Source organism: Streptomyces sp. NPDC002125, from assembly GCF_053593715.1.
The window spans coordinates 111,720-225,523 of the sequence record NZ_JBSFDD010000004.1 but is presented as its reverse complement, the minus strand read 5'-3'; the positions used below and the strand labels follow the sequence as shown (position 1 = coordinate 225,523).

Annotated in this window: 99 protein-coding genes, 1 tRNA gene and 4 pseudogenes (1 of these 104 only partly in view); 49 read left to right on the top strand and 55 right to left on the bottom strand. The window is 71.4% G+C overall.

The window, feature by feature from the left end; all coding sequences use genetic code 11:
* Window positions 1-292: 292 nt before the first annotated feature.
* The gene (locus ACWCQM_RS09330) at window positions 293-1,258 is read right to left on the bottom strand and encodes a LysR family transcriptional regulator (RefSeq protein WP_450914681.1); all 966 of its coding nucleotides are present in this window, start codon (window positions 1,256-1,258) and stop codon (window positions 293-295) included.
* A 95-nt stretch (window positions 1,259-1,353) separates the two neighbouring features.
* On the opposite strand from ACWCQM_RS09330, the gene ACWCQM_RS09325 reads away from it, so the two are divergent.
* Window positions 1,354-2,199: an alpha/beta fold hydrolase gene (locus tag ACWCQM_RS09325; protein WP_450914680.1), complete on the top strand. Its 846-nt coding sequence runs from the start codon at window positions 1,354-1,356 to the stop codon at window positions 2,197-2,199.
* 59 nt (window positions 2,200-2,258) lie between these two features.
* Here the strand turns inward: ACWCQM_RS09325 and ACWCQM_RS09320 are convergent, their stop codons facing one another.
* Window positions 2,259-2,873: a TetR/AcrR family transcriptional regulator gene (locus tag ACWCQM_RS09320; RefSeq protein WP_450914679.1), complete on the bottom strand. Its 615-nt coding sequence runs from the start codon at window positions 2,871-2,873 to the stop codon at window positions 2,259-2,261.
* A 108-nt stretch (window positions 2,874-2,981) separates the two neighbouring features.
* On the opposite strand from ACWCQM_RS09320, the gene ACWCQM_RS09315 reads away from it, so the two are divergent.
* The 4 genes from ACWCQM_RS09315 (at window position 2,982) to ACWCQM_RS09300 (ending at window position 5,510) form a co-directional block, all read left to right on the top strand.
* A complete protein-coding gene (locus tag ACWCQM_RS09315; protein WP_450914678.1) occupies window positions 2,982-3,803 on the top strand; it encodes an SDR family oxidoreductase in 822 nt (273 codons plus the stop codon).
* An 82-nt stretch (window positions 3,804-3,885) separates the two neighbouring features.
* Window positions 3,886-3,959: transfer RNA gene (locus ACWCQM_RS09310), tRNA-Trp, on the top strand.
* Window positions 3,960-4,157: 198 nt separating this feature from the next.
* On the top strand, window positions 4,158-4,565 hold the full coding sequence (locus tag ACWCQM_RS09305) for a VOC family protein (protein ID WP_450914677.1): 408 nt from the start codon (window positions 4,158-4,160) through the stop codon (window positions 4,563-4,565).
* Window positions 4,566-4,775: 210 nt separating this feature from the next.
* Complete coding sequence (locus ACWCQM_RS09300) at window positions 4,776-5,510, top strand: DinB family protein (RefSeq protein WP_450914676.1); 735 nt, start codon at window positions 4,776-4,778, stop codon at window positions 5,508-5,510.
* 66 nt (window positions 5,511-5,576) lie between these two features.
* Here ACWCQM_RS09300 and ACWCQM_RS09295 read toward each other — a convergent pair whose 3' ends face one another.
* Complete coding sequence (locus ACWCQM_RS09295) at window positions 5,577-6,131, bottom strand: DoxX family membrane protein (RefSeq protein WP_450914675.1); 555 nt, start codon at window positions 6,129-6,131, stop codon at window positions 5,577-5,579.
* Window positions 6,132-6,708: 577 nt separating this feature from the next.
* Between ACWCQM_RS09295 and ACWCQM_RS09290 the strand changes: the two genes are divergently transcribed.
* On the top strand, window positions 6,709-7,677 hold the full coding sequence (locus tag ACWCQM_RS09290; RefSeq protein WP_450914674.1) for an L-threonylcarbamoyladenylate synthase: 969 nt from the start codon (window positions 6,709-6,711) through the stop codon (window positions 7,675-7,677).
* Window positions 7,678-7,695: 18 nt separating this feature from the next.
* Here the strand turns inward: ACWCQM_RS09290 and ACWCQM_RS09285 are convergent, their stop codons facing one another.
* From ACWCQM_RS09285 to ACWCQM_RS09260, 6 genes are all read right to left on the bottom strand, one after another.
* Window positions 7,696-8,340 (bottom strand): carbonic anhydrase, encoded by a 645-nt coding sequence (locus ACWCQM_RS09285; protein ID WP_450914673.1) that lies wholly within the window; start codon window positions 8,338-8,340, stop codon window positions 7,696-7,698.
* A 286-nt stretch (window positions 8,341-8,626) separates the two neighbouring features.
* Window positions 8,627-9,565 carry a MerR family transcriptional regulator gene (locus tag ACWCQM_RS09280; RefSeq protein ID WP_450914672.1) on the bottom strand — a complete coding sequence of 313 codons (939 nt, stop codon included), beginning with the start codon at window positions 9,563-9,565 and terminating at the stop codon, window positions 8,627-8,629.
* A 423-nt stretch (window positions 9,566-9,988) separates the two neighbouring features.
* Window positions 9,989-10,474: an N-acetyltransferase family protein gene (locus ACWCQM_RS09275; RefSeq protein WP_450914671.1), complete on the bottom strand. Its 486-nt coding sequence runs from the start codon at window positions 10,472-10,474 to the stop codon at window positions 9,989-9,991.
* The gene (locus ACWCQM_RS09270) at window positions 10,468-10,974 is read right to left on the bottom strand and encodes a rhodanese-like domain-containing protein (RefSeq protein ID WP_450914670.1); all 507 of its coding nucleotides are present in this window, start codon (window positions 10,972-10,974) and stop codon (window positions 10,468-10,470) included. The genes ACWCQM_RS09275 and ACWCQM_RS09270 overlap by 7 nt, the downstream gene beginning before the upstream one ends.
* Window positions 10,975-11,113: 139 nt before the next feature.
* Entirely contained in the window at window positions 11,114-12,094 is a 981-nt protein-coding gene (locus tag ACWCQM_RS09265; protein ID WP_450914669.1) for a helix-turn-helix domain-containing protein, read from the bottom strand.
* A 181-nt stretch (window positions 12,095-12,275) separates the two neighbouring features.
* Window positions 12,276-12,899: a hypothetical protein gene (locus ACWCQM_RS09260; protein WP_450914668.1), complete on the bottom strand. Its 624-nt coding sequence runs from the start codon at window positions 12,897-12,899 to the stop codon at window positions 12,276-12,278.
* A gap of 188 nt (window positions 12,900-13,087) precedes the next feature.
* Here ACWCQM_RS09260 and ACWCQM_RS09255 point away from each other — a divergent pair, with 188 nt between their 5' ends.
* Window positions 13,088-15,049, top strand: a complete 1,962-nt coding sequence (locus tag ACWCQM_RS09255) for an acyl-CoA dehydrogenase family protein (RefSeq protein WP_450914667.1) — start codon at window positions 13,088-13,090, stop codon at window positions 15,047-15,049.
* Window positions 15,050-16,086: 1,037 nt separating this feature from the next.
* Here the strand turns inward: ACWCQM_RS09255 and ACWCQM_RS09250 are convergent.
* Window positions 16,087-16,626, bottom strand: coding sequence for a cysteine hydrolase family protein (locus tag ACWCQM_RS09250; protein WP_450914666.1), 540 nt, complete (start codon window positions 16,624-16,626; stop codon window positions 16,087-16,089).
* Between the two features lie 438 nt (window positions 16,627-17,064).
* Here ACWCQM_RS09250 and ACWCQM_RS09245 point away from each other — a divergent pair, with 438 nt between their 5' ends.
* From ACWCQM_RS09245 to ACWCQM_RS09230, 4 genes are all read left to right on the top strand, one after another.
* A complete protein-coding gene (locus ACWCQM_RS09245) occupies window positions 17,065-18,111 on the top strand; it encodes an NAD-dependent epimerase/dehydratase family protein (RefSeq protein WP_450914665.1) in 1,047 nt (348 codons plus the stop codon).
* A gap of 120 nt (window positions 18,112-18,231) precedes the next feature.
* Window positions 18,232-19,116: an SDR family oxidoreductase gene (locus ACWCQM_RS09240; RefSeq protein ID WP_450914664.1), complete on the top strand. Its 885-nt coding sequence runs from the start codon at window positions 18,232-18,234 to the stop codon at window positions 19,114-19,116.
* A gap of 86 nt (window positions 19,117-19,202) precedes the next feature.
* The gene (locus ACWCQM_RS09235; protein WP_450914663.1) at window positions 19,203-19,802 is read left to right on the top strand and encodes a flavodoxin family protein; all 600 of its coding nucleotides are present in this window, start codon (window positions 19,203-19,205) and stop codon (window positions 19,800-19,802) included.
* A 208-nt stretch (window positions 19,803-20,010) separates the two neighbouring features.
* Window positions 20,011-20,409 carry a VOC family protein gene (locus ACWCQM_RS09230; protein WP_450914662.1) on the top strand — a complete coding sequence of 133 codons (399 nt, stop codon included), beginning with the start codon at window positions 20,011-20,013 and terminating at the stop codon, window positions 20,407-20,409.
* A gap of 47 nt (window positions 20,410-20,456) precedes the next feature.
* On the opposite strand, the gene ACWCQM_RS09225 is transcribed toward ACWCQM_RS09230, so the two are convergent.
* The 7 genes and pseudogenes from ACWCQM_RS09225 to ACWCQM_RS09195 all read right to left on the bottom strand — a co-directional run bounded on the left by ACWCQM_RS09225 (window position 20,457) and on the right by ACWCQM_RS09195 (window position 27,601).
* Window positions 20,457-21,935 carry an aminotransferase class I/II-fold pyridoxal phosphate-dependent enzyme gene (locus ACWCQM_RS09225; protein ID WP_450914661.1) on the bottom strand — a complete coding sequence of 493 codons (1,479 nt, stop codon included), beginning with the start codon at window positions 21,933-21,935 and terminating at the stop codon, window positions 20,457-20,459.
* Between the two features lie 280 nt (window positions 21,936-22,215).
* Window positions 22,216-23,400: a zinc-dependent alcohol dehydrogenase gene (locus ACWCQM_RS09220; RefSeq protein WP_450914660.1), complete on the bottom strand. Its 1,185-nt coding sequence runs from the start codon at window positions 23,398-23,400 to the stop codon at window positions 22,216-22,218.
* Window positions 23,401-23,901: 501 nt separating this feature from the next.
* A complete protein-coding gene (locus tag ACWCQM_RS09215; protein WP_450914659.1) occupies window positions 23,902-24,546 on the bottom strand; it encodes a SecDF P1 head subdomain-containing protein in 645 nt (214 codons plus the stop codon).
* A 67-nt stretch (window positions 24,547-24,613) separates the two neighbouring features.
* A pseudogene (locus tag ACWCQM_RS09210) lies at window positions 24,614-24,916 on the bottom strand (hypothetical protein); the annotation flags it as partial.
* Window positions 24,917-24,990: 74 nt separating this feature from the next.
* Window positions 24,991-26,169, bottom strand: coding sequence for an oxygenase MpaB family protein (locus tag ACWCQM_RS09205; protein ID WP_450914658.1), 1,179 nt, complete (start codon window positions 26,167-26,169; stop codon window positions 24,991-24,993).
* 108 nt (window positions 26,170-26,277) lie between these two features.
* Complete coding sequence (locus tag ACWCQM_RS09200) at window positions 26,278-27,333, bottom strand: polyprenyl synthetase family protein (protein ID WP_450914657.1); 1,056 nt, start codon at window positions 27,331-27,333, stop codon at window positions 26,278-26,280.
* Window positions 27,323-27,601 carry a polyprenyl synthetase gene (locus ACWCQM_RS09195; protein WP_450914656.1) on the bottom strand — a complete coding sequence of 93 codons (279 nt, stop codon included), beginning with the start codon at window positions 27,599-27,601 and terminating at the stop codon, window positions 27,323-27,325. The genes ACWCQM_RS09200 and ACWCQM_RS09195 overlap by 11 nt, the downstream gene beginning before the upstream one ends.
* Window positions 27,602-28,218: 617 nt before the next feature.
* On the opposite strand from ACWCQM_RS09195, the gene ACWCQM_RS09190 reads away from it, so the two are divergent.
* From ACWCQM_RS09190 to ACWCQM_RS09165, 6 genes are all read left to right on the top strand, one after another.
* A complete protein-coding gene (locus ACWCQM_RS09190; protein ID WP_450914655.1) occupies window positions 28,219-29,511 on the top strand; it encodes a YeeE/YedE family protein in 1,293 nt (430 codons plus the stop codon).
* 180 nt (window positions 29,512-29,691) lie between these two features.
* Window positions 29,692-30,099, top strand: a complete 408-nt coding sequence (locus tag ACWCQM_RS09185) for a hypothetical protein (RefSeq protein WP_450914654.1) — start codon at window positions 29,692-29,694, stop codon at window positions 30,097-30,099.
* 130 nt (window positions 30,100-30,229) lie between these two features.
* Window positions 30,230-30,952, top strand: a complete 723-nt coding sequence (locus ACWCQM_RS09180; RefSeq protein WP_450914653.1) for a response regulator transcription factor — start codon at window positions 30,230-30,232, stop codon at window positions 30,950-30,952.
* Window positions 30,953-30,959: 7 nt separating this feature from the next.
* A complete protein-coding gene (locus ACWCQM_RS09175; protein ID WP_450914842.1) occupies window positions 30,960-32,984 on the top strand; it encodes a sensor histidine kinase in 2,025 nt (674 codons plus the stop codon).
* A 101-nt stretch (window positions 32,985-33,085) separates the two neighbouring features.
* Complete coding sequence (locus ACWCQM_RS09170; RefSeq protein ID WP_450914652.1) at window positions 33,086-33,448, top strand: hypothetical protein; 363 nt, start codon at window positions 33,086-33,088, stop codon at window positions 33,446-33,448.
* A gap of 96 nt (window positions 33,449-33,544) precedes the next feature.
* Entirely contained in the window at window positions 33,545-34,150 is a 606-nt protein-coding gene (locus tag ACWCQM_RS09165) for a class F sortase (RefSeq protein ID WP_450914651.1), read from the top strand.
* A gap of 23 nt (window positions 34,151-34,173) precedes the next feature.
* Here ACWCQM_RS09165 and ACWCQM_RS09160 read toward each other — a convergent pair whose 3' ends face one another.
* Window positions 34,174-35,370, bottom strand: a complete 1,197-nt coding sequence (locus tag ACWCQM_RS09160; RefSeq protein WP_450914650.1) for a PP2C family protein-serine/threonine phosphatase — start codon at window positions 35,368-35,370, stop codon at window positions 34,174-34,176.
* A gap of 366 nt (window positions 35,371-35,736) precedes the next feature.
* Here ACWCQM_RS09160 and ACWCQM_RS09155 point away from each other — a divergent pair, with 366 nt between their 5' ends.
* Window positions 35,737-37,284: a glycoside hydrolase family 43 protein gene (locus ACWCQM_RS09155; protein ID WP_450914649.1), complete on the top strand. Its 1,548-nt coding sequence runs from the start codon at window positions 35,737-35,739 to the stop codon at window positions 37,282-37,284.
* Window positions 37,285-37,348: 64 nt separating this feature from the next.
* Here ACWCQM_RS09155 and ACWCQM_RS09150 read toward each other — a convergent pair whose 3' ends face one another.
* Together ACWCQM_RS09150 and ACWCQM_RS09145 are read right to left on the bottom strand one after the other, a co-directional pair.
* A complete protein-coding gene (locus tag ACWCQM_RS09150; RefSeq protein WP_450914648.1) occupies window positions 37,349-37,690 on the bottom strand; it encodes a GNAT family N-acetyltransferase in 342 nt (113 codons plus the stop codon).
* Window positions 37,687-38,673 (bottom strand): pirin family protein, encoded by a 987-nt coding sequence (locus ACWCQM_RS09145; RefSeq protein ID WP_450914841.1) that lies wholly within the window; start codon window positions 38,671-38,673, stop codon window positions 37,687-37,689. The genes ACWCQM_RS09150 and ACWCQM_RS09145 overlap by 4 nt, the downstream gene beginning before the upstream one ends.
* 123 nt (window positions 38,674-38,796) lie before the next feature.
* Here ACWCQM_RS09145 and ACWCQM_RS09140 point away from each other — a divergent pair, with 123 nt between their 5' ends.
* The 5 genes from ACWCQM_RS09140 to ACWCQM_RS09120 all read left to right on the top strand — a co-directional run bounded on the left by ACWCQM_RS09140 (window position 38,797) and on the right by ACWCQM_RS09120 (window position 43,581).
* Window positions 38,797-39,288: a carboxymuconolactone decarboxylase family protein gene (locus ACWCQM_RS09140; protein ID WP_450914647.1), complete on the top strand. Its 492-nt coding sequence runs from the start codon at window positions 38,797-38,799 to the stop codon at window positions 39,286-39,288.
* 63 nt (window positions 39,289-39,351) lie between these two features.
* Entirely contained in the window at window positions 39,352-39,891 is a 540-nt protein-coding gene (locus tag ACWCQM_RS09135; protein ID WP_450914646.1) for a hypothetical protein, read from the top strand.
* A 176-nt stretch (window positions 39,892-40,067) separates the two neighbouring features.
* Window positions 40,068-41,600, top strand: coding sequence for a phytoene desaturase family protein (crtI, locus tag ACWCQM_RS09130; protein WP_450914645.1), 1,533 nt, complete (start codon window positions 40,068-40,070; stop codon window positions 41,598-41,600).
* Window positions 41,597-42,583 (top strand): phytoene/squalene synthase family protein, encoded by a 987-nt coding sequence (locus ACWCQM_RS09125; protein ID WP_450914644.1) that lies wholly within the window; start codon window positions 41,597-41,599, stop codon window positions 42,581-42,583. The genes crtI and ACWCQM_RS09125 overlap by 4 nt, the downstream gene beginning before the upstream one ends.
* Window positions 42,580-43,581: a DUF5914 domain-containing protein gene (locus ACWCQM_RS09120; protein WP_450914643.1), complete on the top strand. Its 1,002-nt coding sequence runs from the start codon at window positions 42,580-42,582 to the stop codon at window positions 43,579-43,581. Before ACWCQM_RS09125 ends, ACWCQM_RS09120 begins: the two co-directional genes overlap by 4 nt.
* An 11-nt stretch (window positions 43,582-43,592) precedes the next feature.
* Here ACWCQM_RS09120 and ACWCQM_RS09115 read toward each other — a convergent pair whose 3' ends face one another.
* The 4 genes and pseudogenes from ACWCQM_RS09115 to ACWCQM_RS09100 form a co-directional block, all read right to left on the bottom strand.
* Window positions 43,593-45,137 carry an FAD-dependent oxidoreductase gene (locus tag ACWCQM_RS09115; RefSeq protein WP_450914642.1) on the bottom strand — a complete coding sequence of 515 codons (1,545 nt, stop codon included), beginning with the start codon at window positions 45,135-45,137 and terminating at the stop codon, window positions 43,593-43,595.
* Window positions 45,134-46,342, bottom strand: coding sequence for a lycopene cyclase family protein (locus ACWCQM_RS09110; protein WP_450914641.1), 1,209 nt, complete (start codon window positions 46,340-46,342; stop codon window positions 45,134-45,136). The genes ACWCQM_RS09115 and ACWCQM_RS09110 overlap by 4 nt, the downstream gene beginning before the upstream one ends.
* Entirely contained in the window at window positions 46,339-47,604 is a 1,266-nt protein-coding gene (locus tag ACWCQM_RS09105) for an NAD(P)/FAD-dependent oxidoreductase (protein WP_450914640.1), read from the bottom strand. Before ACWCQM_RS09105 ends, ACWCQM_RS09110 begins: the two co-directional genes overlap by 4 nt.
* Window positions 47,605-47,747: 143 nt before the next feature.
* Window positions 47,748-47,927, bottom strand: a pseudogene (locus ACWCQM_RS09100) (alpha/beta hydrolase); the annotation flags it as partial.
* Between ACWCQM_RS09100 and ACWCQM_RS09095 the strand changes: the two are divergent.
* Window positions 47,918-48,402 (top strand): annotated as a pseudogene (locus tag ACWCQM_RS09095) (MerR family transcriptional regulator); the annotation flags it as partial. The pseudogenes ACWCQM_RS09100 and ACWCQM_RS09095 overlap by 10 nt on opposite strands.
* A gap of 13 nt (window positions 48,403-48,415) precedes the next feature.
* Here the strand turns inward: ACWCQM_RS09095 and ACWCQM_RS09090 are convergent.
* The 7 genes from ACWCQM_RS09090 to ACWCQM_RS09060 form a co-directional block, all read right to left on the bottom strand.
* Complete coding sequence (locus tag ACWCQM_RS09090; protein ID WP_267079121.1) at window positions 48,416-49,024, bottom strand: TetR/AcrR family transcriptional regulator; 609 nt, start codon at window positions 49,022-49,024, stop codon at window positions 48,416-48,418.
* Between the two features lie 184 nt (window positions 49,025-49,208).
* Window positions 49,209-50,927, bottom strand: coding sequence for a CocE/NonD family hydrolase (locus ACWCQM_RS09085; protein ID WP_450914639.1), 1,719 nt, complete (start codon window positions 50,925-50,927; stop codon window positions 49,209-49,211).
* 24 nt (window positions 50,928-50,951) lie between these two features.
* Complete coding sequence (locus ACWCQM_RS09080) at window positions 50,952-51,890, bottom strand: MBL fold metallo-hydrolase (RefSeq protein ID WP_450914638.1); 939 nt, start codon at window positions 51,888-51,890, stop codon at window positions 50,952-50,954.
* Between the two features lie 38 nt (window positions 51,891-51,928).
* Window positions 51,929-52,849, bottom strand: coding sequence for an alpha/beta hydrolase (locus ACWCQM_RS09075; RefSeq protein ID WP_450914637.1), 921 nt, complete (start codon window positions 52,847-52,849; stop codon window positions 51,929-51,931).
* Window positions 52,850-52,853: 4 nt separating this feature from the next.
* The gene (locus ACWCQM_RS09070) at window positions 52,854-53,978 is read right to left on the bottom strand and encodes an FAD-dependent monooxygenase (protein ID WP_450914636.1); all 1,125 of its coding nucleotides are present in this window, start codon (window positions 53,976-53,978) and stop codon (window positions 52,854-52,856) included.
* 34 nt (window positions 53,979-54,012) lie between these two features.
* Window positions 54,013-54,966, bottom strand: a complete 954-nt coding sequence (locus tag ACWCQM_RS09065) for a phosphotriesterase family protein (protein WP_450914635.1) — start codon at window positions 54,964-54,966, stop codon at window positions 54,013-54,015.
* A 52-nt stretch (window positions 54,967-55,018) separates the two neighbouring features.
* Complete coding sequence (locus tag ACWCQM_RS09060; RefSeq protein WP_450914634.1) at window positions 55,019-55,984, bottom strand: phosphotriesterase family protein; 966 nt, start codon at window positions 55,982-55,984, stop codon at window positions 55,019-55,021.
* A 567-nt stretch (window positions 55,985-56,551) separates the two neighbouring features.
* On the opposite strand from ACWCQM_RS09060, the gene ACWCQM_RS09055 reads away from it, so the two are divergent.
* The 4 genes from ACWCQM_RS09055 to ACWCQM_RS09040 all read left to right on the top strand — a co-directional run bounded on the left by ACWCQM_RS09055 (window position 56,552) and on the right by ACWCQM_RS09040 (window position 60,901).
* Window positions 56,552-57,298: a hypothetical protein gene (locus ACWCQM_RS09055; protein ID WP_450914633.1), complete on the top strand. Its 747-nt coding sequence runs from the start codon at window positions 56,552-56,554 to the stop codon at window positions 57,296-57,298.
* 199 nt (window positions 57,299-57,497) lie between these two features.
* Window positions 57,498-58,913 carry a PepSY-associated TM helix domain-containing protein gene (locus ACWCQM_RS09050; protein WP_450914632.1) on the top strand — a complete coding sequence of 472 codons (1,416 nt, stop codon included), beginning with the start codon at window positions 57,498-57,500 and terminating at the stop codon, window positions 58,911-58,913.
* A 114-nt stretch (window positions 58,914-59,027) separates the two neighbouring features.
* Window positions 59,028-59,858, top strand: a complete 831-nt coding sequence (locus ACWCQM_RS09045; RefSeq protein ID WP_450914631.1) for a hypothetical protein — start codon at window positions 59,028-59,030, stop codon at window positions 59,856-59,858.
* Window positions 59,859-60,154: 296 nt separating this feature from the next.
* Window positions 60,155-60,901 (top strand): sigma-70 family RNA polymerase sigma factor, encoded by a 747-nt coding sequence (locus tag ACWCQM_RS09040; protein ID WP_450914630.1) that lies wholly within the window; start codon window positions 60,155-60,157, stop codon window positions 60,899-60,901.
* Between the two features lie 35 nt (window positions 60,902-60,936).
* Here ACWCQM_RS09040 and ACWCQM_RS09035 read toward each other — a convergent pair whose 3' ends face one another.
* Window positions 60,937-61,308 carry a VOC family protein gene (locus ACWCQM_RS09035; RefSeq protein WP_450914629.1) on the bottom strand — a complete coding sequence of 124 codons (372 nt, stop codon included), beginning with the start codon at window positions 61,306-61,308 and terminating at the stop codon, window positions 60,937-60,939.
* Between the two features lie 172 nt (window positions 61,309-61,480).
* Between ACWCQM_RS09035 and ACWCQM_RS09030 the strand changes: the two genes are divergently transcribed.
* The 4 genes from ACWCQM_RS09030 to ACWCQM_RS09015 all read left to right on the top strand — a co-directional run bounded on the left by ACWCQM_RS09030 (window position 61,481) and on the right by ACWCQM_RS09015 (window position 64,957).
* Entirely contained in the window at window positions 61,481-62,377 is an 897-nt protein-coding gene (locus ACWCQM_RS09030) for a metallophosphoesterase family protein (protein ID WP_450914628.1), read from the top strand.
* Window positions 62,374-63,051 (top strand): 4'-phosphopantetheinyl transferase family protein, encoded by a 678-nt coding sequence (locus ACWCQM_RS09025; RefSeq protein WP_450914627.1) that lies wholly within the window; start codon window positions 62,374-62,376, stop codon window positions 63,049-63,051. Before ACWCQM_RS09030 ends, ACWCQM_RS09025 begins: the two co-directional genes overlap by 4 nt.
* Before the next feature lie 272 nt (window positions 63,052-63,323).
* Window positions 63,324-64,079, top strand: a complete 756-nt coding sequence (locus tag ACWCQM_RS09020; protein ID WP_450914626.1) for an SDR family oxidoreductase — start codon at window positions 63,324-63,326, stop codon at window positions 64,077-64,079.
* 173 nt (window positions 64,080-64,252) lie between these two features.
* On the top strand, window positions 64,253-64,957 hold the full coding sequence (locus tag ACWCQM_RS09015) for a TetR/AcrR family transcriptional regulator (RefSeq protein ID WP_450914625.1): 705 nt from the start codon (window positions 64,253-64,255) through the stop codon (window positions 64,955-64,957).
* A 176-nt stretch (window positions 64,958-65,133) separates the two neighbouring features.
* Here ACWCQM_RS09015 and ACWCQM_RS09010 read toward each other — a convergent pair whose 3' ends face one another.
* The 3 genes from ACWCQM_RS09010 to ACWCQM_RS09000 form a co-directional block, all read right to left on the bottom strand.
* Window positions 65,134-65,559 (bottom strand): hypothetical protein, encoded by a 426-nt coding sequence (locus ACWCQM_RS09010; RefSeq protein WP_450914624.1) that lies wholly within the window; start codon window positions 65,557-65,559, stop codon window positions 65,134-65,136.
* Window positions 65,560-65,778: 219 nt separating this feature from the next.
* Window positions 65,779-65,982 (bottom strand): hypothetical protein, encoded by a 204-nt coding sequence (locus ACWCQM_RS09005; protein ID WP_450914623.1) that lies wholly within the window; start codon window positions 65,980-65,982, stop codon window positions 65,779-65,781.
* A 102-nt stretch (window positions 65,983-66,084) separates the two neighbouring features.
* Window positions 66,085-66,435 (bottom strand): tetratricopeptide repeat protein, encoded by a 351-nt coding sequence (locus ACWCQM_RS09000; protein ID WP_450914622.1) that lies wholly within the window; start codon window positions 66,433-66,435, stop codon window positions 66,085-66,087.
* A gap of 120 nt (window positions 66,436-66,555) precedes the next feature.
* Here ACWCQM_RS09000 and ACWCQM_RS08995 point away from each other — a divergent pair, with 120 nt between their 5' ends.
* The 5 genes from ACWCQM_RS08995 to ACWCQM_RS08975 all read left to right on the top strand — a co-directional run bounded on the left by ACWCQM_RS08995 (window position 66,556) and on the right by ACWCQM_RS08975 (window position 76,201).
* Complete coding sequence (locus ACWCQM_RS08995) at window positions 66,556-67,521, top strand: pirin family protein (protein WP_450914621.1); 966 nt, start codon at window positions 66,556-66,558, stop codon at window positions 67,519-67,521.
* Between the two features lie 1,048 nt (window positions 67,522-68,569).
* A complete protein-coding gene (locus ACWCQM_RS08990; RefSeq protein WP_450914620.1) occupies window positions 68,570-69,787 on the top strand; it encodes an IS110 family transposase in 1,218 nt (405 codons plus the stop codon).
* 694 nt (window positions 69,788-70,481) lie between these two features.
* A complete protein-coding gene (locus ACWCQM_RS08985; protein ID WP_450914619.1) occupies window positions 70,482-73,403 on the top strand; it encodes an AAA family ATPase in 2,922 nt (973 codons plus the stop codon).
* 280 nt (window positions 73,404-73,683) lie between these two features.
* On the top strand, window positions 73,684-74,817 hold the full coding sequence (locus ACWCQM_RS08980) for a GDSL-type esterase/lipase family protein (RefSeq protein WP_450914618.1): 1,134 nt from the start codon (window positions 73,684-73,686) through the stop codon (window positions 74,815-74,817).
* Between the two features lie 355 nt (window positions 74,818-75,172).
* Window positions 75,173-76,201, top strand: a complete 1,029-nt coding sequence (locus ACWCQM_RS08975) for a MerR family transcriptional regulator (RefSeq protein ID WP_450914617.1) — start codon at window positions 75,173-75,175, stop codon at window positions 76,199-76,201.
* A gap of 146 nt (window positions 76,202-76,347) precedes the next feature.
* On the opposite strand, the gene ACWCQM_RS08970 is transcribed toward ACWCQM_RS08975, so the two are convergent.
* Window positions 76,348-77,226, bottom strand: coding sequence for an alpha/beta fold hydrolase (locus ACWCQM_RS08970; RefSeq protein WP_450914616.1), 879 nt, complete (start codon window positions 77,224-77,226; stop codon window positions 76,348-76,350).
* Window positions 77,227-77,334: 108 nt separating this feature from the next.
* Between ACWCQM_RS08970 and ACWCQM_RS08965 the strand changes: the two genes are divergently transcribed.
* Window positions 77,335-79,257, top strand: a complete 1,923-nt coding sequence (locus tag ACWCQM_RS08965) for a BTAD domain-containing putative transcriptional regulator (RefSeq protein ID WP_450914615.1) — start codon at window positions 77,335-77,337, stop codon at window positions 79,255-79,257.
* Window positions 79,258-79,302: 45 nt separating this feature from the next.
* Here the strand turns inward: ACWCQM_RS08965 and ACWCQM_RS08960 are convergent, their stop codons facing one another.
* From ACWCQM_RS08960 to ACWCQM_RS08950, 3 genes are all read right to left on the bottom strand, one after another.
* The gene (locus ACWCQM_RS08960; protein WP_450914614.1) at window positions 79,303-79,884 is read right to left on the bottom strand and encodes a TetR/AcrR family transcriptional regulator; all 582 of its coding nucleotides are present in this window, start codon (window positions 79,882-79,884) and stop codon (window positions 79,303-79,305) included.
* A 65-nt stretch (window positions 79,885-79,949) separates the two neighbouring features.
* Window positions 79,950-80,840 (bottom strand): SDR family NAD(P)-dependent oxidoreductase, encoded by an 891-nt coding sequence (locus tag ACWCQM_RS08955; RefSeq protein WP_450914613.1) that lies wholly within the window; start codon window positions 80,838-80,840, stop codon window positions 79,950-79,952.
* Between the two features lie 161 nt (window positions 80,841-81,001).
* A complete protein-coding gene (locus ACWCQM_RS08950; protein ID WP_450914612.1) occupies window positions 81,002-81,832 on the bottom strand; it encodes a class I SAM-dependent methyltransferase in 831 nt (276 codons plus the stop codon).
* Between the two features lie 66 nt (window positions 81,833-81,898).
* On the opposite strand from ACWCQM_RS08950, the gene ACWCQM_RS08945 reads away from it, so the two are divergent.
* Window positions 81,899-82,498, top strand: a complete 600-nt coding sequence (locus tag ACWCQM_RS08945) for a TetR/AcrR family transcriptional regulator (RefSeq protein ID WP_450914611.1) — start codon at window positions 81,899-81,901, stop codon at window positions 82,496-82,498.
* A 223-nt stretch (window positions 82,499-82,721) separates the two neighbouring features.
* Entirely contained in the window at window positions 82,722-83,084 is a 363-nt protein-coding gene (locus tag ACWCQM_RS08940) for a hypothetical protein (RefSeq protein ID WP_450914610.1), read from the top strand.
* Window positions 83,085-83,235: 151 nt separating this feature from the next.
* Here the strand turns inward: ACWCQM_RS08940 and ACWCQM_RS08935 are convergent, their stop codons facing one another.
* The 8 genes from ACWCQM_RS08935 to ACWCQM_RS08900 all read right to left on the bottom strand — a co-directional run bounded on the left by ACWCQM_RS08935 (window position 83,236) and on the right by ACWCQM_RS08900 (window position 93,608).
* Complete coding sequence (locus ACWCQM_RS08935; protein WP_450914609.1) at window positions 83,236-83,808, bottom strand: dihydrofolate reductase family protein; 573 nt, start codon at window positions 83,806-83,808, stop codon at window positions 83,236-83,238.
* A gap of 198 nt (window positions 83,809-84,006) precedes the next feature.
* Window positions 84,007-85,338: a UDP-glucose dehydrogenase family protein gene (locus ACWCQM_RS08930; protein WP_450914608.1), complete on the bottom strand. Its 1,332-nt coding sequence runs from the start codon at window positions 85,336-85,338 to the stop codon at window positions 84,007-84,009.
* Between the two features lie 52 nt (window positions 85,339-85,390).
* A complete protein-coding gene (locus tag ACWCQM_RS08925; RefSeq protein WP_450914607.1) occupies window positions 85,391-86,350 on the bottom strand; it encodes a GDP-mannose 4,6-dehydratase in 960 nt (319 codons plus the stop codon).
* 25 nt (window positions 86,351-86,375) lie between these two features.
* Window positions 86,376-87,155 (bottom strand): hypothetical protein, encoded by a 780-nt coding sequence (locus ACWCQM_RS08920; protein WP_450914606.1) that lies wholly within the window; start codon window positions 87,153-87,155, stop codon window positions 86,376-86,378.
* A gap of 18 nt (window positions 87,156-87,173) precedes the next feature.
* A complete protein-coding gene (locus ACWCQM_RS08915; RefSeq protein WP_450914605.1) occupies window positions 87,174-88,076 on the bottom strand; it encodes a gluconeogenesis factor YvcK family protein in 903 nt (300 codons plus the stop codon).
* Entirely contained in the window at window positions 88,073-89,266 is a 1,194-nt protein-coding gene (locus ACWCQM_RS08910; RefSeq protein WP_450914604.1) for a glycosyltransferase, read from the bottom strand. The genes ACWCQM_RS08915 and ACWCQM_RS08910 overlap by 4 nt, the downstream gene beginning before the upstream one ends.
* Before the next feature lie 35 nt (window positions 89,267-89,301).
* Window positions 89,302-92,643 carry an MFS transporter gene (locus ACWCQM_RS08905; protein ID WP_450914603.1) on the bottom strand — a complete coding sequence of 1,114 codons (3,342 nt, stop codon included), beginning with the start codon at window positions 92,641-92,643 and terminating at the stop codon, window positions 89,302-89,304.
* 62 nt (window positions 92,644-92,705) lie between these two features.
* A complete protein-coding gene (locus tag ACWCQM_RS08900; protein WP_450914602.1) occupies window positions 92,706-93,608 on the bottom strand; it encodes a UTP--glucose-1-phosphate uridylyltransferase in 903 nt (300 codons plus the stop codon).
* A gap of 726 nt (window positions 93,609-94,334) precedes the next feature.
* On the opposite strand from ACWCQM_RS08900, the gene ACWCQM_RS08895 reads away from it, so the two are divergent.
* Window positions 94,335-95,150: a winged helix-turn-helix transcriptional regulator gene (locus ACWCQM_RS08895; protein ID WP_450914601.1), complete on the top strand. Its 816-nt coding sequence runs from the start codon at window positions 94,335-94,337 to the stop codon at window positions 95,148-95,150.
* Between the two features lie 37 nt (window positions 95,151-95,187).
* Here ACWCQM_RS08895 and ACWCQM_RS08890 read toward each other — a convergent pair whose 3' ends face one another.
* Complete coding sequence (locus ACWCQM_RS08890; RefSeq protein ID WP_450914600.1) at window positions 95,188-96,816, bottom strand: CHAT domain-containing protein; 1,629 nt, start codon at window positions 96,814-96,816, stop codon at window positions 95,188-95,190.
* Between the two features lie 148 nt (window positions 96,817-96,964).
* Between ACWCQM_RS08890 and ACWCQM_RS08885 the strand changes: the two genes are divergently transcribed.
* Both ACWCQM_RS08885 and ACWCQM_RS08880 read left to right on the top strand, forming a co-directional pair.
* Window positions 96,965-97,696 carry a hypothetical protein gene (locus ACWCQM_RS08885; RefSeq protein WP_450914599.1) on the top strand — a complete coding sequence of 244 codons (732 nt, stop codon included), beginning with the start codon at window positions 96,965-96,967 and terminating at the stop codon, window positions 97,694-97,696.
* An 80-nt stretch (window positions 97,697-97,776) separates the two neighbouring features.
* On the top strand, window positions 97,777-99,684 hold the full coding sequence (locus tag ACWCQM_RS08880; protein ID WP_450914598.1) for a rhamnogalacturonan lyase: 1,908 nt from the start codon (window positions 97,777-97,779) through the stop codon (window positions 99,682-99,684).
* Between the two features lie 176 nt (window positions 99,685-99,860).
* On the opposite strand, the gene ACWCQM_RS08875 is transcribed toward ACWCQM_RS08880, so the two are convergent.
* From ACWCQM_RS08875 to ACWCQM_RS08850, 6 genes are all read right to left on the bottom strand, one after another.
* A complete protein-coding gene (locus tag ACWCQM_RS08875) occupies window positions 99,861-100,244 on the bottom strand; it encodes a VOC family protein (protein ID WP_450914597.1) in 384 nt (127 codons plus the stop codon).
* Between the two features lie 117 nt (window positions 100,245-100,361).
* Window positions 100,362-101,972 (bottom strand): VWA domain-containing protein, encoded by a 1,611-nt coding sequence (locus ACWCQM_RS08870; protein ID WP_450914596.1) that lies wholly within the window; start codon window positions 101,970-101,972, stop codon window positions 100,362-100,364.
* A 20-nt stretch (window positions 101,973-101,992) separates the two neighbouring features.
* Complete coding sequence (locus ACWCQM_RS08865; protein ID WP_450914595.1) at window positions 101,993-103,192, bottom strand: AAA family ATPase; 1,200 nt, start codon at window positions 103,190-103,192, stop codon at window positions 101,993-101,995.
* 222 nt (window positions 103,193-103,414) lie between these two features.
* Window positions 103,415-105,481, bottom strand: a complete 2,067-nt coding sequence (locus ACWCQM_RS08860) for an iron ABC transporter permease (protein ID WP_450914594.1) — start codon at window positions 105,479-105,481, stop codon at window positions 103,415-103,417.
* A 6-nt stretch (window positions 105,482-105,487) separates the two neighbouring features.
* Entirely contained in the window at window positions 105,488-106,468 is a 981-nt protein-coding gene (locus ACWCQM_RS08855) for an ABC transporter substrate-binding protein (protein WP_450914593.1), read from the bottom strand.
* Complete coding sequence (locus ACWCQM_RS08850) at window positions 106,465-107,361, bottom strand: ABC transporter ATP-binding protein (protein ID WP_450914592.1); 897 nt, start codon at window positions 107,359-107,361, stop codon at window positions 106,465-106,467. Before ACWCQM_RS08850 ends, ACWCQM_RS08855 begins: the two co-directional genes overlap by 4 nt.
* A 276-nt stretch (window positions 107,362-107,637) precedes the next feature.
* On the opposite strand from ACWCQM_RS08850, the pseudogene ACWCQM_RS08845 reads away from it, so the two are divergent.
* Window positions 107,638-108,003: pseudogene (locus tag ACWCQM_RS08845) on the top strand (hypothetical protein); the annotation flags it as partial.
* On the opposite strand, the gene ACWCQM_RS08840 reads toward ACWCQM_RS08845, so the two are convergent.
* On the bottom strand, window positions 107,915-108,862 hold the full coding sequence (locus ACWCQM_RS08840) for a methionyl-tRNA formyltransferase (protein WP_450914591.1): 948 nt from the start codon (window positions 108,860-108,862) through the stop codon (window positions 107,915-107,917). The pseudogene ACWCQM_RS08845 and the gene ACWCQM_RS08840 sit on opposite strands and share 89 nt — an antisense overlap.
* Before the next feature lie 247 nt (window positions 108,863-109,109).
* On the opposite strand from ACWCQM_RS08840, the gene ACWCQM_RS08835 reads away from it, so the two are divergent.
* From ACWCQM_RS08835 to ACWCQM_RS08815, 5 genes are all read left to right on the top strand, one after another.
* Window positions 109,110-110,465, top strand: a complete 1,356-nt coding sequence (locus ACWCQM_RS08835; protein WP_450914590.1) for a lysine N(6)-hydroxylase/L-ornithine N(5)-oxygenase family protein — start codon at window positions 109,110-109,112, stop codon at window positions 110,463-110,465.
* A 162-nt stretch (window positions 110,466-110,627) separates the two neighbouring features.
* On the top strand, window positions 110,628-111,686 hold the full coding sequence (locus tag ACWCQM_RS08830) for a FecCD family ABC transporter permease (RefSeq protein ID WP_450914589.1): 1,059 nt from the start codon (window positions 110,628-110,630) through the stop codon (window positions 111,684-111,686).
* Entirely contained in the window at window positions 111,683-112,762 is a 1,080-nt protein-coding gene (locus tag ACWCQM_RS08825) for a FecCD family ABC transporter permease (RefSeq protein WP_450914588.1), read from the top strand. The genes ACWCQM_RS08830 and ACWCQM_RS08825 overlap by 4 nt, the downstream gene beginning before the upstream one ends.
* A gap of 35 nt (window positions 112,763-112,797) precedes the next feature.
* Window positions 112,798-113,637 (top strand): ABC transporter ATP-binding protein, encoded by an 840-nt coding sequence (locus ACWCQM_RS08820; protein ID WP_450914587.1) that lies wholly within the window; start codon window positions 112,798-112,800, stop codon window positions 113,635-113,637.
* A gap of 114 nt (window positions 113,638-113,751) precedes the next feature.
* On the top strand, window positions 113,752-113,804 hold the beginning of the coding sequence (locus ACWCQM_RS08815) for an iron-siderophore ABC transporter substrate-binding protein (protein WP_450914586.1). 1,006 nt of this gene lie beyond the right edge of the window; 53 of the gene's 1,059 nt are visible here — the first part of the coding sequence; the start codon lies at window positions 113,752-113,754; its stop codon lies beyond the right edge, outside the window.

Below are 113,804 nucleotides of genomic sequence, written 5' to 3'. Positions count from 1 at the left end.
CGGTACGAATCTCTGGAACTTTCTGATGATTCATTAAAAGGGTGGAGTGATCGTAGAAAAGAACCTGCCGCGACTGGCATCCCGGGAAGACTCGACGGCGTTGCCGCGTCCGCGCGTTCGCAGCCGCGACCGGATGCGGACGGCGATCACGCCGTAGCAAAGAGGCAAGCAACGCGGTTGACCGGCAGCCGAGTTGTGTGCGCGGGAAGGCTCGGGGCGACCTGGTTCCGTTCAGATCCTGGGGGTGCCCGCCGGTGCCGCGGACGCCTTCCGCGCGCCTCGGGGACAGCTTTCAGGAGCCCGGACCCGGCTTCGGGATGCCGTCGCTCTTCAGGTGGCGGAGCCTGTCGTCGAGGGTGGCGCCGACATCGGGGCAGTTCATGCGGATCGTGTCGAGGAACGCGCCCAGCACGGGGGAGCGGTCCTGGGCGGCGAACGACAGGACCAGGTCGGGCAGGGGCGTACGGGGGAGCACCTCGCAGAACCAGGTACCCGGACGTGGTGCCGCCAGCATGCGGGAGGGACCCAGGCCCACGCCCACGCCGGAGGCGGCGAGGCCGATGATCGTGTGGACGTCCCTCGCGGAGGTCGCGCCGCCGAGGGCGCGGGAGTCCTTGCCCAGCAGGGCGCGCAGCCCTGCGACGACGGCCGGCTCGTCCTCGCCGGCCGACACGATCAGAGGTTGCTGCCGCAACTGGTCCACACCCACCGACGGCCGGCCCGCGTAGGGGTGGGCGGTGCTCACCACGGCGACCAGATGTTCATGACCGATCGGGACGGATACCAGGCGCTCGGCTCCCGCGCCGCGTGGGGGGCCCAGGGTGATGGCCACGTCCAGCTCACCGGCGACGAGCGCGGCCGTGCTGCGACTGGTCGCCATCTCGTGCAGTTCCAGCCGTACGTCGGGCCGCTCACGGCCGAACCTGCCCAGGACGGCCGGCAGGGGTTCGAGCAGAGCCGAGGCGATGAAGCCCAGCCGGAGGCGTCCCGTGTCACCGCGTGCCGCCCGGCCCGCGTCGACCACGGCAGCCGCGATCTCGTCGAGCGCCCGGCGCGCCCGGGCCAGAAACGCCTCGCCCGCGGCCGTCGGGAACACCCCCCGGTGCGTGCGGTCGAACAGTCGCGCCCCCACCTCGCGTTCGAGGTCTGCGATCTGCTTGGACAGGGGAGGCTGGGCGATCCCCAGCGCACCGGCGGCCCGGCCGAAGTGCGCGTGCTCGGCGAGCGCGACCGCGTACCGCAGATGCCGTGCCTCCATGAGCTGCCACCTCAAGTCATATCTCAGACGTATCAGGCGACAGCTTGTCAGATCTTCCGATGGACCACGTCGGTGACGTCGCCTGGGATGGGGAAATGACAGACACCACTCACACCGGCACCGTCCTCGTACTCGTGCACGGCGCCTGGCACAGCTCCGCGCAGTGGGCACCGACTCAGCGCGCGCTGGCCGGAACCGGCGCCGCGAGCGTGGCCGTCGATCTTCCGGGCCACGGCTTCGACGCGCCCTTGCCCACCGGCTATCTGAAGCCGGGCCGGCCCGGCCTGCTGACCGAGAAGTCACAGCTCGCCACCGTGACCATGGAGGAGTGCGCCGAGGCGGTCGTGAGCACACTGCGTCAGGTGCGCCGCTACCGCACGGTCGTGCTCGTCGCGCACAGCGCGGGCGGTGGTCCCGCGTCCCTCGCGGCGGAGCTGGCGCCCGAACTCGTCGACCGGATCGTTTATCTGTCCGCCTTCGTGCCCGGCGGACGGCCGCGGTTCGCCGACTATCTCGGCTCGCCCGAGAACGCCACCGCCCTGGGGCAGCACCTCACCCTCGGCGACCCCGAGGCGCTGGGCGCCGTGCGGATCGATCCGCTCTCACCGGATCCCGCCTATGTACAGGAGCTGCGACAGACCTACTACCACGACGTGCCCCCGGACCGCTTCGACCGCTGGCGCACCGCGCTGAGCCCCGATCTGCCTGTTGCCGTCCCGATGTCCCCGGTCGCGGTGACCGCCGCGCGCTGGGGGCGGATCGCGCGCACCTTCCTGCGCTGCGCGGAGGACCGGGCGCTCACGCCAGCCGTGCAGGACCTGATGATCGCGGAAGCCGATCAGGCCTTCCCCGCAAGCCCGTTCACCGTACGCACCCTGCCGGGGGGTCACAGCCCGTTCGCCGCACGGCCGCGCCGGCTCGCCGAGGCGCTCCTGCCGTGACCGTCCGGGGCGGGCGGCCTTCCCCGGACCGGGCGGCACTCCGCCGGCGTCGGCAACGCCTACCGGCCGGGGCTCAGGTGCGGGGAAGGCATCCGGGGGAGTCCGGTCCAGAGCGCGCCGACGAGCTCCCGGGGCGTGCCCGGGCACCCGTGGTACAGCCAGTCGGATGCCGTGCCGAGCAGTGCGCCGGCCAGATACGACGCCGCCGGATCGTGCGGGACCGCCTCGGGGTCGTCGGCATGGGTGCCGGTGTGGGGGCGGGTGAGATTGATGTGGATGGAGACGGTGAGCCGCCGGTGCAGGTGCGTGATCACCTGCGCGCTTCCGTCGGGGCCCAGCAGGGCCCGGTAGAGGTCCGCGTGAGCGGCGATGTGGGCGAACAGGGCGGCCAGTTCGTCGCGCCCCCGCCGCTGCTCGGCCGGATCGTCGGTGGGCAGCATCACCGGTGCGGCGGCGATGAGTTCGTCGAAGATTCCGGTGCACGCGTCGGCGGCCAGCGCGGGGACGTCGTCGTAGTGCTCGTAGAAGGTCGACCTGTTGATGTCCGCCCGCTTGCTGACGTCGGAGACCGTGATGCGGCTCAGCGGCCGTTCGGCGATCAGGGCGAGGAGCGCGGCGTGCAGAGCCGCGCGGGTGCGGCGGATACGGCGGTCCGGCGAAGGATTGGCGGTCACCCGCCCAAGCCTACTTCCCCGACGTGTGTTGTATAACAGACACATGTTGGGCTGCTCGGCCCACGGAGATCAGCAGGACTCGGCAGGGTCCGGCGCGAAGGGGCACACATGACACAGCAGGTGGTCGTCGTCATCGGAGTCGGGGGCATGGGCCAGGCGATCGCGCGCCGTATCGGCCCGGGCGCCCAACTGGTCATCGCCGACCACGACAAGGCGATCATCGAGAGCGTCGCCGGCCAGCTCGAAGGGGAGGGTTATCGCGTGACCGCCCGGCCGGTGGACGTCACCTCGCGCGCATCGGTCGCCGCGCTGGCCGGGGCGGCGGCCTCGCTGGGCGAGGTCCGCTCCGTCGTACACACGGCAGGGCTGTCGCCCGTGCAGGCCCCCGTGCCGGCGATCCTGGCCGTCGATCTGCTGGGCGTGGCCCTGGTCCTCGAAGAGTTCGGCCAGGTCGTGGCGGAGGGCGGGGCGGGGATCGTCATCGCCAGCATGGCCGGCCACATGCGGCCCGGACCCCCGCCCGAGGAGGCCAGGCAGCTGGCCGAAACCCCGGCCGACGACCTGCTGGCCCTGCCGATCTGCGCGGAGGCAGCCTTCAGCGACAGCGGCGCCGCCTACAGCTTCGCCAAGCACGCCAACCTGCTGCGCGTGCGGGCCGCCAGCACGGCCTGGGGCGCGAGAGGGGCCCGTATCAACTCGATCAGCCCCGGAGTGATCTCCACGCCGATGGGCCGGGCGGAGCTCGACGGCGACAGTGGCGCGGCCATGCGCATGATGATCGACGCCTCCAACGCCAAGCGGGCCGGCGCCCCGGCGGACATCGCGGCAGCCGCCGAGTTCCTGCTCGGTCCCGCCGCCTCGTTCGTGTCCGGTACCGATCTGCTGGTCGACGGAGGTGTGGTCGCCGCCATCGCGGGGCGCCTCGGCTGACGACGTGCCACGCGCTTCAGCGGCGCCTCGACAACCGCGTGGTCCCGTCCCCGGCTCCGGGACTCGATTGTGGGCCGGGGGCGGAGCCGTAGCGCAGAGGTCGTCGCGCCGGTCTCCAGAACCGTGAGGACGCCGGTTCGATTCCGGCCGGCTCCGCCCCTCCCGTCCCAGCTACCCGCGGCGCGCCGACGTCGGCTCGTGGCCCGTGCGCATCGCGGCGCCGGGGGTGATCGGCTGAGGGCGTCGGTCGCACCCATCGGCCGGGCGAGCGACCATGAACTCTCGATTGTCCGTTCTCTCTCATGGCGAGCGTAGGCTGCCGACGCTGATAAACCGTCATGAAAGGTGAAAACTGTGGCATCTCAGCTCAACCCCTACCTCAGCTTCTCCGGCGACGCTCGGCAGGCCCTGGAGTTCTACAAGAGCGCTCTGGGTGGCAAGCTCACGCTGCACACCTACGGCGACCAGGGCGGAGCCCCCGCCGGGCACAGCGACAAGATCATGCACGGCACGCTCGAGACGGCCTCCGGATTCACGGTGATGGGCGCGGACAACCCCCCGGGGGCTGAGCACAAGCCCGGAAACAACTTCGCGGTGAGCCTCAGCGGCGACGACGCGGAAGAACTGCGCGGCTACTGGGACAAGCTGACGCAGGGCGGCAACGTCTCCGTCCCGCTGGAGAAGCAGATGTGGGGCGATGTGTTCGGCATGTGCACGGACAAGTTCGGTATCGCCTGGATGGTCAACATCAGCGGGCAGTAAGCCTCCTGTGCCCCCGGGGCGCCGGTGGAGCGAGCTCGCCCCATGCGCACAGTGCGCGGGCGCACGTTCGGCCGGGCCCCGGGCCGGTGGCGTACGTCCGGTGCCGCACCCCTCTGCGGGCCGGGAAATTCGGTCGCGCCCGGTGCGCGGAGCCGTTAACTTCCGCCTGTTCGTGGTGAGGTGCGGGACGGGATGACGAAGGAGCCGTGCATGGATACCCAGGGCCCGCGTACCGACCGTCTGGGCTTGCTGCTCGACCAGTTCGACCAGGCCAGGGAGATGGCCCAGGTGAGGCTGAGAGGGCTCGGCGACGAGGAGTACCTCTGGGAGCCGGCGGCCGGTTCCTGGTCGATCCGGCGCCGGGACGAGGCGACGACGCCCAGGGCGTACGGGCCCGGGGAGTGGGTGCTCGACAAGGGCGCCCCGGACATCCCGGCGAACGAGTACGCCGAGATCGCCCGGCAGGCGGCCGGGGGTATGACGGTCGCCAAGATCGCCGACGACTGGAGCGTGAGCGTCGAGCGTGTCGAGCAGGTCCTCGCCCACATCGGCGAGCCGGAGCCCGACGAGGTGCCGATCACCACGATCGCGTGGCGGCTGGGGCACCTGCACTCCTGCTTCGCGGGCCAGTGGGAGTGGACCTTCGGCGAGCGCCGCCACGAACCGAAGCTGCTGGTCGACTTCTCTCCCTCCGCCGACGTGGCGCTGGAGCGCTTCTGGGCCCTGATCGACCGCTGGCGCACCGGCGTCGGCGCCATCACCGACGCACAGCTCGACACGGTCGGCTTCTCGCAGTACCCGTACGGTTCCGACCCCGACGACCCGTACATCACCGTGCTGGCGGGGGCCAACCTCGAATTCATCCACCACATGGCCGAGATCGCTCTGCTCCGCGACCTCTGGCGAGCGGGCCGTGGACGGCAGCGGCCCCCGGCCGGACGCTGAGGGCCCGGCCGGGGCGGTGGGTGAGCGTCGGCCGGGCCGACGGTGCTCCGCGCGATCCGGAGTCGCTCAGTTGCGGATGAGCAGGACGAGCCCCGCGCTCACCGCGCCGAGCGCCACGGCGGCCACGCCGTAGCCGAGACGGTGTGCCCGCAGGCCGGGCAGGCAGCGGTCCACCGCGAGCCTGCCAGGGCCGGTGAGGACGAGTCCCGCGGCACCGGCTGCCAGCAGGAGCTCGTACTCGACGCCCTCGGGGGCGAAGAAGCCGCCGCCCCACTTCACCGCCAGCGCGTTGATCATGGTGCCGAAGACGGCGGCGCCGGCGAGGGGTGTGAGCAGCCCGAGCGCGAGGGCGAGCCCGCCGAGGGTCTCGCTCGCTCCGGCGATCAGGGCCATCGTCTCGCCCGCCGGGTAGCCGCTCATCTCGAAGAACTGGCCGGTGCCCTTGAGCCCGCCACCGCCGAACCAGCCGAACAGCTTCTGAGCCCCGTGCGCGGCCACGGTCAGGCCGAGGGCCAGACGCAGCACGAGCAGGCCGCCGTCGTACGCGTGGAGCGAGGTGCTCCGTGACTGGACGGCGCCGGCGCCGGTGGGGGAGTCGGTGGTGTGGAGGGCGGCAGACATAAGCGCAGGTCTCTCTGTCGGGGACATGAAAGCTTGAACCTTCAAGCTGTTCATCGAACGTATCAGACATGCGTGAAACTTCAACAATGTGATCGCGGGGGTGTCCCCGCCGTGCCTTCGGCCTGTCGGTCCGGTCGGCCACGGCATCGCTCCGGACGCTCTGAACGCCCTCGCCGGCTGGCTCGAAGAGAAGGGGGGTCTTCCACGCGGGTGAGTGCCTCGCCCCGTACGAGTCCCAGCGGTCGCTGACCCGAAGCGCGGCCCCCACAGGCGCGGGCGCTGATCCCGGGCGCCGCTCCCGGGCGGCGGCGTCGCCGCGTACGGCGACGAACCTTACGCCGGGCGTTCGGCGTGCCGTGCCGACGGCCCCGGCACCTGCCCGGCACCCGGGGCCGCACCACGTTCGGCCCGAACTCTGCGGTCCTGCGCGGGTGGGGGACCGGCCGGTGTGACCGGGCCATCCGCCGGTGGGAGGCATCATGAGGGCTGTAGGGCGTGCGTGGTGTCGTCGTCATGAGCCGGCGGAACCATGGACGCGGGAGAGCGGAACGGTGAGGGAAGTACGAGAGTGACAGCCATGGCCACTGACATCGAGCAGGCAGCGGGCGTGCTGCGGGCCGGGGGCCTGGTGGCCCTGCCGACCGAGACCGTCTACGGTCTGGGCGCCAACGCCGAGGACCCCGCGGCGATCGCGCGGATCTTCCAGGTCAAGGGCCGTCCGCCCTCCCACCCGCTGATCGTCCACATCGCTGCCGCGGGGCAGCTCGACGACTGGGTCGCGGAGGTGCCGGCTGCCGCGCGCCTGCTGGCCGAACGCTTCTGGCCGGGGCCGCTGACCCTGGTCCTGCGGCGCGGGCACCGGGTGCCGTTGGAGGCGACGGGTGGGCTGGAGACGGTGGCCGTGCGTGTGCCCGACCACCCTGTCGCTCGTGCGCTGCTGTCCGCCTTCGGCGGAGGCGTCACGGCCCCGTCCGCCAATCTGTTCGGTTCGGTCAGCCCCACCACGGCCGACCATGTCCGGGCGGAGCTCGGCAACACCGTCGACTTCATTCTGGACGGCGGTTCCTGCCAGGTCGGTGTCGAGTCGACCATCGTCGACGTCACGGGCGAGGTGCCGAGCATCCTGCGGCCCGGCGGGGTGACACGTGAGGACCTCGAGGCGGTGCTGGGACACCCGGTCGCTGTTCCGTCCACGAGCGGTGTCCGGGTGCCGGGCCAGCACCCGTCGCACTACGCGCCGCGTGCGCGGGTCGTCCTGGTCGAGCCTGGGAAGGTCGTCGCCGAAGCCGAGACCGCGCGGGAGGCGGGGCAGCAGGTGGGCGTGCTCCTCCCGTCCTCGCTCGCCGGCGCCGAGGTGCAGGCGCACGCGGTGGTGGCCCTGCCCGGCGCGCTGGACGCCTACGCGCACGGGTTGTACGGGTTCCTGCGCGAGCTCGACCAGCAGGGGTGCGACCTCATCGTCGCCTCCCTGCCGGTGGAGGAAGGGCTGGGGCTGGCGATCGCCAACCGGCTTCGCCGGGCTGCGGGGCCCCGCACTTCCGTGTGAGCGGCCGCGGTGAGCCGGTCAGGACGCGGCGGCGACCGCCGCGTCAAGGCCGCGGGTGGCGACGAGCTGGGCGCTGCCGTCGGCCAGGCGGTAGGACAGCCCCACCACGGCGAGACGGCCGGCAGCCACTGCGTCGGCCAGGACGCGGGAGCGCTCCAGGAGCAGGTCCACGGTCTGCTCGATGTGCTCGGCAAGGATCTCTTCGGGCTTCTCGCGTCCGGCGGCACGGGCGGCCAGCACGCTCGGAGTGACGCGTTCGACGATGTCGCGTACGAAGCCGCCCGGCGTCTGCCCGCTCTCCAGGGCGGAGGAGGCCGCGCCGACCGCGCCGCACGAGTCGTGGCCGAGGACGACGACCAAGGGCGCGTTCAGGACGCTCACCCCGAACTCGATCGAGCCGAGGACCTCGGTCCCGGTCACATGCCCGGCGGTGCGTACCACGAACAGGTCGCCCAGGCCGCGATCGAAGATGATCTCGGCGGCCAGCCGGGAGTCGGAGCAGCCGAACATCACGGCGAACGGCTTCTGGGAGGGCGCGGTCTCGGTGCGGCGAGCGGCGTTCTGGTTCGGGTGCTGGGGGGTGCCCGCGACGAAGCGCTGGTTGCCGGCCATGAGCAGCTCGAAGGCGTCGCGGGGTGTCGGAGTCTGGGTGATCTCAGTCATGGCCTCAGCCTACGAGGCGGCACCTCCCGGCCGTCGCACCGACCGGTCCCGCGGGACGGCACCGGCCGCGTTGTCACCCCGCGGCGTCGGGCGAGAGCGGCCTCGATGCGAAACCGCAGCGCGCTGCGCAGCGTCCCGGCCCGTACGGGTACCTTGCTGCCGGTGTGGAGATGCCCACCGGTGCTCACCTGCTGCCCCTGGTCCGCGTGGGCACCATGTTCGAGAAAGGCGTCCCGGTCGAGCGCCCCGAGACCCTCGCGGTGTGACTGGAGCCGCGAGGGCCAGGCTACCGCCCGGCGCGAGCGCGCAACGCTTCGGTGAACCAGGTGAACACCGGTGCCAGGCTGGGCGGTACGGGCCAGCCGTTGATGACGGCCAACAGGTGCCAGTAGCGTTCCGTGCGGGGATCGGCGGCGATCTCCAGTCGTGTCAGCAGCCAGTGGCGCAAGTCGGCGTCGTCGGCGCGGCCGAAGGTCTGCGCATAGCGGGCGGTAAGGGCGTCGACAGTGGGTGCGGCCTCGGCTGAGGCCGGAGCAATACCGGCATCGAGGGCGCGACCGATGGTGTCGCGGACGGTTTCGGTGAGGTCGTGGTGCAGGCCGGTGCTGTCGCCTCGGGCGCGCTCGGCTGCCTGGTACTCGGCCATGCGGCGGACGGCGGCGCGGAAGTCGGGATCCTGGGTGAGCTCGGCGAGCTCCACCCAGGCGTCGACCTGGTCGGGTTCTGGGTCGTCCGGCAGTTCGGGCATGGCCGAGCGCATCATGTCGACGAAGTCGGCGTTGGCGTCGAGCCCGCCGAAGGTGTCGTCGATGAAGTCGGTGATGAGGCGTCGGCGTTCGTGGTCGGAGAGCTTGGCGAGCTTGTGCATGAGGTCCATTTCCTCGGGGGTGGAACCACGTTTGGCTACCGCGCGCAGCACGGCGCGCCGCAGTCTCAGGGTGCGGATCTGCACCTCCAGCGCATCGGCGTGTGCGGCCGCGACCTCGGGCACCGAGACCTCCCGGTCCAGTACCCGCCGGATGGCGGCCAGGTCGAGCCCCAGGTCACGCAGGGTGCGCACCAGGTCCAGACGCGCGAGCGCGCCGATGTCATAGAGCCGGTAGCCAGCCGGGCTGCGGTCTGTCGGCGGCACGATTCCGGTGTCGGAGTAGAACCGGATGGTCTTGACCGTCAGCCCGGTCCGCCGGGCCAGGGCCCCGATCGTGAAGAGCGTGTCGCCGTCCATGCCTGCACTCTCGCGTCTCCCCCCACGGGAGACTCAAGCCGAATCTCCCCGCTGCGTTTCTACCCCGCCGGGTCGCCGGTCCACAGGTCTTGACCGTTGCTCCTCATCGAGTCGAGGCCGGCTCATCGACGTCCGGGGGCCGCCGGGGCGCGGTCATCGCGGCGGGAAAGGAGGATGAACGGGGCCTGTGCCTCCAGCGCGGCCGGTAGCCGAGCCCGTTCCCGCGTCCGGCGCCCCCGGTGCCGACCCACACCGGCCATCTCGCCCCAGTTCCCCAGCCCACTATCGCGAGCTGTTCGAGACGCTCCAAGTGACGGACCGCGGAGAGAGCTGGCGCCCCCGATCAGCAGGCGGGTGACTGCGATAGCCGTCTGCGCTGACCGGCTCTCGCTGGTTTCACGGGCAGCGACTCCGGTCCAGCGTTCAGCCGTCCGCAGCGTGGACGGGGAGTGAGAACCTGACCTTGGACCGGGCTTGGGCCCCCACGCGGTGATAGAAGCGGATGGCATCGGCGTTCCAGTCCGGTGTCTGCCACTGGAGGGCCGCGGCGCCGTGGGACGCTGCCGCGTCCTTCACAGCACTGATGAGAGCGCGCCCCCACCCTCCTCCTCGGTGCGTTTCGGTGACGAACAAGCAGTCCAGGTGGGCGTAGTCGGTTGCCTGCCAGGTGGAGAACTCCAGGGAGAAGGTGGCGTAACCGATCAACTCGCCCCTGCTTTCGGCGACGAGGCACCACGCCCTGGGACTTGCCGAGAACAGCACGGGCTCCAGACGGGCGGCGAGATCGGGCGGCACGGGTTCGGCCCGTTCGAAGTCAGCGTGGTCGGCGCACAGGCGGGCGATCGCCGGCAGGTCGGCCGAAGCGGCCGGACGGATCCGGCCGTCCGGCCGCCCGGTGTCCTTCAGCATGCGCAGGAGATGCCCGAACGCGGGGCGGTGAGGTCGTCGACAGGGCGCTGCTCGGCTCCGGTGGCGGATTCGTAGGCGAAGCCCTCGCGCGCCCAGTACTCGAAGCCGCCGAGCATTTCCTTGACCCGGTAGCCGAGGCGGGCGAAGGCCAGCGCCGCGCGGGTCGCGCCGTTGCAGCCCGGGCCCCAGCAGTAGGTGACCACGGTCAGGGCCGGGTCGATGAGCCGCGGCGCCAGGTCGGCGATCCGTGCGCTCGGGATGTGGAGGGCGCCGGGGATGTGGCCCTGGTCCCAGCCGGCACTGCTGCGGGTGTCGACCACCACGATTCCGGGTGCGCCGGACTCCAGATCGGCATGGACGTCGGAAACATCCGCTTCGAACGCGAGACGGGCAGCGTAATGAGCGGCGGCCTCGGCCGGCGCGGCGGCGGGCACGCCCAGGACGGCACTGGTGATCTCGGCGGAATCGATGGCAGGCACGGGGGGTACCTCTTTCGTCATGGTCGGGTCGGAACGGGGCCGCCAGGGCCGAGCCAGGGTGCCCGGCCGGCGACGACTCCATCCTCCGGCCCTGGCACCGGTCCCACGAGTGGCACGCATGCCATGGAGCACCAAGATTCCGCCAGCCCGTCCGAGGGCCTCATCCGCACGCCGCGGCATGGGTGAACGTTCTTCGGTAGGCCATCGGTGTCGTCCGCATCTGCCGGCCGAAGTGGTGCCGGTACGTCGCCGCGCTGTCGAAGCCGACCGCGGCGGCGACCTCGTCCACGGTGCCCTCGCCGGACTCCAGCAGGGGCAGGCTGGCGGCCACCCGCTGGGTGATGACCCAGCGCATGGGACTCACACCGTTGCGGCGGGTGAAGTGCCTCGCGAACGAGCGCTCCGACATGTACGCCGCACCGGCCAGGGCAGGCACGGACAACGGCGTGTGCAGATGGCGCAGCGCCCAGTTCATGCTGCGCGTGACGCCGTCGTCCTCCTGATCGATGTCTCCCACCGCCGCCTCGATGAACTGTGCCTGCCCGCCCTCGCGGTGCGGGGGGACGACGAAGCGTCGTGCCACCGCGTTGGCGACAGCGGCACCGTGATCGGCCCGGACCAGGTAGAGGCACAGGTCGATGCCGGCGGCGCTGCCCGCGCTGGTGAGGACGTCGCCGGTGTCGACGTACAGCACGTCGGGGTCGACCTCGATCCCGGGATGGCGCTCGGCAAGGGCGCGGGCGTAGCGCCAGTGCGTCGTTGCGCGCCGGCCCTCCAGCAGGCCGGTCGCCGCCAGCGCGAATGCTCCCGAGCAGATGGACACCAGGCGAGCCCCCCGGGCGTGGGCGCGCAGCAGAGCGTCCACCAGGGCCTGTGAGACCTCCGTTCCGGTCTCCGCCACCCCGGGCACGATCACCGTGTCCGCCTCGGCCAGCGCGTCCAGGTCGCATTCCGCGCGCAGCGTGAACCCGCCGACCGCCTGGAGATCCCGGCCGGGTTCCTCGGCGCACACCCGAAGCTCGTACCAGGGCACATCGCCCAGTTCCGGTCGGGACAAACCGAAGACTTCCACCACCACGCCCAGCTCGAAGGGCGCCATGCCGTCGAAAGCCAGAACGGCGACCACATGCCTCTTTGCCATGGCTTAATGTTAGCGAACCTCTCAATACGGCCACGGCGTGAGGAGGCCGGCCGGCCGGGCGGAGACCCTTGAACCCTGTGCCCTGAGCCCGACACCTCGGCTGGACGGACAGCACCGATGCTCAGGATCGTCGCGATGGCGACGCGGAACACGCTGTGGCCGGAGGACGCGATGTGCTCCTTCAGTATCCCCAGCTGGCGTAGACGGTGACGTTCCTGCCGCCGTCCCTGGCTCCGACGCACACGTCACGCCAGTCGAGCAGCCAGCCGCTGGAGCGGCAGGTCTCCTGCTGGAGGCCCAGTTCGCGGATGATCTCCGGGTGGGACAGGCCGTCCTCGCTGGTGACCGTCGCGACGCGCGAGCAGCCGCCGGAACCGCAGCTGGTGCCTTCGTCGACCAGGGTGATGCCTGGCGGCAATGCGGGGAGGGCCTTGGACGACGGGGCGTCCGAGCCTTCGCTGATCATCAGGGCGTACAGGAGGCCGACCACTAGGGTGAGGGCGAACTGCGTCCCCAGGAAGCCGATCGCTCCGTTGCGGCGGGGAATCCATTCCGGGGGAGGGGAGTCCTCGTGCCGGCCTTCCAGTCCCGCACCGCACGCGATGAGCACAGGCGCCAGGACCGTGAACACGAGATGGGCGTCGGGTCTGGGAGCGCCGATCCAGCTCTGCTGGACACTGACCAGCAGACCGCCTCCGGTGAGCAGCGCGCCGCCGACCGCGAAGCCGATGAAGCGAGTGCGGGTGATCGTCAGCCAGACAACGGCGGGCGCGACGGCGAAGAGAATCCCCAGGATGGTCAGCATGCACGGGAGACGTGCGGCCCCGAGCGCTTGGTTCCCCGGACCCGGTCGGCGTCTCCGTGAGGTCCGGCCCCGTCCGATCGAGGACGGCAGCGATGTCGAGGACGGTGGTGACGTGAACGCTTGCCTCGTACGGCTCCGAGGGCCACGCCCGACCGCTTGATCGTCGCCGGGCAGGGTAGCGAACTGGCATGGCTACTGACAACACATCCACTGCCGAGAGCGGGTACGTGCAGCCCGAGGTCGACGTCCGGGCACTCACCGAGGTGCTCGACGGCGAGTACGCGGGGATCCGCGACCTCGTCCGGTCCAACCTGGTGCGGTATGCCTCCGTTCTCGAGGAGGCCGACGAGCTCGGCGTCGACGCGTTTCGCGAGCGGGTGCGCGAGTTGGTGGTCGGTATGGCCGCGACGGGCCAGACCGGCATGGGATTCCCGAGCGAGTACGGCGGGGGTGGCGACATCGGAGCCTCGATCGCCGCGTTCGAGACGCTCGCCTTCGGTGACCTGTCGGTGCTGGTCAAGGTCGGTGTGCAGTTCGGGCTCTTCGGGGGCGCGATCCTGCACCTGGGCACAGCACGCCACCACGACGCCTATCTGCCGGACCTGATCACCGGGAAGCTGATGGGGTGCTTCGCGATGACGGAGACCGGGCACGGATCCAATGTCCAGGCGCTCGGTACCGTCGCGAGGTACGACGCCGAGGGCCAGGAGTTCGTCATCACCACCGACGGCGACCATGCGCGCAAGGACTACATCGGCAACGCGGCACGGCACGCCGAGCTGGCGGTCGTCTTCGCCCAGCTGGAGGTGGGCGGGACGTCAGAGGGTGTGCACGCGTTCGTCGTGCCGGTCCGGGTGGGCGGCGAGCCGGCGCCCGGAGTCCGGATCGAGGACGACGGCCGCAAGATGGGCCTGAACGGCGTGGACAACGGCCGCATCTGGTTCGACGGCGTGCGGGTGCCGCGCGAGGCGCTGCTGAACCGGTTCGCCGACGTCACCGCCGAAGGCGTCTACGAGAGCTCGATCGAGAACCCCGACCGCCGCTTCTTCACCATGCTGGGCACGCTGGTGCAGGGCCGGGTCAGTGTGGGCGGCGCCGGGGTCAACGCCGCGAAGGTCGCCCTCGTGATCGCGACGAAGTACGCCGTGCGGCGACGGCAGTTCGAGGCGGCCTCGGATACGGAGGAGCAGCTGCTCCTTGACTACGGACTGCATCAGCGCCGTCTGCTGCCCCTCATCGCGCGTACGTACGCGTTGCACTTCGCGCAGGACGTCGTGCGCACGCAACTGCACGACGTCTTCTCCGGCATCGCGGACGACCCGCAGGCGCGGCGCCGGCTGGAGTCGCGGGCCGCCGGCACCAAGGCGCTCGCTACCTGGCACGCCACCAAGGTCGTCCAGGAGTGCCGCGAGGCGTGCGGCGGCGCAGGCTATCTCGCCGTCAACCGGTTCGCCGCCCTCAAGGCCGACAGCGACATCTTCACCACCTTCGAGGGTGACAACCACGTCCTGCTGCAGCTTGTGGCGAAGGGCCTGCTCACCCACTACGCGAGCGAGTTCGAGGACCTGGACCAGCTCGGGATGGTCCGCTACGTCACCAACCTCGCCGTCGAGACGGTCATCGAGAAGACCTCGGTCCACAAGATGCTCGAACGGGTACGTGACCTGCTGCCCGGCGGCGACGAGTGGGACCAGGAAGCCGGGCTGCTCGACTCGGAATACCATCTCGCCATGCTCCGGTACCGCGAGGAGCACATGCTCGCCGGCGTGGCGCGCCGGCTCAAGCGTGGGATCGACCAGAAACGCGATCCCGGCGTCGTCTTCTCGCAGGTGCAGGACCACGTCATCGCGGTGGCCCACGCCCACGTCGAGCGGCTGGTGCTGGAGGCGTTCGTGGCCAAGGTCCGCGCGGTGCCCGAGAGCGGAAACAAGGTCGCGCTCGGCTTGCTGTGCGATCTGTTCGCCCTGTCGACGATCGAGGCCGACCGGGCGTGGTTCATGGAGCACGGCCGGCTGACCGTCCAGCGTTCCAAGGCGATCAGCCGCGAGGTGAACGACCTCTGCCGCAAGGTCCGGCCCCTCGCCGTCGACCTCGTCGACGCCTGGGGAATCCCGGCCGAAATGCTGCGCGCGCCGGATCTGGTGGGCTGATCCGCGGACCCCTTCTCACCTCGGCCAGGACGACGACGGACTGCCCGTCCGGGCCGGGGAGGGGGCTGGGTCTTGGGCACCCGCACTTTCGGTCCGGCCGGCGGATGTACAACGTGCTGAACGGATGACGAGAACAGGGCCGACCCGGACCTCTGCGTCGTTCAGGCGAGGGTGCGAGCACGTCAGGCGACGGTGCGGCTGCGGTGGTGGGTTTCGTCGGGTTCGCCGAGGGGCTGGGTGATGTTGTCGTCCGCAATCGGCAGCGCGTCGTCCATGGATCCGCGGGCAACAGCCGCTCCGAGGCATTCGTCGCACTGATGCTGCCCGTCGTCCATTTCAATGAGTGCTTCGGGTGATTCTGTCCGGCCGCACCCGGCCGCACACGGTACTTCCCTGGTGTCCCCCATGAGTTCGACGGTCCGTCAGGAAGCTGACCTCTTGTAGGGGGCATGCGGGGCGCCTGGTAGCGCCGGCCAGGCATGGCGTCACCTGTCCCTCATGGGCCCCACCCCTCGGCCGTGTCGCCTCAAGACGTCCGTCCCCAGGCGCGATCACGGACCAGCCATTGCCGGCGAAGTGAGGGACGGTGGGCGGGCTCTGTCGGTCGGCACAGGGGTCAACGGGCTGCACCTGTGGGACCCGGTCACAGGGGCGCTCCTGGGCCCTCCGCTGGACCATGTGGCGGCGGTTGCCGTGACCATCGCGAAGTTGCGCGATGGGTCGTCATTGATCGTGACGGGGGACCACGAAGGAGTTACGGCGCTGGCAGGGCGACCACTGCGAGGCCTCCTTCGGCGCAGACATCAACGCTCCGCATATCGACATGCTGACCACGGCGTACGACGACGCCGGGCGACCGCTGATCGTCGGCGTGGTGGAGGAGGGCGAGACTCGCACGGCCGGGCGATGCCGTGCACATCTCCGAGATCTTCCGCCTCGTCTGCTCCAGCGGCCATCACTGGACCAGAGCCGCAGCCGCGGAGGGAAATCCGGTGGCCTACCGGCTTCGCCACATCGGGTCGTGATGTCAGAAGATGTCAGAAGGTGACCTCGTCGGGGGCACTGATGATTTCGGCCCCCATATTGCGTTCCATCATGCGGATGGCTGCGTCGGCCAGGTCGCTGTGAATGTGCGCTACAGCATCCTTGGGGATTGTGACACGCAGATGCCGGATATGAGCATCGAGGGCTGAGTACAGCACACATTGTTCCGTCACCTGGCCACAGAGCACGACATGATCGACATCCAGCTGGGAAAGCAGGTAACTGAGCGGTGTCTCGTAGAAAATCGAGTGCCGGGCCTTGATGACGAAAAGAGACGCGTCGTCCGGCAGAATGGGTTCGACCAGCTCCGCTTCACCCCCCGCGAGAGCCTTCTCGATGATCTCTCCGTGATGGGATCGCCATTCTCCGAAATTGTCGTTCGCGTAGATGACCGGAACGTCCTCGGAACGGGCCTGGGCGATCAGGCGTGTCACGTGAGGGAGCACCGTGCGCACGGCTGGAACGAGCAGGTCCGCGTCGGGATGGTCGTATGAATTGATCATGTCGATGACGATGAGAGCGCTGTTCCTCATGGTTTCATCATCGCAAAGGAGCTGGTCGTGTCCCGCCGACGGGACTTTCCGCGTTTCGCGAAAGGGGTGGCGGGAACCCGGGAGGCTTGGCGGAAAATTTTCGGCGGCTGGGCGGAGCGGGCTGTGCGCGTACTCACCGACCCGGAGAGGCGAGACGGTCCGGTGGACAGCTCCCCGGGCCCGCACTTTCGCGATCTGGCTGTCGTGCTCCCTGGGTGCCGGACCGACGACAAGCGCTGGGTGGACGATCGGATGCCGCTGCTCGTCGACTGTGTTCCGCTGGAGACGGACTCCCTCGCCGCCCGCCGCCCGCCGCCCGCCGCCCGCCGCGGAGATGAGCCCGAAGGCGTGCCGGCCCTTTCGGCAGGGGGCGAGGGCCTGATCAGAAATCTGCCTGCCCCCTGAGATCCGCACAGCGACGAAAGAAGGCAGCTCCTCGTGGAGAACAGCAGTCGACACCCGGGCAAGCGGATTGTCGTCACGGGTGCCACCGGCAACGTCGGAACCAGCGTGGTTCGCGCGCTCGCTGCGGACCCGGGCATCGGATCGGTCCTGGGGCTGGCCCGGAGAAAGCCCGCGCTGGAGCTCCCGAAGGTGGAGTGGGGAGCCGTCGATCTGTCCCGGGCCGACAGCGAGGGACGGCTCGACGGTCTGCTGAGCGGCGCGGATGCCGTCATCCATCTGGCATGGCGTTTCCAGCCCACTCACGATCCTGTCGTGACCTGGCAGAGCAACGTGCTGGGTTCCCAGCGCGTCTTCGAAGCCACAGCACGGAACGGCGTACCCGCGCTCGTGCACGCCTCTTCCGTGGGTGCCTACTCCCCGGGCCCGAAGGACGATCCCGGCGTGGACGAGGAGTGGCCCACGCACGGCTGGCCGGATGCGGCCTACTGCCGGGAGAAGTCCTACCTGGAACGGGTCCTCGACACGTTCGAGCTGCGGAACCCCGAGGTTCGGGTGGTCCGAATGCGGCCAGGATTTCTCTTCAAGGAGGCCGCTGCCCCCGAACAGCGGCGGATCTTTGCCGGCCGCTACGCCCCAGGCCCCCTCCTGCGGCCCGATCTGCTGCCCTTCGTGCCCGACCTGGCGGGGCTGCGTTTCCAGGTGCTCCACACCGACGACGCCGCCGATGCCTACCGGTTGGCCGTACTCGGCGACGCGCACGGCCCGTTCAACCTGGCTGCGGAGCCGGTCATTGACGCGCACAGACTGTCGGAGCTGTTCGGCGCCCGGATCGTACGAATGCCGAGGGTGTTGGTGCGTGCCGCGCTGGCGGCCGCATGGCGGGCTCATGCCGTGCCCGCCTCGCCGCACCTGTTCGACGCGGTGCTGAGGCTCCCCGTGCTGAACTCGGGCCGTGCCCACGACGTACTGGGGTGGCAGCCCACACGAACGGCGGATGACGCGCTGAACTCCTTCTTGCGCGGCGTCCGCACGGGCGCAGGCGAGGACACCGCGCCACTGGCCGGCCGAAAGATCGGCTGAGCGGGGGCCACCGGTACGGGTGGGATCCGCGGGCCGAGGTGCCTCGTCCGGCCGGCTTTAAGATGCCCGATCTGCCATCAGGAGACATTCGCACCAGCTCTCCAGAGAAGGGACAAATTGATGAAGAGTGAACAACCGCAGGACCCCAACGAGCTGCATCCTCGCCCCGACTTTCCTCAGCAGGACCAGGCGCATCCGGGGTGGACCGGCCCGATGGATCCCCCGCCCGACCACGGCGAGGAGTCCTATCGGGGTTCGGGTCTCCTCAAGGGGCGACGGACGGTAATCACCGGCGGTGATTCGGGTATCGGGCGCGCGGTCGCGCTGGCCTTCGCACGCGAGGGAGCGGACGTCGTTCTCACCTGCCTCCCCGAGGAGGAGACAGAGGCCCAGGAGACCGTCCGCCTGGTGGAGGACGCGGGCCGGCGTGCGGTACCCGTCGTGTGTGACATTCGGGACGAGACACAGTGCAGCACGCTCGTGGATCGCGCGGTCTCCGAGTTCGGTGGCATCGATGTCCTGGTGAACAACGCGGCCTACCAGATGTCGCAACCCGACGGGATCTCCGCCATCTCCACCGAGCAGTTCGACCGGGTGGTGCGCACCAACCTCTACGGGATGTTCTGGCTGTGCAAGTCCGCCCTCCCGCACATTCCGGCCGGCGGGTCGATCATCAACACCACCTCGGTTCAGGCGTACAAGCCGAGTCCCCATCTGCTCGACTACGCGATGACCAAGGGGGCGATCGTCACCTTCACCCAGGGTCTCGCCCAGATGCTGGCCGCTGATGGCATCCGCGTCAACGCCGTCGCTCCTGGCCCCGTCTGGACACCTCTCATCCCGGCGACGCTGCCGGACACCGCCGAGTTCGGCAAGCAGAGCCCCCTGGGCCGCCCCGCACAGCCGGCCGAAATGGCGCCCGCCTATGTCTTCCTGGCGTCCATGCACGCCTCGTTCATCACCGGCGAGATCATGAACGCCACAGGCGGCACGCCGCTCCCCTGAGGTGAGGAGGCGCCGGCTCCCCGCAGCCATGCGCCACGCCCCGTCCGCCGGGCCACCCCCTGCCCCCACAGTTACGGAGAATCCTCATGCGCGCCGTCGCCTTGGTCTGCACATTGAACGCTTCGCCCGCCCCTTCGAGCAGCCACCATCTCGCCGAGCAGGTCATGGCGCAGTTCGCGCGGCATGACGTATCAGGCGAGATCATCAGGGTCGCCGACCACGACGTGCGTCCGGGGATCGGTGTGGACATGGGCAGCGGGGACGCGTGGCCCGCCCTGCGGGAGAAGATCATCGCGGCAGACATCCTTGTGATCGCCACCCCCATCTGGCTCGGACATCCCTCCAGCATCTGCCAGCGGGTCCTGGAGCGGCTGAACGCCGAATCCTCCGAGACTGACGACCAAGGGCGCCCCCACACCTACGGCAAGGTCGCCGCAGTGGCCGTCGTCGGCAACGAGGACGGCGCGCACAAGGTGAGCGCCGACGTCTTCCAGGGGCTGAACGATGTGGGTTTCTCCCTGGCACCCGGAGCGGTCACGTACTGGGTCGGTGAAGCCATGCATGGCACCGACTACCAGGACCTGGACGAGACGCCCAGCGCTGTCGCTTCGACGACTGCGGCACTCGCGGCCAACGCCACCCATATGGCCCGCCTCCTCGCCGACCGGCGTTACCCGGCATCCTGATGTGCCTCGGGACCAGTGGGGCGAACCGGTGCGCCACGCCCCGAAGTGCGCTGCGGAGTCACAACGACGCAACCGAACGGGCTGGCGGCGACGCCACGTGGGGCACCAGCAGAGTTGGCTCCCGCCCCGAGACGTCCAGCACTGAAGCCGCGCACCCGTCAACGCACCCGACTCCCCTGTCCGAGGGGAAGGCCCCTGGGATTCCCTCATGCTGAGACTCGGATTTCCTGTCCTGGGCGTGAGCGACCTCCCCCGCGCCACGGCCTTCTGGACTGCGGCGCTGAATCTGGTCGCCACATCGGAGTGGCAGAGCAGTACATGGCGCACCCTCAGCTATCGAGACGGCTCCGGCCGGGCCCTCGGCCTGATGTCCAGCAGTTCGCCGGCCGAGCCCCGTCCGCGCCTCCACCTCGATCTCTTCACGGATACGGTCGATGAACAGCGCAAGGAGGTGGCTCGCCTGGTCGGCCTCGGGGCTCGAGTTGTCGATTGGGACCTCTACCCGCCTGAACCCGACTTCGTCGTCCTTGCCGACACCGAGGGAAACCTCATGTGCGTGGTGGACCTCAGCCATGCCCCCAGCGGGAGCGGCGGGCCTGCCTTGTGAGCGTGCGGAGAGCAGTTGCCCCTCCCGCGCTGCCCGACCTGGGCGGGTCAGTCCGCGTCGACGTCGTGCACGGACACGCGAATCGTGCCGATCGTGCTGTCGGCGGCGTCGGGAATGAGCATCCCTCCGTCGGCGCCGGTCCGCAGGTAATCGACCGCGGCTTGGTCGAGCAGTTCGCCGGGTACGGCGGCTGGGATCCCCGGAGGGTAGGGCGTGAGCATCTCCGCGCAGACCCGGCCGACCGCCTGGTCCGCGGGGACCTGCTCGACGTCGCCGAAGAAGGCGTCGCGCGGCAGTGTCGCCTGACGGAGACGGAGGTCACCGGGGGCCGGGATACGGATGGTCGGGGCTGGTGGCAGCTCGTCGGCTCTGGCTACGAGGTCACGCAGGCCGTTCAGGAGCCGGGTGATGGTCGTGTCGTCGTCGGCGTGGGTGAGCGTGGCATTGACGCGCCGGTGGTCGGACGTGTGCAGGTTGATGCGATGGTTTCGGCGCAGCCAGTCCGCGGCGTCGTATCCGCTGAACCTGACTCCGCTCAGGTCGATGAAGACTTGCAAGGGGTCCAGGTCGAAGGCGCGCCCGGGTCCGCAGAAGTCCTCCCGATCGTTGACGTGCAGGCCGTCGATGCCTTCGATGGCAGCCCGTACGCGGCGAGCCCTGCGGAGCGCTCCGTCCAGAAGCTCGTGGCCGCCTTCCACCATCTGGCGGCGCCAGCCGTCGAGGGCCGCGAAGACGAGAACCGAGGGGCTGGTCGTATCCAGCAGGTCGGCGCGGGAAGCGAGCGTCGGGGCGGTGACCAAGTCGCCCTGCAGGTGAAACACGGATCCCTGCTCGAGCCCCGAGCCCATTTTGTGGACTGATGTGACGCAGATATCCGCACCCGCATCCATGGCCCAGGTGGGCAGCTCGGGGTGAAAGGGCAGGTGAGCACCCCACGCTTCGTCCACGATCAATGGCAGCCCGCGTTCGTGGCACAGGGTCGCGATCGCTCTGATGTCCGCGCAGGTTCCGTAAGGGGTGGGGCTGGTGACCAATGCGCCCCGGGCATCCGGATGCTGTTCGAGGGCCGCCCGGAAGGCCTCGGGGGCCGGCGGGTGGGCGAGATGCCGGTCAGGGTCCCACTGGGGGTCGACCCACACCGGGCGGATGCCGGCGAGGATCAGGCCGGAGATGACTGATTTATGTGCGTCGCGCCCGACCAGGAGTTTTTCGTGCGGGCCGGCGACGGACAGCATCGCAGCCTTGACGGAGAGCGAACTGCCGCACGTGGAGAAGAACGTGTGCTCGGCGCCGACGGCGTCGGCCATCAGCTCTTCCGCCCGCTCCAGAACCTTCTGTGACTGCGTACGGTCGTCCAGGCCCGACACCGCAAGCATGTCTGCGTCGAAGAGTGAGTCTCCCAGTACGGCTCGGACCCGAGGATCAGCTCCACGCCCCTGTTTGTGGCCGGGCGGCGTGAAGGGCAGCTGGTCTTGTGCCTGGTAGGCGCGCAGTGCGTCCAGAACGGGTGCTTTCGTGTGGTCCATGGTGAGGTTCCAGTACGTGGAGGCGAATAGGGCGAGGCCGGCCCGGAGACAGCATGGGTGTTCGGGCGACAGGCGGCCGGGTTCGCGAGCGTTGTCTCGACGCTCGCGACCCCGGGCCGGAGCGAGCTCGCACTGGTCAGTGAAGTGATCCGCCAGCGGTCAAAGACCTGGTGGGAACCGGTCTCCCGCCGCGGCGCCTCGGCCATCTGGCACGGCGCGGGCCGGGTCGCGGGCGATACCCGGTCACCGCCCTCAGCTCCTCCGCCGGCTTTCCGGGCCGTCAGGGCACCAGCAGCGTTTTGATCATTCCATCCTGCTTGTCCTGGAAGGTCTTGTAGGCCTGCGGTCCTTCCTCGAGCGGGAGCCTGTGCGTCGCGAAGTCGTCCACGCCGAGCGGGTCCCCGTCGGTGAGCAGCGGGAGGATGTCGTCGACCCAGTGCTTGACGTTGGCCTGTCCCATTCGAAGCTGAATCTGCTTGTCGAACATGGTGAGCATCGGCAGGGGGTCGGCCGCTCCGCCGTACACGCCGGAGACCGAGATCGTGCCGCCCCTGCGTACGACGTCGATGGCAGCCCGGAATGCCGTCAGGCGGTCGACTCCCGCCGTTTCCATGAGTCGTTGCCCCAAGGCGTCGGGCAGTAGTCCCACAGCCCCGTGGGCGGCCTTCGCGACGGGGGCGCCGTGTGCCTCCATGCCGACGGCGTCGATGACCGCGTCGGTGCCCCGGCCATGGGTGAGATCGCGGATGGCGTCGCCGATGTTCTTGCCGTGCCGACGCAGATCGAGACAGGTCACTCCGTCAGCGGCGGCGCGGGACAGGCGTTCGGGGACGAGGTCGACGCCCACCACCAGCTCGGCGCCCCGGTGCCGGGCGATCCTCGCCGCCATCGCGCCGATGGGCCCGAGCCCCAGGACAGTCACGCTTCCGCCCGGTGGGATCGCGGCATACTCCACAGCCTGCCAAGCGGTCGGCAGCACGTCGGAGAGATAGACGAACCGGTCGTCCGCCGGCCCGTGCGGAACCTTGATCGGCAGGCTGTCTCCGAAAGGAACGCGCAACAACTCCGCCTGGCCGCCGGGTACCTGGCCGTACAGCTTCGTGTAGCCGAAGAGCGATGCGCCTGTGCCGTGCTCGCGGACCTGTGTGGTTTCGCATTGGGAGTGCAGCCCCCGGTCGCACATGTAGCAGTGCCCGCATGAGACGTTGAAGGGGATGACGACTCGGTCCCCCGGGGCGAGCGAGGTCACATCGGCTCCGACCTCCTCCACGATCCCCATGGGCTCGTGACCGAGGATGTCTCCCGGGTCCAGATAGGGCCCCAGGACCTCGTACAGATGCAGGTCCGATCCGCAGATACCGGTGGAAGTGATCCGGACGATGATGTCCGTCGGCTCCTGGATTCGCGGATCCGGGACGGTCTCCACCCGTACGTCCCGTTTACCTTGCCAGGTCAATGCGCGCACGATGCAACCTTTCGAGAGGCACTTCGGAGATGTGAGATTCGACTGCGCGACCTGTTGCACGGGCGCGTCTCTTGATCTCTGTTTTCCTTGCCCTGTTCCGAGTTCCCTGTAACGGGCCCCCGAAGCGGGGATACGCACTCGGGTGGGCGCCCTGGCCTTCGGTACTGAGTGTGGAATCACTCGCAAGGGCGGCATTCAGCCGCTTCACCGTCCGATGTCGCGACATCCACGCGCATAGGTGACCGTGTTGTCCGGCCGTCGATGCCCGTCGCCGGGTGCGGGGCGCCGACCGGTTTCGATTCCGGTGATCTACGTTGAACCTGAGGGCTGTCGGGGGAGGAACGCCATGGAGGGCGACGGCAAAAGACTCCAGTTCCTCATTCCGCACGCTTCGGCTCCGCAATTCCGCGGATGCATTGCACCGGACCAGGCGGGGGAGCATGAGGCTGTCGCAGGTGCTGCTCGTTCACCGCCCCCGTGCGCCTGGCCCCGCGCCTCCGGTCACCGGGCCCCCAGTGCGCTGGCGAGGAAGGCCGCCTGGTTCTTCTTGAGCCGTGTGGCGATCGTTGCCTCGCCACCGGTGATGGCACCGTCGATCCCGACTCTCACGAGCAGCCTGTCGTCGCCCTGGACGACCGCCAGTGCGTCGGTGGGACGGGTGCGGACCGCCACCTTGCCCGTCAGTTCGGCGAATGCCTTCGCGTCCTTCTCCTTGAAGGCGACCCGCACCGACCAGCTGCGCCGCCCGCCTTCCTCCACGTCCTCGAAGGCCGTGACGTTCCTGAACCCGTTCACCGTCATCCCGGGCGCGGTGGAGACGACCACGCACAGATTGCGGTCGTCGGAGGTGAAGGCCCGGCCCGGGGGCACCGTGGGCTGCGGTGTGGCGACGACAACCGCGGACGACGCCTTGCCGTCGGGGCAGACCCCGAGCAGTTCGCTCTCCACCTCGAGAATGCGCACCGGCAGGTCGGGGGAGCCCGCCCCGGCCGCCCCCGAGCCCTCCCACGGGCGGAGCACCAGCAGCCCGGTCAGCGTGGCCGCCCCGGCCAAGGCGCCCCCGAGCAGGCCCAGCCGACGGCCCCGCGCGGGCGCGCCGCCTCCCGGGAGGCCGGTGAGCCGCGGCGTGGCGTCCGGCAGGGCCACGGGTCTCGTCCGTTCCCGTGGCCCTGCTCCGGCGGAGCCGGGCGAGGCCGGGCCGTCGTCGATGTGGCTGATCGCGGCACGGCGCCGGCACGTACTCCTGCGCCATCCACGGCACCGGGGCGCCGGGGTCGGCGTCGACGACACTCGCCGTGTACACCCCGCGCACCCGCTGCGCGCATTCGACCTCGCGAGCGAACCGCCTGCGGTCGTCCGCGCTGTCCGTGATCAGTGTCTTCAGCGCGACCGTGCGGCCCGCGGGCGACCGGGCCAGATTCACCCGGCCCATGCCGCCGCTCGCCAGCTCGGCCAGCACCGTGAACCGTCCCACGCGCAGGCCCGGACGTATCGTCTCGGGCGTACCCCACCGCATATGTCGCTCCCCCGTCGCACGATGACGGGGGAGCAATACCCCGGCCGGTCGCGCCTCATCCTGCCCGCGCCACGTCAGTCCGTGGGGCGTCCGGCGACCGTGGCGGAGGGGGGAACCCACCGACGGGTCCGAGGCACCGCGCCGGAGACGTCGTACTCCTTCCTGAGCTGCTCGGGGACGGCGTAGTGCATGACGCGTCCACGGGTGAGGGAGGACAGCTCGAGGAAGGTGGTGAGATGGCCGACGCGGTCCAGTGCCCAGGCGGCGAGGGGCGACCGGTCCTCGATGGTCTCCATCACGCCGAGGAGGTGCGGCACGGCCTTCACCAGGGTGTCCCAGCTGGTGCGGGGCACCTGGAGCCAGTCGGCGCAGGTGTCTCCGACGAGGTGGCGGATCAGCGCGGAGACGATCGGGTCGAAGAGGGTGCCGGGGACGACCTCCTCGTAGAGGTCGATGAGCTGACGGGTCAGGTGGACGCCCTCCGCCGAGGGTCCCATGTGCCGGAGCATGTAGAGGTCGAGAAACTGCCGTGCCTCGTCGAGTGATCCGGGCACCGCTTCCTGATCGACACCGAGCATCGCGCCGACCACCCGCCAGGCGTAGTAGTACGCGTCGGCGCCCTCCTCCGACATGTGGATGCCGAGGCGGTGCAGGCTGTCCAGCACGAGCATCGAGAAGAACATCTGCCCGCCGATCATGTCCTCCTGGCAGATCGGCGTACCCAGCGCGTCGGCGTCCCAGCGGTCCTCGCGTTTCAGATGGTGGCGGATGGAGGCGTGGAGGAGCCGGACCTTCTGGGCGGCGGGGATGAAGCGGCTGCCCGCCTCGAAGGCGTCCGGCTGCATCAGATGGACCGTGAACTGGCCGGTCTCCGCCATCCGTTTGGAGGGATACGCGAGTCCGTGGGACGCCGAGAGCAGCTTCGCCACATGGGGCACGAGATAGCAGGCGGGCATGGAGGCGAAGGACAGGGCGGTGGCGATGTGCACGTTGTTGTCGATGAAGAAGAGCCTGGCCCGCTCCATCTCGCCCCAGTCCACCCAGGCCGGGGGCGCGCCGGTGGCCTCCAGATACTCCCGGGCGACATCGGGGAGTCCGTCCGGCAGGGGCGCGCCGGCCGTGGAGACGTAGCGCATCAGCGTGTTGAACTTCCCCACCTCACCCCGTTCGAAGAGTGTGGCGACGGTGGCGTCAGCGAGTTCGTCACCGGTGTGGCGCAAGGCGTTCATCGATGCCTCGGTGAAGGCGGCCATGGCAGGGCTCCTTGGGAAGGGTGAGGGTCGTCCTCGAGAGGGGTGGCGCGGCCGGCGGGTCAGGCGGGAGAGAGGGCGGCGCCGCGGACCGGGCAGACGGCGCGTGGATCAGAACTCGCGGACCGACACCGAACGCGCCAGCGCGGTCAGGGCCCCGGCGGCGGGCGCGGACACATCCAGCTCGTGCAGAGCGCCGAGGGCCTCTTCGACCCGTACGGTGATCATGTCCTCGACGCGTTCGGGCGCCCGCACCCGGCGCATCACCTCACGGACCGCGTGCAGAGCGTCCTCGCCCAGGTCGCGCCTGCCCAGGAGCGTGCGCAACTGCCGTCGCTCGTCCTTGTCGGCGGCACGCCAGGTTTCGGCCAGCAGTGCGGTCGGCCGGTTGCCGCGCAGGTCGTCGGCGTTGGCCTTGCCGGTGTCTCCGGGACTTCCGAACAGGCCGAGCAGGTCGTCCCGCAACTGGAACGCCTCGCCCAGCGGAAGCCCGTACGCCGAGTAGCCCTCGCGCAGCCGCTCCCCGGCCCCGGCCAGCGCGCCACCGATCAACAGAGGCTGCTCCACGGTGTACTTGGCCGTCTTGTACCGGATCACCTTCAGCGATTGCGCGGTGTCCGGCGTCGTGCCGGTGCGCAGGATCTCCAGGCACTCGCCCGCGATCAGCTCCCGTGCCAGCACCGACCACAGCGGGCGGGCCCGGGCGAGATACGCCGCGGGCAGACCGCTGGTGGCGAACAGCTGTCCGGCGAGACTCATCAGCAGATCACCGACCAGCATCGCCAGCGATCCGGCGGCGGCAGCCGCCCGGGGGCGACGGTTCAGGGCACCGCGCAGGGCCATGTGCGCGGTGGGCCTGCCGTGCCGCAGCGGGCTGTCGTCGATGAGGTCGTCGTGAACCACCGCGGCGGCGTGCACCAGCTCCATCGACGCCGCCGCCCGCACCAGCGAGTCGCTGTCCGGCTGCCCGGCCGCACGCCAGCCCCAGTAACAGAACGCCGCCCGCAGCCGTTTGCCGTCCGCGACCGACGCCACCAGCTGCCCGGCCACCGGGTCCAGCGCCGGGTCGATCTCCGTCAGCCGCTCGGCCTCCTCGGCGACGAACCGGCGCAGTACGTCGTCGACGCGGGCCTTGAACGCGGCCGGCTCCCAGAGGTCAGACGCCATCGGCTGCCCGCCGAGCCATGGACTCCCGGGCGAGGATCTCCAGATGGGCCGGGGGAGCGGCGGCGTACCGGTCCAGCACGAGCCGCCCCCGCGCCATCAGGTCGCTCTCGGCCTCGGCCGCCAGCTCGGCGGCGTCCGAGCGGTGGAGCAGTCCCCGCACGGCTCCCAGGGCCGACCCCGCCGTGCTCACCGCCAGATCCGCCAGCCCGGCCACCAGCAGCACCGCCTGCCGGTCAGGCCCCCCGTGCTGTCCCGCACCATGCGTCATGCCGTCTCCCCGCACCCGTCACGCATCCAGGACGGCGCCGGTCCGGCGCCGTCCTGGCCAGAATGGCGTCGCGCGAGGCGCGGGTGCGGAGGAAGTCACCATCGGGTGAGTGCCCCGTCCGACCGTACGGTTCGCGGCCGAAGCACTCCTGTGCCGGTCAAACGCTGCTTTTCGGCCTGGAGCTCGGTCCGTGACGGCCCGTACGCGGTCCGCGGTCCCCGGTTACCTGTACGTGGCCCGTACGTGGCCATGGCCGTCTGTACGCCGCCCGGTCGTCACGGCCGCTGCTCCCGCGGCGCGGGACGTCCACTGCGGTTGCCGCCCTCATGGCGCCCGGAGGTCCGCCGGGTGCTGCCCCCACGACGAGTGGCCCCTGGCCGCAGCACCTCCGTCTCAGGGCCCTATCCGCATGGCGAGACGATCCGGCAAGCGGAGCAGCCCCGTCCGTATATTCGTACGCATGTCTGTATCGGTTCTCTCGTTGTGCCATGCGCTGTTCGCGCACTCGGAGTGGTGCGTCGACGACGGGCTCTGTCGCCGCTGACCCCGCGCCGGCGGCGCGTCCCGCGCGCCGGCAGTCAGTGCCGCCGTCCCCCCGTGTCACTCCGGAGACCACTTTGACCACCGCGCCCCCCGCCGGGCCGGCCGCGCCGCCGCGCGCGCTGCCCGCGCTCTTCATTCCCTCTCCCACCTCCACTCCGAGGCCGGAAGCGCCACCCCTGCCGCCCGTGCGCAGGACCCCGCTCGTCGTTTCCGGGCTCCTGGCCGTGGCCCTGACCACCTATGTGTGGGCCACGCACGGTGCCAAGCCGGGTGTGCTGCTCCTGATCGGGCTCGGACTGGGCGTCGCCCTCTTCCACTCCCGCTTCGGCTTCACCTCCGCCTGGCGGCAGCTCGTGGCCGTCGGCAACGGCTCCGGACTCAGGGCGCACGCCCTGCTGCTCGGCACCACGGCCACGCTGTTCGCGCTCGTCATCGGCACGGGGACCGGACTGTTCGGCTCCCAGCCCGCGCCCTCCGCCGGGCCGCTCGGGGCGGGCCTGATCATCGGCTCCGTACTCTTCGCCATCGGTATGCAGCTCGGGGGCGCCTGCGCCTCCGGCACCCTCTTCGCCGTCGGCTCGGGGCAGACCTCCGTGCTTCTGACGCTCGGCGGGTTCATCGCGGGTGCCACGCTCGCCGCGTGGCAGTTCGACCTGTGGAAGGACCTTCCGGCCTGGGAGCCCGTCGTCCTCTCCGACCACATCGGCTGGTTCGGCTCATGGGCCGTGACGATCGCCGTGCTGCTCCTGGTGGTCGTGGTCACCCGGCGCGTCCAGGCGCGCCGCAACCCGCCGCCCGTCGGAGCCGTTCCCTCCGCGCGGACCGCGGCCGTCCGCGCCCTTCGCGGCTCCTGGCCGCTGGCGGCCGGCGCCCTGGCCCTGGCCGTGCTCGGCGCGGGTGTGCTGCTGGTGTCCGGCGGAGCCTGGGGCATCACGAGCGCCTTCAGCCTCTGGGGCTCCGAGCTGGTCGGCGCGCTCGGCGGCCAGCCGGAGAACTGGACCTGGTGGAAGCAGGCCGGCAACGCCGAGATGCTGGCGGGTCCGGTCCTGGCGGACAAGAACAGCCTCACCGACATCGGCATCATGATCGGTGCGGCGGTCGCCGCCGCCCTCGGCGGTACCTGGGCCCTGCACCGCGGCATCCCCTGGCGTACGGCCGTCGCCTCGGTGCTCGGCGGCGTACTCATGGGAATCGGCGCCCGGCTCGCGGGCGGCTGCAACATCGGCGCCTACCTGGCGGGCATCGCCTCGGGCAGCCTGAGCGGCTGGCTCTGGGGCGCGTTCGCCCTGGCCGGTACGTGGGTAGGGCTCAAGCTCCGCCCGCTGTTCGGCCTCGGCAATCCGAAGCCCGGAGACGGCGTCTGCTGAACCCGCCCCTCCCCGGGGCGGGTCCCGTGGCACGTTCTCACCGGCGCCCGGTCGCGGTCCCCAGGGGCCGAAGGAGTGATGACACACCCATCATGACAGGTCAGAGGGCATTTTCGTAGGACGAACAGCACGTCTGTGAAGCCTTGTTGGGTACCCCGGGCCACTCGCAGAATCGCCGTCATGAATCACTGCGGGAACGTCGATCACGACAGGGTTCTGAGGGCTCGTACGCTGCTGCTCGGATCCGGCACGATCAATGTCCATGAGGAGATCGACGCCTATCGAGTGCTCACGGGGGTGAGCCCGGTGGTGTATCTGCCGCGACTGGCCCGCGCGCTCCTGGAGTTCGGAACGGCCGGGCCCAGGAACCCGGCGACCCGTCTGCCGGTCCTGACCGAGGCCGCCGCGGCGGCGGAACGGATGGACGCGGCGGAACCGGGGCGGGCTCCCCTGCTGCTGGAGATCCTGGAGGCGTGCCGGGAGGAACTGCACGCGCTGGGACGTACCGAGGAAGCCCTCGCTGTCGGCGAGAAGATGACCAGGACGGCCGGGGGAGGACAGAAGACGCCCGGGCGCCGGGCCGTCTGAGAGAGCCCGTCGGTGGGGCGGCCGGAAGGGAGCCGGCCGTCCCGCCGTGCCGCCGGGGGACGGCGGAGAGCCGTCTGCCCGGCGGGCGACGCCGGAAGGCCGTTGTGCGGGCTCCTCTACGATCATCCGTGTGTGCGCAAACGTCATAGTCGCGGAAGACGACGCGAAACAGGCCGAGCTTGTACGCCGCTACCTCGAACGCGAGGGGCACGCGGTCACCGTGGTGTCGGACGGCCTCTCCGCGCTGGAGCAGGCCCGGCAGGGGGCTCCGGATCTCCTCGTCCTCGACGTGATGATGCCGCGCGCCGACGGCCTGGACGTGGTCCGCATCCTGCGCGCCGAGGCGAGGGAGCTCGCCGTCCTCATGCTGACCGCCCGGACGACCGAGGACGATCTGCTGCTCGGGCTCGACCTGGGCGCGGACGACTACATGACCAAGCCGTACAGCCCGCGGGAACTCATGGCGCGCGTACGCACCCTGCTGCGGCGCACCCGCCGGGACGTGGGCCGCGAGGAGGGCCCCGTGCTGCGGGTCGGCACGCTCGCCGTCGATCCCCTGCGCCATGAGGTGGCCGTCGAGGGAGTGCGGGTCGAGTGCACCCCGGGAGAGTTCCGGCTCCTGGCGGCGATGGCCGCCGAGCCCGAACGCGTCTTCACCCGCGAGCAGTTGCTCGCCGAACTGCACGGCTTCGACCGCTACATCAGCAGCCGTACCGTCGATGTGCACATCATGAACCTCCGCAAGAAGATCGAGCGCGCGCCCCGCCGCCCGGCCCGGCTGCTCACTGTCTTCGGGGTCGGCTACAAGCTCATGGACCCGCTGAAGGCGGCCTCGCGTGCCTCGGCGCGCTGAGCCCCGCCTGCCCCGGCGCGCAGGGCAGCGGCTGCGACTTCCGCTGCGCAAGAGCCTGCTCGGCCGGCTGCTGGCCGTCTCGGCGCTCGTCGCGGCGTGCTCCGTCGCCGCGACCGCGTGGCTGGCCGTGCAGACGACGTCCGGCGCCATCGAGCAGGAGCAGGGCCGGAACCTCGCCGCCGACACCCGGGTCCTCGACTCCCTTCTCGCCTACGCTGCCGAACACCCGGGCTGGGACGGCGTGGGGGCCACCGTGGACGAGCTGGCCGAGACGTCCGGCCGGCGGATCACCCTGACGACGCAGAGCCGGGAGATCATCGCCGACTCCGCCGATGCCCCCACGCCCGCGCCGGCCCTTCCTCCCCAGGCATCGGCCGTCGTCGACCCGCTCTCCGTGACCACCGTGCCGGGAGGCGGGACCGGAGCCGACGCCCGGTCGGTGACCTCCGGTTCCGTGACGATCGCGGCACCCGGCGCCGACGGTGTGCAGCACTCCGGCAGCGACCGGATCGACCCGCGGGCCGTCGGACCGTTCCGGCTCCCGGGGAGCGAACGCGCCGCGTTGAGGCGCGCGGCCGAGGAGGCGGTGCAGTGCCTCGGCAGGTCCGGGATCGCCTCCGACGTCGTCGAAGCCGCGAGCGGACGGCCCCGCATCCAGGTCGTGGGCAATGATCCGGACCGGCTGCGGGAGAGCCGGTGCTCGACGGACGCGCTGGACACCCCCACCCGGACCGAGGAGAAGGCGCTGGGCGCACTCAACGAACTGGTCGACGCCTGCCTGGACCGGCAGGGGCGGGAAGGCGTACGGCTGGACCTCGACCTCTCCTGGAACACGGCCGCGGAGCCCGTCCCGGCCACGGCTGTCCCGGTGCCCGCGCCCGAGCCGAGCATCAGCGTGCCCCAGGAGGCCCGGCCGACGGCGTACCCCACACCCTCGCCCCTGGACAGTGCCGTCGACCGCGACATCGCCTCGTGCGTGGGCATCGCCCGCCAGGAACAGCTCAGTTCGTATGTCGCCTCACCCGCCCTGCTCTTCATCGGCGACCCGGGCGGCGGTGCCGTCCCCGGCTTCGAGCTGTCCCCGGCCAACACGGCGAAGATCATCGGTGTCGCGGCACTCGTCCTCGCGCTCACCGTCGGCGCGTCCGTCCTCGCGGGCGTCCGCCTCGTGAGGCCGCTGCACGCGCTCACGGGAGCGGCTCAGCGCATGCGGGACGGCGAGGAACCCTCACAGGTGGTGGTCGCGGCGGACAACGAGATCGGCCGGCTGGCCGCCGCGTTCAACGACATGTCGGCACACCGCTCCCGCCTGGAGGAACAGCGCAAGGTGATGGTCAGCGACGTCGCGCACGAACTGCGCACCCCGCTGAGCAACATCCGTGGGTGGCTGGAAGGCGCGCAGGACGGCATCGCGGAGGCGGACGCCACGTTCGTCTCCTCGCTCCTGGAGGAGGCGGTCCAGCTGCAGCACATCATCGACGACCTCCAGGACCTCTCGGCAGCCGACGCGGGCGCCCTGAGGCTGCACCCCGAACCGGTGCGGATCGAGGAACTGCTCGCCCAGGTCGCCGCCGCCCACCAGGCGCAGGCCGACGCCTCGCGGGTCGGTCTCACCACGGACCTTCCGGCCGGGCGCGAGCCCGTCCCCGCGCTCGACGCCGATCCGGTCAGACTGCGGCAGGCGATCGGCAACCTGGTGTCCAACGCCGTCCGCCACACACCTGCCGGAGGCCGGGTCACCCTGCGCGCGTATGCCACGGGGGACGCGGGTGCGGAGGTGGTGGTGGAGGTCGCCGACACCGGCAGCGGCATCGCGCCGGAGGACCTGCCGCACGTCTTCGAGCGCTTCTGGCGCGCCGAGAAGTCACGCAACCGCCGCACCGGGGGCAGCGGCCTGGGGCTCGCGATCGTCCGCAAACTCGTGGAGGCGCACGGAGGGACGACCGCGGTGGCCAGCACGGTGGGCCAGGGATCGGTCTTCACCCTGCGTCTGCCGGCGGCCGGCCCTGATCCGATCGGAACAGCGGTCTGACAGCTTCCTCACAACTTCACTCCAGTCTGAGGGCATGCCCGGCGCCCGACGTACATCAGTGCGGGGGCACCATCAACGCCGAGCTGGAATCGGAGTTCTTCATGTCCCTTCGTCCGACCCTGCGCACCGCAGTGCTCGCCGCCGTCGCGGTGGGCGCGGTCCTTCTTCCGTCCACCGCGGCCGTCGCCGACGGGAGCCCCACGCCGGCTCCCGCCGCGAGCACCGCCACCCCGAGCCCCGTCCCCACGGAGGAGGGCGCCGAGCCCGCCCCGGTGTCCACGCCCGTACCGGCCGAGTCCGTTCCCGCCGGCACGATGCCGCGCGGGGGCGTCGACGCCGGGGAGCGCACGGCCACGGGCGCGGACGGCGCCGCACTGTACGGCTCGGCGGCGGGCGCCGTGCTCCTCGCGGGCGCCGCCGGCTTCGTGCTGCGCCGCCGGTCCGCCGCGCGTCACAACGGCTGATCCCCCCGCGGTGGCGCCGTCTCCCGCATCAGGGGAGGCGGCGCCGTCAGCGTTTTCTTCCCGCTTGCTTTAGCTCATCCCCGTACCGGAGTTCTCATGCGCCTCACCCCTCACGTGGCACGGCGGGCAGCCGTGTCCGCCACCGCCGTCGGTCTGCTGCTCGCATCCGTCACGGGCTGCGGCCCGGCCGAAGCCCCCGAGCCCTCGGCCCGCACGGCCACGCACGCGCCCGCGCCCCGGTCCCCGGAGGCGCCCAAGGCCCCGGCGCCCACCCGGCTGGTGGTCCCCTCGCTCGGGATAGACAGCGGGCTGCTGCGGCTGGGGCTCAACGAGGACGGCACGGTCGAGGTCCCGCCCGCGGACGAGGGCATGACGGCCGGCTGGTACGCGGGCGGGGCCGTACCCGGCGAGCGGGGCGCCGCCGTGCTCATCGGCCACAACGACACCCGCTTCGGCAAAGCCGTCTTCCACGACCTGCACACGATCGCCGAAGGCGCGGACATCGCGGTGTCCGACGGGGCGGGCGAGGAGATCCACTTCGAGGTCACCGGCACGGAGACCGTCAGCAAGAAGGCCTTTCCGACCCAGAAGGTGTACGGCGCGACCGACGAGCGCCTGCTGCGGCTGATCACCTGCGACGGAGCGTTCGACGCCGAGGGCCACCCCGTGGACAACCTCATCGTGTACGCGAAGCTCCGCTGACCGGGCCCCCGCGCGCACCGGTGTCACACGGCGCGCCGGGCCGCCTCGGACGCCGGCGTCCGCGCTCCGTCGTACGACGGAGCGTGCTCCACACAGGTGACCGCGACCAGCGCCATGTCGTCGGTGAGCACCCCGTCGGTGTGGGCGTGCGCCGCACGGGCGAGCCTCTCCACGACGGCCGGCGGACCGTCGCGCCAGGACTTCCGCAGCTCCTCGTCCGGCGTGAAGAAGCGCCCCTCGGCGTCGCGGGCCTCCAGGAGTCCGTCCGTGCAGAGCAGGAGCAGATGGCCGGGCCCGAAGGGACGGGACTCGTCCTTCCACGCGCCGGTCTCGAACTCCCCCAGCCCCAGGGGGAGCCCCGGATTCTCCGGCTCCCAGACCTGGAGGGCGTCCTCGCTCACCAGGAAGGCCGGGCAGTGCCCGCGGTTGATGAGGCGCACCTCCGTGCCGTCGGCCGGGATCTGCGCGATGGCGGCGGTGGTGAACTGCTCGCTGTTCGCGGCGTCCTCGCCGCTCACGGCGGCGACCTCACGGGTGTGGCGGGCCACCGCGGCGTCCAGGTGGCGCGCCAGCTCCGGCAGGGTCGGAGTGTGGTGGGCGGCTTCCCGGAAGCTGCCCACCAGGGCGGCCACACCGGGGATGGAGTCCAGCCCTTTGCCGCGTACGTCGCCGATCAGCAGGCGCACGCCGTACGGGGTGTGCTCCGCCGCGTAGAGGTCGCCTCCCACCGCGGCGGCGGCGGAGGCCGCTTCGTACCGCACGGCGATCCAGGTGCGTCCCCACCAGGCACGCACGGGGGGCAGGACCGCGCGCTGGGCGCTCTCCGCCACGAGTCTGGCGCCCTGGAGCCTGCGCCGCAGGGTCAGCCGCAGCCGGCACAGGGGGACGGAGGCCCAGGCGAGGATCACCATGGCGACGTAGTCGATCACCGCGTGGCGGGTGCCGTCCGCCATGTGGCTCCCGAAGAGGAGGGCCAGCCCGGCCACGCTGTTGAGAAGGGCCACCCAGACGACCGCCCGCTGGGAGTACAGGCACGAGGCCAGCATGGAGCTCAGGATCAGGAACACGTCCCCGCTGAACGCGCCGGGCGAAGGCAGATCGATCACCAGTGCGAGCGCCACCAGTACGAACGGCACGGACCGGGTCCACCGGGGGAGCAGGTCGCTCTCGTTCCGCTGCGCATGCGTCATCAGCCCTGTCGCGGTGCGGTACGGGCTCACGGCATCGCCTCCCGGAAGTGCGGGGCGGCGGACCGCCGTGGTGGCGGCGCCGCGTCCCTCCTCTCGACCTTGAAGCCGACCGTGCCGTCCCGCACTCCGGCAGGGGCGCTCCTCGGCCCCCACCGGTCCTCTGGTGACGTCAGGCGCCGGTCCAGACCGTTCGTCGAAGCGCTTCGATCCTCGCGCTCCGCGCTCTCGCAGAGCCTCGGCGGCCAGAAGTGGTCTGCGAGGCTGTTGACACCCTGCTGGCCGAATGCGATCTTCGAAGCGCTTCAACGACCTGTCCGTTGGGGCCCGCACGCTGGACGGCCCGTCCTTCACCGGTGCCCGTCCGACTGCGTGACCGCGACTCATCCGAGGACGGACATGGCGTTCTTCGACAATCCCGTGATACCCGGCTTCAGCCCCGATCCGAGCATCTGCCGTGTGGGCGACGACTACTACGTGGCGACGTCCAGCTTCGAATACGTACCCGGCGTGCCGCTGTGGCACAGCCGCGACCTCGTGAACTGGCGGCTGATCGGCCATGCGCTGAACCGGCCCTCGCAGCTGGCGCTCGCCGACGACGCGCCGTCCTCGTGCGGGGTCTACGCACCCACGCTGCGCCACCACGACGGACGGTTCTGGCTGATCACGACCGTGGTCGCCGGCGCGGGCAACGTCCTGGTGACCGCGAAGGACCCCGCCGGCCCGTGGTCGGACCCCGTACCGGTCGGCATCCCGGGAATCGACCCCGATCTGGTCTGGGACGAGGAGGGCCACTGCTGGTGCGTGTTCTCCGACGGCGGGATACGCGGGGTGCGCATCGACCCGGAGACCGGCGAACTGCTGAGCGAGCCGGTGGCGATGTGGTCGGGCAGCGGGCTCCAGTACCCGGAGGGCCCGCATCTCTACCGGATCGGCGACTGGTGGTACCTGCTGCTCTCGGAGGGCGGCACGGAACGCGGCCACGCCATGTCGGTGGCCCGGGCCCGCACCCTGCCGGGGCCGTTCGAGCCGCACCCGGACAACCCCGTGCTGTCCCATCGCAGTACGGGCCACCCCGTGCAGAACACCGGCCACGGCGATCTGGTGCAGGCACACGACGGCACCTGGTGGATGGTGCTGCTGGGCACCCGGCCCCGAGGTGACACCCCGAAGTTCCACGGCATGGGCCGGGAGACCTTCCTCGCGCCGGTCCGGTGGGAGGACGAGTGGCCGCTGCCGGGACCGCTGGAGCTCCGCGCACCGGCGCCGGCCCTCCCCGCGCATCCCTGGCCCGACGAGGCGTACCGCGACTCCTTCGACTCGCCCGTGCTCGCGCCCTGCTGGGTCTCTCTCCGACGGCACGACCCGGACGCCGTACGCCTTGACGAGCGGCCCGGCCGGCTGGTGCTGCACGCCCGCGCGGACGGCCTCGACAAGCCCGGCGCGCTGTTCGTGGGCCGGCGTCAGCGCGACCCCGACTGCAGCGCGCGGACCCGTGTCGAGGTGGGGGAGGGAGACCGGGGCGGTATCGCCGTACGCCTCGACGAGGCCCACCACTACCAGGTGGAGACCGGCGACGGCACGGTGCGGGCGGTCGCCCGGATCGGTCCGGTCCGTCAGGCCGTCGCCGAGAAGGCCGTTCCTCCGGGCCCGTTGACGCTGCGGATCGACATCACCACGGACGTCGTCCTGCCGCCCACGGTCACATCGGCGCCCGCGGACCCCGAGGAGGTGGCCGCGGCGGGCCTCCGTATCGGTGGCCCCGACACCCTCCGCCTCGGCTACGAGACCGAGGACGGGTCCTTCGAGGTCCTGGCCGAGCTCGACGGCCGCTACCTCACCACCGAGGTCGCGGGCGGCTTCACCGGCCGGGTCATCGGGATGTACGCGACCCAGGGCGCCCCCGCCTTCGACTGGTTCGAACTGAGGCCCGCCCAGGACGGGTGACGCGCGCCTCTCCGTGCCGGGGCGCGGACCGCCTTGCCGGGCGGACCGTGCCCCCGTGGGGACGTCAGCGGGCCCGCGCGGCCTCCAGCCACTCCAGGACCTCGGGGGTGACCGGGTCGGTGATGTCCGCGAACTCCTCGTGCTTCTTGAGGAACTTCGCCACATAGGGGCAGACGGGCACGATCCGCTTGCCCGAGGCCCGTACGTCGTTCAGCGCCTCCCGCACGAGAACGGACGCCAGACCCTGTCCGGCGAACGCGTCGTCGACCTCGGTGTGGAAGAAGACCCGCTGCTCGTCGCGGTCGCGGTAGGCGGTGAGACCCGCCCTCACCTCGCCGACCAGGATCTCGTAGCGGTGCCTGGCGTCCACGTCGCGGACGGTCGGGGTGGCGGCGGGCTGGGTCATCGGGTGCCTCTCGGGTGTGTCGGGTTGCCTCGTGGGGCGATCGTGGCGTTGGGGAGCGAAGGGGCGGGGATGCGGTCGCCGGGATAGCCCTCGACATGGCCGAAGCGCTCGGATCCGGCCTGCCACTCCTCGCGCGCCCGGACGATGTCCTCGTGGCTGCGGCCCACGAAGTTCCACCACATGACGATCCGCTCCTCGAACGGGGTGCCGCCGACAAGCACGGCCCTGGCCGGGGCGTCCGTCTCGTTGGTCAGCGTCAGCGTGCCGCTGCCCGGGGCCAGGTAGCCCAGCTCGGCGGGGCGCAGCGATGTTCCGCCCATGCGGATGGTCCCCCGGTCGACGAGGAGGCCGTGCTCGAAGGAGGCGTCGGTGTCCAGGGTCGTGGTCCCGTGGGGCTCCAGCACGATCTCGGCGCCGAGCAGCGGGGTGAAGGCCGGGACCGGCGAGGTGTCCCCGGCCAGGGAGCCGAGGAACACCCTGATCACGGCGCCGTCCCGGTGGACGGGGTCCGGCACGTGGTGCCGGAAGTCGCGCCCGGCGTCCCGGTGTTCACCGGGGAGCGCCACCCAGAGCTGTACGCCGTGCAGGATCGTGGTGCGGGGCGTGGAGACCTCGGTGTGGCTGATGCCGTGGCCGCCCGTCATGAGGTTCAGCTCGCCCGGGCGCACGAACGCGTGGCTGCCCAGGCTGTCGCGGTGCTCGATCTCCCCGCTGAACAGCCAGCTGACCGTCTGCAGACCGGTGTGCGGGTGGGGGGCCACGTCCATCCCGCCCGTCTCGGCGACGTCGTCGGGGCCGTAGTGGTCGATGAAGCACCAGGCGCCGATGAACGTACGGGCGCGCTGCGGCAGCGTGCGCCGCACGGTCATCGCGCGTGGCCCTCCCAGGGGCACGTCACGCGGCGACAGCACCTCGACACGAGCGGACTCCTCGCCGCCGGGTGCCGTATCCGGTGCGGCCGGGTCCATGCCGACGCCGCTCATCATGTGTCTCCTCGCACGACTAGAGTACTTTCAAGTTCAACAATCATGCTTGATCATAAGCCGTCGCCCACCGGGGTGCACGGTCCGGCAAGGGGCGGCCTGCCCCGGTGAGGAGAGTCCAGGGTGAATGGTACGGAGGCCGTCGGCACCGACAGGCGGGTCTACGTCGACAAGCAGCACCCGAAGGCCTACCGCGCTCTGGCGGCGGCCGCCGAGGAGGTGCGTACGGCCGCGGCGGAAGCCGGCCTGGACCGCGTCCTGGTGGAGCTGGTCAACCTCAGGGTGTCGCAGATCAACGGCTGCGCCTACTGCCTGGACGTCCACACCAGGGCCGCACTCCGGGAGGGCGAGACGACACGCCGCCTCGGCGTGCTGGCCGCCTGGCGCGACACCGAGCTGTTCACCGCACGGGAGCGTGCCGCTCTCGCCCTGGCGGAGGCGACGACGCACCCCGCCGACGCCGCACTCCAGGAGGATGCCTACGCCGAGGCGCGCCGGACGCTCTCCGACGACGAGACATCGGCCGTGATCTGGGTGGCCCTCACGATCAACGCCTTCAACCGCGTCTCCATCATGAGCAAGCACCCCGTGCGGGGCGGTGTGCCCCGGCAGTGACGCCGGGCGGGAGTCCACGTAAAGCCCTTCCCCGCACCGGTCCGCAGCCACCATCCTGGTGCCGTGACCGAGGACGCGGGAACCGGTGGGTTCCACTGGGAGATGTTCACGAGCAACCGTCCGGAGCACGGGGACCGGACGCTGGGTGCCGTCCTGACGCTGGCGCACGTCCTGGCCGTCGTCGGGGTCATGGTGCCCGCGCCGGTGGCCGGGCTGCTTCTCGGGAGCGTCTTCGCGCTCTTCTGGGGGAGTGTTCTCGGCACCCCGTGGCTGCGCGACCGCCGGTCCGTCGTGGCCGCCGACATCAGGCCCGGGCCGCCTCCGGTGCTCGTGCTGCTCAGGCGCTCCGGCCGGAAGGTCACCCTGCCTCTCGACGCGTTGACGGAGCTGAGGCCCCTCACCGTGGGGTACCGGTCCGTCGACAGCAGCGGGTCCGACATCCTGGAACTGCGCTTCGGCAGCAAGGCGTACCGGACCCGGGCCGCGTTCAATCCGCCGGCGAACGACGTACGGCTGCTCGAGGACGCGCTCGCTCAGGCGTGCCCCCGGGTACGCGTCCACCCCAGGCAGGACCGTACGACCTGGGTGTCGGACAGCGGCTGAGCACGCCGGTGGACCGCTGGTCCGCTCCCTCCCGCTCCTTCCGTCCGCCGAACGGGTGAACTCCGTGCTCCTCGTGCCGCGCGCCCGGCAGGGATGCGGCATCCGTGTCCCGGTCGCGTCTGGAATACCCGTGGACGCGGTCACGGGTACCGCGCCCGCCCGGAACGGGAGGACGTATGAGAACCGTGCCCGGTCCCACGGACCATGTGGTGGTGGTCGGCGCCGGTCTGTCCGGTCTGGCCGCGGCCCTCCACCTCCTCGGCGCGGGCCGCAGCGTGACCCTCGTCGAACGGGACGCCGGACCCGGCGGCCGGGCCGGGCGACTGGACATGGGCGGCTACCGGGTGGACACCGGACCCACCGTGCTGACCATGCCGCACCTGGCCGACGAGGCCTTCGCCGCCGTGGGGGACAGCCTCCACCGGCGGGTGGAGCTGATCCCGCTGCACCCCGCCTACCGGGCCCTCTTCGCGGACGGCAGCCGACTGGACGTCCACACGGACGGCGACGCCATGGAGGCCGAGGTCAGGCGCTTCGCCGGGGCCGCAGAGGCCGCCGGGTACCGCAGACTGCGGAGCTGGCTGGAGCGGCTGTACCGGGCGCAGATGCGCCGCTTCATCGACACCAACTTCGACTCGCCCCTCCAGCTCCTGCACCCGGATCTGGCCCGGCTCGCCGCACTCGGCGGCTTCGGCCGGCTCGATCCGCAGATCGGCAGATTCCTCTCGGATCCGCGGCTGCGCCGTGTCTTCTCCTTCCAGGCGCTGTACGCCGGAGTCGCGCCCGCCCGCGCCTTGGCCGCCTACGCGGTCATCGCCTACATGGACACCGTCGCGGGCGTCTGGTTCCCCAAGGGCGGCATGCACGCTCTGCCCAGGGCCATGGCCGACGCGGCGGCCGACGCGGGCGCCCGCTTCCGGTGGTCCGCCGAAGTGAGCGCACTGGAGCGGATCAACGGCCGGGTAAGGGCCGTCACCTTGGCCTCCGGTGAGCGGATCGCCTGCGACGCGGTCGTCCTGACACCGGACCTGCCCGTCGTCCACCGCCTCCTGGGCCGGGCACCGCGCCGCCCCGTCCCCCTGCGCCACTCGCCGTCGGCCGTGATCCTGCACGCGGGCACGGACCGCACCTGGCCGGAACTCGCGCACCACACGATCTCCTTCGGCGGCGCCTGGGAACGGACCTTCGACGAACTCACCGGCACCGGGCGGGTGATGAGCGACCCCTCGCTGCTGATCACCAGGCCCACGACCCACGACCCGTCGCTCGCGCCGGAGGGAAGGCACCTGCACTACGTCCTCGCCCCGTGCCCCAACACCACGACCGGCCCGTCGGCAGCCACCTGGCGCGACCTCGGACCCCGCTACCGGGACAGCCTCCTCGCCGAACTGGAGCGCAGAGGGCTCGACGGCTTCGCGGCGTCCGTCGACAGCGAACTGCTGGTGACGCCCGTGGACTGGGCGGCCCAGGGACACGCGGCCGGCACCCCCTTCTCCCTCGCGCACACCTTCGCCCAGACCGGGCCGTTCCGTCCGCGCAACCTCGTACGCGGCCTCGACAACGTCGTCCTCGCCGGGTGCGGCACGACCCCCGGGGTCGGCGTGCCGACGGTCCTGGTGAGCGGCAAGCTCGCCGCGGCCCGGATCACCGGAACCCGCCGCACCACCGGTGCGCACCGCCGCCCCGCCCTCGAAGGAGCGAGCAGGTGAGCCGCCGTGAACTCGACGCCGCCGGCATCACCGGCCCCGCCCTGCGCGCCGACTACGACCGCTGCCGCCGGATCAACGCCCAGCACGGCCGCACCTACTTCCTGGCGACCCGTCTGCTCCCGCTGGAACGCCGCTGCGCCGTCCACGCGCTGTACGGCTTCGCCCGGTGGGCCGACGACATCGTGGACGGGCTGGACCGGGGGCGGCCCCCGGAGGAACGCGACCGTCTGCTGAGCCTGCTGGAGAGCGACCTCGCCCACGGGCTGCGCACGGGGGGCGGCGACGAGCCCGTCGTACGGGCGGTCGCCGACACCGCGAGGAGATTCGCCATCGACCATGGGCTGTTCGCCGACTTCCTCGCGTCCATGCGCAGCGACCTGAGCGTCACCGACTATCCGACGTACGAGGATCTGCGCGCCTACATGCACGGTTCGGCCGCGGTGATCGGGCTCCAGATGCTGCCCGTGCTCGGGACGGTCGTGGCCCGGGAGGAGGCCGCACCTCACGCGGCGGCTCTCGGCGTGGCCTTCCAGCTGACCAACTTCCTGCGCGACGTCGGCGAGGACCTGGACCGGGGGCGCGTCTACCTTCCCGCGGATCTCCTCGCCGCCCACGGAGTGGGGAGGCCCCTGCTGGAGTGGAGCCGCCGCAGAGGACGGCACGACCCGCGTCTGCGCGCGGCCTTCGCCGAGACCGACGCGATGATCCGGACCGTCTACCGGGAGGCGGAACCCGGCATCGCCATGCTGGAGCCTCGGGCGAGGCCCTGCATCCGCGCGGCGTTCACCCTCTACCGGGACATCCTCGACGCGATCGCCGACGACGGCTACTCCGTGCTCCACCGGCGTGCCGTCGTGCCGCGCCGACGGCGTACCACCGTCGCCGTGGGCGGGCTCGCGCGCATCCTGGCGGCGCGGATGCGCCCACGGGGGGACTCTCCGGCACCGCGACCGGTCTCCGGAACGGAAGGTGCCCGCCGGTGAAGGAGCCGCGCGACAGGTGGGCCCCACCCCTGAGGATTCGCCGCGCCCCCCGCTGGGAGCGGCAGGAGGCGACCTGGCGTGAGGCCAGGCCCGCGTTGATCGCCGAGGCGCTGAAACGGGCCTGCGCGCGGCCGTGGGGCAACTGGTACGTCGCGGGAGCCTCCCGCGAGATCGGCGCCCGGGAACGTCCGTACGGCCGCACGGTCGCCGGGGTGGAACTCGTCCTGTGGCGGGCCGGCGACGGCACGCTGCGCGCGGGCCCGGGGGAGTGCCCCCACCTGGGGGCCCCGCTCCGCGACAGCCGCGTGGTGTGCGGGACGCTGCTGTGCCACTGGCACGGAATGGCCCTGGACGGCGCGCCGTTCGCCGGATGGGAGCCCGTTCCGGTGCACGACGACGGGGTGCTGGTGTGGGTGCGGCTCGACGCGGCCGGGGGCGAACCACCGCTGGACCGCCCCGTCGTGCCGGTGAGGCCCGGGGCCGGCGACGCGGTCGACGCGGTGTTCACCGCGGTGGGCCGGTGCGAACCGGAGGACGTGGTCGCCAACCGGCTGGACCCCTGGCACGGGTCCTGGTTCCACCCCTACGCGTTCGTGGGACTGAGGGTGGCAGGCACCCCGGAGGACGGTGGCGAGGACGCCTTCGCGGTCGACGTCTCGTTCAAGGTCGCGGGCCGCCTGGTGGTGCCGGTTCGGGCGGAGTTCACCGCTCCCGGACCGCGCACGGTCGTCATGCGGATCACGGACGGGGAGGGCGCCGGATCGGTCGTGGAGACCCACGCCACGCCGCTCACCGTGCCGGGTGACGCCCGGCCGCGCACGGCGGTGGTGGAGGCCGTGGTCGCGGCCTCGGACCGGCGGGGTTTCGCCCTGGCGCGCGCCGCCGCACCCGTGCTGCGGCCCCTGATGCGCCGGACCGCCGGCAGGCTCTGGCGTGACGACCTGGCGTACGCCGAGCGCCGCTGGACGCTGCGCCGCACAGGACGCTTCCCGGGCTGAGTGCCGCGCGCTCAGTACCGCGCCGCCCGGGCCGCCAGGGCGCGCAGGACCCGGGAGCGGCCGGCTCGCGGGACGGTCCTGAGCACCTGGCCCCGCACACCCCAGCCGGCGAGCAGCTGATTGGCGGCCAGGAAGCCCGAGGTCGCCGCCCGTTCCATCAGCGCGACGGGCAGACCGGTGCGGACGAGGTCACCCGCCAGCGTCACGCGCGGATGCGGGGTGCGCACGGCGGGACGGCGGTGGTGGCCGCCGACGGCGAAGACCGGGCAGTCCGCCCGCCACTCGTGGACCGCGTCGACGACCCGGGCGTCGGCGGTCTCGGGGTAGACCTCGTGGAGCCGGTCGAGGATCCGCTTCTGGACACGCTTGCGCTCCTCCCGCTCGTCGACGGCGTACGCGTGGAGTTCGACGACCCCGCCGCCCGTCCGCGCGGCCCAGCGGGCCGCTTCGCCCTCCCAGCGGTCGAGGACGCTGATGTTGTCGAGCCCGTCGTACCCACTCGTGCCGAGGAACCCCGCGCGGTCCTGGCGCACCGGGCGGTCGAGCCACAGCCTGGATACGAGGAACGGCGGAGCCGTCCGCAGCGCGGCGATGTCCCCGCGCCAGGAGTCGTCCCCCAACTCCTCCGAGGCGCCCACCACATGGCGCAGGCCGCCGGTGTCGAGCGCGAGGACCACGGCCTGGTACCGGTCGGCCGCCCCCTCGGTCTCCACGGCCAGGTCCCCGTCCGCGAGCGGCCGGACACGCCGCACCGGGGTCCCGGTCCGCACCTCGGTGCCGAGCCCACGCAGATGCCCGGCCAGCGGCTCCCAGAGGGCCTGGGGGAACGGCTCGCGCGGCACGTCGAAGAGGAGGCCCTCGGACGAACCCAGGAAGTAGATGTGGAACATCACCAGCAGTTCGGCCGCGGAGAGTTCGCGTGGGTCGGCGAAGAAGCTGCGGGAGAACACCTCGAAGGCCAGATGACGCGCGGCCCAGGGGAACCCGATGCGGTGCAGGAAGTCCTCGGCGCTGATGCCGTCGAACCGCTCGTACACCCCGGGCACGCGCACATCGAGCAGCGGCAGGGCCGCCCGGGCGTCCATCGCGGCGAGGTCCCGCCATCCGAACGTCGGGCTGAGCGCCACGAATCCGAGCGCGCTCCACGGCGGGGTCCGGGGCACGCGCGCGAAGCTGTCCCTCAGGCCGTCGCGGTGCACGAGCGGATAGTCCGGCAGCGGGGTGAGCGCGGAGAGCCCTGGATCCGCCCGGCGCAGCAGGTCGCGCAGGTTGTAGTACTGGCGGAAGAACGCATGGAAGCCGCGGCTCATCGTCGCCCCGGACCCGTCGGCCAGCCGGACCGGCCACCCGGCGACGCGCCCGCCGAGGACCTCCTCGCGTTCGTACAGGGTCACGCGGACGCCCCGCTCGGCGAGCCCCGTCGCGGCGGCGAGGCCCGCGATGCCTCCGCCGATCACCGCGGCCGACGGCGCGTCGCCGGTGAAACGCTCGCGTCCCGGCGCGGGAAGGAGGACCTCCGCACGGCGGTCGCGCCCATGGGTGCCCAGCAGGGTCATCGGGGGCTCTCTTCGGATCGGCCGGTGGCCCGGCGGGCGAGAAACGGCAGTTCGGCCGCGGTGCGGAGCATCGGGCCCACGGGAGTGCGCAGACCGATCCCGAACTCCTCCCACGGCGTGCTCCCGCCGTCGAGGAAGCGCAGCAGCCGCTCCATCGGGACCCGGCGGAACAGCTCGGTGAAGAAGCGCGGGCCGTCCACCCGCCCGGTGTCCAGGGCCCGCAGCAGCACCGCGTCCATGGCGAGGGCCCGGCGGCCGTGCGGCGGCGGCACGGACGGCCGGCCCCGCAGCACCGAGGCCGCGACGGACCGGCTCTGGCGCTGCACGGTGGCGAAGGTGTAGCCCGTCGCCGGACGGGTGGCGCCCCCGGCCGCCCCGATACGGAACACGGCGGGCCCGGTGCGGCGGGGAAAGCGGGCGTCCGTCATCGGGATGACGCCCTGCTCCGCGGAGTCCACGGTCAGGGGACCGAGCCGCAGAACCTCGGCCGTGTAGTGCCGCAGAGCCGCGTCGTACGCCGCCCTCGTCAGCGGGGCCCGGGAGAACTCGGTGTACTCCACCAGCGCCCGGTCCGGCGCGAGCGGCAGGACGTATCCGAACGCGAGGCCTCGGCGCGGCTGCGGCACCCGGAAGTCCATCAGGTCCGCCACGCCGGGATCGAACCGGGGGGAGGCGGTGCGCACGAACCAGCCGCGGAAGTGCTGGAGCAGCAGCGTGCGGTGGGGCGGTGTGCCGCGCACCGGCCGCGAGTCGAAGACGCAGTCGCCCCGCAGCGTGAGCGGCCTGCCCCCGGCCGTCGTGCAGTGCACCTCGGCGCCGTACGGCGCGTCGCGCACCTCGTGGACGGTGGCACGCACGACGCGGGCCGTGGGGCAAGCCGCCAGCCGGGCGTGGACCAGCCGTTCGAACGGGCCGGAACGCACCATGCGGTAGCGCAGCGGCGCGGGGTCCGACTCGACGACGCCGCCGTCGGGCCCGCGCACCCGCAGCCGCTGCCAGGAGGCGACGACGGCCTCCTCGAACTCTCCCGCGCCCGCCTCCCAGTAGCACCAGGTGCGCTCCGCCGGGCGCAGCGGCCCGTTGGGAGCCTCGACCAGGGTCACGCCCGTCCCGGAACCGACGAGCCGGTCCGCCAGACAGAGCCCGGCCGCGCCGCCGCCCACGACGACGACGTCGTCCACCCGCCGCCGGACGTCCCCGCTCACATCCGGCCGGACCGGGCCGCCGCGCGGTCGGCCAGCACCTCGCGTGCCGCCCTGCTCCCGGAGGCCAGCGCCCCCTGCACGGAGCCGGTCGCCCGGTGGTCCCCGCAGACGTACCGGCCCGGTGCGAAGCGGGTCGTGCGGCTCAGCGGCCAGGGTGGGCGCATGGCGGGCAGGGCGCCCTCCACGGTGTACGCGCCGACCGTCTCCCAGGTGCTCGTGTCCGTGTCGTACAGCTCGGCCAGCCGCGCGCGGACCGTCCTCTCACCGCCGGGCGGCCCGGAACCGAGTACGGACGTCGAGACCAGCGCCGTGCCCGGGGGAGCGTAGGAAGGTACGACCTCGGTGAGGACACAGCTGTTCAGGACGGCGAGCCCGCTGTCGACGACCAGGGTCGGTTCGGTCAGCGGCGACCGGACGGCCGCGTGGTAGTACGTCGTCACGGTGCGGCTGTCCGGCACCGCCAGCCCGGGCAGCAGACGGGCAGCGGTCGCTGCGTCCGTGGCCACGACGACGGTGGCGGCCGGCCGCTCGCCGCCGTCCGCGAGGAGCACCCCGGAGTCCGTGATGCCGGCGACGGGCGTACCGAGCCGCAGGGCGCCTTCCGGCAGCCGGGCGGTGAGCTGGGCGGGCACGGCACCGATGCCCCCGGCGGGCAGACAGAGCGTGCCGCGCACCATGCTGCGCCAGACCAGGTGCAGGAAGCGCGCGGAGGTCTCGAGCCCTTCCTCCAGGAACACCCCGGAGAGGAAGGGCCGCATCAGGTCCTCGATGGCGCGCGGCGAGAGCCCGGCGCGCACGAGCGCCTCCGACGCCGTCCGGTCGGGCACGCGTCGCAGGCGTTTCGCGGGAAGCAGCGCGTCACGGGCGGTGAGTGCGGCGAGCGCGGCGAGGTCCCGCGCAGGGAGCACACGTCCGGGCAGCAGCTGCGCCGCGTCCCCCGGCCGCCGGGTGGGGTCTGTGACGCGCACCCGCCCCGAGGGGGTCCGGGCGATCAGGCCGGGGGTGAACGGCCGCAGGCGCAGCCCGCGCAGATCGAGGCGCCTCTTCACCTGCGGATAGGAGGTGTTGAAGACCTGGAAGCCCCGGTCCAGCAGGAACCCGTCCCTGCGGTCCGTGCGCATCCGGCCACCCACCCCGTCGGACGCCTCCAGCAGCTCGACGCGCAGGCCCGCCTCGACGAGGTCGAGCGCGCACGCCAGGCCCGCGAGGCCGGCGCCCACGACGACGGCGTCCGGTGGCGATGGGTGCTGTGGTTTCGTCATCCGTGTCCCTCGGCTCGGTGCCCCGCGTCCGGCGACGCCTCTGACGGGTGGTCAAGCCGATCACGAACGGGACGCCGAAGCCAGGAGCCTCCACGGGCATCCCCCTCAACGGGTGACGCGGGCGGACGGAAAGGGGGGCGCGGTCACCGGGGCTCCCCGCACAGGTGGTGCAGCACGGCCCGCATCGCCGCGTGCACCGCCTCGCGTGACTCGTCGGTCGGGTCGACGGTCTCGAAGCCGTGATGGCCGTGCGGTACGTCGATCACCTCCAGCTCGGCCCCGCACGCCCGTGCCGCGTCGGTGAACTCGTCCACGGTGGCCGCAGAAGTGCCCACCGGAGGAGCGCGCGGGCCGCCTGCGGCTGGTCGGCGCCGTGACCGCTCCGCCGAGCACCGCGCCCCTCGCCCGGTTCTGACGCGGCTGGCTGCCGCCGCGGATGCCGGCCCGGTCGGTCACCGCGTTCCTGGACGTCGCGGTACCGCAGCCGCCGGAGGACCCCGGCCCGGCCCAGGTCCTGGCCTTCGCCCGGCTGTACGCACTCGTCGACGGCCCGTGCGAGGGGACCGGGCCCGCCCAGCCGCACGCCCACCGGGCGGCGGACGCCCGGGCCTCGGCCGTGCTCCACGCCGGAGGCTCGCGGCGGACCCGCGCATCGACCGGTACTGGGAGCTGACCGCCGAGCTGATCAGCCGCCCGGACGGACGGCCGGAGCCCACCCCGGGGTCCGCGCACGACTGGCTCCTGGCCGCTCTGAACGACCGGCAGGAGCCCGTGGGGACCGCCGGGGACCGCGGCTGACGGCCTCGCGGGGTCAGGTCAGGAGCTGGGTCCAGCTCTCGGTCAGCTCGTGGAGCATCTGCTCGTGATCGAGCTTCCAGTCGGCGCTGTCCCAGTGCTGGGCGACGTAGTCGAGCTGGGCCATCGCCAGCACACCGCGGAAGTGGCGCTGGTGGGGCTCGAAGCGGCCCGCCTCGGTCAGCCCGTCCTCGACGTCGCTGATCGCCTCCTCCAGCCAGCGCTCGACCAGATTCGCCAGCTCGGGGTCCACGGCCGCGGCGTCCCGGCCGATCCGGATGATCGGCCGGATGGGCGGCCAGCTCTCGGCCGTGCTCCGCAGCCAGGCGGCGATGGCCTCCCGCGTGCCCTCGGCGACGGTGGCGACCAGGTCCTGAGCGGTGGAGCCGTGTTCGGGGGAGCGGACGCGCTTGAGCGCCTCGTTGAGCCGCTCGTCGATGAGCGCCTTCATCAGCTCGCTGCGCGAGGGGAAGTACGCGTAGAAGGTCACCCGCGTCGTCCCGGCCGCGGTCGCGATGTCGTCGACGGTCGTCGCGGCGTACCCCTTCGTCTTGAAGAGGTCCAGGCCGGACTCCAGCAGCAGACGGCGGGTCAGCTGTTTCTGGGCCTCTCGAAGGTTTGCCATGGCCCGATCCTAGACCGTGTGTGTAAGGCGAACACGCACCGAGGCCCCTTCCGGTACGGGGCGGACCGAACCCTGACGCGGCGTAAACCCCCACGTCACCGGCGCACCGCCGCACCGGAGGCGGCGGCCCCGTACCACCGGGAGGTGGTACGGGGCCGCCGGAGCACCGCGGAACGGACCGCTGCTAGTCGGTGCGAGCCGTGAACGGCAGTACCAGCCGGGAGGGGTGGGCGGCGTCGCGGTAGATCTTGTGCGTGACCGGGCGGCCCACCGGAAGGTGGAAGGCGTCCGGCGGCAGCAGCGAGTTGTGCTCGTCGGCCAGCGGCTCGTCGTTGGACAGCTCCACCACGATGCGGTGACCGGGCAGGAACGTCGCCGCGAAGGGGTAGAGCCGCAGCACGTACTCCTCGATCGCCCCGGGCTCCACCGGCACCGAGCGGGTGTGCGGGTGGTACGGGTTGCCCTCGGTGGTGCGGTCGTCCAGCTCGCGGTGCGAGGCCTTGAGGTACCCGGTGGTGATCAGCTGGCGCGAGCCGTCGGGCGCGGTGTCCCACATGCGCAGGATGAAGTTCGTGTCGTCCTGGTCGATCTCCGCGAAGATGTGCGCGGCACCCGTGCCGATCATCTCCGTCGGCTCCTCGAAGGGCGCGGTGCTCCAGCTGAGGATCTCCACCTTGTCGGTGACCGTCAGCGGCGCCTGGTAGAAGCCGTCCGGGGCCGCGTGCTCCACCCCCATCGTCTCGGGCTCGAAGGAGAGCTTGCGGCGCGTGCGCAGGTAGAGCGGCTTGTACTCGACGTCCTTCGGCGGCCACTGCCCGGCCGTGACGACCTCGCGCGAGCCCTCGACGAACGCGCTCACGGCCGGCTCGTCCATGATCCCGTTGTCGATGCCCTTGAGCCAGTACTCGTACCAGCGGAACATCTTGTCGTGCTCCTCGACCCAGGGGCGCGACTGCATCGGCGGGTAGGAGCCGATGTCCAGCTTCTTCGGTCCCTTCAGCACATCGAACAGTTCGATGTGACCGTCCAGCGTCCAGCCGCGTCCCTGGTCGATCTGGAGATAGACCGGGATGTCGATGTTCTCGGCCAGCGTGATGGGGTTGCGCTCCTTGTACCACTCCCCGTCGAACTGGTTCATGACGATGTCGAACCAGAACTCGCGGTTCTTGGGGTACTTGAGCACATGGACCAGATTCGGCCAGGCCGCCACGTCCGGGTCGAGGAGCCGCTCGTCGACGAGCTTCCTGAGCTCCTCGGGGGAGTGGACGTCCTGCATGCGGGACCTGACGTTCGTGTGCGCGATGCCGGAGTCACCGCCTCGGCCCTCACGGGCGGCTCGCGGCATGAACCACATGATGCCGCCGTGGTAGGTGGTCTCGTAGAAGTCGTAGTGGCCACCGCTGACGAAGATCGCCTTGAGGTGCGGCGGGCGCTCGGCGGCGGCCAGCACCTGCATCGAACCGAAGTAGGAGATGCCGATCATGCCGACGTTGCCGTCGCACCACGGCTGCGCGGCGACCCACTCGACGAGGTCGTAGAGGTCCTGGCCCTGGGACACCCCGCCGAAGTTGTAGTTGCCGATCATCACGCCGCCCGAATCACCGGTGCCGCGCATGTCACCGATGACGTGCACGTAGTCCTCCTCGACCACGCGCGCGATGTCACCGGCCTCGATGCAGCCGTCCCACATCGGGCTGGGGCGCCGCTGCGGAGGCATCGTCAGGGCGAGCGCCTGGAGTTCCTTGCCGTAGGCGCTCATCGCGATCAGAGCCGGCCGCGGCTTGTCCTCGGTGCCGTGGTAGGCGTCCACGGCGAGCTCGACGCCGTCCCGCATCGGAACGTGGAGATCCTTGCGGACGGCAATCGTCCGCGCCCCCGCCTGGATCGACTGGAAGTCAGCCATGAGTGCGAAACTCCTTGCCCTCTGTCACGAGTTCTTTGAGTGGTGCGTGCGGTAGCCGTGCATCGACGTGAAGAACGGCGACGGCTCAAGTGCGGGATCGCCGGTGTAGCCGAGCTCCTCGGCGACAGGGGCGAAGGGGGAGTAAGGCGAATCCGTCTCCCGGAGGCCGTCCCGCAGGCAGCGCCCGGCCGCCCGGCTGACCCCGGCCTCGATGTCCAGGCTGCCCTGGAGCGCCTCCCGGGCCTGGGCGGCGTCCAGTTCGACGCCGTACGGAACCCCGTCGGCCGTGCGGTACGGGTGCCCGAGGTAGAGGCGCCGCGGCCGGACCTCGTCGCGGAGGTACTCCAGCCCGGCGCGGTAGCCGACGGGGTCGGCGTAACCGGGGAAGCCGTTGGCCGCCCCGTGCACCTGGACGGCGTCGCCGACGAAGACCGAGCCCTGGCCGTCGATCTCGTAGGCGACCGATCCGGGTGTGTGGCCCGGGACGGAGTGGGCGGACACGGTGACGCCGCCACCGAGGGGGAGGGTCTCGCCGCCCTTGAGCAGCACGGCCGGCTCCATCTCGCCGGAGATGACCGCCTCGGCCGACGCCGTCACCCGGGCCTCGCCCTCGGGGTCGTGGAGATACCGCCCACGCCCCGCGAGGTACTCGTCCACATGGGCGCGCCGCGAGCGCAGCATCGGTGCGTCCGCCTCGTGGATCACGACCTTCGCGCGCCGGCCCGTGAGCTCCCACAGGGCGTACGCCCCGCCGACGTGGTCGATGTGACCGTGGGTCAGCAGGATCCAGCGGATGTCCTCGACGCGGCGCCCGAGCGCTTCGAGAGCGGGGGCCATGCCCTCGGCGGGCGAGGAGCCGATGCCCGTGTCGACGACGGCGGGCTCGGGTGCGTCGATGTAGAAGCTGTAGAGGCCGAAACGGCCCCACGGCGAGACCAGGGGATGGACTTTCACTTCGTTCATGGCTCTCTCCTTCGAGCTCGTTCGTGGGGCCGTCCGCGTCAGCGGCGCAGGAAGTCGCGCGTCTCCTCGAAGACCCGGTGGTAGTCCGGGATCCAGGAGAAGTGCTGGACGAATCCGTGCCCGGCGCCCGCGTAGCGGCTGACCGTCGCGCTCACTCCGGCGTCGTCGAGCCGGCGGCCGTAGAGCTCGCCCTCGTCACGCAGCGGGTCGTGCTCCCCCGTGACGACCAGGGCGGCGGGCAGCCCGGAGAGGTCGTCGCGCTTGACCGGCGAGACCAGGGGGTCCGCCGGGTCCGCGCCGCTGTCGACGTAGAAGGCGTTGAAGGGCTTCAGCCCCGCCGTCTCCAGGCCGTATCCCTCCGCGTTCTCCCGCAGCGAGGGATAGCGGTCGATGTCGAAGTCCAGGTCCAGGGACGGGTAGTAGAGGATCTGGTGCGTGATGCGGTCGAACCCGTCGTCGTGGGCCATCGCCGCGACGGCCGCGGCGAACGTGCCGCCCGAGCTGTCGCCCGCGACCGCGAGGGTCGCGCCGTCCCACTTCAGGCCCGCGCCGTTCTCCTCGGCCCACCGAACCACGCCGTAGCAGTCCTGGAGACCGGCGGGGAACGCGGCCTCGGGCGCCCGGCGGTAGCCGACGGAGAGGACCTTGAGCCCGGTCTCCTTCGCCAGCGACCGTGCCACATGGTCGTGCGTGTCCAGGCTGCCGAGGAAGAAGGCACCGCCGTGGAAGTAGACCAGCAGGCCGTACGCGTCGGCCTCGGCCGGTGTGTAGATCCGCACCGGGACCTCGCCGGCGGGGGTCTTCGCGGTCACGTCCTCGACGCCCGCGAGCGGCAGACGCTCATCGAGGGGAGGCACCTGCGCCTCTTCGCCGGCGCGCATCGCCGCCGGGTCCAGCGGACCGTCGGGCGGGGCCGGCAGGTGGCGGAGCACATCGGCGATCCGGGGATGCAGTGTCATGGTCTCAGTCCTTCGCGGTGGTCGCCGCGGGCTTCTGGCCGGGGAAGACGTCATGGACCTCTTCCTCGGTCCACCCCTGGCGCGAGATGCGCTGCAGTTCGTCCGTCACCGGTTTGCGGGTGGCCTGGAACAGGGCCAGCGCCTCCTTGACGGAGTCCGCCTCCAGCAGGGCGTCGGCGAGGGCGCCGCCGTCCATGATCGCGGAGTTCGCGCCCTGGCCCTGGTGGTGCAGCATCGAGTGGGCGGCGTCGCCCACGAGGACGACGGAGTCCGAGTGCCAGGTGCCGATCGGGTCGATGTCGTAGACCGCGCGGATGTTCACCGAGTCCAGGTCGAGACCTCGCGTGATGTCCACGATCCGCTCGTCGAAGCCGGCCACCGTCGCCAGCAGGTCCTCCGTCGTGACCTTCGGCGACCAGGTGCTGTCGGGACAGAGGGCGGTGATGTCGAACGACACCTGGTTGCGGTGGCGCAGGGGCAGCAGATAGACCTTCGTGCCCCGGCCTATGTACATCCGGAGGTTGTCGTCGACGACCATCCCGTGGGCGTCGTCGGCCGAGATCACCGCGCGGTAGGCGTGTTCACCGGAGAACACCGGGCCCTTGTCGCTGAACATCTGCCGGCGGACCACCGAGCGGATGCCGTCGGCCCCGATGACGAGGTCGGCCGTCACCTGCTTGCCGCCCGCGAAGGTGAGCGTCGTACGGTCGCCGTGGTCCTCGACGGTCTCCAGTTTGTGGCCCAGCCGCACCATGCCCTCGGGGAGCACGCCCAGGAGGGCTTCGATGAAGTCCCCGCGGTGGATCAGATGGGTCCTGGTCTCCACGGCGAAGTCGTGGATGCCGGGCCACGCGTCCTTCATGATCGGGTCACCGGTGGCGCTGAGGATCTCGAAGTAGTCGCTCGGCGAGCTCACCTTGGCGATCGCGTCGAAGATTCCCCACTGGCGGAACCGGTCCATGGTGGACGGGCGCAGACCGATGCCGGCTCCGACCTCCCGGATGTGGCTCGCCTGCTCGTACACAGCGACCTTGGCGCCGAGCAGGCTCAGGGCCTTGGCCGCCGCTGCGCCGCCGTACCCCGCGCCGACAATGGCGACGTCCAGGTTCTTCAGGTCTGAGGGCTGCATCTCTCGTCCTTAGTCAGTTCTTGATCGCGCTGAATCAGTTCTTGATCGTGAGGAAGTCGGCGGGGTTGTCGACGAAGATCGCCCTGATGGCGGCCTCGTCGAGCCCGGCGGCCCGGAGGTCCGGGATGAGGTCCTCGAAGATGTAGTTGACGGTGTGGCCCTTCACGCCCGGCCAGCCCAGCGGGCTGCAGTTGGCGTCCGCCGACGCGAGCACCTGGCCGAGGTGGCCCTGCCCGACGAACCGGAGGAAGTGGTCGAGGCGCTCCTTGCGGGGGCGGGCCCAGAAAGGCGGGTCCTCGAGCTCGGTCTCGTAGCCGAAGGTGTCGAAGCCGACGCGCCCGCCCTGCTCGGCGATCCAGATGTCGCGCGTCTTGTCCGCGTTGACACCGTCGTCGACATGCCCGAAGAGCACCCGGTCCAGCGGAAGGCCCTCCTCGTCGAAGATGGCGATCGCGTTCTCGGCGTCGATGGCCAAATGCGTCAGGACAGGGACGCCGGTGGCCAGGGCGGCTCGCGCGGCGGCGCGGTAGATGCGCTTGTCGAGTTCCGTCATGCGGCCGCCGCGGCTCACGCCGACCTTGATGATGCCGGCGCGGCCTCCGGTGTCGCCGATGCCGACGGTGATCTCGTGGACGAAGTGCTGGGCCAGGTACTCCACGGTCGCCCGGGCGAAGAACGGAAGCGCGGTGTCACCGCCGACGAATCCGGTGCTCGCCACGATGTGCACGCCGGTCTTCGCCGAGAGGGACCTGTAGTAGTCGACGTCGCGGCCGTTGCAGATGCCGGTCGCGTCGACGAAGGTGCCGCCGCCGTACTCGTGGAACCGGCGCAGTTTGGGAACGGTCTCCTCGTACCGCTGCTCCGGGGTCTTCCACCACCGGGTGTCCAGCTCGGAGCCGGGCATGCCGTAGCCGATGTGCTCGTGGACGGCCACGATGCCCAGCTCCTCGGCCGGGACCGGCCCCAGGACGGTGTTCACTCTGGACACAACACTCACCTCAGATTGTCGAAGCTCGATGGGGATAGCTGCGGGCGGGGGCTCAGCGCACCGTCAGCAGATCGCGCGGGTTGCCGACGAGAATCCGCCGGACGTCCGCGTCGCCGAGGCCCTGGGCCGCGAGCAGGGGGACGAAGGCCGAGAGGATGTAGCTGTACGGCAGGTCGCGGCCGGGCTGCCCCTTGGCCACACCGATCGCGTTGCTCGACAGCAGGATCCGGCCTCCGTGTCCGGCCTCGGTGAGCTCGGCCACCAGGGCGGCGCGCTCCTTGTCGGTGACGTGGCCGTCGCCCTCCAGACCGACGTGGTCCAGGGCGACGTACGCACCGAGGCGGGCGACCTCCAGCGGAGCGCCGGCGGCCACGGCGTCAGGTCGGTCGAGCCCGCCGACGACCACGCGGCCGGCGGGAAGCTTCTCCTCCAGGACGATCCCGAGGTCGTGCACGGCGTCGTTCCCGTAGCGGACGGAGACCGGGACGCCGGTGGCCAGGGCGGTGCGTGCGGCGCCGCGGAACAGGCTCTCGTCGGTGGGGGTCATGCCCTCACGGCTCGCGGCCGTCGCCACGATGCCGGCGCGGCCGCGCCGTTCCACACGCGGGACCACCATGCCCTCGGTGACCTCCTTGGTGAAGAGATCGGCGAACTTCTCCGCCGGCCACGGCGTCGGGGGGTTGGTCTGCGGTGTCAGGAAGTAGCCGCCGAGCAGCTCCTCGGGGCCCATGCCGGTCGAGGCGACGATGTGGACCCCCGTCGTGCGGGAGAGGCTCTCGTACAGCCTCACGTCGCGGCCGTGGAACATGCCGGTGCTGTCGACGATCGTCCGGCCGCCCTTGTCGCGGAAGTCCGTCAGCCGGGCCGCCAGCGTCTCGAAGATCTCGGCGCGGTCCATGGTGACGTCGAACGCGTGCTCCGCCCCCGGTACTACCGACAGCAGCGCCTCGTGGACCGAGACGACTCCCAGCTCGTCGGCGGGCACCGGGCCGAGGACTGTGTTGACGGTTTTGCTCATGGCGGTCATGTCTGCCTCACGACTCCGGGATGAAGGTGCTTGGCACCCTGTGGCGCCCGTCACCGTAACCCTTCGGTTTACACGTCGTCAATGAAATGTACTCATGATTAGGTCTTTTTGCGGAGGGTGATTCTGGTGGCCGGACCTCTGTTCGGGCGGGGATGTGAGTGGGGCCTGAGCTGCGCTTTTGTCAGGTGCGCGCCCGATGGGGCGGAGTCAGTGGGTGTCGATACGGGTAATCGGACATGGATGCGGTGATGTCTTGCGGGGCCCCTGGCAGCCGCGCCAGGACGCCCGCGAAGGGCTGGGCCGAGCCGGAATCGTGTACGGAGCGAACGGGTGCGGCGGCCCGCCCGGGAGGTGCGCGGCATGCGGACTCGGGGGTGTGCCGGCATGCGGTTTCAAGGTGTGCGGGACGCGACTGTGGGGCCGCTTCGGCCGGCCGTCGCCCTGCCGCGTCGAGTTGGCCGACTGTGTTCGACGAACCCGATGTCGGCGGTAACACAACGCGCCCTAGCCTTAAGTGCAATAGTCCATTCAGCCGAGTTGCATACGAAAGGCGACAACATGACGGTTCCCGACAGCACTTCAGGCGGCGTGGCGGCCACAACGGCACTGCTGCAGGCGGAACTTCCCCGACTCGAGGAACAGCAGCAGACGTTGGAGAAGGACCTCGCGTCCGTCACGGCGCGTCTGACTTCGGTGCGCTCCGCGCTGACCGCACTGCAGGCGCTCTCCGCCGTGCCTCCGTTGCCGGGCGGACCCGACCCCGTCCAGGACGCGGAGGCGCAGCCCACCGCTCCGGCCGCCGTCGGGGCAGTGACCGCCGCGGCTCCCGAAGCCGCGCCCCAGGAGGAGGAATCCCCGGCCCCGGCCCCGGCTTCGGCCCCGGCCGAGCAGCAGGACGTTGCCCCCGCCGCTCGCGGCAAGGCCCGCAAGGGCACCGCCAAGCGCGCGAGTGGAGAGGCCGCGCCGAGGAAGCGTGCCGAGCGGCCGGCGAAGAAGGCCCCCGCCCAGGCCGCCAAGCCGGCCAAGCCCGCGAAGGCCGCCAAGCCCGCGAGCGCGCCGAAGGCCGTGGCCCCCACCGCCTCCGCCCCCGCGGTGGCGGACGGCGGAAGTCTCACCGAGCAGGTCATGGAAGTGGTGGCCGCCTCGGGCAGCAAGGCAGTGCGTGCCCGGGATGTCACCGAGGCCCTCGGCCGCGAGCTCACCGCCGGCAGCATCAACACGGTGCGCAGCACCCTCGACCGGCTCGTCGCCACCTCTCGGGCACACCGCGCGGGCCGGGGCCTCTACCAGGCGCCGCCCGCGTAGTCGGCGACGACGGGCCGAGCGACGCGGGCCCTCCCTCGCGTGGACCTGAGCGGCAACCTCGTACGGGCGTCGTGCCCGTCCGGACGCACTCCTGGCGTGACAACAGTGAACTGCCGGGAACCAATGCACCCTCCGAGCCGACTACCGGACCGGCCGACCACGGTCTGCCCGCCAGTTTCCGCGCGTGAGGAGAGCAGCCATGTCCGTCGAACCGGCGGTACGCCCGTCCCCCGACGGGCGGGAGACCCGCGACGCCCAGCCACCGGGGACACCGGCCGGCTGGGCGTCGCTCCGGCCGTTGGTGCTGCGGCTGCACTTCTACGCAGGGGTGCTCATCGCACCGTTCCTCCTGGTCGCCGCCGCGACGGGCCTCCTCTACGCGGCCTCGTACCAGGCCGAGAAGATCGTGTACGCGGACGAACTGCGCGTGCCCGTGGGCGCGAACGAGCTGCCGGTCTCGCAGCAGGTCGCAGCGGCCCGGGAGGCCCATCCGGAGGGGAAGGTCAGCGCGGTCCGTCCCTCGCCGGAGGCCGGAGCGACGACACGTGTCCTGCTGTCCGGAGTGCCGGGGGTGAATCCCGACCACACGCTCGCGGTGTTCGTGGACCCGTACACCGGCGAACTGGCCGGGTCCCTCGAACAGTACGGCTCCAGCGGCGCCCTCCCTCTGCGCACGTGGATCGACGAACTCCACCGCGATCTGCACCTGGGCCAGACCGGCCGTCTCTACAGCGAACTCGCCGCCAGCTGGCTGTGGGTGATAGCGGGCGGCGGTCTCGTGCTCTGGTTCGGCCGCCGGCGGGCCCGCCGGAAGCTGCGCGGGACGAACGGCCGCCGGCGCACTCTGTCCCTGCACGGCACGGTGGGGGTATGGGCCGCGATCGGGCTCTTCTTCCTGTCGGCGACGGGGCTGACCTGGTCGACGTACGCGGGCGCGAGCGTCTCGGATCTGCGTGAGGCCATCAGCCAGACGACCCCCACGGTCTCGGCGGGCGTCGCGTCCGGGGGCGAGCATGCCGAGCACTCGGGGTCCGGAGGAGCCCCGGACATGCAGGGCGAGGACGTCGGACTCGACGCCGTACTGGAGGCGGCGCGCGCCGAGCGTCTGTCGAACCCGGTGGAGATCGTGCCTCCGGCCGACTCCTCGTCCGCGTACGTCGTGCGTCAGATCCAGCGCAGCTGGCCCGAGAAGCAGGACGCGGTCGCCATCGACCCGGCCACGGGCGAGGTCACCGACGTGGTGCGGTTCGCCGACTTCCCGGTGCTCGCCAAGCTGACCCGCTGGGGCATCGACGCGCACACGGGCGTGCTGTTCGGCCTGGCCAACCAGCTCGTGCTCATCGCCCTCACCTCGGGCCTGATCCTGCTGATCGTGCTGGGATACCGGATGTGGTGGCAGCGCGGCCGGGGTTCGGCCTTCGGCCGCCCGATGCCTCGCGGTGCCTGGCAGAAGGTCCCGCCCCACATCCTGGTCCCGCTCCTGGCGGCCGTGGCGGCCCTGGGGTATTTCGTACCGCTCCTCGGTATCCCGCTGGCCGTGTTCCTGGCCGTGGACATCGCGCTGGGCGAGATCGCCTACCGGCGTGGCAAACGCACGTACTCGACCGCCGGCTGACGGGGCGGTGCGTGCGGGGCGCGGGCGGCCGGGGGTGTTCAGGCACTGCTGCGCCGCGAGGGCGTCGGATGCGACGATGGGGCCGTCATGAGACCGGGCCGGTGTTCACGAGCTGTGCGGGCCGCGATGTTCGCGGTCGTCTGTGTGCTGCTCGCTGCGACCGGCCATGTCCTCATGTCGGGAACGGCCGTGTCGGGGTGGGCGATATGCCTCGCGCTCATAGGCACGGCGACGGCGGCCTGGGCGCTCGCCGGCCGCGAGCGGGGACCGGCCGCCGTCACATCGGGTGCGGTCGTGGCACAGGCCGCCCTCCACACGGGGTTCACGCTCGCCCAGGCTCCCGCCGTGACCTCGCCGCCGGCACCGGTGTCCTATGCGCGTGAGTGGGCCGAGCGGCTGCTGTGCGGAGACGGCGCGACCGCGCTCTCCGAACGCGATGCCGCCGACCTCGTCGTCAACGCCGGGCTCGGGAAGCTGATTTCGCAGCCCCCTCCCGGCGTCGAGGCGGCCGGCCACGCCCTCCACGCGATGCACGGCACGACCACCGGCGCGCCCGACGGCCTCGGCCCGGCAGCGCACGGCGCCCTCGGGACCGCGGGCCCGTCGGGGGCGGGGATGCTCGCCGCCCATCTGCTGGCCGCCGTGCTGTGCGGCCTGTGGCTCGCGTACGGGGAACGGGCCGCCTTCCGTGTGCTGCGCGCCGCCGCGGTGCGGTTCTGGACGCCGCTCCACCTTCTCCTCACGCTCTGGGCGCCCCCGAGCAGGCCGCGCCCGCGGGTACGGCGCCGACGCGCGGTGCGCGCCCCGGCGCGGCTGCTGCTCGTCCACAGCGTCACCTCACGGGGCCCGCCGACGGGAACGGCTGTCGCACAGAGCCCTTCGTCCGGCCGTCCGGGGCGGATGCCGGTCCCTGATCCGGCCTTCTCCGGTCTCGTCCGGCCTTGAGTGACCTGACCAGGCCTTCTCCGGTCCGATCCGGCCTCCGGTGAGCTGATCCGGCCTTTCACGGCCCGGTCGGGTTCTCCCTGGTCCGCTCCGGCTCGCTCCGGCTTGGTCCGGCTCTCTCCGGTCCGATCCGGCCATCGCCGGACGGGGGCCCTGGCGACGGCGGTTCCCCGAGTGCGCCCGGAGGTTCCGGTGCGCCTCGGGCACCGGCGCTGCCGTCCGGCAGGCCGTTCCCTTCACCGGCACCCGCTCCCGCGCGGGGCCGGACATCCCATGCCCTTGAGGACTCTGTGGCGATGCCCCATGCCCAGCACACGTCTGTCGGCAGTACACCCGCGCCGACGTGGCACACCCCGGTCTCCGACGCGACCGCGACCCGGCTCGCGCTCGCCGCGCGGGACGGAGATCCCGCGAAGGCGGACCGTTTCTTCCGCGCCTTCCACCGCGACGTCCGGCGTTACGTCGCTCACCTCAGCGCGAACCCCCAGGCTGCCGACGACCTCACCCAGGACGTCTTCCTGCGTGCTCTCACCAGCCTGCCCTCCTTCGAGGGCCGCTCCTCCGCCCGCACCTGGCTGCTCGCGATCGCCCGCCGCACCGTGGCCGACAGCCTCCGCCATGCCGCCGCCCGGCCCAGACTCGCCGACCGGTCCGACTGGCAGAGCGCGGCCGAGCAGACCCAGCCGAACGACCTGCCCGGTTTCGAGGAGGGGGTCGCCCTGGACGAACTCCTGTCGATGATCCCGGCCGAGCGCCGTGAGGCCTTCGTGCTCACCCAGCTCCTCGGGCTGCCCTACGCCGAGGCCGCCACGGCCATCGGCTGCCCCATCGGGACCGTGCGCTCTCGCGTCGCGCGGGCGCGCACCTCACTGACGGCACTGCTCCGCGACGCCGAAGCGGGCTCCGTGACCGACAGCGGCGTGCCTCGGGCGGACACGACGTTCGTACGGGGCGAAGCGGCCCGGAGAGTCCCGACATCCCGGAGAGCCTCAAGTCCCCTGGGCGATGGGCTTCTTCTCCTCGGCCGCCCCGAACGGCGGTGAGGGCACGGATGTACCGCACACCGCCGCCGGGGTGTTCACGCCTGGCAGAGACAGAAGGGATGCCCCGCCGGGTCCGCGTACACACGGAAGTCGCGCGAGCCGTCCTGGTCGTCGATGTCCAGCGGCGTGGCGCCCAGAGCCAGCACCTCTTTCTGCGCGCGGTCCATGTCCGTCACGTCGAAGTCCAGGTGCTCCTGCTGGGAGTTGCGGTCGCCGCGAGGCCACTCCGGGGGCCGGTGGTCCTCGGCCCGCTGGAAGGCGATGCGTGCGCCCTCCGGGACCTGGAGGATGTACCAGTCGTCACTGGACCTCGTGACCTCCCCTCCCAGAACCGCCTGGTAGAACGCGGCGAGAGAGGGGGGATCGGGGCAGTCGAGGGCGACGAGGGAGTAGGTGGCGATGGGCATGGCCGGTCCTTTCGTGAGGTGCTGCGTCGCGGGCTGCCGACCGCGTTGGACACACGCCGCAGAGTTCCCCGAAGACACCTGATCAATCATCCCGGCCGAATGAACGTCGGGCATGTCGAGCGGGGTGCCTCCGGGCGGACCATGAAGACTGTAAATTCGAACAATGAGTCCTATGACTGGTGCCGTCCCTCGCACGCCGAAGGGAGGCGGCCGGCTCCTCGCGGTGAGCGATCTCCATGTCGGCATCGCCGACAACCGTCCCATCGCCGACAGGCTGCACCCGTCGTCCGACGAGGACTGGCTGATCGTCGCCGGCGATGTGGCGGAGCTTGCCGGAGAGGTCGAAGCCACACTCGAAGTGCTGGCGGGGCGATTCGCCCGGGTGCTGTGGACCCCCGGGAACCACGAGTTGTGGACGGTGGACAAGGACCCCCTGCAACTGCGCGGCCGGGCGCGGTACGAGCACCTCGTCCAGGTCTGCCGCGAACTCGGGGTGACCACACCCGAGGACCCGTACCCCCAGTGGCCCGGTCCGGACGGTCCCGTGGCCGTGGCCCCCGTGTTCCTTCTGTACGACTACACCTTCAGGGCCCCGGGGACGGCGACCAAGGAGGAATCCCTGGCCCGGGCCCACGAGGCGGGCGTCGTCTGCACCGACGAGTATCTGCTGCACCCGGACCCCTACCCGAGCCGGGACGGCTGGTGCCGCGAACGGGTGGCACTCACCGAGAAGCGTCTGGCGGCACACGACCCCGAGGTCCCTCTCGTGATCGCCGGGCACTGGCCCCTGCTGCGCGAACCCACCTCCGTCATGTGGTACCCGGAATTCGCCCAGTGGTGCGGCACGGAGCTCACGGCCGACTGGCACACACGCTTCAACGTCGCCGCGGTCGTCTACGGCCACCTCCACATCCCCCGTACGACCTGGTACGACGGCGTACGGTTCGAGGAGGTCTCGATCGGCTACCCGAGGGAGTGGCGCAAGCGCGGCCACCCCCGCGGACTGCTCCGGCAGATCCTTCCGTACGACGGTGAGCAGCCCCCGGCCGCGACGGGGGGCGACGCATGATCGAGAAGCTGGTGCCCCAGGACGTCGCGTGCGCGGACACGTACGAGGTGGACGCTCCGGCCGGCAGCCTCTACCCGGAGGAGGCGGAGCTGGTGGCGAAGAGCGTGGACCGCCGCAGACAGGAGTTCGCGGCCGTGCGCGCCTGCGCGAGACGGGCCATGGCCGGGCTCGGGCTGCCGCCGGCACCCGTGCTGCGCGGCCACCGGGGTATGCCGCTGTGGCCCGAGGGGACGGTCGGAAGCATGACGCACTGCGACGGTTACCGTGCCGCGGTGCTGGCCAGGGCCTCGGAGGTGCGCGGGATCGGTATAGACGCGGAGCCGAACGAACCGCTGCCGCCCGGTGTGTGGGACGTGATATCGCTGCCTTCGGAGCGGAAGCGGACACCCGAGGGCGCGAACAGCACGGCGGTCCACTGGGGCCGGCTGCTGTTCAGCGCGAAGGAGAGCGTCTTCAAGACGTGGTTCCCGCTCACCCGGATCGAACTCGACTTCTCCGAGGCGGACATCAGCTTCGACGGAGTCCCCGACGGAAACCCGGGAACCGCGACCGAGGGCACGTTCACCGCCGAGCTCCTGCGTACGGCACCGGGCATGCCCGGGTCGTACAGGGGGAGATGGCTGGTCGACGGGGGGTTCGTGGTGACGGCGATCGTGCTCCGGCCGGAGGACTGAGGCTGCCGACCGGGACCGGGGCTGATGCTGCTGACGTGGGCTGCCCCTCATGACGGGGGCGGAGGCTACGGGCGGAGGGCTGACGCTGATGACGGGGCTGCTGAGGCTACGGGCGGAGGGCTGACGGCTGAGGCTTCCGGGCGCTCCGCAGAAGTGTTAGCGACGTTACCGGCGTAGCCACGATGGGGGGTAGCGACGATACGGTCTTGGTGTTAGCGTTGTTGTTGTCAGGGTTCGCAGAACCGACGGCAACCTCCGCCAGGAGCGACGTCATGACCGAGCAGCGCATCACAACTCCCCCCGCACGCAGGGTCGCCCTCGTCACCGGAGGATCGCGAGGGATCGGCCGCGAAAGCGCCGAACGGCTCGCGGCGGACGGGTTCGCGGTCGTCATCAACTACGCGGGAAACAAGACCGAGGCCGAGGCCGCGGTGGCAGCCGTCGTCGCCGGAGGCGGGGAAGCCCTGGCGTACAGGGCGGATGTCGCCGACGAGGTGGAGGTCGCCGCCCTCTTCGACGCGGCCGAGGAGGCGTTCGGCGGAATAGACGTGGTGGTCCACGCCGCGGGCGTCATGTCGCTCGCCCCGCTGGTGGACCTCGACCTGGACGTTCTGGACCGGATGCACCGCACCAACATCCGCGGCACCTTCGTCATCGGCCAGCAGGCGGCACGCCGTCTGCGTGGCGGCGGCGCGATCATCAACTTCTCCAGCTCGGTGCTGGCCCTGGCCATACCTGGTTACAGCGCCTACGCCGCGACCAAGGGGGCCGTCGAGGCGATCACCCTGATCCTGGCCCGCGAGCTGCGGGGCCGGGACATCACGGTCAACGCCGTCGCCCCCGGACCGACCGCCACCGCGCTGTTCCTCGACGGCAAGGACGAGGAGACCATCGCGCGGATGGCCGCGCAGCCGCCGCTGGAGCGCCTCGGCGCACCCCAGGACATCGCGGAGGTCGTCTCCTTCCTCGCCGGACCGGCCCGCTGGGTCAACGGCCAGGTGCTGCGCGCCAACGGCGGCATCGCCTGAAAGGTCCCGCCACCGCACTCGTTGTGCCGACCGGCAGGGGAGTACCGCATGTGCCGCATATGTCAGGCCGAGGCGATTGCGGGGGCGGACGTGGCGCGAGTCGGGTCCCGGACGCGAGGGTGGTGCCGCAGCCGTCCGGTCCGCCCGGCGCGGTGCTTGGTAGCGTCCGTCCGATGAGTACACGAGCGCGCATCCTCGAAGTCGCGGCCCAACTGGTCGCGGAGTCTCCCGACGGAGACATCTCCACGCGATCCGTGTGTGAGGCGGCACAGGTCGGCGCCCCGGCTCTGTACAGGCACTTCGGGGACAAGGCCGGGTTGCTTTCGGCGGTCGTCGACCACGGCTTCGACGCCTACCTGGCGACCAAGCGGGAGCGTGGCGTCACCACGGACCCGGTCGAGGATCTCCGTAACGGCTGGGACAGCCATGTCGAATTCGCGCTCCGGAATCCGAATCTGTACCGGCTGATGAACTCCCCGGCGATGCGGACACCGCCCGCTGCCGCGGACGAGGCCCACCGCATACTCACCCGCGATCTGGAGCGGGCCGCCGCGCAGGGGAAGCTGCGCATGGCCCCGGAGACGGCCGCCCAGATGATCATGTCGTCCACGACCGGCGTCGCGCTGATGCTCGTGTCCCGTCCGGCGGACTTCCCGGACGCCGGTGTGTCGGAGCGCGTGCGCGACGCCGTGCACGCCGCCGTCTTCACGCCGGACGCGCACGCGAGCAAGCCCGTGGACACAGAGGTGCCCTCCACGGCGGCCCGGCTGAGCGCGCTGCTGCGCCAGTCGCAAGGGTCCGGGCTGAGCACGGCGGAATCGGCGCTCATGACGGAATGGCTGGACCGGGTGTCGAACGCGGAGCGACGGACGGACTGAGAGCGTCGTGGCCATGCGGGCGGTGCAGCCCTGCGGGACTGCCCCAGGGCGAGCCGATCGCTGCCGGCTCCGGCACCCGGCCGGTGGACCGTACCGGGTGACGGTGCGGACCGTGGCCGGCTGCCGGTCACGGGGACCGGGAGCCGGCGCTCGCCACGCACGGCGGAAGGGACGGGTCAGGCGGCGCTCTCGTGCAGCCAGCCCGAGCACCCGTTCATGTCGTACGTCTGGGTGCCGTATTCACCGAGGCAGACCCGGTACTCGACCCAACCGGACTCCGGGAGATTCATGTTGATGTCGAGCCGGGAGCCCTTGCCGTACTGGTTCCAGTCCTTGATCAGTGTGCTGCTGTTGTCGGACCGGTAGTACATGACCATCACCGAGTGGCCGTCGGCGTTGTTGTCCCAGACCAGCAGATGGTCGCCGTCACGGACGAACGACGCCGACCCGTCACAGTAGTTCGGCTCATCGGTACACAGGTCGCCGGTGTGGGTGCCGGGGTAGGTGACGGTGTACGTGGAGGCGGAAGCGGGGGTGGCCACCGCGAGCACCGCGAGCATGCCTGCGGCAGCGGCACCTATGAGCTTGGAGTGCTTCTTCATCCTGGCCATCCTCGGATCGACGGTGTCACACCTGCGGCCCGCGAGTACAACAGGGACGGCCGCAGGTGAATCGGGAGCGAGGGGATGCTAGCGAAAAGGTTGATCTTGGGCCAGGGGCAGGGGCTGATGACCGACCGCTCCTCATCGCCGGCGCCTCACCCCTCTCATCCGGACCCGGGGCCGGACGATCATGGTCATCAGCATGACCGCCGCGGTGCGTCACGCGAGTTCGGCGCAGCCGGGCCGCCAGGGCAATGTGCGCACGACCGGTATCCCGGGCGGCTTGGCGGCCTCGGCGCTCCGCACCCCCGTGGCGCTGCTGAGTGCCGAAACCGGCCACGCGGTGATGATGGGCGCCGCGCAGAGGGCGGCTGCCCTGTGGGTGCCGCGCGCACCCGCCTCACCGACTGTCTCGCGGGCCACGCTCGCCACCCGTGGCGCCGGGGTGCACAGTTGGGCGGCATGGCTCCGGGGGCGGCGGTGTCCGCCGCCCCCGGATGCGTCAGCCCTGCGCGGCTGCCGCGGCTAGGACTCCGGCGGGAAGTTCCCGGCCATGGCGTCGGCCATCCGCAGATGCGGGGCCGCCTCCGCGTGCCGGCCCTGACGCTCGAGGGTGCGCCCGAGCATCAGCCGGGCGTAGTCCTCGACAGGGTTGCGCTCCAGCACCTCGCGTAGTTCGGCCTCGGCCTTGGCGAGCCGCGCCGAGTGGTAGTAGGCGCGCGCCAGCAGCAGCCGCGGGGCCACCTGCTCCGGCGCCTCCTCGACCAGCCCTCCGAGGATCCGGGCCGCGGTCAGGTACTCCTTCGCCTCGAAGAAGAACTGCGCTCGGTCCCAACGGTCGGCGGGCGTACCGAACTCGTAGTACGTCTCGTCCACTGTTCCTCCTCGGCCTGAATGGTTACGCACGCGTCAACACGGCAGGGTAGTTAAACATTCCACTAAATTTTCGGCGTGGGGACCGGCGCTCCACGGCCGTACGGGAATAGGTTGTGCGCCATGAGCAATCTCGATCGCCAGGCCACGCTCTCCGTCTGCGGAGGACGGGGTTTCGTCGTCGCCGAACCGGTCCGTGAACTCCTCACCCCGCGCCGTGTCCAGCTCGGCGAGTCCACCGAGGTGCGCAGGCTGCTGCCCAACCTGGGACGGCGCATGGTCGGCGCCTGGGCGTTCGTGGATCACTACGGGCCGGACGACATCGCCGACGAGCCCGGGATGCAGGTGCCTCCGCACCCTCACATGGGCCTGCAGACGGTCAGCTGGCTGCACGACGGCGAGGTCCTGCACCGGGACAGTCTCGGAAGCCTCAGGACGGTCCGCCCGCGTGAGCTCGGCCTGATGACCTCCGGCAGGGCCATCAGCCACTCCGAGGAGAGCCCGAAGCCGCACGCCAGGTTTCTCCACGGTGCCCAGCTCTGGGTCGCCCTGCCCGACACCGACCGGCATGTCGAGCCGGCGTTCGAGCACCACACCGACCTGCCCACCGTCTCGGCGCCGGGCCTCACCGCCACCGTGATCCTGGGCGGACTCGACGGCTCCACGTCCCCGGGCACTGCGTACACCCCGATCGTCGGAGCCGACCTGGCTCTGACCGCCGGCGCCGAGACCCGGCTGCCGCTGGAGCCTGATTTCGAGTACGCCGTGCTGTCGATGTCCGGCGAGGCCGAGGTCGACGGCGTCCCGGTCCTGCCCGGATCGATGCTCTACCTCGGCTGCGGCCGCACCGAGCTGCCCCTGCGCGCGGCCTCCGACGCGGGGCTGATGCTGCTCGGCGGCGAGCCGTTCGCGGAGGAGATCGTCATGTGGTGGAACTTCGTGGGGCGGTCCCACGAGGAGATCGAGCAGGCCCGTGCGGACTGGACGGCCGGCGCCCGGTTCGGCGAGGTGCTCGGCTACGACGGCGAGCGGCTGGCCGCTCCCGAACTGCCGCCCGTGGCACTGAAGCCACGGGGACGAGTGCGCTGAGCAGGCGCGGCGGTCACTCGAGGACGCCGCTGCGCCTGCCCTCCGCGAGCAGGGCCGGTACCAGGGGGGCTTCGCCCCGGGAGCGATCAGCCAGAGGGGCGCGGCGGAGCCGTTCCTGAAGATCTCGATGCGGTGGCAGCCCATGACGAGACCCGCCACCACCATCTGCTGCACACCGGTCACGTCCTTCCACGCCACCGAGTCGCGTATCCGGCCGAGCCGGCCGGTGACGGCCACGCCGTCCGTGCACAGATAGCACCGGTTCACGCCGAGCCGCGCGGTGACCAGGCGCCATACGTACCTCAGGGCGTACACCGCGACCACGACGGCCGTCGTGGGGATGGCGTTGTCGTTGACAGCGGACGGATTGACGACCGTGGCGACGAGCATGAAGACCCACAGAATCAGCAGGAACCCCCTCAGGACCTGCAGCATGGCGCCCAGAGCCGGGTTGATGACGGCGTAGTCGCCGCGGATCTGGCCGAGCCCCAGACCGGCCACTCTGTTACTCACTGACACTCCTTGGGTCGAATCCGTATGCGTGCGGATGAGGCGTGCGATGTGGAGGTGCGCGCGGAACTGCACGGCGTACGTTCGCGGCCGGCGCCTCGAACCGGCCGCTTCCCGAGGGGAGATCGGCCGAGGAACAGGCCCTTCATCTCCGCGCGGACCGACGCGGTGTGACACGAGAAGCGCCCTCCATCCGGCCGACGAACGGTGGGCGCATCCGCGTCGGGTCCCCTGTGAGAGGCCCTGCGGGATCTGTCCACGTCGTCGCGCTTCGCCCCCGTTATCTTTTTCGCGGTCCTGCAACGGGATCGCTGGCCTCTGGGCCCGGCATGACTGTGTCCCCCTGTCGAAGGCATGACCTGGGGGGTGGTGTCACCGGGCCTGGGGGTGTTCGTCGGAGACGCTGATCAGAGGTCCGGCCACCGTCCGGTCCGGCGCAATGCCGGACAGTTCGCGGGCGGCAGGTCTGCATAACGTGGATGCGCGAGCACGACACCCGAGCCGAGGCCGGCACCGTCAAACCCCATGGAAGCGTGCGATGTTCGAGATCGAAGACGTGGGCGTGTTCCTCGGCCTGGACGTCGGCAAGTCCGCTCACCACGGGCACGGGCTCACCCCGGCCGGGAAGAAGGTCTTCGACAAGCCGCTGCCCAACAGCGAGCCGAAGCTGCGGGCCGTGTTCGACAAGCTGACCATGAAGTTCGGCACCGTCCTGGTCATCGTGGACCAGCCCGCCTCCATCGGCGCCCTGCCCCTGGCCGTCGCCCACGACGCAGGCTGCCGCGTCGCCTACCTGCCCGGCCTGGCCATGCGCCGGATCGCGGACCTCTACCCCGGCGAGGCCAAGACCGACGCCAAGGACGCGGCCGTCATCGCCGACGCTGCGCGAACCATGCCGCACACCCTGCGCTCGCTCGAACTGACCGACGAGATCACTGCCGAGCTGACCGTGCTGACCGGATTCGACCAGGACCTCGCCGCCGAGGCCACCCGCACCAGCAACCGGATACGCGGCCTGCTCACCCAGTTCCACCCAAGCCTCGAGCGCGTCCTGGGGCCTCGCCTTGACCACCAGGCCGTCACCTGGCTCCTGGAACGCCACGGCTCCCCGACCGCCCTGCGCAAAGCCGGCCGACGCCGCCTCGTCGAGCTGATCCGGCCCAAGGCCCCGCGCATGGCGGCACGGCTGATCGACGACGTTTTCGACGCCCTGGACGAGCAGACCGTGACCGTTCCCGGCACCGGCACCCTCGACATCGTGGTCCCGTCCCTGGCCCGCTCGCTCGCCGCCGTCCACGAACAGCGCCGGGCCCTGGAAGCCCAGATCAACAGCCTGCTGGAGGCCCACCCTCTTTCCCAGGTCCTGACCTCGATGCCCGGCGTCGGCGTCAGGACCGCCGCTGTTCTGCTGGTCACCGTCGGCGACGGCACCAGCTTCCCCACCGCCGCCCACCTGGCTTCCTACGCAGGCCTCGCACCGACGACAAAGTCCTCGGGCACCTCGATCCATGGCGAACACGCGCCCCGCGGCGGCAATCGGCAGCTCAAACGGGCCATGTTCCTCTCCGCCTTCGCCTGCATGAACGCCGATCCGGCCTCCCGGACCTACTACGACAAACAGCGAGCCCGCGGCAAAACCCACACGCAAGCGCTCCTCCGCCTCGCCCGCCAGCGCATCAGCGTCCTGTTCGCCATGCTCCGCGACGGCACCTTCTACGAATCGCGGGCACCCAAGGACGTCGAGCTCGCCGCATAACCCCAGCAACACCGAACCACCCCAAACCCGACAGGGTGCCTTGACGAACGACATAGAGGCACCCCCCCCGGAGGGCGATGCTGTCAGGATCCGCCCCCGGCGGGCGTCAGTGGAATCACGTACATCCCTACGTAGCGCATGTCAGGGAAAGCACGGACGCGCGGACTCGCACCTGCTGGAAGGCTGGGGCCAGGCAGGTCGGCCGATACGGCGGAGGCGACCGGCTCAGGGGTGAGGGGGCTTGAGCGGGGACAAGCCCGGGAGGGAGGGGGCGATGTGGCGGACAGGATGGGGCGATGGTGCGATGGGGCGCGGGGAACGGCCGTTGCCGGCGCAGCGCTGAGTCTTGTCGCGGCCGACTGGCTGTCCTGGCTGGCCCCCCTCCCTCACCTTGCGGCCGTGGCGGGTGCCGGGCCCGTGGACGGGACGATCTGAATCACGCATTGTTGACGACCTGGCTGTTCGTCAGCGCACGTCGAGCCACGTGGGCTCCGGGCGGCCACGGCTCCATAGCCCTCGTGTTCACGTCGCCCTCGTCGTACTGCTCCTCGTTGGGGTGGGCGTGGTGCTGATCGGCTGATCCGGGTGGTCGTCGCACCTGCCGGAACACTTCCGGCAGCCTCGTTCGACGGCAACGCTCCTCCGGCCGGATGCGCGCTTGCACGGCCGGCTGCCCAACGTGGTAGACATTGCCGTGGAGTTCGCCAGAGGAGTCACACCGGCGCGGGCGGCGATCGGTGCCGCGGCAGACCGCGTCGGCGGGTACCCGCTCGTCGGCCGCGCGGCCGAGATCGCTCAGCTGGACGCCGTGCTCGATCGCCTGGGCCGGGGGAGTCCCGCGATCGTCGACCTCACGGGCGCGGCGGGAATCGGGAAGAGCCGCCTGATGGGGGAGTTCTGCCGACGGGCCCGGCAGCGTGGTGCGACCGTACTCCGGGGGCGGGCGACGGAGTACGAACAACACCTGCCCTTCCAGCCGTTCGCCGATGCCTTCGCCGATGTGGACGACCGCGGCCCGAGCCGGGAGCCCGAGCTGTTCGACGCGGTGTCCCCGGTGCTCGGCGGCCGGGTCACAGGGCCGTCCCCCGCGACGGGTCCGCCCACCGTCGACCGCTTTGCCCTCCACCGTTCGACGGCACGGCTGTTGGCACAGCTTGGCGCGGAGGGCCTCGTGGTGGCGCTGGACGACATGCACTGGGCGGACCCGGCGTCGCTGGAACTCCTGGACCATCTCGTCCGGCACCCGGTGCCCGGCCCGGTCGTACTCGTCGTCGCGCGCCGCGACCGCCAGACCCCGCCGGCGCTCACCGCGGCGCTGACCCGCGGCCTCGACACCGCGTCGGTGTTCCGGATCGGTCTGGCGCCGCTCGCGGAACGGGAATGCGTCGAAGGGCTCGCCCCCGGCCTGCCGCGTCTCCGGGCGGCACGGCTGTACGCCGCCAGCGAGGGCAACCCCCTCTACTTCCTCTCCCTCCTGCACGCCCATCGAGAGGGCGCCTTCGGCGGTGCCTCCTCCTCGGCATGGGCCGACGACGGTTCCGACGGACTGCCGGCCGGTCTCGGATCGCTGCTGCTCGACGAGCTGACGCCGCTCACGCCGTCGCAGCGCCGGACCCTGGAGGTGGTCGCCGTGCTCGGCGACCACGCCACACCCCCCGTGACCGGTGCCACGGCCCGCCGCACCGGCGCGGAGCTCGACGACGATCTCGACGCCCTGGCCCGGCGCGATCTCGTGCGCGCGGGGCCGGGCGGTCGGCTGATGCTGCGCCACCCGGTACTCCGGACCCTGGTCCACGAGTCCACCCCCGCAGGGCGGCGCGTCGACATCCATCGCACGGCGGCCGTGGAGCTGGCCCGCGCAGGCGCCCCGGCCGTCGACCAGGCCCAGCACATCGAACGCTCGGTGACGGGCCGGGACGCCCGGGCGGTCGCAGTCCTGGAACAAGCCGCCGACGAGACCGAGGCGACGGCCCCGACAAGCTGCGCGCACTGGCTCGGCGCGGTGCTCCGGCTCCTGCCGGACACGGCCGAACACGCCCTCGAGCGGCGCCGGCTGACGCTGAGGCGCGCCCGTGCGCTCGGAGTCTCCGGCGGCCTGCGGGAGAGCCGGGAACTGCTGCACCAGGTCATCAGCGCATCGGAACAGGACGAGGACGGTGTCAGGACCTCGGCCGTCGTGCTGTGCGCCCTGGTGGAGCGGCATCTCGGACGGTATCCCGAGGCAATAGCCCTCCTGCGCCGGGAACTGAAGAGGAAGCCGGGGCCATCGCCCGACGGGAGAGTTGCGATCGGGCTCGAAATGGGCTCGTCCGCACCGCACAACACCCCTTACCCGCAGGTGCGGGACGAGATAGCGCGCACCCTCTCGGCCGCCCGGCTCCTCGAGGACGAACCGGGCGAGGCGGGCGCGCTGGCGCTCTCCGCCTTCGGCGAGGCCTATGAGGGCAGTACGGCGACGGCGGCCGGATTCGCCGGCAAGGCAGCGGAACTCATGGACGGCCTGCCCGACGACGTCCTCCAGCCCCTGTGCGAGCCCCTGGCCAGGCTCGGCTGGGCGGAGGCGTTCCTGGGCCGGTTCACCGACGCCGAGCGCCACGCCGACCGGGGCCTGGAGATCGCCCGCCGCAGCGGACAGGTCTACCTCCTGCCGCTCCTGCTGCTGTGCAAGGCGCACGTACGGATCCAGACCTGCCGACTGCCGTCGGCACGGCAACTGGCCGACGAGGCGGAGGACGTCGCACGAGGCATCGGCAGCGGCGAACTGCTCTCATTCGCCCTGGCCAACAAGGCACAGGTCCTCGTGGCGGCATCCGCGCCCGGTGACCCGGAGGCACTGGCCGTTGCCGAGGAAGCGGTCGCCGGCGTCGGGGCCGGCGACAACTGGCGGGCGTCCATGGCCTGGTGCATGCTCGGCTACGCGGCACTCACCGGCGGCGACCCGCACCGCGCCCGGGACGCCCTGCTACGGGCGGGCGGCGACGATCTGCATGGCCTGCAGCCCTCGATGCGCCCCCTGTTCCTGGAGCTCCTCGTCACCGCGGCTCTGTTCACGGGGGACGTCGGTTCCGCGTCCGCCTGGGCCGAGCGGGCCCGCAAGGAGGCCGATCTGCTCGGCCTGCCCCTGCAACGCGCCTCCGCCATGAGGAGCGCGGCGCAACTCTCGCTGCACGGTGGCGACCCGGTCACCGCGGCGACCCTGTTCTCCGAGGCGGCCGAGGAATGCGCACGGTCGGGCGCGGTCTTCTGGGAGGCGCGATCGCTGCTGCTCGCCGCCCCGGTCCTGACGGCCGCCGGGCTCCCGGCCCGTGGTGAGGCGGCACGCGAGAGGGGCCGGCGGCTGGCCATGACCGGGGGCGCGCACCTGCTCGCCGGTCTGGCGGCGATGGCCGGGACATCCGCACCCCCGAAGCGCCCCGGCATCCCGCAGCAACTGGTGTCGTTGACGGCACGTGAGCGGGAGGTCGCCGATCTCGTCGCCGAGGGACTGACGAACCAGGCCATCGCCGACAGGCTGTACCTGAGTCCGCGCACCGTCGAGACCCACCTCTCCCGGGTCTACCGCAAGACCGATGTCACCTCCCGTGCCGCCCTGGCCGCGCTGATCGCCCGCTTCTGACCCCGTCTCCGTGCCCTGGGCGGGACCGGGCAGGCCGGACCTGGCTGCGGTGCCTCGGTCCGGAGCCGGTCACCGGTGGGGCCCGGCGGCATCGAACCGATCGCGTGCGGCAGCCGTGGTCAGTGTGGGCACCGCACCACAGGGCGAGCCATGTGCACGCGGCGCCTCCCGGTGAGCGTGCCGGGCCCCGCACCGAAGGCTTCTCCGTTCACCCGCACGGCAGTCGTGGGAGCGCTCCCGCATCACGTCTGCCGATCCCACGACAACGGAAGGAACACTCATGCGCACCTATCCCGCTCTCTCCCGGAGGGCTCTGCTCACGGCCGGCGCGGCGGGCGTCGTCGCCCTTGCCGCCCCCGCCCGCACCGCTCTCGCGCGGCCCTCACGCCCACCCGTCGCCCCGGCCTCCTTCCGCACGGTGGGCCGCGTCAGGAAGGCCGCCGATGGATTCGTGGAGTACTCCTGGCCCGGCATCGCCTTCGAAGGCCGGTTCAGGGGCACCGGCGTCGGGATCGTGCTCGCCGACTCCGACAACGACTACGACGTCCAGATCGACGGAGAAACCGTCAGCACCCTGGTGACACCGGGTCAGGTCACCTCCTGGGTCGACCGCCTCGCCGACGGGGTGCACAGCGTGCGGCTCGTGAAGCGTACGGAAAGCCCATGGGCCGTCGGGCGGTTCGGCGGGTTCGTCGCGGCGGGAGGCGGCGCCGTCCTCCCGCCCCCCGCGCCTCGCCGCAGGCAGATCGAGTTCATCGGCGACTCCTTCACCGCCGGATACGGCAATACCTCCGGCACACGCGACTGTTCCGCGATCGGCGGGGTCACCCGCAACAGCAACGCCGATCTGGCCTTCGGCGCACTGACCGCCAGGAGACTCCGCGCCGACCACCAGCAGAACGCGTTCTCGGGCCGCGGCATGGTCCGCAACTACAACGGCGGCGAGCCCGGTACCGACTACCGCACCTACTACGAGCGGGCGCTGCTGAACATCCCCGGCGACGTCTGGCGGAACCCGGGCACCTGGCAGCCGCAGGTCGTCGTCATCGGCCTGGGCATCAACGACTTCTCGACCCCGCTCAATCCCGGCGAGCAGTGGGCCACCCAGGACGACCTGGTCACCGCCTACACGAGCGCCTACCACGGCTTCCTCGACACTCTGCGCGCACGTTACGGACCCCGGACCCACCTGGTGGTCAGCTCCACCCTCGTGTCCGGCAGCCCCTTCGCCGACACCACCCAGCGCATCGTGCGGGAGCGCAACGCGCGGGGTGACGGCAGGATCGTCCACTGGTACTACGACGATCCGGCCCTGGACCGCCTCGGCTGCGACTGGCACCCCTCGCTGCACGACCATCGGATCATCTCCGGCCTGCTCGACCAGAAGCTCGCCACTCTTCCGCTCGGCTGGTAACCGGTCGCCCGGGCCGGGTCTTCCGAGGCCCGGCCCGGGCGGCTGTGTCCGGTCCGGCCGCGCGCAGGACCGGATGCGGCGACACCACCCCTGGTGAGGCGTACCCGTTCCGCGTAGCATCCGGTCGGTCCTGAAGGCGACCCTGCCGGCTGCGCCGGGTGTGGTGGTCGCGGGGAAGGCGACTGCCTTCAATTCGCCTCAGACGCCGCCCAGTTCGGGCAGGACCGGTCGCAGTCTCAAAAGGGGACCATGTGATGAGTTCAGCACTCACGACCATCATCGTCATCGTCTTCCTGGTCGCACTGGCGAACAGGACGCTTGAGTCTCCAGCAGGGGGAGACCTGAGAGTGGGGAGATGAACGGCCACACGCTCCACTCGATCGGCGAGCTCGCCCGACGAACAGGTATCACGGTCAAGACCATCCGGTTCTACTCCGACAACGGGCTGATCCCACCCGCGGACCGCAGCCCGGCCGGCTACCGCCTCTACGACAGCGCTGCCGTCGCACGCCTGGATCTCGTGCGGACCCTGCGCGATCTCGGGCTGGAACTCGCGGTCGTCCGGAAGGTCATGGACGGGGAACTCGCCCTGTCGGACGCTGCCGCGGCGCAGGCCGAGGCAGTGGAGGCGCAGATCCGGATCCTGCGGACGCGAAGCGCGGTGCTGAGTGCTGTGGCGAAGCGCGGAGCCACCCTTGAGGAGACGAATGTGATGCACCAGCTGGCCAGGCTCTCCGAAGCCGAACGCCGACGGCTGATCGACGAGTTCCTCGAAGAGGCCCTCGGCGATATGGGTAACGACCCGGTATTCGCGGGGATCATGCGCTCGATGACTCCGGAACTGCCCGACGACCCCGACGCGGAACAGGTCCAGGCGTGGGTGGAACTCGCCGAACTCTCGCAGGACCCGGAGTTCCGTGCTCATGTGCGGCAGCTGGCCGAGGAGCAGGTGGCCGGGCATCCCCAGGGCGAACCACCCACATCACAGCGCGACTTGGCCGCGATCGTCCGTGACCAGATCGCCCCGGCCGTGGCACGCGGCATCGAACCAGGCTCACCCCAGGCCGATCCGGTCGTCTCCCTCCTTCTGAACCGCTGTGCCCCTTTTGTTGAATTCCGCGACGGCACCGAGCGCCGCGACGGCACCGAGCGCCGCGACGGCACCGAGCGCCGCGACGGCACCGAGCGCCGCGACGGCACCGAGCCCCGCGACGGCACCGGGCCCCGCGTACGGCTTCTGTCCCGGCTGGAACGCATGAACGACCCACGCAGAGAGCAGTACTCCTCGCTGCTCGCGGTGATCAACGGATGGCCGGGCCCGGAGAGCCTGCGGCCGGTGCTCGACTGGTCCGTCCAGGCCCTGCGTGCGCGGACGGGGAGCTGAGAGGGCGGGCGCGGGGCGCCATCCGGTATGTCGCCGGAGCCGGACGGGCGAGTTCCCTAACCGTGCGGCCGCCATCGGGCCCTCCCGCGCGCCCCGGAGCGCGCCGGCCGGGCTCGGCCCGTCCGGCGCGCCCGGAGCAGAAGGGATCAGCGGGCCAGCAGGTCCCGGATCGCCGTCGCGATCTCGTCGGGCGCCTCCTCGGCCATGAAGTGCCCCGCCCGGGTCAGCCGGTGGTCCAGGTCCGGTGCCCACGCCTTCCACACCGCGGCGGCGTCGTAGCCCAGCTGCGCGCCCCAGTCCTGCTGGACGACCGTCACGGGCATGGCCAGCTGCGACCCCGCGTCCAGGTCCGCCTGGTCGTGCGTGACGTCGATCCCCGCCGACGCCCGGTAGTCCGCGACGATCGACGTCACCGCCTCGGCGCTCGCCCGCAGGTATGCGGCACGCACATCCTCCGGCAGGGCCGCCCCGTCCCCGGCCCAGGCGTCGAGGAACGAGCCGAAGAACGCGTCCGCGCTGTTGGCGATCATGGCCTCCGGCAGCCCCGGCGGCTGAGCCATCAGGAAGAGGTGGTAGCCGACCGCCGCCGAGACGCCGTGCAGGACGTTCCACATGTCGAGCGTCGGTACGACGTCAAGGATGCCCAGGTGGGTGATGGTCTCGGGGTGGTCCAGCCCCGCCCGGAAGGCGACCAGAGCGCCCCGGTCATGGCCGACGAGAGCGAAGCGCTCGTGGCCGAGCGCCGCCGCCAGGTCCACGATGTCGGCGGCCATGGTGCGCTTGGAGTACACATCGGGGCCGGTGGCCGGGGGCTTGCCGCTGGCGCCGTAACCCCGCAGGTCGGGACAGATCACGGTGTGCTTGTCCGCGAGCCGCTCGGCGACGTACCGCCACATCAGGTGGGTCTGCGGGAAGCCGTGCAGCAGCACGACCGGGCTGCCGGTGCCGCCGACGGCGGCGGCCAGTTCCACACCGTCCGCACCGGGCAGGCGGGTGTGATCGAAGCCGGGAATGGTGAGTGTCATGAAGGGCGTCCTTCGGTCGGGGTCTGACCGGTACAGCGTGGACGGAGACGATCAGCAGCTGATCAGTACGGTTGGGCGCAGCGCCCCCCGGTTACGGAGGATGGGGGCATGCGAATCGACGTGCTCGGTGCCGTGCGGGCCCTCAGCGACGACGGCTCCCCGGTGGACCTGGGCGGACCCCGTCATCGCGAGGTGCTGGCCCGCCTCGTCGCCGCCGAGGGGCGCATGGTCACCACCGACACGCTCGTCGACGACCTGTGGACCGATCCGCCCGCCCGCGCCGTCGGCGCGCTGCGGACCTTCGTCGCCGCTCTGCGCCGCGCTCTCGAACCCGACCGGCCGCCCCGCAACCCGCCGCGCGTGATCGTCACCGAAGGGCCCGGCTATGTGCTGCGCCTGCCGCGTGAGGACGTGGACGTCCATCTCTTCGAGGACACCCTGGCCCGCACCCGGCGCGACCCCTCCGCCGTGACCGGTCTCGGCGCCGTGCTCGCCGCCTGGCGCGGTCCCGCCTATGCCGACGTGCCCGGCTCCCCGTGGGCGCAGCGTGAGCGGACCCGGCTGGCGGAACTGAGGCTGGAGGCGGTGGAGCTGCGCGCCCGCATCCTGATCGACTCCGGGGAAGGGCCCGGCCTCGTCGCGGAACTCGGTGCCCATGTCTCCGAACATCCGTGGCGCGAGCCGGCCTGGGGGCTGCTCGCCCGCGCGCTGTACCGCGCGGGCCGCCAGGCCGACGCCCTGGCCACGCTCCGCCGCGCCCGCGCGATGCTCGTCGACCGGCTCGGACTCGACCCCAGCGCCGAACTCCAGCGCCTGGAGACGGACATCCTCAACGGGGCGGAGCCCCTCGACGGCGTACGTACGGGGTGGAGCGGCCCTGGTGTCCAGCTCGGCCCGCGTACCACGGTGGATCTGGCCCGCACTCTCGCACTGGCGGGTGGCGACGCCCTCGTCCACTCACGGCGCGACCGCCTCGCCGCGGTCCAGGCGGCGGAGCGTACGGGAGACGTCTTTCTGACCGCCCGGATCATCGGCGCCTACGACGTGCCCGCCATCTGGAGCAGGGCCGACGACCCCGGGCAGTCCCGCGCAGTCGTCGCGGCTGCGGAGCGCACGCTCACCGCGCTCGGCCCCGACGGCCCCGCCGACCTGTCCGCCCGCCTTCTGGCCACGATCGCTGTCGAGAGCCGCAGCGGTGATCTCCCCGCGGCCGAGCTGGAGCGCGCGCGGCAGGCGGCGGGGCAGGCCGAGGCACTGGCGCGGGACCTGGCCGATCCGGCCCTGCTGGCCTTCGCCCTCAACGGAGTGTTCCTCCAGTCCTTCCACCGGCCCGGGCTCGCGGCGGAACGGGACACGATCGGCGCCGAGATCGTCGACCTGGCCACCCGGCACGGGCTGCCCAATTTCGCCGTGCTCGGCCGGCTCGCCCGCCTGCAGTCCGCCTCCGCCCTCGGCGACCTCGACGCCGCGGCAAGGCACGCCGAAGCCGCCGAACAGCTGGCCGCCCTCACCGAGGCGCCCCTCGTCCCCGTCCTCACCGGATGGTTCCGGGCCAGGACCGCTGCCGCCCGCAGTACCGAACCCGGCGGCCCGACCGCCGCCACGGCCGCAGGCCACTACCGCGCCGCCGAGGACGCCCTTCGGACCGCCGGAATGCCGGGGCTCCACCGCGGTCTGTTCCCGCTGGCCCTCCTGGGGCTGCGGCTGCTGCACGGCCGGCCCGCGCCCACCGGCCCGCAGCTCGACTGGGGTCCCTACCTGCCATGGGCGCGCCCCCTCGTGCTGCTGGCCGAGGACCGGGCCGAGGAGGCCCGTACCGCCCTCGCCGCGGCGCCCGATCCGGCGCACGACCATATGCAGGAGGCCCTGTGGTGCCTGACGGTCCGCGCCGCCGTACGCCTGGGCGAGGACGGGATCGCGGCACGCGCCGTGGCCGCCCTGAGGGATGCCGCCGCGGAGGACGCCGGTGCCGCGAGCGGAATGCTGACGCTGGGCCCGGTGGCGATGTACCTGGCCGAGGCCGAGGGCTGAAACCCGGTCCGCGTGAGCCCGTTCCCTGTGAGGGGCTACTGCGGCTCAGGCCTCTGTCGGTGCGGCTCGCAGACCCCCGAGGAGTGCGGCCAGATAGCGACGAGCGGTGTCGACCCGGTCGGCGGGAGCGCCGCCGTGGACGTCCACGGCATAGGCGATTCCGCACATGAGGGGGACCAGGTCGGCCGGGGTCAGATCGGGGCGGACGGTCCCGGCCGCGCGAGCCCGGTCGAGGAGCGCGGTGCCGGTGGACCAGAGCGAGGCCTTGAGCGCCGTGGTGTGCGGCAGGGCGTTCTCAGCCGCCGCGGTGACAGGGGCCAGGGAGGCGTCGCTGACCTGCGCCTCGACCGTGCGGGTCAGGAAGCCCTCCAGAGCGCGCAGGGAGTCGGGGTCGGCCAGCGCCTGCTCGCCGTGCGCCGCCAGGGCTTCCAGACAGGGGGTGGCGACGGTCTCCAGCAGCACTTCAGGTGTGGCGAAGTGGCGGTAGACGGTGCCGACACCCATGCCGGCACGGCGGGCGACGTCGTTGAGCTGCAGCGGTGTGCCCTCGTCGACGAGGGCACGGGCGATGGCGACGATCTGGTCCCGGTTCTGGGCGGCGTCCTTGCGCAGTGGCGTCGTCGGCATGGGGCCATGATAACCGGATGCCCCATCCGTATAGCTCGTCGCCCGCGCCGCCGCCGCAGGGCGGCTCAGGCGGACACGAGGGGTGCGTACTGCTCGCTGAGCCGCCGGACGGCGTCGGTGACGCGAGGGTCCGTCGCGGTGCGGGGCGGCGCGACCGGGCGGGTGTCGGCGCCGATGACCAGGCCCGTACGGCCCGTCAGGGTGCTGTCGGTGGCGGCGATGACCGACGACCGGGCCGCCGTGGACGCAGGTCCGGAGGTCGAACGTGCGAACGTGCGGCGTACCAGGGGCCACAGCAGCCGCAGCCCGGGGGAGACGATCTTCGGGTCGTTCATGGTGCCGTCGGTCATATCGGTCGCGGCGCCGCCGGGATCCGCCGCGAACACGGATACGCCCGTGCCGTCGAGCCGGGCGGCCAGGTCGAGCGTGTAGGCGAGGTTGGCGAGCTTGGCGCGGCCGTACCAGTGGAAGCCGTAGTAGCCCCCGGGCGGTTCGACGGCGTCGAACACCCGCTTGGCGGCGACGACCGCGCCCGAGGTCACGTTGACGATCCTGCTCGGGGCGCCGGACGTCAGTGTGGGCAGCAGAAGCTCGGTCAGCAGATACGGCGAGAGATGGTTCAGGACGAACGACGCCTCCACGCCGCTCAGTTCACGGCGGTCCGCGAACATCGCCCCGAGGTTGTTGACCAGGACCGTCAGCGGCTCACCCGAGGCCGCGTGCTCGGCACCGATCCGGTCGGCGAGCGCGCGCACCGCGTCGAGGGAGGAGAGGTCGGCGGAGAGGAACCGGGCGGGGTGGGCCGGGTCCGTCGCATTGATCCGGCCGACCGCCCGGGCGGCCCGGTCGGTGTCCCGTCCGACGACGGTGACCGAGAATCCGGCGGCGGCCAGTCCCAGCGCGGTCTCCAGGCCGATACTGGCTGTTCCGGCTGTGACGACTGCGGTCCGCTTCATGCTCATTGACTCCAGGGCCGGTTATGCGGATAGGTCATCCGGTTGACGGAGCGTAACACGCATGCGGATAAGCTATCCACTTATCTCGCGGAGGGATGGGCGGCGCCCTGCCGGCGGCCCCGCGCCGGGTCGGCGCGTCGGCGGCGGCCCGGCGGATGGGCTCAGGAGATGGTGCCGGAGCGTACGGCGGTCACGGCCAGCGTCGTGTACTTCATGGCGAAGCGACCGCCCAGTGAGTCGATGGCGGCCCCGACCGCGTCCAGCACCTCGGCCAGCTGATCGGGGCGGAGCTGGGTGAGACCGCCCGTGGTCGGCAGCAGGTCCAGCCACTGGTCGCGCGTATAGGGCCGCTCCCAGTCGAACTGCCAATGCTCGGGTTCGCCGAAGTGTCCGGTCTCACGGATCGTGTCGGCGGACTTCTCGTAGCCCGCCCGGTAGACGTCGAGCGGGCGTCGGGCGGGCCCGCCGCTGAACGGGGAGTCAGGTGCGGCGCGCCGGTAGGCGGCGGCGAACGGTTCCGCCACCTCGGCGGGCGGCTCGTACGCGTGGCCGAAGATCGCCAGCCGCCCTCCGGGGCGCAGGGTGTGAGCCGCCTTCAGGGCCCCGGCGGCCGGATCCACCCAGTGCCACGACTGGGCGGCGACGATCGCGTCGAACGTCCGGCCGTCGGACTGCCAGGCTTCGAAGGCGGAGACCTCGACCCGCAGGCCGCGGCCTTGCGCGAACTCGGCCATCCGGGCATCGGGCTCGATGCCGAGCACCGAACAGCCTGCGGCCTGGAACTGGCGGGCCGCGATGCCGGTGCCGCAGCCGACGTCGAGCACGTCGCGCCCGGGGCTCCGGGCGACGATCCGCGCGACCAGTGCCTCGGGGTAGCCGGGGCGGGCCCGGTCGTAGCGCTGAGCGTCCGTGCCGAACGACTCGGCCGTCCGCCGGGCCCTGTGCGGCTCCGCGCGTGACGGTTCTGGTTGTTCCCGCGAAAGAGTGGGCATGCGCCCACCTTAGTGGGCGTGTGCCCACTCGGTACAGTGTGCTGCGACGTACGAGAGGATCTGCGAGTGCCGACTGGGGTGCACCTTCGCGACGCGCGGCAGCAGTTGTTCGACGCCGCCGAACGCGTACTTCTGCGGGACGGGCCGAACGGGCTGACCAGCCGGGCCGTCACCGACGAGGCCGGCTGCGCCAAAGGAGTCCTGCACCGGCACTTCGCCGATTTCGACGCCTTCCTCACCGACCTCGTCCTCGACCGGGCCGCGCAGCTCGATACGCAGGCGAGCGCGCTGCGGGAGACCGCCGGCACCGGCGCGGTGGCCGACAACCTCGTGGGCGCGCTGACCGCGCTGTTCGGGCCGGTTCCGGTGGCGATCATCCCGCTCATCACCTTCCGGGACGAGCTGCGCACCCGGCTGCGGCAGGCCATGCCCGGAGGCGGCATCGCGATGCTCGCGCAGGCCACGAAGGCGATCTCCGGCTATCTGGCGGACGAGCGAGCACGGGGCCGCGTCGCCGCCGATGCCGACATCGACTCGCTCACCCTCTCCCTGGTCGGCGGCGGACACCTCCTGTTCGCGGACCGCGACCCGGGCCCGCCCTCCACGGCGGCCGTCAGCAGATTCGTGACGGCGGTCATCGCCGACGCAGTGCGGCGACCTGCCTGAGAGGTGTCCCGGGACGTCTGGCCGGCTTCCTCGAAGACCTCAACCGCGTGACGCGAGCCCTCGCCATGGGGTGAGGGCGACCGCGACCGCGCTTCGGCCGGGGAGGTGCCAGCGCTACGGGCCGCGCGGGCCGCCCGCGCACGAGTCCGCCGGGAACAAGGGGCCTGTTCCCTGAGGAGCACCCCGCTGGGGCCCTGCCGTCGTCGGCCAGTACAGTCGCCGCATGGCAACACCAGTACTACGGGCGATCGAGTGGGACGGGACGTCGTGGGACGACCCGTCCGACGACCGGATGCATGACCTGCTGGCCGACATGAGCCTGACCTGGCGATTCGTCATCTTCGAGCGACTCGGCCTCGAACCCGCGGACCAGCACTACATGCAGGTCTACCTCAACGACGACCTCAGCTACCGGGTCGAGTACCGGGAAGGCGGCCCGGAGAGGCACTTCCACGCGCATGTGCCGCGGACGCACGAGGTGTTCGCCGTGGAGCCTGTTGCCAAGGTGGTCCAGGACTGGGCCCGTGGCGGAGCCGCATGGCGAAGCGCTCTTGCCTGGGCTCCGTGGTCACCTGAGCCGGTGTGACGGGCCGCGTGCGGCGCGATGGCTACGACGCAACCGTTGCGGCCATCGTCCGGATCTCTCCGCCCCACGAGTGGATCACGGCGGCGCCTGTCGCTCTCACGACGCTCCGTGAGTGCTCAACGTCGTAGGCCCTGGCGTTCCGCACGCACCTTCAGGCCTGACGCGCCGTGCGATAGCGGAGGCAGTGGACGTTCGACGGGAACGTACGTGTTTCCAGGAGTTCGAGATCCACCTGGCGTTCGTTCCGGGCAAAGTACGGAATGCCGCCACCGACCAGCACCGGATGGATTCTGGGCCGGTACTCGTCGATCAGGCCGAGCGTGGCAGCCTCGGCGGCGAGAGTCGCGCCGCCGATCGCGATGTCGCCCTCTCCCGGCTCGGCTCGCAACCGCTCGATCTCCTCCGCCAGGCTCCCGGAGGCCAGCCGGGCATGACCCTGCACCGTCGACAGCGTGGTGGAGAACACCACCTTGGGCAGCGGATTCCAGAGCGCGGCCCACTCGAGCTTCGAGTCGTCGAGCGAAGGGTCCAGTTCGGCGGCCGTCTCCCAGTACAGCATCGTCTCGTACAGCCGACGCCCCATCAGATGGACGCCGACCTGGCGGAGCTCGTCGGTGGCGAAGCGGAAGAGATCCTCGTCGGGACCCGACCAGTCGAAGCCGCCGTCCGGCCCCACGATGAAGCCGTCCAGGGAAGCGTTCATCGAGTAGGTCACACTGCGCATCAGGGGGTCTCCTCTGGAACGGTCCGAAGGCGCTTGACGGCCTGGATCACTGGGGTGGTGGCAGCCCCGTCCGCTGCACCCTAGGCCGGGCGGCGATCCGCGCGGTGACCATTCGCCCCAGGATCATCCAGGTGGCGGCGCGGTGCCGAGACCGGGGGAGCCCGCCGACCGCGCACCGGGTACGTCGATGTGCCGGGCTCAGCCGTCTCCGACCGGCGCGGGCGACGGCCGCCCCGGGGCGGCGTACGTCCACCCCGCCCCGCGCCACTCGGCGTCGTCCAGCACATGGCGTGCGTCGACGATGCTCCGGTGCCGCACCACTCGGCCGAGCGGGCCGGGCTCCAGCGCCGCGAACTCGGGCCAGTCGGTCAGCAGGGCCACGGCGTCGGCTCCGGCGGCGGCCGTCAGGGCGTCGGGGGCGTAGTGGAGCAGAGGGAAGGACCGGCGGGCGTTGTCCATGGCCCGGGGGTCGTGGACGGTCACCTCACCCCCCTCGCGCTGTATCTCGTTCGCGACGTGCAGGGCCGGCGAGTCCCTGATGTCGTCCGTCCCCGGTTTGAACGCGGCACCGAGGACGGCGATGCGCCGGTCCTCGAAGGTTCCGCCGCACTGCTCACGGACCAGCTCGACCAGCCTGTCCCGGCGGCGCAGGTTCACCGCGTCGACCTCCGCGAGGAACGCCAGGGCGCGATGGGCTCCCAGCTCGTCGGCGCGCGCCTGGAACGCCCGGATGTCCTTCGGCATGCAGCCGCCGCCGAAACCGAGACCGGAGGTGAGGAACTGCCCCCCGATCCTCGGGTCGTACGCGAGGGCCTCGGTCACCACCTTGACGTCGGCCCCGCACGCCTCGCAGAACTCCGCGATGGCGTTGATGAAGGAGATCTTCGTCGCCGTGAAGGAGTTCGCCGCCGACTTGATGACCTCGGCGGTGGCGAGGTCGGCGACCACCACCGGAACTCCCGCCTCGATCAACGGGGCGTAGACGTCACGCAGCGTCTTCTCCGAGTGGGGGTTCTCCACGCCCAGGACGATGCGGTCGGGGCGCAGCGTGTCGGCCACCGCCTTGCCCTCGCTGAGGAACTCGGGGTTCCAGGCCACCGACAGGACGTCCCCCGCGGGAGCCTGCTCACGCAGCACGGCCTTCAGATGCGCGGCCGTGCCCACGGGCACGGTGGACTTCCCGACGACCAGGCACTCCTTGGCCAGATGGGGGGCGAGACCGGCCGCCACGGCGTCGATGTGGCTCAGGTCCGCCGACGTCCCGTCCTGCCGCTGCGGGGTGCCCACGCAGATGAAGTGCACGTCCGCGGCGCCGGCATCCTCGTATGCCGTGCTGAAGCGCAGCCGTCCCGACCGCAGATGGCGGACCACCAGCTCGTCGAGACCGGGCTCGAAGAACGGCAGCCGGCCCTCGTTGAGAAGCGCCACCTTCTCGGCGTCCACGTCGATGCCGATGACATCGTGACCGAGCTCGGCCATGCCCGCCGCATGGGTGACGCCCAGATATCCGCAGCCCACTACAGAGATCACGTACACGGTTCCGCCTTCACCGTCTTCCCGGATTCCGACATCGGTGGCTTCCTCATCCGCTGAGGCCCTGGCGCGCCCGCCTCATGGCGGCCACCGTGAGCCCGAGCCCCTCGGCGAACGAGACCCGCGGCTCCCAGCCGAGTTCGCGCCGTGCCAGGCTGATGTCCGGACGGCGGCGCCGGGGGTCGTCGTGGTCGGCCTCCACGTGCTTGAAGGGCGATCCGCTGCCCACCGCGTCCCGCGCGAGGCGCGCGAGTCCGAGCACGCTGATCTCCTCCACGTTGCCGATGTTCACCGGCTGCCCGAGGCCGCTCGCCGCCACGGCGAGGATGCCCCGGACCGTGTCGTCCACGTAGCAGGGCGACCGCGTCTGCTCGCCGTCACCGTGGATCAGCAGGGGGACCTCGTCCAGCGCCTGTGCGATGAAGTTGGGGATCACACGGCCGTCGTCCCGCATCCGGGGCCCGTAGCTGTTGAAGATCCGGACGATTCCGGTGTCCACGCCGTACGTCTGGCGGAACGCGACCGTCATCGCCTCCGCGTACCGCTTGGCCTCGTCGTAGACGGCGCGGGGGCCGATCGGATTGACGTGGCCCCAGTACGTCTCCTTCTGCGGGTGTTCGAGCGGATCGCCGTAGACCTCGGAGGTCGAGGCGAGCACATAGCGGGCACCGTGGTGCCGCGCGATGCGCAAGGTGTTGTACGTTCCCGAGCTTCCGGCGAGCATCGTCTCGATCGGCAGCCTGGCGAATTCCGGCAGAGAGGCCGGGGAAGCCAGATGCAGGACGAGCGTGACGGGTTCCCGGATCTCGAATTCCTCGGTGACGTCCGCCTCGATGAGCGTGAATCCGGGGTGGTCCGCCAGATGCTCGACATTACTCCGGTGGCCGGTGGAGAAATTGTCCACACAGACAACTTCCGTGCCGGCAGCCAGCAGCTTGTCGCACACATGGGAACCGATGAAGCCGCCTCCGCCCGTGACGACCGCCCGCTGTGGCCGTTGCATAGCCATCTCCTCGTTCTCGATGTCCGGCGTGCTATTTCTTGTGCAGTCCTTCGGTCTCCAGGAGGCGTTCGAAGCATTTGAGCTTGATGTCCTCGTCCTGGGTTCCGTGCATACTGCCGGCGTTGAAACGCAGATCGCAGTGCCGGACGCGCAGCGGCCACTGTCCCGGCCAGGCGATGCTGCGGCCCCCGGTCCGCCCCACATGGCTGGCGAGAGCCTCCCAGTGGTACTCGAACCCCATCTTCCCGGTGAAGACGTCCCGGTCCCACGCTCCGAACCGGCGCGCCACCGGCTCGAACCGACGGGTCTCGTACGCCATGAACTGATCCACCACGCGATTGACGGACCTGACTCCGGGCTCGATCTCCGGACCGACGTCGATGAGGGGCGAGTCCCACTCCTCGTGGTCGTCCACCTTGCTCAGCAACGTCACTTCGGGGTTCTGCTCGAACAGCCTTGCCGTCGCGTCGAGGACGTCGAAGTTCTCATCCGTCTTCCAGATGAAGGAATCGTCCGTGAAGACGATGAGATAGGGGTTGGTGACGGTGAAGTTGTTCCCGTGGAAGTTGTTCGACGGAAGACCGGCGAAAGAATTGCGATCGGTGCGCCGGAAGCGGAGTTCGTCCACGCCGAACTCCTCCAGCCTGGGCAGCAGCCGCGCGACCGCGTCATCGGTGGCCCGGTCCGCGACCAGAATCACTTCGAAGTCATGGCGGGTGGGCCGCGTGATGGACCTGATCGCCAGGGGCAGTGTCTTTTCCAGAAGCCGTTCCGTGTCGTGGAACGCGCATGCGATGGTGAAGAAGGCCATGGGCGGTTCCTCCTGCTGTCAGGGAAGCAGACCTGCCAGTGCGGCGGCCAGTTCGACGCTGTCGTGGGTGCTGCCGTCCGGAAGGGCCAGCGGCGCCTGGACGACATCGATCTTCACGTTGTCCAGCGGGAGCGTGCCCCCGCTGCTGACCAGCACCAGGTCCGGCTTCACACCGTGGTCCATGAGCGCGGCCACATGAGCGGCGACGTCGTAACCCGTGGTCTCGGCCCGTTCGGGTTCGAGGTTGCACACGTACACCTTCCGCGCGGTGGTGGTGTTCAGGGCGGCGAACACGTCCGGTACGAGCGCGGCGGCCAGCACCGACGTGTACACCGACCCCGGGCCCATCACGACCTGGTCCGCTCGCAGGATGGCGTCCACCACCCCGTCCGGCGCCCCGCACCCGGGCGGATGCAGGGCGACCCGGTGCAGGCCCGCGGTCTGCGACACGGCGTACTGGCCGACGACCTCGTGCCCGTCGACCGTCGTCGCCCGCAGGCCGACCGGGTCGACCGTGGCCGGGAAGACCTGGGCGGTGTCCGGGTGGACACCGAGGAGCGCCGCGAGCTCCCCGACCCCCTCCGTGAACCCGCCCCGCACCGTGGCAAGACCCGCCAGCACCAGATTGCCGAGCGCGTGACCGTCGAGATCCGTCCCCGGGAAGCGGTACTCGAAGGCCTTGCCGATCGGGTCGTCCTCCACACCCGCCATCGCGAGGAGACACCGCCTGATGTCACCGGGCGCCGGGATGGACATGGAGGCGCGGAGCCTTCCCGTCGATCCGCTGTCGTCGGCCGTCGTGACGACGGCGGTGGTGTGGCCGGCGTACCGGCGCGCCGCCCTCACCGTCGCGGTCAGCCCGCGGCCACCACCGATCACCACGACACGGGGCGTACCGCGCGCCCGCTGCGCGGTCGTCACTTCTCGTCGGCGAAGCGGTCGATGGCTCCGATCGGCTCGCTCGGCCGCCAGCTCAGCCCGGGAATATGCGAATTGACCAGTTCCCCGTCCTCCTGGAGGATCGACGCCGGCGGGTGGGCCATGTGCAGCAGCACGTCCTCGTAGCTGTCGAACGCGGAGTTGAAGTCCATCCGGTACGCGAAGTCGTTGTCCTCGCCGCCCCAGCCCTCGTAGCGCTCGTCCATCCCGGAGATCAGGTCGAAGGCGCTGCGCCGCACCCACAGGCAGCAGCCCGGGGGCCGGCGGAGCTCGAAGCCGCGCAGCAGCGCCGGGTCGGCCTGCTCCTCGCCCCGGAACAGCCGCTGCTCGATGGCCTTCGACGTCGCGTGCTCACTGAGGCTCAGCATGTTGCGGTACGTGAGATGGCCGCTCGTCCCCGGGCGTTCGAAGCGAGCGGCGTTACGGGCGATGAAGTCGCGGTCCGCGAGGACGTCCGCGTCCAGGATGCAGATCGCCTCGGCGCGTCCGGGAGCGTTCAGCACGCCCACGTTGACGGCCCAGGACTTGTTGAACGAGGAGTGCTTGGGAGCGAAGATGTGGTGGTCGACATGCGGTTCCAGGACCTCGCGCCACCGCGGCTTGTCGTCGGTCTCCACCACCACGACCTGGTAGCGGTCACGGGGATACGACTGGTCCGCCAGCGAGAGCAGGCAGGCCATGAGGTTGCGCAGACGCATGCCGCCGGTGTCCCGGTCCCGGAACGGAATGACGACGACGACCTCGGCGTCCGTCCGGCCGCTGGGCGGTGCGACCGGACTCAGGTCGCGCAGTGCGTCCAGGGACACCGACTCGTCGCCGTTCTCGTACTTGTCGCCGAGGTGGTATCCGAGCCGGTTGTTGCACTCCGCGGCCCACGCGGACTCGAAGAGCGACACGACCGACGGGTCACCCGCTCCACGTGCCGCGAGCACCGATCTCAGCGCCCGGTGGCGTCGGGGGTCCGCCGGACTGTCGAGCAGGCTCTGTCCCAGCGTCCTGATCTCCTCGTCCTCGCTGCCCCTGACCGCGTCGACGACCGCCCGCAGCCAGGGCTGGGCGTTCTCCCAGTAGAAGAGGCAGGAACGGCGGGAGTCCGCGTCCACGGCGACGACAAGGCTGTCCGCCACCGCGGTTGCCAGCACATCGGGATCGGTGGGTATCAGACCGGGCATTCTTCTCTCCCTGTTCGAGACGCGATGGAAGGTGTTCACGAGGAAGCAACGGGCGGGGACGGGACGGCCGGGGCCGCCCCCTGCGATCTCCTGATCACGTACAGGAGGACCGGGGAGGTGAGGGCGAGGAGGCTCACGGTGCTCAGCGCCGCGGACAGTCCGACGGCCTCGGCCAGGAAACCGACCGCCGGCGGGCCCACGAAGAAGCCGGTGCCGCTGATGCTGGAGACCAGGGTGATGGCGGGGCCCGCACGGTCGCCGCCCAGCCTGCCCGCCATGGAGAAGATCACCGGGATGTTGACGGACAGGCCGAGACCGAGGCAGGCGAAACCGAACAGCGTGAAGGGGGCGTTCCCGGTCGTCAGGGTGAGAGCGAAGACAGCGGCGGCCGGTGCGACCGACCACATGACCACGCGCATGCTGCCCCACCGGGCGGTCGCCCTGTCGCCGAACACACGGCCTGTCGCCATGAAGACCGAGTAGGCGGCGTAGCCCAGCGCGGCGACACTCGCGCTCTGGCCGAGATCCTCCCGCAGATGGACCGCGCCCCAGTCCGCTGTGACGCCCTCGACGGCCATTCCGCACAGGCCGGCGACCGAGAGCAGCAGCAAGGGGAGCCGCCCGCTCCGCGGCAGCCCGACCCAGCGGGGCTGCGAGCCGGTCCGCGGGACGGCGTCCAGCCCGGCGGGCAGGAGCCACGACGCCCCTACGGCGGCGAACGCGGCCCCCACGACGGCGACGAGCGCGAAGTGCGCCTGCGGGCCGATCCCCTGACCGGCGACCGCGCCACCGGCCAGGGCCCCGAGAAGGGCGCCCGCGCTGTACGAAGCATGGAGTGAGGACAGGACCGGACGGCCCAGTTCCTGCTCGACGGTCACACCGTGGGCGTTCATGCCCACGTCGACCACACCGAGGGCGGCGCCGAACCCGACGAGGGCCAGCCCCAGAAGGACGGCGCTGTCGGCCAGGGCCGGAAGCACGAGAGCCGGACAGCTCAGGAGGATGCCCACCCGGGCGACGGGCGCACTGCCGAACCGGGCCACCGCCTGCCCCGATATCTGTTTGGACACCAGGGCGCCCAGGGCGAGGCCGAGCAGCGCCAGGCCGAGCTCACCTGTGCCCGCGCCCACATGGTCCTTGACCGCCGGAATGCGGGAGGCCCAGTGGCCGAACAGTGCCCCGTTCACGAAGTAGACGACGATCAGGCCCAGGCGCGCCCGTCGTGGCCGGCCCACGGCCCCGGCCGGCTCCGTCCTCGTGTCCGTCGGTGTCATCGGGCGAGGACGGGGATCGGCGCGGAGTCCTCGGACGCCGTGCCGGCATCCTTGGGCTTCGTACTCTCGAGCCCCTTCGTGAGCCAGATCCCGGCCCACACCTCGGGCTCGGACGGCAGGACGAGCTCCACCATGCACGGCCCGTCGACGGCGGCGGCGTGGGCCAGAGCGGCGTTGAGCCGGGCCAGAGCGCTCCGTACCTCCCCGGCCGCGCCCCCGACCGGAACGGCGACACGCACACAGGATGCCGATGGCCTGGGCGATCGCCTCGTAGCGGAGTCCGGGGACGTTCGAGAGGTAGGGCCGCTCCTTCGCGCCGAGCGACGTACGCCCCTGCTTCTGCAGGGAGACCGATTCGCCGTTGTTGCAGACCACGTACAGGACACGGGCCTTCTGCTCCATGGCCGAGACGAGCCCCTGGAACGAATTGGTGAATGCCTGATCGCCCAGCGTGCACATCACGCGTGCGCCGTGATCGCCGATGGCGAGCCCCGTCGCGTACGACAGCCCGCTGCCCACGAAGGCGCCGTGCCCGCCGAAGACCCGGAGGCCCTTCGGCAGCAGGTCGTAGTGCTCGGCGATCAGGCCGCCGAACATCTGGCTGTCGTCCACCAGCACCGGCCGGTCCCATCCGGCCAGTACGTGCGCGAGCGCCTCCACCACCGGACGGCGCCCGTCCCGGGCACGGAGGCTCTCCTCGTCGGAGTCCGAGCCCTCCGGGTCCCGCGCCTCGGGGCCGAACCACGGGGCTCCGGGGGCCGTTCCCCGCTGTTCGAGCCTGGCCGTCAGCTCGTTCAGAAGCCCGGTCGGCTCCCCGACGAGCAGCAGGTCCTTCTCCTGGAGGTACTCGTTCTTGACGGCCTTCTGCGGGTCGGTGTTGAGTGCGATCTTCCGGCAGCCGGGCAGCCTGCCCACGACCCGCTCGTAGATGTTGCGGTCCTCCACGGTGACCAGCAGGTCGCATGAGTCCAGGAGATCGGTGTGGGGCTCGGCGAACGGATTCAGCCAGCCGACGAAGTTCTCCACCTCGTCCTGCCGCAGCCGTTCGAACAGCATGGGGCCGCGACGGTAACGCACCTGCAGCACCGGTGCCCCGAGACGCCTGCTGATCCCGTCCAGGGCCTCCCGTACCCCCGGATAGGACAGGGCGTAGTCATCGATGAGGAACAGCGGCCGTTCGGCCGCGGCCATCTCCTCCAGTACGCGCTCCACGGCTGACCGCCCGCCCTCGGACACCTCCGGGACGGCGGGCCCGGAACAGAGCACGTCCAGCGGAATCCACGGCGCCTCCAGAACGTCCTGGGGTACACCGAACAGGGCGGGCCTGTGGGGCGGTTGCGAGGACGCGGCAAGGGCCTGCCGCAGCCGGAGCACGAAACGCCCCGCCTCGCGCAGGCGTTCCGCGCGGCCGGAGGGAACGGCCGGGGCCTCCCACACCCAGTCCACCAGCCCGCTCAGGCCCGCCAGCAGGTCGGCCTCACCGTGCGGAGGGAGGAAACGGGCCGAGCCGGACGAAGGAAGCCCCACCACGCAGAGCGTCCCCGCCTCGCTCCTCCGGGCGTCCGCCACGGCGCCCATGGCGTTGGTCAGCCCGCGGGCACCGTGCAGGAGTGCCGCCCCTCGGTTCGGCCGCAGGAGCGAGGCACCGGCCGCCATGAAGGCCGATTCCTTGTCGCCGCGTCCATTGACGAGGTCGATGCCGTCGGCGCCCGAAACGGCGTCGCACAGGGAGAGTTCGGAGGTTCCCGCATAGGCGAACACGGTGGACACCCCCGCCAGCACGAGCGACACGGTCACCGCCTCGGCGCCGGTGAGCTCGATGGCCCAGGAGGCCACTTCGTCGACCACGGCCCGGGCCGAGAGGCCCGAGCGCCCGTCCTGCCCGGTGGCCGCGCGGCCGAGCGCGTCATCGATGCGGCACCCGGCCGCCTCCTTGCCCTCGGCGAGGAGCAGCGCGCAGCGCACAGGGTCCGGCGACCCGTCCGGGCGGCGGAAGAAGTCGAGTACGGCTTCGGCCTCGGCCGGCTCCTCCAGGAGAAGGTGCTCGTCGAGTGCCGAGAAGACAGCTAGGTTGCGCATCGAGATCAGGTATCTCCGATCCATGACGGTTCCGGGGTTTCTTCTGCGGTACGGCGCGGTGGCGGGTCCGTGCCACGGCACTCGGGTCAGTCGTCGCCGGAGGAGTCCGCGACGAAGGCGCGCAGCCACGATCTGAAGCGCGGGCCGATCTCCTCGTGGGCCCAGGCGAGTTCCACGGTGGCGCGCAGATGGCCTTCCCGGTGTCCGGTGTCGTGGCGGCCGCCCGGCACGATGACACCGTGGACCGGCCCGCCGCCGGAGTCCTGGCGGGCCATGCCGTGGAGGGCGTCGGTGAGCTGCAGCTCACCGCCATGTCCCGGGGGAGTGCGCTCCAGCTCCGCGAAGACACCGGGGTCCAGGACGAACCGGCCCACCACGGCCAGATTGCTGGGAGCATCGCCGGCCTCGGGCTTCTCCACCAGACCCGTGATCCGGACGACGTCCTTCTCGTCGGTCGCTTCCACCTGGGCGCAACCGTAGAGATGGATCTCGGAGGGATCCACCTCGGTGAGGGCCACCACGCTGCCGCCCGCGCGCCGCTGAACAGCCGTCATGCGTTCCAGCAGCCGGGCCCGCCGATCGATGATCTCGTCGGGAAGCAGGACTGCGAAGGGCTGGTCGCCCACATAGGTGCGAGCGCAGAGAACCGCGTGACCCACCCCCCGTTCCTCCCCCTGCCGTACGTAGTGGATCTCCGCCAGTTCCGAACAGGCACGTAACTGTTCCAGCGCCGATTCCTTACCCTCTCGAATCAGGTGCTGCTCCAATTCGATCGACCGGTCGAAATGGTCTGCGATCGCCTGTTTGTGGCGGCCGACGACCATGAGGGCCCGGTGGAGTCCGGCGGCCCTCGCCTCCTCCAGTACATGCTGGGCGACCGGTTTGTCGACGAGAGGAATCAGCTCCTTGGGTATCGCCTTGGTGGCCGGCAGAAAACGGGTGCCGTAACCGGCGGCCGGTATCACGCACTTCATTTCCGGTACGGCCATGTGGCTGCCACCTACGCCTCCTTTTTCGATGCGGGTGGGCCATAAGAGCCGCGCAAGGGGAATGGAGCGGACAAGTGCTCGGGTAGTTAACTCGCGACCGAACGACGGGTCAAGGGTGGCATTCACCGGCACGAAACACCGGGTGCGGCGACGCTGCGGGGAGCCGTGCCGCCGTCCGGACGGGCCGGGGGCGGGACGGCGGGCGACAGCGCGGGGCGCGCGGGGGGCCGCACCGGTGGTCCGCCCCTCCCTGTGCTCCGTCGTCCTGCTACCCCGTGGCCGTCGTGCTCGTGGACGGACTTCGAAGGGCCCGGCGGACCGCTTCTCGGCCAACTGTCGCAGTCGTCTCCGCGACTCTTCTCATGTCCTGACCGAAGGACTAGCATCCGACAGGCTGATTGGCCATGGGAGCGCTCCCTGGGTGGTAATGAGGCTGCATGTCCTCATGGCCGGACTGCCCGAACCGTCTTCGTCGCGGGGAAGAAATGAAGACGGATCTAGGCGAAGTCACCGGAATGCGGAGCGGCTTGCGGGGAGGGTGAAGTCTTGGCACGTGAGGGTGGCCCAGTATTGACGCTCATGACCCTGACGCCAGTGATCATGATGCCTGTCGAGGAGATTCGTCCGGGTGGGCATGTCCGGATAGGCGGCATAGACAAGGATCACGTCAGAGTTCTCACCGAATGCGATGAAGAGCTTCCGCCCATCGTCGTTCAGAGCAGGAGCATGCGAGTCATCGACGGCATGCACAGACTGAAGGCCGCCATTGCCTGCGGGCGGACCGAAATCCGGGTCCGGATGGTCGACATGAGCGACGTACAGGCATTCCTGTACGCGGTGGAAGCCAACATCGCCCACGGCCTCCCGCTGACGCTGGCGGACCGCAGGAACGCTGCCCGGCAGGTCATCGCGCTCTACCCGGCATGGTCGGACCGTGCCGTCGGCAGGGCGTCCGGGCTCTCGGGCAAGACGGTGAGTGCCTTGCGCGGCAGGGCGGGGCAGGGCGAGCCGGACCCGCAGGTGCGGATCGGCCTCGACGGACGGGCCAGGCCGCTGGACAGCGCGGCCCGGCGCAGCGCTGCCAGGGAACTCCTCACGGCGCAGCCCGACGCGTCATTACGGGAGATCGCCAGGCAGGCGGGCATCTCGCCCGGGACGGTGCGCAGGATCCGGGGCGACATGGAGAAGGCGCCGTCGGGGTCCGCGGTGCCGGCGGCCCTGACCCGTGTGTGCAGCGCCCGGGTTCCGACGCAGGCCGAGCAGGAGGCTTCCGCCGCTGCCGTCGATGTGGAGAGCGCACTCGCGAATCTGCGGCAGGACCCCTCGCTGAAGTACCAGGCGAACGGGCGCGGTCTGCTCAGGCTCCTGCACCAGAGGCCCGCGCAGATGCTGAGGCGTGATGTGCTCGAAGCCATCCCGGTGCACTGCGTCCCGATCATCCTGGGTGTCGTACGTGCTCAGGCCCAGGAGTGGCGGGAGCTGGAGGACGCCCTCGACAAGGTGGCGAAGGCGCAGCCCGCGGCTGTGCAACCGCGGAGCTGACGCAGTTGCACACCGCGCTGCCCTCAGAACGGCGCTCTCAGGAACCGATGTGCAGGTAGGGCACCCAGGCCGTGGGGTCGCCGGGGTGCCGGTCCCGCAGCAGGCGCGTGGACCGGTGGACGGCTTCGGCCGCGTTCCCCGGGTTCTCGCAGACCGAGAGGGCGACCGCCGGGGCCGTGCCGTCGTTCACGGACCAGAGCGAGGCGACGACCTGGCGGTACCCGATCATGTGGAAGGCGGCGCCGAGGTGGACCGCCTCGTCGGGCAGCGCGAAGCCGCCGAGAGCGGTCTCGCACGCCGACAGCACCGCGAGCCTGGCCGGTTCGAGGTCCAGGGCGATGAGATCGGTGAGGCTCAGCGGGCCGTCGTACAGATACAGGGCGTTGCTGCTGGGCTCCGCGAGATTCTGTCCGCCGTGGCAGGCGAAGTGGATGTACGGGTGGGTGCGCATGGCGGTGAGGACCGACGACCGGGTGGCCTCGGCGCCGATCAGCGTGGTACACGGGCCCGCGAAGCCCGCCTCGACCAGGCCCGCCTCGGCGGCGGCTGAGGGCAGCGGACGGGCCGTCGGGGCGTAGGGCGGAGCAGTGGGGACGGCGGTGACGAGCAGCCGTTCGGGTCCGGGCGCCGCCGGCGCGGGGCGCATGGCGTGGATCAGGGCGCGAAGACTCGGCGTGTACGACGAGATCACCCGGTCGGGTACGGAGTCCGGGCCCGGGCCGTCGTCCGGATCGTGGTAACCGGCGGCGTGCAGCGGCAGATGGGTGAGGGGCCCGGTCGGGGACCACCAGACGCGAGGCCACCCGCCTCCGGCAGCGTCCGGCGAGGACGTGTGCCCGAGCGCGTCGAGCACCACCTTCGCGCAGACGTCCCACATCCACTCCAGACAGGCGAGGATCGCCTGGCGCGCGACCCCGGAGCCGGCCCCGCGGGTCAGCTGATCGGCCGCCGACAGACACCTGGTCGCCCGGCGCGCCACCTCCTCGGAGGTCATGGCGGGCAGGGGCACGACCCGGACGCCGTCGGGACCGACCACGAGGGCGTCGCAGCGGAACCGGCTGACGTTCACGATCACGACGGGGCCGCGGGCCGCGGCCCGTGAGAGCTGTTTGTAGGGCGTCGGGAGAAGGAAGAGACCGAAACCGTCGAGTTCCCGGACCTGGCCGATGAGGAGATCCCAGGCGTCGGCCGTACGCCGGCGCTCGTCGGGGTCCTCGGCCGGCCGGTCGAGTTCGGCCGCCAGCCGCGCGAGCCGGGAGGCGATGCCGGGATGCGCCTCGCGCAGTGCGGTGAGATCGGTGCGGGTGTCCAGAAGCTGCCCCCAGAGCAGGGAACGCCCCTGTTCCAGCAGTTCCACCGCCTGTTCGGGCCGGCCCGCGGCGGTGGCCGACGCGGCAGCCTCAGGCCCGAGACCGGAGGAGAGCGCGAGCAGTTCCTCACGGGTGGAGCGGTCCAGGCCGCGCCAGGCCAGCAACGGCAGCAGCCCGATCGCGTTCGCGTAGTCGTCCACCGCGTCGGCCAGGCGGCCCTGCTCACCCTGGTTCACCGCGGCGGCTGCGGCGGCCAGGAAGCGCATCCGTGCCTGACCCGGTCTCGCGGCAGCGGTCCGCCAGATCGCCACCGCCTCGTCCAGGTCCCGCGCGGAGCCGGTCGCCCGGGCCCTCATGCCGAGGCAGTTGCCGAGACCGGTCAGGGCGTCCGCCGAACGGTGCGCCCGCTGTACCCGGCTGACCAGCCGGTAGGAGTCGATGGCCCGGTCGAGATCGGCCAGGTCCCCGCGCGCCGTGAAACGGTCACGCCAGTCGGAAGCCAGCGTGGCGAGTACGGAGATGTGCTCGGCGCTGGACTCCGACGTCCTGGTCGCCGCCGCCGAGCGGAACTGGGCCCGGCTCCGGGGCCACCCCGTCCGCTGCGTGGTCGAGCTGGCCCTCGCCGCCTCGGCGGCCGGACTCCTGGGCGTCGCCGCCCGTGGAACCGGCACGCTCGTCCAGCGCTTCTGGCTGCGCGAGCGGCGTCTGCTGCCCCCGTCGGTGCGGCTCGGCCCCCGCCGGTGGTCCAGGCACCACCGGGCGCTGGCCGCGGCGAGCCGCCAGGGCATCGAACCCGTGCGCGCGTATCTGCCGCAGCGGCCGACCTGGATGAGCGACCGCGTCCGCCTGACCGAGGCCAGAGTCCGCGGTCAGTACAGGCTGAGCGCGACGCTGCTCTGGCCCCGGATCTGGCTGCTCGTCCCGGAAGAGGTCCACGCCCCCGTGCGCCATGCCCGTGCCCGTTTCGACGAGGCGGGTGTCCTGGCCGGCTGGGCGGTCTGGTACGTCCTCGTCGGGCTGTGCTGGTGGCCCGCCCTCCTCATCGGCGCGGTCACGGAACTGGTCGCCTGGCGCCGGGCCCGGCTCGCCCTCGACGAGTTCGCGACCCTGGTCGAGTCCGCCATCGACATCCACTGGCGGACACTGGCCACGGCACTGGGCGTCACCATCGCGGGCGAGGCGCTCACCGCGGGGGAGGCGGCGCTGATCGAGGACCGGCTGCACAAGGGAGGTTGAGGGCACCGGCAACCTCCTGGGCACCGGTGACGACCCACAGGACGTCAGATCCTCACCCCACCCCCACAAGAGGTCGCCCGATGTTCCGATCCCGCTCCTTTGCCAAGCCGGCCGGCGCGCTCCTCGCCGCAGCGCTCGCCGCGACCGGAGGCGTTTTCCAGCAGACGGCCGGGGCCGCCGAGGAACAGGCGTCCCCGGCCGCCGCCGGCACCGTGAGCGCTCTGGCCGCCGCGCGTGTCGCGGAGCGGCTCGACCGGGGGCTGGTCGCCGTGCCCGCGAGCGGCGGAACCCTGGTCACCTGGCGGATGCTCGGCGACGACCCCTCCACCGTCTCCTTCAAGCTCTACCGGGGCACCATGCTGGTCTCCACAACGACCAAGACCAACTTCCTCGACACCGGCGGGAGTTCCTCGTCCACGTACGAGATCCGGGCGGTTGTGAACGGCATCGAACAGCCGGGGGAGAAGACGGCGGTCTGGTCCGCAGGACGACGGGACATCCCCTTGCAGAAACCGGCGGGCGGCACCACTCGCGACGGGGTCGCCTACACCTACTCGGCCAACGACGCCTCGGCGGCCGACCTTGACGGGGACGGGCAGTACGAACTCGTCCTCAAGTGGGTGCCGTCGAACGCCACCGACGTCGCCAACTCCGGCACCTGTACCGGCCCGACGGTCTTCGACGCGTACGAGCTCGACGGCACCCGGCTCTGGCGCGTGAACCTGGGCACCAACGTGCGCAGCGGCTCGCACTACGACTCGTTCCAGGTGTACGACTACGACGGCGACGGCAGGGCCGAGATGGCCGTCCGCACCTCCGACGGCTCGAAGGACTCCGGCGGCACGGTCATCGGCAGCGCGACCGCCTCGCACCTGGCCGAGAACTGCGCGGTGCTCAGCGGCCCCGAGTTCCTCTCGGTCTTCGACGGCCGGACCGGCCGCGTCATGGACTCCGTCCCCTTCGAACCGGCGCGCGGGTCCGTCTCCGACTGGGGCGACACCTGGGGGAACCGCGAGGGCCGGCTGCTGTCCGCCACCGCCTACGTCAACGGGTCCACACCCAGCATGATCTTCAGCCGGGGGATCTACGAACGGATCGCGATCGCCGCCTGGGACTGGAACGGCACCGACCTCGTGCGCCGCTGGAAGTTCGACACCAACTCGTCCACCAACGTGGGCAAGGGCTACGACCAGCAGGGCAACCACAATCTGGCCGTCGCCGACGTGGACGCCGACGGCCGCGACGAGATCGTCTACGGTGCGATGGCCGTGGACGACAACGGCAGCGGCCTGTGGACCACCAAGCTCGGGCACGGCGACGCGCTGCACGTCGGGGACCTGAACCCCGCCCGCCCGGGGCTGGAGTCGTTCAACGTCCACGAGCACACCGACTCCGCCTACGGCTTCGAGATGCACGACGCTCGGACCGGTGAGATCCTCTGGGGAGCTAGGATCGGAACCGATGTCGGCCGGGGCATCTGCGCCGACCTCACCAACGCGTACGCGGGCGCCGAGTGCTGGTCGAGCGGCGGAGGACTGTACGCCGCCGACGGCACGGCGATCAGCACCGCCGTACCGACGTTCAGCGGCGCCGCCTCCTACAACTCGGCGATCTGGTGGGACGGCGACGCCAACCGGGAGCTGCTGGACCACCGCTGGTCGGGCACGGCGGGTTCCGGCTACGGCCAGATCCTCAAGTACACCGGCTCCACCGAGCTCAGCCGCATCTGGTACGACCAGGCCGCCCGCTCCGACAACTGGACCAAGGGCAACCCGACGCTCTCCGCCGATCTCCTGGGCGACTGGCGTGAGGAGATGATCTGGCGCAACGACGACTCCACGGCGCTGCGCCTCTACAGCACTCCGTACCCGACCGAGTTCCGGCTGCCCACCCTGATGCACGACCCGGTCTACCGGCTGGGTGTCGCCTCGCAGAACACCGGGTACAACCAGCCGCCGCAGGTCAGCTACTACCTCGGGACGAAGTAGGGGCGGACACGGCCGGCGGACCGGCGCCCGTTCAGCGCAGCAGGCCGTGGCGGAGCCGGGCGGCTCCCGGCACGGAGCGGGAGCCGCGGCGGTGGACCGGGTCCCGGGCCGGCCGAGGTCGACCTGGCCGGATGGACCGAGGCTGTCCGTATCGAGGGCGTCCAGGATCGCCCCGGTCAGACCGGCCGGATCCTGGTGCGCAGGAGGCAGAACTCGTTGCCCTCCGGATCGGCCAGGACATGCCAGCTCTCGGTGCCGCTCTGGCCGACGTCGGCCGGCCTGGCGCCGAGGGCGAGCAGCCGCTCCAGCTCGGCGTCCTGGTCGCGGTCGGTGGCGCTCACGTCGAGGTGCAGCGGGAGCTTTCCGCCCCGGGGGCCGCTGCTGGGACTGAGGACGAGGGTGGGCTGCGGACCGCCGAAGCCCGCGCCGGGCGGCCCGATCTCGATGCTGCCGTCGTCCTCCCGGTCGAGCTCGACATAACCGAGGACCTCGCTCCAGAACGCGGCGAGCCGTTCGGGGTCGGCGGCGTCGATGACCAGTTCGCTGATGCGGCATGCCATGACCGGCAGTGTACGGAGGCGCTGTGAGCAGAGCCGCTTCCGGTTGCCCTCGGGGGATGCCCTCCGAGGGTCACCGACTCGGCGCCCGGGACGGCGAGTTCGTGTGTCCGGACAGGGTCAGATCACACGGAACAGGTCGGCCGCCACGTGGACGTCGGTGAAGTCCTCGACGGAGCGAAGGTTGTCGCACAGGGCTTCCAGGACCGAGCCCGCCGCGGCGGCGCCGGGGGCGCCGACCGTCACGCCGAAGACCCGGAAGCCGAGCCGGCGCTTGGAGTCGTTCCAGCCGCGCATCCACTCCTCGGTGACGCCGCATTCGTCGTCGGTGATCATCACGATGTCGCCGCGTGCGCGGGCGGCGTCGTCGAACTCCGCCTCCAGCAGCTCGCCGGCGGCCGACAGCGGTGTCTGATAGCTGGTGCCGCCGCCGAGGAAGGTCTCCGCGAAGTCGAGGACCCGGTCGATCCCGGCGGGCTGCCCGGCCGGGAAGCGGAAGACCTGGATCTTGTCGGCCGCGGAGAACAGGATGCCGACGAAGTCGCGTTCGGCGTGACGGGCCTGGTCCAGCAAAGCCAGGGCGCACGCCTTGGCCCATGCCTCCCGGGTCACCCCTCCGGGCCCCGCCGCGTACATGGAGTGCGAGGTGTCCACGCACGCGATGATCGCGCCCCGGCCGGTGGTCTGCTCGCCCTGGCTGTCGTAGAGCATCAGCTCCCCTGCGGCGTAGCGCGCGGCGAACACCGCGCGCAGCGCCGGCACGCCGAGGCCGGCCAGCTCGGAGGGGATCACCCGGGACAGGTCGTCGCCGAGCGTCACCCCGACCAGCTCCCCGGTGGTGTTCTCCACCCTGCGGGCCCGCTCACCGGCGGCCATCTGCCGGAAGCGGCCGATCAGTTCGGCCCACTGCGAGAGCCGGCCGTCGCGCAGCCGCTCGGCGAGCCGGGCGCGCCGGTCGAACGGCATCCGCTCCAGCTCGCCGGGACCGACACCCCAGGCCCGCATCAGCGCGGCCTCCTTCCGCGTGGCATCGGCGGCCTTCACCACCCCGCTCCGTGCGGCGGAGCCGATGCCGGGGACCGCCGCCGCCAGGGCCTGCGCGGCGTCCAGGGCTGCCTGCCGCCCGGCTGCCTCGGCCGCCTCCACCGCCCGGTGCACGGCGTCGGCTGCCGGGTCCGGCACGGTGCCGTCGTCGTCGGCCTCGTCGGCGGCCCGCCGAAGAGCGTCGCTCACGGCGGCCGGCGCGGCTTCCGCGTCCTGCCGGGACCTCGCCGCCTGCTTTGCCCGCTCGCCGGCCTCGCGGGAGCGGTCCAGCATCTCGCGTAGCGCGGAGGCCTGGGCGAGCACGGCCATGGCGGCGGCGTAGGGGTCTCTGGCCGTCTCCCGGTGCAACCCGGCGTACTCCGGCGACTCCATCAGGGCGCTGACCACCTGGTGGTTGACCAGGCGTGAGGGCGTCATCTCCTCGCGCTCGCGCAGCCGGGGACCGGCCTGGTAGGCGGCCAGGAACACATCGGTCAGGAGGTCGGCTGTGCCCTCGTGACGGCGGCTCAGTTCCTCGGCCAGCTCCCGGAGTCCGGCCGACTGCGCGTACGTATCGAGCCAGGTGAGCCGGTCGAACCGGTCCGCGACCAAGGCCCCGCTGTGCGCCTGGCGAGCGGCGGACGAGAGCCCCAGCCATCTGCCCGCGAGGCTCGCCAGACCGTCGAGCTTGTTCGGTGTCGTGTCCATGGTCCTGATCGTCCCCGGGTTCAGAGCTGCGCCTGCACCATGCTCGCGTCCATACCGAGGGCCTCGGTGAGGACGCGGGCGCGGACGGCGCGCTGGCGGCCGGTGACCCGGTCGATGGTGGTGGTGGAGCGGCCGGCGCCCGCCGCCTCCTCGCGCAGCTTCTCCAGCCGCTTGCCCGCCATGGCCAGCTTGTTGTGGGCCTTCCTGATGACCCAGTCGCTCAGCGCCTCGCGCGACTGTCCGGCCATGGCGTCGAGCTGGGCCTCCAGATCGTCGATGACGTCGGCCAGGTCGAGCGCCTCCTTGGCGTCCGGGTTGACCAGATGCAGCACCTCCCGCTCCACGATCGGGCGTTGGGCGGGGGAGTCCCACAGCACATGGGTCAGCACCGACAGGTCGGTCTCGGCGACCGCCGGTCGGCCGTCGAGGTACGCGGATGCCTGGAGCAGCCCCACCGCCTGCCGCCAGCGGCGGTCGGACGCGACGAGTTCCTTGCGGCGCAGGGCGGCCCGCAGCGTGCACACCGCGTCCACGATCGCGTCGGGGACGGCCACGGCCGGGACGGCTTCGCTCACGGCGTGCCGCAACGCGGACAGCTCGACCGTCGTCCGTACCGGCGCCGCCGGACGGCTCACGGCGGAGCGGACCAGTGCGGCGAAGTTCGACGGGTCCTCCAGATAGCCGACCTCGATCCGCACCAGCAGCCGGTCGTAGATCGCGGCCGTGTCCTCTCCGGCGGGCAGTTCGTTGCTCGCCGTGATGGCGCCGATCAGGGGACAGCGGACCGGTTCGCCGCCGCTCTCCGGGTGGTAGATCCGTTCGTTGAGAAAGCCCAGGGTCTCGTTGAGCGCCGCCGTGGAGCACTTGAATATCTCGTCGATGAACGCGATGTGCGCGGTCGTGGCACGGCCTTCGTACACCTGGCGGTACTCGCCCCGGGCCAGTGCGGCGACGTCGACGGGCCCGAACATCCGCGTCGGCGCCGTGAACTTCGACAGGAGGATCTCCCAGTAGGCCGCGCCCTCGACCCGGCCTGTGAGCTCTCTGGCCAGTTCCGACTTCGCCGTTCCCGGCGGGCCGAGCATCAGGGAGTGCTGCCCGGCCAGCAGTGTGACCACCAGCGTCCGCACCACGTCGGCCCGTTCGTAGAAGCGGTCCGACAGCTCATCGACGATCGCCCGCAGTCTCCTGGCCGTGTCCTGTGTGTCCTGTACGCCCATGTCCCCCTCCTCGCCTGCGACGCCCTGCCGGGCTGCCGCCCAAAATACGTTCCCCCGCCGAGCCGGGTGACAGCCCCTCCCCGGCGGGAGGTCCGCACACCGCCGTTCACCGAACACCACCTCGGGTGAACGGCACCGTGTGACCGGCGGGAGGAACGCGTGGAAACGCGACGGGCCCCCGGCCGACAGGAGGTCGGCCGGGGGCCTGCGGTGCGGTCCGGTTCAGCGCCGTGTGCGGACCAGCAGGTAGACGAAGTACGGAGCACCGATCACGGCCGTCATCAGGCCGGCGCCGAGCTGCGCCGGGGCGATCACGGTGCGCCCCGCCAGGTCCGCGAGGCAGACCAGGAGCGCCCCCAGCAGGACGGCGACCGGGACCACCCGTACGTGCCGCCGGCCGACCAGGGCCCGCGCGGCGTGCGGGGCGACCAGGCCGACGAAGGCGATCGTCCCCGCGGCCGCCACGGCGGTGGCCGCCAGCAGGACGGACACCACGAGGAAGCCGAGACGGGCCCGGGGGAGACCGAGGCCGAGGAGCCTCGGGGTGTCCTCGTCGAGCGCGACGAGGTCCAGCTCCCGGCGGCGTACCACCGCCACGACGACCCCGACGGCGAGCACGACGGCCACCGGCACCGCATCGGGCATGGTGCGCCCGTACGTCGATCCGGACAGCCAGGTGAGGGCCTTCGTCGTGTCGAACGGGTCGCTGAGCACGATGACCAGGCTGATCAGCGCCGCCGCCGCGGAGGACACCCCGACACCGAGCAGGACCAGCCTGTTCTGCCGGAAGCCGCCCCGGGCGGCCAGCCCGAACACGAACGTCGCGGTGACCGCCGCCCCGCCGAACGCCGCTCCCGCGATCTCCCACGAGCCGGGCGAGGCCGCGGTGGTGACCAGGAGGACGGCGCCGAGACCGGCGCCCCCCGAGACGCCAAGGATGCCCGGTTCCGCGAGGGGGTTGCGGGTCACGGCCTGGACCAGGGTGCCGGACAGCGCGAGCGCGGCGCCCGCGAGGAGAGCGGCCGTCACCCGGGGAACCCGGGTGTCCAGCACGAAGGTGACGATCCGTCCGGACGTGCCCTGCGCCCAGTTCACCACGTCGCCGAGCAGCAGTTTCGCGTCGCCGAGGAGCACGGCCGAGAACATGACGGCCACGACGGCGGCCACGAGCACGGCCACGGTGACGAGGAACGCCGCGCGGCTCGGTATCCGCAGCCTGTCCGGCGCCTCGGCCGAGGCCGTGTCCCGGGTGCGCAGCGCCATCACGACGAGGAACACCCCGCCGACGACGGTCGTCACGACGCCGGTCGGCACCTCGACAGCGGTGTCGGAGGGCACGATCGCACGCAGCAGCACGTCCGAGCCGAGCACGAGGGCCGCACCGACGAGCCCCGCCACGGGCATGCTCACCCGGGAGCGTACGAGCCCCCGGAAGCGGCGGCCCAGGGGCCGCACGAGCGCGGGCGCGCAGAGACCGACGAAGCCGATCGGCCCGGCGAGCGTGACGGCCGCGGCCGAGAGCAGCGTCGCGAGCACGACGGTGGTGATCCGGGTCCCGCGGACGGGCACGCCGAGTCCACGGGCCGCGTCGTCGCCGAGGGCCAGGGCGTCGACGCGGCGGGCGACGAGCAGCAGCCCGGCCAGGCCGACGGCGACGACCGGGGCCATCTGGAGGACGCCGTCGAAGCCGTTCTGGCCGATGCTGCCCTGGTTCCACCGGTACAGACCCTCGGTCTGCTGGGGGAACAGGAGCAGCAGCGCGTCGGTGACGGCGTTCAGCCCCAGCGCGAGCGCAGTGCCCGCGAGGACCAGCCGGACGGTTCCCTTGCCGAGCCCGGACAGCCCGAGCACGACGGCCGCTGCCGCGAGTCCGCCGATGAACGCGGCGCCGGAGGAGGCGAGGAGCGGAAGGGTGGTGCCGGTGACGGCGAGCACGCCGAGCGCCAGATAGGAGCCGGCGTTGACGGCGAGGGTGTCCGGTGCCGCCAGCACGTTCCGGCTGACCGCCTGGAGGGCGGAGCCGGCCATACCGAGCGCCAGTCCGACGAGGACGGCGGCGACCATCCTCGGCAGCCGGGAGGCGACGACGACGGAGGCGTCCCCCGCTTCGGCGTTCCCGGTGAGCGCGTTCCAGACCTCCGCCGCGCCGACGTCGGCGGTGCCCTGGGTGATGTCGACGGCTGCGAGGACCGCGACCAGCAGCACGAGCGTGGCCGTCACGGCGACCGCGCCCGTCGTGGCCGCGGCGGTGCGGTCACGGCCGACCGCGGTCTTGTCGATGACGGCCACGGCGCGCTACTTCGTCAGCGCGGTGACGAGGGAGTCGATGTACGCCTCCATCGAGCGGGGACCACCGAACATCCAGACGCCGTCGGGCAGCCGGTGCACGTTGCCGTCCTTCACGAAGGGCAGCGACTTCCACACGGCGTTCTTCGCGAGCGGACCGGTGAACGTGTCACCGTCGACGTCGTTGGCGACGTAGGCGAACTGGACGTCGCCGAGGCCGGTGAGGCCCTCGACGTCGGTGGTGGCGAGGCCGTAGCTCTCGTCGCCCTTGACCTTCCAGGCGTTCTTCAGGCCGAGCTTCTCGTTGACGGCGCCCAGGAGGGAGGTGCCGGTGTAGGCACGGATGGAGACCTGGTTCGACGCCTCGTAGCCGTCGGCGGAGGCGATCTCGGCGCCGCCGAGACCGGCGTCCTCCAGAGCCTTCTTGCCTTCGGCGAGACTCGTCTCGAAGTCCTTCTTGAGGGCGTCCGCCTCGGTCTCCTTGCCGGTGGCCTTCGCGATGAGGTCGAGGCCCTCCGTCATGGTGCCGATCTGGTCGGCGCCGTCGGCGGACGTCACCTCCAGGACGGGGGCGACCTTGCGGAGCTGCTTCACCACGGCCGGCGCGAGGTCGCTGGTGGCGACGACGAGGTCGGGGGCGAGGGCCGCGACGGTGTCGATGCTCGGCTCCCCGCGGGTGCCGATGTCCTTGGGGCTTCCGGTGAGCGGGGCCGCGGTGTTCCACGCGGTGTAGCCCTTCACGTCCGCGACACCGACGGGAGCGACTCCGAGGGCGACCAGGTCCTCGACCACGTTCCACTCGGTGGCGACGACCTTCGTCGCGGGGCCGTCAAGGGTCACCTTCGTGCCCTTGGCGTCGGTGAGGGTGATCTTCCCGGCGGGCTTGGCGGAGGCGGCGGCGTCGTCGGAGGACGGCTCGGTCGTTCCGCAGGCGGCCAGGGAGAGGGCGGCGACGGCGACGGTGGCCGTGGCGAGGAGGTGGCGTCTCATGAGGAGGTGCTGAGCCTTTCGGATCTGGAGTGGTGGCGGCCGATCGCGCGGGTGCGCAGCCGCCCTGTCGAAGGATCGGTGCCGACGTCGATGCGGATGCCGTAGACGTCGGACAGCAGTTCCGGAGTGAACACGTCCTCGGGCGCGCCGTCGGCGACGATGCGTCCCGCGTGCAGCAGCGCGACACGGTCGGCGACGGCCGCGGCCTGGTCGAGGTCGTGGAGGACGACGCCCACGGCGATCCCGTGGTCGTCGGCCAGATCGCGTATCAGGTCGAGCAGTTCGACCTGGTAGCGGAGATCGAGGTAGGTGGTGGGCTCGTCGAGGAGCAGGACACCCGTCTCCTGCGCGAGGCAGCTCGCCAGCCACACGCGCTGGAGCTGTCCGCCGGAGAGCTGTTCGACGCCCCGGTCGGCGAGGTCGCCGACACCGGTGAGGCCGAGCGCCCGGTCCACCGCGGCGGTGCCACGGGGATCGGGACGGCCCCAGCGCCCCCGGTAGGGGTAGCGGCCGAAGTCGACCACGTCGCGGACGGTGAGTCCGCCCGGCGTCGACCTGGACTGCGTCAGGAGCGCGACGCGGCGCGCGAACTCGCGTGCGCCGAGCGCGAAGCCGTCCGTGGTCCCGTCCGGGCCCCCGTCCACGGTGAGCGAGCCGGCACGCGGGGCCTGCAACCGGGCGAGCGTGCGCAACAGCGTCGACTTCCCGCTGCCGTTGGGGCCCACCAGGGCGGTCACCTCGGCGGGCCGCAGGCTGATGGCCGCCTCGTGCACGACGTCGACGCGGCCGTACGCCACGGTCACCCCGTCGGCGGACAGACCATGCCCGGTACGCGGCCCGACGGCAGTCACAGGGGTGTCCACAGCCCTGGTAGTGCTCTCACCAGCTCTCATGTGGATTAGGTTAGCCTGACCTAATCCTTTGGTTGAACGCTGCCCTACCTTTTTTTCGGGGGCACCTTCGGAGCGGCGGGCGGCGATCCTCCCGAGCGCGGTGGAGGTGGCGGGTCAACTCGGCGCCTGCCGACTGGAGTTAGCCCGATGCCGCGCTCCGGCACCCGGGGTGGGCCGCCCACTGTGATCTTCTTCATCGTGTGACGAGATTCCAGGCGCGGGGCGGCGAGCGGCCGCTCAGCCCCTCTCCGGGAGGTTTCGCCGCACGGCTGGCCGCCCGGCCGGGCCGCCTCCTGGATCTCCACCGGCCTCGATCTCGTCGCGGGGGAGAAGGCGGGCCCGCTCGTCTCCTGCGTCGCGCTCGTCGACACCGCCGACGGCATCGCCGTACGTCGGTCACCCAGCTCGCGGATGTTCCCGAATGTCGACCTGTGCGGCGGTCATACAGGGGACGGGACCGCCGCACCGCTGTTCCGGTGGGCCGCGGTGTCAGGGGCGGCCGGTGAGACGGGCGCCGCGTGTCAGGGGCGGCCGGTGAGACGGGCGCCGCGTGTCAGGGGCGGCCGGTCAGATAGCCGCCCATGGTGGCGAAGTACTCCGCCGCGGGCAGTTCCCGGCCGTCCTCGGTGCGTACGCGTGTGATGGCCAGGCCGCGGTTGCGGCCGGTGCGGGCGTCGGAGCCCGCGACGATCACCACGCCTTCGCCCTCGCGGTAGAAGATGCGTCCCGGCGTCCCCCCGTACCGGCCCTCGGACACCACCGCGGCGAGGACTTCGAGGCGCTTGCCCTTGTGGAAGGTGAAGGCGCTGGGGTAAGGCTCGGACTGGGCCCGGACCAGGCGTTCGAGGTCCTCGGCGGGCCAGCCCCAGTCGATGCGGACGTCCTCGGCGGACCGCTTGTGGAAGAAGCTCGCCTGCGAGCGGTCCTGGCGGGTGAACTCCGTCTGCCCGGACGCGATCAGGTCGAGAGCGCCGATGGTGACGGGGCCGATGAGGTCGACGGTCTTGTGGAAGAGGTCGGTGGTGGTGTCCCTCGGGCCGACCGGCACCGCCTCCTGCCGGACGATGTCACCGGCGTCGAGCTCGTCGTTCATCATGTGCGCGGTGACGCCCACTTCGGACTCGCCGTTGATGAGGGCCCAGATCAGCGGGGAGAATCCCGCGTACTTCGGCAGCAGTGAGTCGTGGACGTTCAGTGTGCCGTGGCGCGGGAGCCGGAAGATGCGCGGCGGGATCCATGTCCGCCAGTTGTTCGCCACGATGATGTCCGGATCGGCCTCCCGCAGCCGCTCGAACAGTTCCTCGTCGTCGGGGCGGTTGCGGATCAGCACCGGCACCTCGTGCTCCTCGGCCAGATCCGCGACGGAGTCGCTCCAGATCTTCTCGTACGCGTGATCGCTCTTGGGATGCGTCACCACCAGCACCACGTCGTGCTCGGAGTCCAGGAGGGCTTGAAGGGTGCGGTGCCCCCAGGTCTGGTAACCGAACATGACGACCCGCATGGGGTTCCTCCTCAGCACAGGGAATGACCGATGCTCAGTAAAGCGAGGCTCACCTAACTTTGCAACGGGATGCCATGCCAGGGCAGTTGACGGCCGGGTTGGCTCCCGGTGGTCCGATTTGCCCTATCGACAGCTTCGGGAGATGAGCTTAGGCTCACCTAAGTTCAAGCGGGCCATTCCGTCGGAGTGCCCCGCCCTTCAACTTCCCCACGCCTGATAGGCGGCTTGCCCGCACGATGGGAGTGACATGTCTCAGGTCCTGCCTGGCGACGCACCACAGGTCCACGACCTCATTGGAATCGGCTTCGGCCCCTCCAATGTGGCCATGGCGATCGCGTTGAGCGAGCACAACGCCGGCGCCGGCGCACAGGGGACGGTCAGCGCCCACTTCTTCGAGCAGCAGCCGCGCTTCGGCTGGCACCGCGGGATGCTGATCGACGACGCGACGATGCAGGTGTCCTTCCTCAAGGACCTGGTCACGCTCCGGAACCCGACCAGCGAATTCAGCTTCCTCTGCTATCTGAAGAGCAAGGACAGGCTGGTCGACTTCATCAACCACAAGAACCTCTTCCCCCTGCGGGTGGAGTTCCACGACTACTTCGAGTGGGCCGCGGCCAAGGTCGACGACATGGTGTCCTACGGCCATGAGGTCGTCGGGGTCACTCCCGTGCTCCGCGACGGAGAGGTGGAGCACCTGGATGTGACGGTCCGTTCGGGCGAGGGGCTCGTGGTCCACCGGGCCCGCAACGTGCTCATCGGGACCGGGCTGCGGCCGCTCATGCCCGAGGGGGTGGAGCGCGGCGACCGGGTCTGGCACAACTCCGAACTCCTCGCGAAGGTCGAGGAGCTGGGGGAGGCCGCCGCGCCCGAGAGGTTCGTCGTCGTCGGTGCCGGGCAGAGCGCCGCCGAGAACGTCGCCTATCTGCACCGCCGTTTCCCCAAGGCCGAGGTCTGCGCCGTCTTCTCCCGTTACGGCTACAGCCCGGCCGACGACAGCAGCTTCGCCAACCGCATCTTCGACCCCGACGCGGTCGACGAGTACTTCGCCGCGCCCGAGGACGTCAAGCGCCGGCTGATGGACTACCACGGGAACACCAACTACTCCGTGGTGGACATCGACCTGATCGACGACCTGTACCGGCAGATGTACCAGGAGAAGGTGCTCGGTACCGAGCGGCTGCGCTTCCTGAACGTGTCCCGGCTCGTCGGTGTCGAGGAGACGCCCGGCAAGGTCCGGGCCACGGTGAGGTCCCTGGTGACGGGCGAGGAGACCCTCCTGGACTCCGACGTCGTGGTCTTCGCCACGGGATACAGCCCCGTCGACCCGCTCGGACTGCTGGGTGATGTCGCGGACCACTGCCTCCGCGACGAGGAGGGGCGCGTGCGCGTCGAGCGCGACTACCGCATCGCCACCGACCCCGAACTGCGCTGCGGGATCTACCTCCAGGGCGGTACGGAGCACACGCACGGCATCACCTCGGCCCTGCTGTCCAACACCGCGATCAGGGTCGGGGAGATACTCGACTCGCTGCTCGACCGGGGAGTGAAGGCCGCCTCCGACGAAGCCAGGCTCGTCGCGGACCAGGCCGGTGCGGCGGACTAGCGTCCTCCGCGGACCCGCCACCACGCCCCCGGTCCGTACCGGGGGCGTGCGGTGCTTCGCGACGGGGCACCACACATGAGGTCACGGGCCCCCGGGCCCACCGGGCGATCAGCCCAACTCCCCGTGCTTACCGGGAAGATCAAAGGGATATCGTACGTCGACATGAGCACGACTGCAGTGGAGCGTCCCGTGCCCCGGGGCGCGACGGAGGCCCGTCGGCGCCGGGTCGGCGGACTGGGCATGCTCGTCGCGGTCCTCGTGACCGCCGCGGCCGTGTCCCTGGCCGTCGGCGCCCGTTCGCTGAGCCCCGCGGAGGTGTGGCAGGGCCTGTTCGCGGCCCCCGGCGACGACGCGGGCCTCACCGAGATCCGGCTCATCGTGCAGACGGTACGGGTGCCCAGGACCGTGCTCGCGATCGTGGCGGGCATCGCCCTGGGGATCGGCGGGTCCCTGATCCAGGGGTACACCCGCAACCCGATCGCGGACACGGGCCTGCTGGGTGTGAACGCCGGCGCATCCTTCAGCGTGGTGTCGGTGATCGCCGTGTTCGGGTTCACCGACCCGTTCCAGTACGTCTGGTTCGCCTTCCTGGGCGCGGCCGCCGCCGGTGTCATCGTGTTCGGACTGTCGAGCATCGGCCGGGGCGCGGGCAACCCCCTGACGCTGGCGCTGGCCGGGCAGGGGGTCACCGTGTTCCTCGCGGCGATGACGATGGCCGTCGCGCTGTCCAACCAGAAGTCGCTGAACGCGCTGCGCTTCTGGAACTCGGGCTCCGTGGCAGGAGCCGGCTTCGACGTCATCTGGCCGCTGACGGCCTTCATCGTGGCCGGGGTCGTGCTGGCCCTGACCATGCTTCCGTCCCTGAACCTGCTCAATCTGGGTGACGACGTGGCGCGCGGTCTGGGTGTGAACATCGCCTTCAGCCGGACCGTCGGCATCGTCGCCATCACCCTGCTGGCCGGCGCGGCGACGGCGGCGTGCGGCCCCATCGCGTTCCTCGGGCTCATGGTCGCGCACGTGGCCCGGTATCTGACCGGGCCGGACTACCGCTGGCTGGTGCCCTACGCGGGCCTGCTCGGTGCGGTGCTCCTCCTGGTCTGCGACATCGTGGGCCGTGTGGTGGTGCGGCCGGGCGAGTTGGACGCGGGGGTCGTCGTCTCCCTGCTGGGCGCCCCGTTCTTCGCGGTTCTGGTGTGGCGTGGAAAGTTCAGGAGCGCATGAACGCGACAGAGGTGAAGCGACCGGCGGACCCGAAGCGGCCGGTGACGCCGGGCGTGCGGCTCGGGCAGGTGTCGTTCGTGTGGCGGCCCTGGCTCGTCCTCGTCACGCTGCTGCTGTCGGCGGCGGTCTTCCTGGTGTTCTGCCTGTCGATCGGGGTGGGGGACTTTCCCATCGGCCTGTCCCGGGTGATGGCCACGATCGTGGGCCGCGGTGAGCAGGTCGACGAGTTCGTGATCATGGATCTGCGGATGCCGCGCGCTCTGGCCGGGCTGGTCGTGGGGATCGCGCTGGGGGTCTCCGGGGCCATCACGCAGTCCGTCGCGCGCAACCCGCTGGCCAGCCCGGACATCCTGGGGATCACCGGGGGAGCGAGCGCGGTCGCGGTGTTGCTGGTGACGGTGACCGGTGGCACCGCGGCCGCGGTCGTCAGCACCGTGGGACTCTCCGCCGCGGCTCTCGCCGGCGGTCTCGGCACGGGGCTGCTGGTGTACTTCCTGGCGTGGCGGCGCGGGATCGACGGCTTCCGGCTCATCCTCATCGGCATCTCGGTGAGCGCCGTGATGGAGGCGATCACGACCTGGCTCCTGAGCACGGCGGACATCAGGGACGTGGCGCGGGCCCAGGCGTGGCTGGTCGGTTCACTGGACAACCGGTCGTGGGACGAGGTGCGGCTTGCCGCCTGGTGCGCGCTCGCCCTCATGGTGGCCGTGGCGTGCGCCGCCTTCCAGTTCAAGCCGCTGCACCTGGGCGACGAGGTCGCCGCCGGGCTGGGTGTGCGGTACTCCAGGGTGCGGGCGGTCCTGCTGCTCTGCGCGGTGCTGCTGGCCGGCGCCGCGGTGAGCGTGGCGGGGCCCGTGCCGTTCGTCGCGCTGGTGGCGCCGCAGGTCGCGATGCGCCTGGCGAGGTTCCCCACGCCGCCCATGGTGGCCTCCGGGCTGACGGGTGCGCTGCTGCTGATCGGTGCGGACCTGATCGCGCGCACGGCGCTGCCGATCACCCTTCCGGTCGGCGTGGTGACCGCGGCCGTCGGCGGCCCCTTCCTTGTATATCTGCTGGTGCGGGCGAACCTCAGATGAACAACTCGATCGGACGACCCGGACAAGGGGGGCCTGTGGCGGCTCAGCGCACGACCAAGACCGATACCGCGGTCGACGACGTCCCGCGGCTGGCGGCGAGAGGGGTCACGGTCGGCTACGGCGGCCGGACCGTCATCGACGGACTCGACGTGGTGATCCCGTCGGGCCTGATCACCACGATCATCGGCCCCAACGGCTGCGGCAAATCGACCCTGTTGCGCACCCTGACCCGGCTGCTCAAGCCGACGGACGGCAGTGTCGTCCTGGACGGCCAGGACATCGCCACGCTCAGGACCAGGGAGGTGGCGAAGAAGCTCGGGCTCCTCCCGCAGGCCCCGGTCGCCCCGGAGGGGCTGACGGTGGCCGACCTGGTCGCCAGAGGACGCCATCCGCACCAGAGCTGGCTGCGGCAGTGGTCGTCGGACGACGCGTCCGTCGTGGAACGCGCGCTGGCCATGACCGGGGTCTCCGAACTGGCCGGCCGCCCGGTCGACTCGCTCTCCGGCGGCCAGCGCCAGCGCGTCTGGATATCGATGACGCTGGCTCAGGGCACCGATCTGCTGCTGCTGGACGAGCCCACCACCTATCTGGACCTGGCGCACGCCGTCGACGTACTCGACCTGGTGGACGACCTGCACGAGTCGGGCCGCACCGTGGTCATGGTGCTCCACGACCTCAATCTGGCCACCCGCTACAGCGACAACCTCGTCGTCATGCGGGCGGGGGAGATCCTGGCGCAGGGGCACCCGTGCGACGTGATCACCGCCGAACTGCTCGACGAGGCGTTCGGGCTGCGGGCCAAGGTGATCGACGACCCGGTCGGCGGCCGTCCGCTCATCGTTCCGATAGGCCGCACGCACGTCCAGATCAACTAGTCGTTTCCTGCGGGAAATTGGCAAAGTTAGGCTAGGCTAACCTCATCTCGTATGGGTAGTGTTTGGCTGCCTCGGTCGGGGCGTAGCGGACAGCGCGAAAGCAGGGGAATCCGAATGCTTTTCCACAGAACGACGTTTCTGAAGCCATGGCGGCGAGTGGCGGCGAC

Coding starts and splice junctions, on each gene's coding strand:
- ACWCQM_RS08825 (WP_450914588.1), top strand. CDS start 111,683: ATGAACGCGACAGAGGTGAAGCGACCGGCGGACCCGAAGCGGCCGGTG.
- ACWCQM_RS09280 (WP_450914672.1), bottom strand. CDS start 9,565: ATGGACGGCGACACGCTCTTCACGATCGGGGCCCTGGCCCGGCGGACC.
- ACWCQM_RS08975 (WP_450914617.1), top strand. CDS start 75,173: ATGAACGGCCACACGCTCCACTCGATCGGCGAGCTCGCCCGACGAACA.
- ACWCQM_RS09315 (WP_450914678.1), top strand. CDS start 2,982: ATGACACAGCAGGTGGTCGTCGTCATCGGAGTCGGGGGCATGGGCCAG.
- ACWCQM_RS09030 (WP_450914628.1), top strand. CDS start 61,481: ATGACTGGTGCCGTCCCTCGCACGCCGAAGGGAGGCGGCCGGCTCCTC.
- ACWCQM_RS08875 (WP_450914597.1), bottom strand. CDS start 100,244: ATGGCATGCCGCATCAGCGAACTGGTCATCGACGCCGCCGACCCCGAA.
- ACWCQM_RS08970 (WP_450914616.1), bottom strand. CDS start 77,226: ATGACACTCACCATTCCCGGCTTCGATCACACCCGCCTGCCCGGTGCG.
- ACWCQM_RS09270 (WP_450914670.1), bottom strand. CDS start 10,974: ATGACGAAAGAGGTACCCCCCGTGCCTGCCATCGATTCCGCCGAGATC.
- ACWCQM_RS09010 (WP_450914624.1), bottom strand. CDS start 65,559: ATGAAGAAGCACTCCAAGCTCATAGGTGCCGCTGCCGCAGGCATGCTC.
- ACWCQM_RS08990 (WP_450914620.1), top strand. CDS start 68,570: ATGTTCGAGATCGAAGACGTGGGCGTGTTCCTCGGCCTGGACGTCGGC.
- ACWCQM_RS09060 (WP_450914634.1), bottom strand. CDS start 55,984: ATGAGCAAAACCGTCAACACAGTCCTCGGCCCGGTGCCCGCCGACGAG.
- ACWCQM_RS09035 (WP_450914629.1), bottom strand. CDS start 61,308: ATGCCCATCGCCACCTACTCCCTCGTCGCCCTCGACTGCCCCGATCCC.
- ACWCQM_RS09020 (WP_450914626.1), top strand. CDS start 63,324: ATGACCGAGCAGCGCATCACAACTCCCCCCGCACGCAGGGTCGCCCTC.
- ACWCQM_RS08865 (WP_450914595.1), bottom strand. CDS start 103,192: ATGGGCGTACAGGACACACAGGACACGGCCAGGAGACTGCGGGCGATC.
- ACWCQM_RS09260 (WP_450914668.1), bottom strand. CDS start 12,899: ATGCTGACCATCCTGGGGATTCTCTTCGCCGTCGCGCCCGCCGTTGTC.
- ACWCQM_RS09325 (WP_450914680.1), top strand. CDS start 1,354: ATGACAGACACCACTCACACCGGCACCGTCCTCGTACTCGTGCACGGC.
- ACWCQM_RS09080 (WP_450914638.1), bottom strand. CDS start 51,890: ATGAACGAAGTGAAAGTCCATCCCCTGGTCTCGCCGTGGGGCCGTTTC.
- ACWCQM_RS09070 (WP_450914636.1), bottom strand. CDS start 53,978: ATGCAGCCCTCAGACCTGAAGAACCTGGACGTCGCCATTGTCGGCGCG.
- crtI (WP_450914645.1), top strand. CDS start 40,068: ATGAGAACCGTGCCCGGTCCCACGGACCATGTGGTGGTGGTCGGCGCC.
- ACWCQM_RS09170 (WP_450914652.1), top strand. CDS start 33,086: ATGTCCCTTCGTCCGACCCTGCGCACCGCAGTGCTCGCCGCCGTCGCG.
- ACWCQM_RS09285 (WP_450914673.1), bottom strand. CDS start 8,340: ATGACTGAGATCACCCAGACTCCGACACCCCGCGACGCCTTCGAGCTG.
- ACWCQM_RS09250 (WP_450914666.1), bottom strand. CDS start 16,626: ATGAGGAACAGCGCTCTCATCGTCATCGACATGATCAATTCATACGAC.
- ACWCQM_RS08925 (WP_450914607.1), bottom strand. CDS start 86,350: ATGGCTATGCAACGGCCACAGCGGGCGGTCGTCACGGGCGGAGGCGGC.
- ACWCQM_RS08910 (WP_450914604.1), bottom strand. CDS start 89,266: ATGCCCGGTCTGATACCCACCGATCCCGATGTGCTGGCAACCGCGGTG.
- ACWCQM_RS08900 (WP_450914602.1), bottom strand. CDS start 93,608: ATGGCCGTACCGGAAATGAAGTGCGTGATACCGGCCGCCGGTTACGGC.
- ACWCQM_RS09155 (WP_450914649.1), top strand. CDS start 35,737: ATGGCGTTCTTCGACAATCCCGTGATACCCGGCTTCAGCCCCGATCCG.
- ACWCQM_RS08890 (WP_450914600.1), bottom strand. CDS start 96,816: ATGAGGGCCCGGGCGACCGGCTCCGCGCGGGACCTGGACGAGGCGGTG.
- ACWCQM_RS08850 (WP_450914592.1), bottom strand. CDS start 107,361: ATGAGAGCTGGTGAGAGCACTACCAGGGCTGTGGACACCCCTGTGACT.
- ACWCQM_RS09050 (WP_450914632.1), top strand. CDS start 57,498: ATGTCCGTCGAACCGGCGGTACGCCCGTCCCCCGACGGGCGGGAGACC.
- ACWCQM_RS09265 (WP_450914669.1), bottom strand. CDS start 12,094: ATGGCAAAGAGGCATGTGGTCGCCGTTCTGGCTTTCGACGGCATGGCG.
- ACWCQM_RS08895 (WP_450914601.1), top strand. CDS start 94,335: ATGCGAGTCATCGACGGCATGCACAGACTGAAGGCCGCCATTGCCTGC.
- ACWCQM_RS09165 (WP_450914651.1), top strand. CDS start 33,545: ATGCGCCTCACCCCTCACGTGGCACGGCGGGCAGCCGTGTCCGCCACC.
- ACWCQM_RS09330 (WP_450914681.1), bottom strand. CDS start 1,258: ATGGAGGCACGGCATCTGCGGTACGCGGTCGCGCTCGCCGAGCACGCG.
- ACWCQM_RS09115 (WP_450914642.1), bottom strand. CDS start 45,137: ATGACCCTGCTGGGCACCCATGGGCGCGACCGCCGTGCGGAGGTCCTC.
- ACWCQM_RS08950 (WP_450914612.1), bottom strand. CDS start 81,832: ATGCCCACTCTTTCGCGGGAACAACCAGAACCGTCACGCGCGGAGCCG.
- ACWCQM_RS09225 (WP_450914661.1), bottom strand. CDS start 21,935: ATGGACCACACGAAAGCACCCGTTCTGGACGCACTGCGCGCCTACCAG.
- ACWCQM_RS08980 (WP_450914618.1), top strand. CDS start 73,684: ATGCGCACCTATCCCGCTCTCTCCCGGAGGGCTCTGCTCACGGCCGGC.
- ACWCQM_RS08965 (WP_450914615.1), top strand. CDS start 77,335: ATGCGAATCGACGTGCTCGGTGCCGTGCGGGCCCTCAGCGACGACGGC.
- ACWCQM_RS09290 (WP_450914674.1), top strand. CDS start 6,709: ATGGCCACTGACATCGAGCAGGCAGCGGGCGTGCTGCGGGCCGGGGGC.
- ACWCQM_RS08840 (WP_450914591.1), bottom strand. CDS start 108,862: ATGCGGGTCGTCATGTTCGGTTACCAGACCTGGGGGCACCGCACCCTT.
- ACWCQM_RS09105 (WP_450914640.1), bottom strand. CDS start 47,604: ATGACGAAACCACAGCACCCATCGCCACCGGACGCCGTCGTCGTGGGC.
- ACWCQM_RS08880 (WP_450914598.1), top strand. CDS start 97,777: ATGTTCCGATCCCGCTCCTTTGCCAAGCCGGCCGGCGCGCTCCTCGCC.
- ACWCQM_RS08955 (WP_450914613.1), bottom strand. CDS start 80,840: ATGAAGCGGACCGCAGTCGTCACAGCCGGAACAGCCAGTATCGGCCTG.
- ACWCQM_RS09145 (WP_450914841.1), bottom strand. CDS start 38,673: ATGAGCGGCGTCGGCATGGACCCGGCCGCACCGGATACGGCACCCGGC.
- ACWCQM_RS09295 (WP_450914675.1), bottom strand. CDS start 6,131: ATGTCTGCCGCCCTCCACACCACCGACTCCCCCACCGGCGCCGGCGCC.
- ACWCQM_RS08830 (WP_450914589.1), top strand. CDS start 110,628: ATGAGCACGACTGCAGTGGAGCGTCCCGTGCCCCGGGGCGCGACGGAG.
- ACWCQM_RS08940 (WP_450914610.1), top strand. CDS start 82,722: ATGGCAACACCAGTACTACGGGCGATCGAGTGGGACGGGACGTCGTGG.
- ACWCQM_RS08855 (WP_450914593.1), bottom strand. CDS start 106,468: ATGAGACGCCACCTCCTCGCCACGGCCACCGTCGCCGTCGCCGCCCTC.
- ACWCQM_RS08920 (WP_450914606.1), bottom strand. CDS start 87,155: ATGGCCTTCTTCACCATCGCATGCGCGTTCCACGACACGGAACGGCTT.
- ACWCQM_RS09150 (WP_450914648.1), bottom strand. CDS start 37,690: ATGACCCAGCCCGCCGCCACCCCGACCGTCCGCGACGTGGACGCCAGG.
- ACWCQM_RS09090 (WP_267079121.1), bottom strand. CDS start 49,024: ATGGCAAACCTTCGAGAGGCCCAGAAACAGCTGACCCGCCGTCTGCTG.
- ACWCQM_RS09055 (WP_450914633.1), top strand. CDS start 56,552: ATGACGGTTCCCGACAGCACTTCAGGCGGCGTGGCGGCCACAACGGCA.
- ACWCQM_RS09015 (WP_450914625.1), top strand. CDS start 64,253: ATGAGTACACGAGCGCGCATCCTCGAAGTCGCGGCCCAACTGGTCGCG.
- ACWCQM_RS09240 (WP_450914664.1), top strand. CDS start 18,232: ATGAAGAGTGAACAACCGCAGGACCCCAACGAGCTGCATCCTCGCCCC.
- ACWCQM_RS08995 (WP_450914621.1), top strand. CDS start 66,556: ATGAGCAATCTCGATCGCCAGGCCACGCTCTCCGTCTGCGGAGGACGG.
- ACWCQM_RS09075 (WP_450914637.1), bottom strand. CDS start 52,849: ATGACACTGCATCCCCGGATCGCCGATGTGCTCCGCCACCTGCCGGCC.
- ACWCQM_RS09275 (WP_450914671.1), bottom strand. CDS start 10,474: ATGCTGAAGGACACCGGGCGGCCGGACGGCCGGATCCGTCCGGCCGCT.
- ACWCQM_RS09195 (WP_450914656.1), bottom strand. CDS start 27,601: ATGACGCATGGTGCGGGACAGCACGGGGGGCCTGACCGGCAGGCGGTG.
- ACWCQM_RS09230 (WP_450914662.1), top strand. CDS start 20,011: ATGCTGAGACTCGGATTTCCTGTCCTGGGCGTGAGCGACCTCCCCCGC.
- ACWCQM_RS09235 (WP_450914663.1), top strand. CDS start 19,203: ATGCGCGCCGTCGCCTTGGTCTGCACATTGAACGCTTCGCCCGCCCCT.
- ACWCQM_RS09085 (WP_450914639.1), bottom strand. CDS start 50,927: ATGGCTGACTTCCAGTCGATCCAGGCGGGGGCGCGGACGATTGCCGTC.
- ACWCQM_RS09025 (WP_450914627.1), top strand. CDS start 62,374: ATGATCGAGAAGCTGGTGCCCCAGGACGTCGCGTGCGCGGACACGTAC.
- ACWCQM_RS09205 (WP_450914658.1), bottom strand. CDS start 26,169: ATGGCCGCCTTCACCGAGGCATCGATGAACGCCTTGCGCCACACCGGT.
- ACWCQM_RS09300 (WP_450914676.1), top strand. CDS start 4,776: ATGGATACCCAGGGCCCGCGTACCGACCGTCTGGGCTTGCTGCTCGAC.
- ACWCQM_RS09200 (WP_450914657.1), bottom strand. CDS start 27,333: ATGGCGTCTGACCTCTGGGAGCCGGCCGCGTTCAAGGCCCGCGTCGAC.
- ACWCQM_RS08870 (WP_450914596.1), bottom strand. CDS start 101,972: ATGGACACGACACCGAACAAGCTCGACGGTCTGGCGAGCCTCGCGGGC.
- ACWCQM_RS09185 (WP_450914654.1), top strand. CDS start 29,692: ATGAATCACTGCGGGAACGTCGATCACGACAGGGTTCTGAGGGCTCGT.
- ACWCQM_RS08935 (WP_450914609.1), bottom strand. CDS start 83,808: ATGCGCAGTGTGACCTACTCGATGAACGCTTCCCTGGACGGCTTCATC.
- ACWCQM_RS09040 (WP_450914630.1), top strand. CDS start 60,155: ATGCCCCATGCCCAGCACACGTCTGTCGGCAGTACACCCGCGCCGACG.
- ACWCQM_RS08905 (WP_450914603.1), bottom strand. CDS start 92,643: ATGGATCGGAGATACCTGATCTCGATGCGCAACCTAGCTGTCTTCTCG.
- ACWCQM_RS08960 (WP_450914614.1), bottom strand. CDS start 79,884: ATGCCGACGACGCCACTGCGCAAGGACGCCGCCCAGAACCGGGACCAG.
- ACWCQM_RS09255 (WP_450914667.1), top strand. CDS start 13,088: ATGGCTACTGACAACACATCCACTGCCGAGAGCGGGTACGTGCAGCCC.
- ACWCQM_RS08835 (WP_450914590.1), top strand. CDS start 109,110: ATGTCTCAGGTCCTGCCTGGCGACGCACCACAGGTCCACGACCTCATT.